Genomic DNA, 111,421 nt, shown 5'->3' with positions numbered 1-111,421 from the left:
ATCGACAGGCGCATGTGGCCGTAGGTCCGGAATGCGTCCGGGTAGGCGCTCGAGCCGCGACGTGCATCCTTTCCGACGTGCACGATCAAGGAAACATCGTGGCCCAGCGACACGGCCGAGGTGATCAGGCGCAGGCTTGCCACGAAGCGGTTCTGCACATCCGGCCCGCCTTCGACGGCAAAGGCCATGACCCCTCCATATCCCGAGCCGCCGAACTGCCGTGACGCCAGGTCATGCTGCGGGTGCGATGCCAGTCCCGGGAACGCCACGTACGCGACGCGCGGGTCCTGATCCAGAAACTCAGCCACGGCCTGCGCCGAGGACAGATGCCTCGACAAGCGCAGCGGCAGCGTGACCGAGCCACGCATGATGAGCCACGCGTTGAAGGGGGAGATGGAGCCGCCGACGTCGACGAGCGCATCGTTCTTCAATTGGCGGATCAACGCCGCGCGAGCGATGACGGCACCACCCATCGCATCGCCATGCCCGTTGATGTACTTGGTCAGCGCATGCACGACGAAGTCCGCGCCATGCGCGAGGCCGCGGAACATCGGAGGTGGCGTGAACGTCGCGTCGATCGACAGCATGGCGCCCCCGGCACGCGCGATGGTGGCGAGCGCTGAAACGTCCGCCACCTTGGTGGTCGGATTGGCGATCGTCTCCGCATGCACGAGCCGGGTGTTCGGCCGCATGGCGGCCTGGACCGCGGTCAGGTCGCTGATGTCCACGAAGGTCGCCTCGATGCCGTACTTCTGCGGAAGCAGCTCGCGAAAGAGCCGGGCAACGGCCTCGTACGTGACATCGCTGACGACCACATGGTCGCCGCTCTTCAGGAAGGTGAAGAAGATCGCATGCAGTGCGGCGACGCCGGTGCTGAAGACGGCCGCTTCGTCGCCACGCTCCAGGGCAGCCAGCTTGCGCTCGAGGCACATCTGGTTGTGCCCGGAGTTGCGCGTGTAGAACAGCGTCTGGGAGTCCGACCAATCGAGCGCGGAGGGATCGTCAGGCAACTGGTAGGCGTTGGACATGACGATCGGGGTCAGGATCGCGCCTGTCGTCGCATCCGGGCTGTTCCCGGCATGCACGGCCTGGCTGTCGAACGAGAGGCTTGCGGGATGCTTCTTGTCGGGGCGTCGCGGGCGATTGCTGCTGTCCATGTGTTTCCTCCTGAATTGTTGGGGCGACGGTACGACCGCCGCATGAGGGGGACGTATGTCGAGAAACGTCCCGCCCCCGACCTATCGCGCCGTGAACGGATGCGTGATCAGGCTGTAGATCGTTCGCGTGCCATCGATGTAGTTGCCCATGCGCATGTTCTCGTTGCTGGCGTGCTGGTTGTTGTCGGCATTGACCAGCGGCACGATCGCGAAGGGCACCTTCAGCGCCTCCACGATCTCGGCCGTCGGCACGGTGCCGCCCATCATGCGGATGCGCACCGGCTCGGGCTTGGCGCCGAAGGCATCGACCATCGCGGTGTAGGCCCATTGGCCCACGGCGGAGTCCATCGGCGTGCCGGCCGCGTCACCGCCTTCGGTCTGCATGTCGAAGCTGGCCAGCTTGTCGTAGCGTGCGCGGTCCTCGTCGGTGGGCTTGCCCTTGACGATGTGGTAGCCCTGCTTCTGGATGTGCGCCTCGACCAGCTTGCCGAGGTAGGCCGCGGTGGAGTCGGGCGTGGTGCGCACGTCGATCTCGGCGACCGCCGTGTCGGGCACGATGTTGGCCGCCTTGTCGCCCACCGCCGCCGACTGCATGCCGCGCACGTTGAGCGAGGGGTACTGCATCGCCTCCTGGTAGTTGGCGCCGACGGCATCGGTCTTGGCGATGCCGAGGCGCTTTTTCAGTGCGCCTTCGTCGTCGGGCACGGCGGCCATGATCTTGCGCTCCGCATCGCCGAGCTTCACGTGGTCGTAGTAGCCCTGCACGGTGACGCGGCCTTGCTCGTCCTTCATCGAGGCCAGCAAGGTGGCCAGGCGCTGCGCCGGGTTGGGCGAGTAGTTGCCGTAGTGGCCACTGTGCAGCGACACCTTTGCGCCGTACACGGTGAGCCGTGCCATGGCGGCACCGCGGTTGCCGAAGATCAGCGTGGGCCGGTTGGTGGCATGCATCGGGCCGTCGTGGATGACGATGGCGTCGTTGCGCAGCAGGTCGCGGTGCGCGAGCATCACCTTGCCGATCGAGGGCGAGCCTTTTTCCTCTTCGCTGTCGAGCACCACCTTGACGTTGACGCCGGGCTTGTCGCCGCTGGCCTTCAGCGCGTCAATGGCGGCCAGGAACATCATGATCGGCGCCTTGTCATCCGCCGACGAGCGGCCGAACACGCGCCATTCCGGGTCCACCGGGCCGCTGAAAAGCGGCGCCGAATCAATCTCTTCCCAATCGCCCTTGGCGTTCTTGCGCTTGAGCACGGGCACCCACGGGCTCTTCTGCTGCCATTGCTCGGCGATCACCGGTTGGCCGTCAAGGTGCATGTAGAAGAGCACGGTCTTGCGGCCCGGGTCGGCGCCGGGCCATTCGGCGAAGAGCATCGGCTTGCCGTCGTTGGGCAACTGTTGCGTCGTGAAGCCGCGCTTGCGGAAGGCGGCTTCGAGCCACTCGACGTTCTTGCGAATGTCGGCCGGCACGATGGCGTCGTTGGGCAGTGCGAGCAACTCGAAATACTCGCGGAAGCTGGCCTGGGCGTACTGCGTCGCCTGTGCGGGCGAGAGTTCGGCGGCCTGCACGTGCGTCGCGCCCAGGGTGGCGACGAGCGTGGCGATGAGGGAGAGGTGGCGCAGGGTGTTGTTCATGCGCTCGAAGATAACGTCCGATGGCTTGCGCGTGAAGGCGTTGCGCGTTTCCGGGGCCTGCGCTTCATCGATGCCTTCCAGGTCCGTGGCGACGACATCGCTCAGGTAGAGCTGTCGCGAGCCTGTGCGGTAACGCCGATGCGGGGCAAGACAGAGCCGTCTTTGGCCCCATCCATTGCCCCGCTATGCAGCGTTCGAGGCGCCGAGTCAGCATCGCGGGATCATGTGCAGCTTCTTCCGTGGGAATGCCTTCCCTTTCGCTGAGGCTGACGCGTCGCCGCGCCTTTTCGAGAAACAAGTCACCCACGCGTTGCGCGTCTGCGGGCAATACCTCACACGGCTGATCCCGGCACCGCGCAAGACGGGCTTACCATCTGACGAGCGCACGGAGGCGCATGCAACGGAGGCAATTTGAGTACGCGTAACGCAATCGGGTCGATCCTGTCCATCGCCGCACTGGGCATGGCAGGCGCATGCCCGTCCATGGCTTTGGCGACGGGATCGTCGGTCAGTGGAGAACAACAGGAAGCGGACTACCGCGTCATCGCCGCGCGCTGCGGCACGCCCGCTTTCGAGCGCCGCTTCTACCACCAGTCCAGGGCCGCGGTGAGCGCAGGCCTGGTTTCCACCAACCGGGACACGGTTGCCGTCGAAAAGACGATCACGTCGCTGCGGCGCAGTCCCTTTGTGCTGGTTGCGGCCTCGTCAGATTGCAAGGCGCAATTGGCGCAGCTCGATGCGCTGCAGAAGCAGCGCAGCAGCTTGGTGCGAATCTCCAAGAGCAAATAAAAACGGGGCGACTGCCCCGTCTTGTACTTCAAGCGCCGTCCTTCAGGCCCGGGGTGCTGGACGCCTGGCGTGTGTGAAGCCGGCTGAAAGCTGCCGCAGCATCTGCAACTGTCGCGCTTCTTCGGCATCCCGCAAACTCTTGGCCGCACGCGCGGCCGCATAAGTCACGAACACCACGTTCACCGCCGCCGCCCAAGCGTCGGCGGCTTGCGCCTTCGCCGGATTTCCACAATCTGGCAGATCCTCGCCGGGCGCAGGCGGAACAGGAATTCCCGCGTTGCGAAGAATGTTGGCTTTCTGGGCGACCGTCAGCATGTCTGTATCTCGATGGCTTTGCGATAGCGTAATCCTCGCCTCCCGCGCAAGCCATTGGCTGTAAGTCCTATGTGCCTGTAGGTCAGTGCCAACTGTTCCCGATTACCTGGAGATTTTTGGTCTGTTGCACTCTTTCGCGCAGGCCGCCGCGGGTTCGCGAGAAGGTGCGAACTGCCCACATCGCCGGACAATCCAGCCAATGAAACATCTGCACACCTTTGCCCTTCCCCTGGTATTCGTTGCGCCCTGGGTGACGCAGGTTCACGCGCAGGAAGCCGCGCCGGCAGCCCTCAAGGAAATCACCGTCACGACCCCCACTGGCCAAGTCAGGCCCTTCGACGCTGCCGGATCGGTCGACCGCGTCGAGGGCGAGGACATGCGCAATGCGCGCCTGCAGGTCAACCTGTCGGAAAGCCTCGGCTCGGTGCCGGGCCTCCAGGTGCAGAACCGCCAGAACTATGCGCAGGACCTGCAGATCTCGATCCGAGGCTTCGGCGCGCGTTCGACCTTCGGCGTGCGCGGCGTTCGCTTGTATGTCGATGGCATTCCGGCCACGCTCCCGGACGGCCAAGGTCAGACGTCGAACATCGACATCGGCTCGGCCGACCGTGTCGAGGTGCTCCGCGGGCCGTTCTCGGCGCTCTACGGCAATTCCTCGGGCGGCGTGCTCCAGGTGTTCACCGAGCGTGGCCAGGGCGCACCCCGGATCGACTACTCGCTCGCTGGCGGCAGCTTCGGCACCTTGCGCCAAAGCGTCAAGGCATCCGGCTCCAGCGGCGCCGTCGACTATTTGCTCAGCGGCAGCTACTTCCACACCGATGGCTACCGCGACCACAGCGAGGCGCGCCGCAGCATCGAGAACGCCAAGCTCGGCATCCAACTCGACAGCGACAGCCGCCTCACCGTGATCCTCAACAGCGTGCAGATGCATGCGCAGGACCCGCTGGGACTCACCGCTGCCCAGGCCGCCGCCAATCCTCGCGGTGCCGCGCTTGCGGACCAGTACGACACGCGCAAGTCCGTGAACCAGACGCAGGGCGGTCTGCTTTACGAACGGCGCGTCAACGCCAACAACGACCTGCGGCTGATGGTCTACGGGGGGCAGCGCGAGACCACGCAGTTCCAGGCCATCCCGCCCAGCGCGCAAGTCAATCCCCAGCAGTCCGGCGGCGTGATCGACTTGTCGCGCAACTACAGCGGCCTCGACGCCCGCTGGACGGCGCGTACACAGCTCGCCGCGATGCCGCTGGAGATCGTGACCGGGCTGGCGTACGACACCCTGCGAGAAAAGCGCCGCGGCTACGAGAACTACCTCGGCAGCGTCACCGCACCGATCCTGGGCGTGCAGGGGCGCTTGAGGCGCAATGAGACCAACGAGGTCTACAACGTCGACCCGTATGTGCAGGGCACCTTGCACCTGTCCGAGCGCTGGACGCTGGAAGCCGGCGTCCGCCACAGCAGCGTGCGTTTCAACTCGTCCGACCACTACATTGCCCGCGGCAATGGCGACGACAGCGGGGCCGCGGACTACAGCAAGACCTTGCCGGTGATGGCGTTGCGCTACGCAGCGACCAAGGACCTGAACCTCTACATCACTGCGGGCCGGGGCTTCGAGACGCCGACGCTGAACGAACTGTCCTATCGTCCGGACGGGCGCGGAGGACTCAACTTCGCGCTGCAGCCGGCGGTCAACAAGAGCGTCGAGATCGGCGCCAAGGCGCGGCTCGGCGGCGGACTCCTGACGGCGGCCCTGTTCGAGACGCGCACCTCCGACGAAATCGTGACGGCCACCAACGTCGGTGGTCGCGCCACCTACCAGAATGCCGGTGACACCAAGCGCGACGGCTTCGAGCTGAGCTGGTTCCACGAGACCCAAAGCCACTGGCGCACGCAGGTCGCCTACACCTGGCTCAACGCGCGGTACAGCGACGGCTTCTGCGCGTCGTCGCCTTGCACTGTGCCGAACATCGTGCGCTCGGGCAATCGCATTCCGGGAATTGCACAGCAGTCACTCTATGCGTCGTTCGGCTATGTGCCGGAACAGGGCTGGCGCGGCGGCATCGAGATGCGCGCATTGGGGGACATCCAGGCCAACGATGCAAACACCGCGAAGGCGCCTGGCTACGCGATCGCTTCGCTGTACGCGGGCTACGTGAAGCGCCTGGCGAACTGGGAACTCAATGCCTTTGCGCGCATCGACAACCTGTTCGACCGTCGCTACATCGGTTCGGTCATCGTCAACGAAGGCAATGCGCGGTACTACGAGCCCGCGCCGGGCCGAACCTGGCTGGTGGGGGCGGGGGCAAGCTACCGCTTCTGACCCAGCGGCGCGACGCTCCCGGCAGTGGAGCGCGCCGCGCCGAAGCTTCGTGGAGCCGAGCTTCAGCGTTGCGTTGCATTTCCCGGCGGGCCTTTCCAGCCCGCGGTACGCCGCAAGGTTCTGCGGCCTTCGTGCCTTGACTACGCCGAAGCGTCGGCAAGTTGCTTCGCAACTGCCGCCGAACCTTTCAGTCCAGCCGCAGCCCGCAGCGTGGCCGCGGCCTTGGTCGACTCCCAGGTGAACTCAGGCTCTTCGCGGCCGAAGTGCCCATAGGCGGCGGTCTTCTGGTAGATCGGGCGCAGCAGGTCGAGCATCTGGATGATGCCCTTCGGGCGCAGGTCGAAATGCTCGCGCACGAGCGCCGCGATCGCATCGTCGGGGATCACGCCGGTGCCTTCGGTGTAGACCGTGATGTTCATCGGCTGGGCCACGCCGATCGCGTAGGCGACCTGGATCTGGCACTGGCGCGCCAGGCCGGCAGCGACGATGTTCTTGGCCACGTAGCGCGCTGCATAGGCGGCCGAGCGGTCCACCTTCGACGGGTCCTTGCCCGAGAACGCTCCGCCGCCGTGCGGGCAGGCGCCGCCGTAGGTGTCGACGATGATCTTGCGACCGGTCAGGCCGCAGTCGCCTTGCGGGCCGCCGATGACGAAGCGGCCGGTCGGGTTGATCAGGTAGCGCGTGTCCTTCAGCCATTCCTTCGGCAGCACGGGCTTGATGATCTCCTCGATGATGGCTTCGTTGAACGAGGCCTTCATCTTCGTCGGCGTTTCGCTCTGGTCGGGGCTGTGCTGCGTGGAGAGCACCACGGTGTCGATGCTGTGCGGCTTGCCGTCGACGTAGCGCATCGTGACCTGGCTCTTGGCGTCCGGGCGCAGGAAGGGCAGTCGGCCGTCCTTGCGCAGTTGCGCCTGGCGCTCCACGAGGCGGTGCGCGTAGTAGATCGGCGCGGGCATCAGCTCGGGCGTCTCGTCGCAGGCATAGCCGAACATCAGGCCCTGGTCGCCAGCGCCGGTGTTGAGGTGGTCGTCCGACGCGTGGTCCACGCCCTGCGCGATGTCGTTGGACTGCTTGTCGTAGCAGACCATCACGGCGCAACCCTTGTAGTCGATGCCGTAGTCGGTGTTGTCGTAGCCGATGCGCTTTATGGTGTCGCGCGCGACCTGGATGTAGTCGACGTGGGCGTTGGTGGTGATCTCGCCGGCGAGTACCACGAGACCGGTATTGGTCAGCGTCTCGGCAGCCACGCGGCTGCGCGGGTCCTGCGCGAAGATCGCGTCGAGGATCGCGTCCGAGATCTGATCTGCGACCTTGTCGGGATGGCCTTCGGAGACGGATTCGGAAGTGAAGAGAAAGTCGTTCGCCATATTTGAGTAACTCCAGTTGGTTCAATTGGCGCGTTGCCAACCCGGGGGAGTTCTGGCGAACGCTTTAGCAGTGGTGTTTAACGTCGCCCTGCAAGTAGTTCTTTAACTCAGCGACAATTTGGATTCTATTCGAGCCGCGTTATGACCTGCGCGCGCGTCAGGTACTACTCCCTTCGTTGTAATGACTTTCCTGTTCCGATTGCTTGCCCGTGTGCCGCTGCCGTTGATGCATGCGCTCGGCATTGCGCTCGGTTGGCTGGTGTGGTGGTGCGCGCCCGCCTATCGGCGCCGCTTCAAGGCCAATGCGCAGAATGCCGGCTTCACGCCCGCGCAGTACCGCCCGGCCATCGGCGCGGCGGGCGCCATGGCGGCCGAACTGCCTTGGCTCTGGTGCCGGCCCCAGGGCGAAAGCGTGCTGCCCAAGGTGGTCCGCTGGGACGGCATCGAGGCCTTCGAAGCCGCGCTCGACGAGCGCAAGGGCGTCATCCTGCTGACGCCGCACATCGGCAGCTGGGAACTCTTCGGCCAGGCCGTCGGCGAGCGCTTCATGGCCTCGCACGGACCGATCACTGCGCTGTACCGGCCGCCGCGCAAGGAAATCATGGCCGGGCTGATGGACGGCTCGCGCGACCGACCCGGACTGCAGACCCTGCCGACCACGGTGGCCGGCGTGCGCGGCCTCATGCGCGCGCTGCGGGCCGGCGGCTACACCGGCATCCTGCCCGACCAGGTGCCGCCGGAAGGCCAGGGCGCTTGGGCGCCATTCTTCGGGAAGCCTGCCTACACGATCACCTTGCCGGGGCGACTGGCCCAGCAGACAGGCGCCCATGTGTTCCTGGGCGTCTGCGAGCGCCTGCCGCGCGGAAGGGGCTATGCGATTCGGTTCGAGGCCTTCGATGGCACGGCGTTCAGCGATCGCAAGGCCAAGCCGGAGGCCGCGGCCGCGGCGCTCAACGTGGGCATCGAGGGGCTGATCCGCAGCCTGCCCGGGCAGTACGTGTGGGACTACGCGCGCTACAAGCAGCCGCGCGCCGAGCCGCATGAGGGGAGCGCATGAGACATTGGACGAAGGGGCCGGGAGCCGCGACGGACGGAGCGCGAGGGCTTTTCCGATGAGTCTTTCCGCGCGCCTGGGCATCGTTTTCATGAAGGGGCTGGCGCATGTCCCGCTGCCGCTCCTGCGCGGTTTCGGCTATGTGCTTGGCCGCATCCTGCACAGCGCCGCGGTACCGCGGCGGCGGGTGGTCGACAAGAATCTCGCGGCGTGCTTCCCGGACAAGTCGGAAGCGATGCGACAACGCATCTCGCGCGAAACCTTCGTCTACGTGGCGCAATCCTGGCTCGATCGCTCCTGGCTCTGGCATGCGCCGCGCGAGGTGGTGGAACGCCGTACCAAGCTGGTCGGCGCGCCGGCCGACATCGATGAAGTGCTGAATGGCACCACCCCGCTGATCCTGTTCGCGCCGCACTTCTATGGCCTGGACGCGGCCGCCACGAGTCTGACGATGCGCACGCCGCGCGAGTCGACCACCATCTACACCACGCAGCGCAATCCGATGATCGACGATTGGGTTCGCATCAGCCGCGCGCGCTTCGGCAACGTGAAGCCGCTGAACCGCGTCGACGGCATCAAGCCGATCGTGGCTGCCTTGCGCAAAGGCGGCATGCTCTATCTGCTGCCGGACATGGACTTCGGGCGCGACCAGTCGGTGTTCGTGCCCTTCTTCGGCGTACCGGCCGCTACGGTGCCCTCGCTCTCCCGTTTTTCGCGGCTGGGTCGCGCCAAGGTCTTACCGGTCCTATCGCGCGTCACCCGGGAGGGCTATGACATCGAAGTGCTGCCCGCATGGAAGGACTTTCCGACCGACGACGCCGTCGCCGACACGGCCCTGATGAACGAGCGGCTGGCCGGCTACATCGAGACGATGCCCTCGCAGTACTACTGGGTGCATCGCCGGTTCAAGACGCGGCCGGAGGGCGCGCCTTCGATCTATTGAATCCCCCGCTTGGGCGGGACTGCGCCGCGCAGTGGATCAGGTCGAGCTGGCCAAGCCACATCGACCTGACATCGCAGGCGCTCAGTGGCGCTGCATGAACGCCTCGATCTCGCGCGCCACGTTCTCCGGCTGCTCATGCACGATCCAGTGCGTCGCATTCGGCACCTTCTTGATCTCGAGCTTCGGCACGTAGTCCTCCAGCCCTTCCAGCAGGCCGGGCAGCAGGGCCGCATCGTCGAGCGCCCAGAACACGAAAGTCGGTACGTTGACGACGAGCCGTTCGCGCGGCAGCGTCGGGATCGGCGCCGCTGGCTGGCCGGGCACGGCGGGCTTCATCGGCGTCACGCGATAGAGGTTGCAGGCGCCGGTCAGGCCGGCGCTCCACACTTCGCGGTACTGGTCCTTCACCGCATCGGTGAGCCAGCCGAAGCCATCGGCACCCGCCTTCATCAGCAGGAAGAAGGGCCACATGCGCTTGAAGTCATCGGCGGCGAGCATTTCCTCGGCCTTGGGGTGCGCCAGGAAGTTCATGTAGGCGCTGGCCTTCTGCTGTTCCGGATTGTTCGTCAGCTCGCGCGCGAAGGTGCCGGGGTGCGGCGAATTGATGATCACCAGCTTGCCGAGTTGCGCCGGCAACGCGTTGGCAAAGCCCCAGGCGAAGGCACCGCCCCAATCGTGCGCGACCAAGGTGTCGATCTGGCCGCCGGCGCTCTCGGTGGCGGCCAGTTGTGCGATGTCCTGGATCATCAGGGGTGCCTTGTAGGCATCCACCTCGGTCGGTGCGCTGGATTTCTCGAAGCCGCGCAGGTTCGGCGCGACGCAGCGATAGCCGCCGTGCTCGGGTTGTGCGAAGTATTCGAGCAGCGGGTCCCAGATGAACGCCGCCTCCGGAAAGCCGTGAAGGAACACCATCAACGGCCGACCGGGCTCGCCGGTGGCGCGGCAGCTGAGGGTGATGCCGCTGGGCAGCGTGCGCTGGAAGGTCTGGACCATGCGTGTAGTTCCTTGTGTTATCGATTGAAAAGTGCGCCCGTACGGGTCGGGCGGATGTGGAGGGAAGTCATTCGGACGCTGGCTGCGTGCTCGGTTCCGGATGCACCCAGTCCCAGAGCAGTTCGGCAGCTTCCTCGACGCCCTGTTTCTTCAGCGCCGAGAACAGCTTCACCTCGCCGCCGCCGGCCTGCAGTTTCGTGATCGACAACACCTTGGCGCCCTCGGAGCGGGTGAGCTTGTCGGCCTTGGTCAGCAGCACCAGGAACTTCAGCCCCTCGGCCACCCGCGGGCGGATGACGTCGAGCAGGATCTCGTCGAGTTCGGTCAAGCCGTGGCGCGGGTCGCACATCAGCACCACGCCGCGCAGCGTCTCGCGCGTCATGAGGTAGTTGCCCATCACGCGTTGCCAGCGCAACTTGGCTTCCTTGGGCACGGCCGCATAGCCATAGCCGGGCAGGTCGGCCAGCACCGCGTCGTCCACCTTCTGCTTGCCGACGCCGAACAGGTTGATGTGCTGCGTGCGGCCGGGCGTCTTGGAGGCGAAGGCCAGGCGCGTCTGCTGCGTGAGCGTGTTGATGGCGGTGGACTTGCCAGCATTGGAACGGCCCACGAAGGCGATCTCGGGCAGGTCGAGCGTGGGCAAATGTTCGAGCTGCGGCGCGCTCGTGAGGAAGTGCGCGGTGTGCAGCCAACCCATGGCGACGCGGCCGCGTTCGGCCTTGGCGGGGTCGACCACGGCAGGCGGACGCGAGGATATGGGGGCCTGCTTGCGCGGCGGGGAGATCATCAACGGGCTTTCGTAGCGGGGGTGCATTGTAGAATTACCGGGTTTTGCGCCCACGAATCGAATCAAACCCTCCGATATGAAGTTGCTCGTCCCCTTCCTGCTCGCTGCCCTGCTGGGCGCCACCGGCACCTCCAGCTTCGCGGCTGACGAGCATGCGGCAGCACCCGCTGCCGCGGCACCGGCCAAACCCGCAAAGCCGGACCTCGCAAAGGGCGACGCGGCCTACAACGCGAAGGCGTGCGCCTCGTGCCACAACGCGGACGGCAACTCGGCGGTTCCGGCGAATCCCAAGCTGGCACAGCAACATCCGGAATACATCCTCAAGCAGCTGGAAGAATTCAAGTCCGGCAAGCGCAAGAGCGCCATCATGTCGCCGATGGCCGCGGCGCTGAGCGATCAGGAAATGCGCGACATCTCCTGGTTTGTCGGCTCGAAGACGGCCAAGCCCGGCTTCGCCAAGGACAAGAACACGGTCGAACTGGGCGAGCGCATCTACCGCGGCGGCATCGCCGATCGCCAGGTTCCGGCCTGCGCCGGCTGCCACAGCCCGAACGGCGCCGGCATCCCCGCCCAGTACCCGCGCCTGGGTGGCCAGCATGCCGACTACCTGGTCACGCAGCTCGTGGCCTTCCGCGACGGCGGCCGCACCAATGCGCCGATGATGACGGGCGTGGCCGCCAAGCTGAACGATCGCGAGATCAAGGCGGTCTCCGATTACATTGCCGGATTGCGCTGAAATCACGCATTCCGGCTGAACCAAACAGCAAGAGAGAACCCCAAGCAAGGCGGGTCCGTCCATCCGGATGGCCCGCCTTAGTCTTTGGCACCAGCGCTTTCCAATCCCCATGTCCGTCTCCGTCTCCACCCACGGCCTTCGCCTGAAACGCGGCTCGCATGCCTTGCGCGCGGCGGTGGAGCTGCTGTCGTCGATGCGCTTTGCCATCGCACTGCTCACGGTGATCTGCATCGCCTCGATCATCGGCACCGTGCTCAAGCAGCACGAACCGGTCGGCAACTACGTCAACCAGTTCGGGCCGTTCTGGGCGCAGGTGTTTCGGGCGGCGCTGCTCGACTCGGTCTACAGCGCCTGGTGGTTCCTGCTGATCCTGCTGTTCCTGGTGATCAGCACCTCGCTGTGCGTGGCGCGCAACACGCCGCGCATCCTGGCGGACTTCAAGGTCTACAAGGAAGACATCCGCGCCCAGAGCCTGAAGGCCTTCGGCCAGCGCGCCGAGACGGTGCTGGGCGAGACGCCCGACATGGCGGCCAACCGGATCGGCCAGCTGCTTTCGGGCGGTGGCTGGAAGGTCAAGCTGCAGCGGCGCGAGCTGCCAGGTAAGGACGGCGGCTGGATGGTGGCGGCGCGCGCCGGCGGCGCGCACAAGCTGGGCTACATCGCCGCGCACAGCGCCATCGTGCTGGTGTGCATCGGCGGCCTGCTCGATGGCGACCTGATCGTCAAGGCGCAGACCTGGTTCGCCGGCAAGAGCGTCTACACCGGCGGCGGGATGATCGCCGACGTGCCGCAGCAGCATCGGCTGTCGCCCGACAACCCGACCTTTCGCGGCAACATCCTGGTGCCCGAGGGCGGGCAAGCCGGCGTGGCCATCCTGAACCAGTCGACCGGCGTGCTGTTGCAGGAGCTGCCGTTCTCGATCGAGCTGAAGAAGTTCATCGTCGACTACTACTCGACCGGCATGCCCAAGCTGTTCGCCAGCGAAGTGGTGCTGCACGATCGCAAGACCGGCGAGACGAAGGATGCGCGTATCGAGGTGAACCATCCGGCGAGCTGGAAGGGCATCGAGATCTACCAGTCCAGCTTCGACGACGGCGGATCCACCGTGACGCTCAAGTCGGTGCCGATGGCCGCGGCGGCCAAGCCCTTCGAGATCGAAGGCACCATCGGCAGCAGCGCGCAACTCACCAACGGCAACGAGAAGCTCACGCTCGAATACACCGCGCTGCGCCTCATCAACGTCGAGAACTTCGCGGATGGAACCAGCGGCAGCGGCGCCGACGTGCGCAAGGTCGACCTCGTGCACGACCTGCAATCGCGGCTCGGCGCGGCCAACAAGACCGACAAGCCGAAAACGCTGCGCAACATCGGCCCGAGCATCAGCTACAAGCTGCGCGACGCTTCGGGCCAGGCGCGCGAGTTCCAGAACTACATGGCGCCGGTCGATGCCGGCGATGGCATGCCGGTGTTCCTGCTGGGTGTGCGCGAAAAGCCCGAGGAGCCCTTCCGCTACCTGCGTGTGCCGGCCGATGACAAGGGCACGATGGACGGTTTCACCCAGATGCGCGCTGCCCTCGCTGATGCCACCCTCCGCGAGAAGGCGATTGACCGCTATATCGCCCGCGTGGGCGATGCGAAGCGCCCCGAGTTGGCGGAGCAACTGCGTGTGTCCGCTGCGCGTGCGCTCGGCCTGTTTGCTGGCGTCGAGCGCGTCAAGCCGGACAGCCCGCGCAGCGGCGGTTGGCAGGCCATCGCGGACTTCATGGAAGTCAACGTGCCGCAGGGCGAGCGCGAGCGCGCCGGCACGGTGCTGGTTCGCATCCTGAATGACGTGCTGTTCGAGGTGCTCAACCTCAGCCGCGAAAAGGCCGGGCTGGCCGACCTGCCGCCGGACCAGAAGTCGCAGGCCTTCCTCACGCAGTCGGTGCTGGCCATCAGCGACGCGGCCTTCTATCCGGCACCGATGGCGCTCATGCTCACCGACTTCAAGCAGGTGCAGGCCAGCGTGTTCCAGGTCGCGCGCGCGCCCGGCAAGAACGTGGTCTACCTGGGGTGTTTGTTGCTCATCATCGGCATTTTTGCCATGCTGTACGTGCGTGAGCGCAGGCTCTGGGTCTGGCTGACGCCTGACGGCGTGCGCGCCGGCGACACGGCGGCCACCATGGCGTTCTCGGTCAATCGCAAGACCATGGACAGCGACCGCGAATTCGAGCACCTCAAAGCAAGGCTGCTCGCCATTGAAGATAAAAAGGAGACGGTGTCATGACGACCACCACCCTCACACTCAACGACAGCTGGCTGTCACGCCGCAACGCGTTCGACTGGGTCTTTGCATTGCTGGTGCTGGCGGGCGGCGCGTTCGTGTTCTCGCGCTATGCGGCCTCGATGGATTCGTACGAGAAGCCGATCCTCGTCGCCGCACTGATCGCCGGCATTTCGCTCGGCTGGTTCTGGCGGCCGCTGCGTGTGCTGGCGCTGGTGGTGGCTGCCGCTTCCTTACTGGCGATCTCGTCGTACCAGGGCGACCTGGCGCGCGCCGACACGGTGTTCCAGCTCAAGTACTTCCTGTCGAGCCAGTCCGCCATCCTCTGGATGAGCGTGTTGTTCTTCATGAGCACGCTGTTCTATTGGCTGGGCCTCTTCGGCGGAAAGCAGGGCGATGCGATGGAACTCATCGGCTCCCGCGTCGCATGGGCGGCGGTGACGATGGCACTGATCGGCACCATGGTCCGCTGGTACGAAAGCCATCAACTCGGTCCGGACATCGGCCACATCCCGGTCAGCAACCTCTACGAAGTGTTCGTGCTGTTCTGCTGGATCACGACCGCGTTCTACCTGTTCTTCGAGTCGCGTTACAAGACGCGCTCGCTCGGCGCCTTTGTCATGTTGGTCGTCAGTGCGGCCGTGGGCTTCCTGCTCTGGTACACGCTGGTGCGGCAGGCGCATGAGATCCAGCCGCTGGTGCCCGCGCTGCAAAGCTGGTGGATGAAGCTGCATGTGCCGGCCAACTTCATCGGCTACGGCACCTTCGCGCTGGCTGCGATGGTCGCCTTCGCCTACCTCATCAAGCAGCAGGCCGATGAAACCCGCTGGTACAAGCTCACGCCGATCTGGCTCTTCGGCATTGCGCTTTGCTTCGTGCCGGTGGCTTTCCGCCAGCGCGTGCAGGAGGCGGGCGGCAGCTACTGGCTGGCCTACGCGGCCATCTCCGCCGTGATCGCGGCCGGCATCCTGATGGGGCGCAGGCGCATCGCGTCGCGGCTTCCGGCGCCGGAAGTGCTGGACGACGTGATGTACAAGTCGATCACCGTCGGCTTCGCGTTCTTCACCATCGCCACCGTGCTGGGTGCGCTTTGGGCAGCGGATGCCTGGGGCGGCTACTGGAGCTGGGACCCGAAGGAAACCTGGGCGCTGATCGTCTGGCTCAACTACGCCGCCTGGCTGCACATGCGGCTGGTCAAGGGGCTGCGTGGCACGGTGGCTGCCTGGTGGGCGCTGGGCGGCTTGGCCGTGACCACGTTTGCGTTCCTGGGCGTGAACATGTTCCTGAGCGGCCTGCACAGTTACGGAACGCTTTGAGGAACCTTCGCACCGGCATGGATCTCCCAGTGCCGTTGGCGGCATTTGTTGACGGTTGAAACCGATCGGGGCGTCGGCGCGTAACCTGTTCGTCGTGTGGTACGAACTACCCGGTGAGTACAACGACACAAGCGAAAGGCACTCATGCTGATCAAGAGCCGTCAAGACGGATTCAACCATCCGGTTCCGAGCGAAATCACCCCGCGCGATGTCTACGAGGGCCGGCGCGACCTGCTCAAGCTGCTGGCCGGCGGCGCGGCAGGCGCGGTGCTCTCGTCCTGGGCCGCACGCGACGCCATGGCGCAAACGAGTGCCCCCGGCAAGCTGGCCGCATTGGTCGGCGCCAAGTCCTCGGTGGCCGGCGCCATGACCACCGAGAAGGTAAGCGACTACAAGGACGCCACCAGCTACAACAACTACTACGAGTTCGGCACCGACAAGGCCGATCCGGCCAGGAACGCCGGCACGCTCAAGACCAAGCCGTGGACCGTCGAGATCGAAGGCCTGGTCAAGAAGCCGGGCAAGTACGGCATCGAGGACCTGATCAAGCTGAACGCGCAGGAAGAGCGCATCTACCGCCTGCGCTGCGTCGAGGGCTGGTCGATGGTGATCCCGTGGGTCGGCTATTCGTTGGCGGAACTCATCAAGAAGGTCGAGCCGCAAGGCAATGCCAAGTTCGTCGAATTCGTGACGCTGGCCGATCCGAAGACTATGCCCTTCGTCGGCTCTCGCGTGCTCGACTGGCCGTATGTAGAAGGCCTGCGCATGGACGAGGCAATGCATCCGCTCACGCTGTTGACCTTCGGCATGTATGGCGAAGTGCTTCCGAACCAGAACGGCGCGCCGGTGCGCCTCGTGGTGCCATGGAAGTACGGCTTCAAGAGCGCCAAGTCGATCGTCAAGATCCGCTTCGTCGAGAAGGAGCCGAGCACCGCGTGGAACAAGGCCGCTGCGAACGAGTACGGCTTTTACTCGAACGTGAACCCCAATGTCGATCACCCGCGTTGGAGCCAGGCGACCGAGCGCCGCATCGGCGATGGCGGCGGCCTGTTCGCCAAGCGCACCAAGACGCAGATGTTCAATGGCTATGAAGCCCAGGTCGGCCAGCTCTACGCGGGCATGGACTTGAAGAAGAACTACTGAGCGTGCGGCCATGAACAAGCTGCTGCTGCATCCGGCGGCCAAGCCGCTGGTCTTTTTGCTCTGCCTGCTGCCCTTCGCCTGGATGGTCTACGGCGCGTTCACCAACGGCTTGGGCGCCAACCCGGCCGAGTACCTGATCCGATCGAACGGCGACTGGACCTTGCGCTTCATCTGCATCGTGCTGGCGGTGACGCCGCTGCGCGTGATGACCAAGTGGAACGGGCTCGCGCGCTTTCGTCGGATGCTGGGCCTGTTCGCGTACTTCTACGTCGTGCTGCACTTGCTGAGCTACAGCTGGTTCGACATGGGCTTCGAACTGGGCGACATCGCGAAGGACATTGCCAAGCGGCCGTTCATCCTGGTCGGATTCACCGGCTTCCTGCTGCTGACGCCGTTGGCCGCCACGTCCTTCAATCGCGCCATCAAGGCGATGGGTGCGAAGCGCTGGCAACTGTTGCACAAGCTGGTCTATGTGATCTCCGGCCTCGGCCTGCTGCACTTCTTCTGGATGCGCGCGGGCAAGAACAACTTCAACGAAGTGTTCATCTATGCCGCGATCATCGCGGTGCTGCTGGGGTGGCGCGTGTGGAACTACGCGAGCAAGAAGATCAGCGCTACGCCTGCGGGGCAAGGGCGGCCGCAGCTGTCGAAGCGGTAGCGACGACACGCGCCGGTGCAGGTCCCGGTTCGAAGCACCGCGAAATCGGGCTCTGCCGGGCCGATGGTGTTGCGCCCGGCGCCGGGCGAAGCAGACAACCGGACCTGCAACGCGCTAAATGGTCTCGCTCAGCAGTTGGTCCTCGACCGACTCGCGACGGCGGATCAGCTTTGCGCTGTCGCCACTGACCAGCACCTCGGCAGCGCGGCCCCGCGTGTTGTAGTTGCTGGCCATGCTCATGCAATAGGCGCCCGCCGACAGCACGGCCAGCAGGTCACCCGCTTCCACCGCCAGTGCGCGGTCGCGGCCGATCCAGTCGCCGCTCTCGCACACGGGGCCGACCACGTCGTAGATCGTCGCGTCGGTCGAGCGCTCATGCACCGGCACGATCGCGTGGAAGGCCTGGTACATCGCGGGACGGGGCAGATCGTTCATGGCCGCGTCGATGATGCAGAAGTTCTTGTCCTCGCCGGGCTTGGTGTAGATCACCTCGGTCACGCAGACGCCGGCATTGCCAACCAGGGAGCGACCGGGCTCGATGATGAACTTGCGGTCGCCGAAGCCACGCGCATCCACCCGCGCCAGCAACCGTTGCCAGAGGGCATCCGCCGCTGGCGGCGTGTCTCCCTGGTAGTTGATGCCCAGCCCACCGCCGAAGTCGATGTGGCGCAGCCGGATGCCGTCACGTTCCACCGCTTCCACGAGGTCCAGGATACGGTCCATGGCGTCGAGGTACGGCGAGGCCTCGGTGATCTGCGAGCCGATGTGGCAGTCGATGCCCACGACCTCCAGGCCGGGCAGCGAGGCGGCATGCCGGTAGGCCGCGGGCGCGTGGTCGTGCGCGATGCCGAACTTGTTGCCCTTCAATCCGGTGGAGATGTAGGGATGCGTCTTCGGATCGACGTTGGGGTTGATGCGCAGGCTGATCGGCGCGCGCTTGCCCATCGACAGGGCCACCTCGTTCAGCACGTCGAGTTCGGCTTCTGATTCGACATTGAAGCAGCCGATGTTGGCCGCGAGGCCCTGGCGCATCTCCGCGCGCGTCTTGCCGACGCCGGAGAACACGATCTTGGCAGGGTCCGTCCCGACCGCCAGCGCACGCACCAGGTCGCCGCCGGACACGAGGTCGAAGCCGCAGCCCGCCTCGGCAAACACGCGCAGCACGCCCAGCGAGGAATTCGCCTTCATGGCGTAGCAGACGAGGGCGTTGCGACCGGCAAAGCCGCGCTGGTAGGCCGCCAGCGCATCGAGCATCCACTGCTTCGAATAGACGAACAGCGGCGTGCCGTGTTCGCGCGCCAACGCATCGAGCGACACGCCTTCGACGTGCAATTGACCATCGCGTTGAGCGACATGGGGATGGCCGGGCAGGGGGTGGATGTTCACTTGGCGGGTTCCGTGGTCTTTTCGGTGGAGTCGGTTGCGTTGGAGTCGGTTGCGGCGGGGTCGGTGGCTGTGGGCGCGGTACCGGTACGAGCGGGGGCAGGCGCTGGCGCCGCAGTCGGGGGCTTGCGCAAGGCCGGGATCACCACCTCGGGCAGCGTGGCGCGGTTTGCGGCGGCCGGCTCGGTCGGCAGGTAGAGGGCGCCACGTTGGCCGCAGCCGGTGATGCCGACCCCGACCCACGAAAGGCCAAGCGCGATCACTAGAATTTGAGGGACTTTCAACATCGTGAAATTGTAATGACCGACCCTGAGTACCTCGACCGCGCGGAAGCGGCGCTTGCCGCCATCGAACAGGGCTGCGACCGCATCAACGACGCGACCGACGCGGACATCGACAACCAGCGCGTGGGCGGGATGATCACGATCACCTTCCCGAACAAGAGCCAGCTGATCGTGAACCTTCAACCGCCGTTGCAGGAGATCTGGCTGGCGGCGCGGTCGGGCGGCTATCACTATCGGCAAGTCGATGGTGCTTGGCGCGATACCAAGACGGGCGAGGAACTGTTTGCCAACCTCTCTCGTGAAGCGTCCGCTCAATCGGGCCAATCGCTGCAGTTTGATGCAGCGAGTTGAGGAGACTCTGACGTAGTCCGCCGCAGGGCGCGCACGCAGCGAATGCGCGGCCTGCGGACGCCTGTCACAGTCTCACCGCGCCGTCTTCAATTCCGGAACAGATCGAGGATGCGGTTGCGTTCTTCCGGCTGCGCTGGCGGCGAAACAGGTGCGCCTGACAGCGATTCAGCCGCTGGCGCGGACGCCGAGCCACCGTGGTCCACACCGAGGCTGGACACGGCACGGCCGGGCGCGTAGTCGTCGAAGTACCACTCACTGCCAATATTGACCACGCCGGACGGCGCCGGCAACTCGGTCACCGGAACACCCTTGAGCGCGGTTTCCATGAAGGAGATCCAGATCGGCAGGCTCAGGCCGCCGCCGGTTTCCTTGTCGCCCAGCTTGCGCGGCGTGTCGTAGCCCATCCAGGCGATGGCCGTCATGGTGGGTTGGAAGCCGGCGAACCAGGCGTCGAGCGAGTCGTTGGTGGTGCCGGTCTTGCCATAGAGGTCGTTGCGCTTCAGCGTGGCCTGTGCCTTGGCGGCGGTGCCGCCGCTGGCCACCGACTGCAGGAGGCTGTCCATGATCCAGGCGTTGCGCGCCGGAATGGCGCGCATGGAATCGTTCAGCACGGGCGGCTGCCGGTCGACCAGGACCTTGTCCTTGTGGTCGGTCACGCGCGTCACGAGGGCCGGCGCGACGCGGTAGCCGCCGTTGGCAAAGACCGAATAGCCGGTGGCCATCTGCATCGGCGTGACCGAGCCGGCGCCGAGCGCCATCGGCAGGTAGGCTGGGTGCTTGTCGCGGTCGAAGCCGAAATTGGTGATCCAGTCTTGCGCGTAGTGCGTGCCGATCGACTGCAGGATGCGGATCGACACCATGTTTTTCGACTTCATCAGCGCGCGACGCATGGACATGGGGCCCTCGAAGCCGCCGTCGTAGTTCTTGGGCTCCCACGGCTGGCCGCCAGTGGTGCCGGCGTCGAAGAACAGCGGTGCGTCGTTGATGACCGTGGCCGGCGAGAAGCCCTTTTCGAGCGCTGCCGAGTAGATGAAGGGCTTGAAGCTCGAGCCTGGCTGGCGCCAGGCTTGCGTCACATGGTTGAACTTGTTCTTGTCGAAGTCGAATCCGCCGACCAGGGCCTTGATGGCGCCGTCGCGCGGGTCCATCGCGACGAAGGCGCCCTCGACTTCGGGCAATTGGGTGATTTCCCAGGCGTTCTTGGGTGTCTTGGCGATCCGGATCACCGCGCCGCGGCGGATCCGGATGTTGGGCGCTGCCTTGTCGGCCAGGCCGGACTGGGCGGGGCGCAGGCCTTCGCCGCTGATGGTCAGGGTTTCGCCATTGCCACGCACGGCCGTCACTTCCTTGGCGGAGGCCTTGAGGACCACGGCCGACATCACGTCGCCGTTGTCCGGGTGGTCGGAGAGGGCGTCGTCGACCGCGTCGTCCAATTCCTTGGGGTTCTGGGGCAGGTCGACGAACTTCTCGGGGCCGCGGTAGATCTGGCGCCGCTCGTAGTCCATGATGCCCTTGCGCAGCGCCTTGTAGGCGGCGGCCTGGTCGGCTGCCACCAGCGTGGTGTAGACCTTGAGGCCACGCGTGTAGGTCGTGTCGCCGTACTGGGCGTACATGAGCTGCCGCACGGTTTCGGCCACGTACTCCGCGTGAAGGCGGTTCGCGTCCTGTGCCTCGCGCAACTGCGGTTCTTCCTTGCGGGCTTCGTCGGCCTGTTCCGCCGTGATGAAGCCGGCGTCCTCCATGCGATCGATCACGTAGAGCTGGCGGCCGCGGGCGCGCGTGGGGTTGTTGACCGGATTGTTGGCGCCGGGCGCCTTGGGCAGGCCGGCGAGCATCGCGGCCTGGGCGATGGTGATGTCCTTCAGCGGCTTGCCGAAATAGGCCTCCGACGCGGCGGCAAAGCCGTACGCGCGGTTGCCGAGGTAGATCTGGTTCAGGTAGATCTCGAGGATCTGGTCCTTCGTGAGCAAGTGCTCGAGCTTGAATGTCAGGAGGATTTCGTAGACCTTGCGCGTCAGCGTCTTCTCGGAACTCAGGTAGACGTTGCGTGCCACCTGCATCGTGATGGTGGAGGCGCCCTGGCTCTTGACGCGGTTGAGGTTGGCCAAGGCGGCGCGCAGCATGCCCTTGTAGTCGACGCCACCGTGACTGTAGAAACGGGCATCTTCCGCGGCCAGCACCGCATCTTTCATGACCTTTGGAATGGTATCGATCGGCGTCAGATTTCGACGCTCTTCGCCAAACTCGCCAATCTGGATGCCTTCCGAGGAAAATACACGCAGCGGCAGCTTCGGCCGGTAGTCGGCCAGTTCGGAGATGTCAGGCAGATTAGGATATGCAACCGCCAGTGCGACAGCAATCACGAACAGAAGCGACAGAATGCCCGCTATCGCAAAGCCAGTCGTCCAAAGGAAAAATCTCAGCAACCACCTGAGCCAGGCGGGTCGCCCAGGTCGAGGAGAAGCGGTCTTGGCGGGCCCGGAGGCTTTTGTTTTTTCGGGCATGGAGAGTGGCAGAGTCAACCAGACATTATAAAAAGGGCGTCCTCGCTTCGGTCGGTCGAAATACGCGCGACTTACACACGTATTCAACCCGTGATCTAAGTTGCAGAAGAGTCGATTGCCGTCTACTTTTGACAACGAAGTGTTTCTGATTCAAGGTTCAGCTCTTGGTTGGCTGCGCTGCTTACTGCTAGCATGCAACCACTCGCAAATATTTCCAATCGTTACAGGCGGGGATTCAACTTGACTGCACTGCGATCGTTGTTTCGTCGTCAGCCCCCTCCCTTGCTGGGGTTGGATGTCAGTTCGTCCAGCGTCAAGCTGGTTGAGTTGGGTCGCGACGCTGTCGGAAAGCTGGTGCTTGAACGCTGCGCCATCGAGCCGCTTGAACGTGGATGGATCACCGATGGCAACGTCGAGAAGTTCGACGAGGTGGCCGAAGCGGTGCGTCGCGTGGTCCGCAAGAGCGGAACGCGCACCAGGAGCGCGGCCCTGGCGTTGCCGCCTTCGGCCGTGATCACCAAGAAGATCGTCCTGCCGGGTGGCATGAGCGAGCAGGAACTCGAGATCCAGGTCGAGTCCGAAGCCAATCAATACATTCCCTTTTCATTGGACGAAGTCAGCCTCGACTTCTGCGTGATCGGCCAGAACGCGGGGTCGGCGGGTGATGTCGAGGTCCTGATTGCCGCTTCGCGCAAGGAGAAGGTCCAGGACCGGCAAGGGCTGGCGGAGGCGGCCGGGCTCAAGGCCATGATCCTGGACGTGGAGTCCTATGCCTCCCGCCTGGCGACAGCGCGCCTCATCGAGCAATTGCCTACGCACGGGCGCGATGCGGTCGTCGCGCTGTTCGAGGTGGGTGCCTATACCACCAGCATGCAGGTGCTGCGCAACCAGGAAGTGCTGTACGACCGGGATCAGGCTTTCGGCGGCGCGCAACTGACGCAGTTGATCGTGCGCCAGTATGGTTTCTCGGCGGAAGAGGCCGAGACCAAGAAGCGCAGCGGCGAGCTGCCGGACGACTACAGTGCTGGCGTGCTCAAGCCTTTCGTGGCGAGCATCGCGCAGGAAATCGCGCGGGCCTTGCAATTCTTCTTCACCAGCACGCCGCACAACCGTGTCGACTACGTGCTGCTCGCTGGTGGCTCGGCCGCCTTGCCGGGCCTGACCAGTGCGGTCACCCGACAGACCTCGTTTGCCTGTTCGCTCCTGAATCCGTTCGACGGCATGGAGATGGGCCCGGGCATCCGCGAACAGAAGGTTCGACGAGAAGCGCCGTCCTACCTGACGTCCTGTGGCCTGGCCATGCGGAGGTTCGTGCAGTGATCCTCATCAATCTGCTCCCTCACCGGGAGGCGGCGCGAAAGCGGCGTCGCGAGACCTTCTATGCTTCGCTGGGCGCTGCCGCACTGGCGGGCGGCTTGATCGCCGGCGGGGCCTACGTCTGGCTCGAGGCGCAGATCTCCGCGCAACAGGACAAGAACGCCTACCTGCAATCCGAGATCACCAAGCTCGAGGCCGAGATCAAGGAGATCTCCACGCTGCAAGCCGAAATCGCCGCATTGCGCGCCCGGCAGCAGGCTGTGGAAGACCTGCAGGGCGACCGCAACCTGCCGGTGCACCTGATGAATGAACTGGTGCGGCAACTGCCCGACGGCGTGTATCTCGTCAACATGAAGCAGGACAACCAGGCCGTGACCTTGCAGGGCGTGGCGCAGTCCAACGAGCGCGTCTCGGAACTGCTGCGCAACCTGGGCAACAGCCCGTGGCTGGTCAAGCCGGAACTGGTTGAAATCACCGCCGGCACCGTCGCGTTGAACCCGCGTGATACACGTCGCGTCTCCAACTTCACGATGAAGATCGGCCTCAAGCGGCCGACCGATGCGCAAAAGCCGGCGAGTGGTGAAATACCCGCCGCGGCCCCCGCGACAGCGGTGAAAGGATAGGCGCCATGGCGACACGACGCTCCGCTCCGAATATCGACGTCTCCACATCGCTGCGGCGGTTCGGCGACCAGTTCCGCGGCCTGAACCCCAACGATCCATCCGTCTGGCCCGCGCTGCCGCGTTACGCGCTGTTGGTGGTGATAGCGTTGTTGGTGCTGGTGGCGCTGTGGTTCGTCTGGCTCACCAATTCGAACGACATGCTGGAGGCAGAGCGTGCCAAGGAAGCGACGCTGCGCGCCGACTACGAAAAGAAGGTGGTGCTGGCCGCCAACCTCGACATGCTGAAAAAGCAGCGCGAGCAGGTCCAACAATACGTGACGTTGCTCGAAAAGCAGTTGCCGAGCAAGGCTGAAATGGACGCTTTGCTGTCGGACATCAACCAGGCCGGCCTGGGACGGAGCCTGCAGTTTGAACTGTTCCGGCCCGGGGCGGTGCTGGTCAAGGATTACTACGCCGAATTGCCTATCGCCGTCCGCGTCACCGGCCGCTATCACGACATGGGCGCGTTTGCGGCGGACATCGCCAACCTCTCGCGCATCGTGACCCTGAACAATATCGCGCTGGCGCCGGCGAAAGACGGCGCACTGACCATGGACGCCACTGCGCGCACTTTCCGCTACCTGGATGCAGAAGAGCAGAATTTGCAGAAGAAGGCAGCCGCGGCAGCGGGGGCGAAGAAATGAGGTGGCTGCACGTACTGCTGATGGCAACAGCCGTGGGGCTGGTCGGGTGCGGCAACTCCGACCGAGAGGCACTCCAGCGTTGGATGGCCGAGCAGCGGGCGCAGGTGAAACCCACCGTGACCCCCATTTCCGAGCCGAAGAAGTTCACGCCGCAAGCCTACACGGAGGTCGGCGCGACGGAACCCTTCGACATCCAGAAGCTGACCCAGGCGCTGCGGCGCGATTCGGCCCAGCCCAGCACTTCGGGGCTGATCGGCCCTGAACTGGCGCGGCGCAAGGAGGCGCTGGAAGCCTTCCCGCTGGACTCGATGACGATGGTCGGCAGCCTCAACCGCAACGGCAAGCCCGTGGCGCTGGTCAATGTCGACAAGTTGCTCTACCAGGTGCGCGTCGGCGAGCACCTGGGACTCAACTACGGGCTCGTCACCCGTATTACAGAAACCGAACTCGGCTTGCGTGAAATCGTGCAGGACGCCGCCGGTGAGTGGATTGAACGCGTGGCGACGCTGCAACTGCAAGAGAGGCCGACCAAATGAAGCAAGTACAAGATATCGCCGCCAAGTGGCTCCGAGCCGCCAGCATGACGCTGGTGGCGCTGGGCGCCGCCGCGGTCGTTCATGCGCAGAACGCCATCGAGGCCGTGACCAGTTCGACGCAATCCGGCACCGAAGTCATCCGCATCGACCTGACGCAGCCACTCGCGGCGCCACCGACCGGTTTCGCGACCCAGACGCCCGCGCGCATCGCGCTCGACTTTCCGGGTGTGACGAACGGGATCGGCCGCTCGGCCATCGAAGTCAACCAGGGCAATCTCCGCTCGGTCAATGTCGTGCAGGCCGGTGAACGTACGCGCTTGGTGCTGAACCTCAAGCAAGCCACGGCCTACAAGACCGAGATCCAGGGCAAGGCGCTGCTGGTGTCGCTGGAGCCGGTGGTCGGCCCCGCCCTTGCCATCTCCCAGCAAGGCGCGTTCGCGGAGAACCGCAACCGCGACATGCTGCCGATCAAGGATGTGGATTTCCGCATGGGCCCTGACCGCACGGGGCGCGTGATCGTCGACCTGCCGAACAACCAGGTCGGTGTCGACATCCGCCAGCAAGGCAAGAACCTGGTGGTGGAGTTCACCAAGTCGACGCTGCCCGAGGGCCTGCGCCGCCGCCTCGATGTGGCCGACTTCGGCACGCCGGTCCAGTTGATCACCACGCAGCAGTCGGGCGACCGCGTGCGGATGGTCATCGAGCCCACCGGTGAATGGGAACACAGCGCCTACCAGAGCGAGAACCAGTTCGTGGTCGAAGTGCGCGCCCGCAAGATCGACCCGACCAAGCTGACGAAGGGTCCCGGCTACTCGGGCGAGAAGCTGTCGCTGAACTTCCAGAACATCGAGATCCGCTCGCTGCTGCAAGTCATTGCCGACTTCACGAACTTCAACATCGTGACCTCCGACTCGGTCACGGGTTCGCTGACGCTGCGTTTGAAGGACGTGCCCTGGGACCAGGCGCTCGACATCATCATGCAGGCCAAGAATCTCGGCATGCGCAAGAACGGCAGCGTGCTGTGGATCGCGCCGAAGGATGAGATCAACGCCAAGGAAAAGGTCGAGTTCGAGGCCGCTGCTGCGATCGAGACGCTGGAGCCGCTGCGCACCCAGTCGTACCAGCTCAACTACACCAAGGCTGCGATCGTCCAGCAGCAACTGGGTGGCAGCGGCGTGGCCGGGGGTGCAACGGCGACCCGCCTGTTGAGCGCACGGGGCTCCGTCATCGCGGAAACGCGTACCAACCAGCTCTTCGTGTCCGACATTCCCTCGCGGCTGGCGCAAGTCTCGGAGATGATCCTCAAGCTCGACGTGCCGGTTCGCCAGGTGCTGATCGAGGCGCGCATCGTCGAAGCGTCGGACACATTCGGCAAGTCGCTGGGTGTGAAGCTGGGCGGTGGCGTGCTGAATTCCACCAGCAGCTTCGGCACGCAACCGGTGATCACGAATGGCGTGCGCACCGCGGGCATCAACACCTACGGTCCGGGTACGTTCGTCGGCGCCAACCCGCTGGTCAGTGGCATCATCAACAACGCATTGGTGGGTGCCACGAGCACGACGTACACCAACGCGACGGCCAACTCGTCGACGGCCAGCTTCGCGAACAGCAACTTCATCAACCTGCCGGCCGCCCTGGCCAGCGGTGTACAGCCCGGCGCATTCGCACTGTCGCTGTTCAGCTCCAACCTGTCGCGGATCCTGAACCTCGAGATCTCGGCGCTGGAAGAAGACGGCAAGGGCAAGGTGGTGTCCAGCCCGCGCGTCGTCACGGCTGACCAGACCAAGGCGCTGATCGAGCAAGGTACCGAACTGCCGTACCAGGTGGCGACCTCCAGCGGTGCGACCTCCATCGCCTTCCGCAAGGCCAACCTGAAGCTGGAAGTGACGCCGCAGATCACGCCGGAAGGCAACATCATCCTGACGCTGGACGTCAACAAGGACACGGTCGGCCAGGCGACGACGGCTGGCTTCGCGATCAACACCAAGCACGTGCAGACCGAAGTGCTGGTGGAGAACGGCGGCACGGTGGTCATCGGTGGTATCTTCGAGCTCACCGAATCCAACGACGAGTCGCGCGTCCCGGTGCTGGGCGAGGTGCCTTACCTCGGCGGCCTGTTCCGCACGCGCACTCGCACTGCCAACAAGACCGAGATGCTGATTTTCATTACCCCCAAGATGATCACTGACCGCAACGCCGCGCGCTGATGCGCGGCCGTTGCTGAACCGCATGGCGGTCGCACTCGTCGGCTTGCCCGGCGCCGGGAAATCCGCAGTGGGCAGGCGCTTGGGTCAGCGCCTGCAACTTCCCTTCATCGACACTGACAACGTGGTCGAGCAGCGCATCGGCTGCTCGATTCGCGATTACTTCGAGCGAGAAGGCGAGGCGAGTTTCCGAGACATCGAGCAGCAGGTCATCGCCGACCTGGCCCAGGGCGCCGACGGCGTGGTGGCCACCGGCGGTGGCTCGGTTCTGCGCGAGGCCAATCGGGCCATGCTGCGCGGCAGCTTCCACGTGATCTACCTGCGGTCTTCCCCGGAAGACCTGTTCCGCCGGCTCCGGCACGACGTCAAGCGCCCGTTGCTCCAGGTGGCCGATCCGCTGGGGCGTCTGCGCGAACTGCAAGGCGCGCGGGATCCGCTGTACCGGGAGATTGCGCACGACATCGTCGAGACCGGGCGGCCCTCTGTCGCCATGCTGGTCAACATCATCGTGATGCAACTGGAGTTGGCAGGCATCGTGGTGCCGGCGGCGCCACCTGAAATCCCGCCGGTTGACCCTCAGCACTGAGCGCCGGGGCTGCTGCGCCTAAACTCGCGGGATGCCTCTGACCGCGACCCTGGAACGCGTCGAGATTGATCTCGGCGACCGCAGCTACCCCATCCTGATCGGCGACGATCTGCTCGACGATGCTTCGCACTACGCCGGCCTGCCCTCGTCGGCCAGCGCGCTGATCGTCAGCAACACGACGGTGGCGCCCCTGTACGCGCAGCGCCTGCGTGCCGTGCTCGCCCCGCGATTCCGCTCGGTGCACTTGCTGGAACTGCCCGACGGAGAGGTCTACAAGGACTGGCCCACGCTCAACCTGATCTTCGACGCGCTGCTCGGGCATGGTTGCGACCGCAAGACCGTGCTGTTCGCGCTGGGCGGCGGGGTGGTGGGCGACATGACCGGGTTTGCCGCGGCCAGCTACATGCGTGGCGTGCCCTTTGTCCAGGTGCCGACGACGCTGCTGGCGCAGGTCGATTCCTCGGTCGGCGGCAAGACGGCCATCAACCATCCGCTCGGCAAGAACATGATCGGCGCGTTCTACCAGCCGCAACTGGTGCTGTGCGACCTGGGCACGCTGAAGACCCTGCCGCCACGCGAACTCAGCGCGGGCCTGGCCGAGGTGATCAAGTACGGGCCGATCTACGACCTGGAATTCTTCGACTGGATCGAGGCCCACATGGATGCGCTGGTGGCCCGCGACGGCGCCGCGCTGGCCCATGCGGTGAAGCGCAGTTGCGAGATCAAGGCCGAGGTGGTGGGCCAGGACGAGCGCGAATCGGGGCTGCGGGCCATCCTCAACTTCGGTCATACCTTTGGCCATGCCATCGAGTCGGGCCTGGGCTACGGCGAGTGGCTGCATGGCGAGGCCGTCGGTTGCGGCATGGTGATGGCGGCGCACCTGTCGCAGCGCCTGGGCGGCGTGGATGCGGCTTTCGTGGCGCGGCTGACGCGGCTCATCGAACGCGCCGGCCTGCCCTTCGTCGGACCGGCCCTGGGGGCGGAGCGCTACCTCGAACTGATGCGCGTGGACAAGAAGTCCGAGGGCGGCGAGATCCGCTTCGTGCTGTTGGACCGGCCTGGGTCTGCCGTCACGCGTGCCGCGCCCGAGGCGTTGGTGCGGGAAGTGCTGGCGCAGTGCTGCCAAGGCTGAAGCCCGTACCTCCCACTGGTTCCTGTCCCGGCCCTGAAACGGAATGACGCCGTCGCTTGCCCGCTACGCCTGCGACCCCGCGCATTCACGCGGTAGACGCCATCCGGAGCCACCTGCGCCCACGCGCAACGCCTTCCAGCGCGACCGCGACCGCATCGTCCATTCCACGGCGTTCCGACGATTGGTCTACAAGACGCAGGTCTTTCTGAACCATGAAGGCGATCTGTTTCGAACGCGCCTGACACATTCGCTGGAGGTCGCGCAGCTCGGGCGCTCGATCGCACGCGCGCTGGGGCTCAACGAAGACCTGGTCGAAGCCATCGCGCTGGCGCACGATCTTGGCCACACGCCTTTCGGCCACGCGGGGCAGGACGCACTCGATGCGTGCATGGCGGAGCACGGCGGTTTCGAGCACAACCTGCAGAGCCTGCGCGTCGTCGATGAACTCGAGCACCGCTATCCGCAGTACGACGGCATCAACCTGAGCTTCGAGACGCGGGAGGGCATCCTCAAGCACTGCTCGCGCGTGAATGCAGAGCGGCTTGAAAGGCTGGAGCCCGATGGCGTTGCCCGTCGATTCCTGGACCGCATCCAACCGTCGCTGGAGGCCCAACTTTGCAACCTGGCCGACGAGATCGCCTACAACGCGCACGACATCGACGATGGCGTGCGCTCGGGGCTGATCCGCATCGAGGACTTGGCGGGGGTGGAACTATTCGAGCGTTACCGCTCGCAGGCGATGGCCGAGCATCCGCAGCTACAGGGCCGCCGCGTGCTCTACGAGGCGATCCGGCGGATGCTGAGCGCGCAGGTCTACGACGTGATCGACACCACTCGCGCGGCCCTGGAGGCCGCCGCCCCGTCCGATGCCCAGGCGGCGAGGCGCGGCGGGCCTCTTGTGCTATTCGGCGATGCGATGCGCGCCGAGTCGGCCGCGCTCAAGCGTTTTCTCCTGCGCAACCTGTACCGCCATCCGCAGGTCATGCAGACCACTGAGCAGGCCAAGGGCGCCGTGGCCGGGCTGTTCGCGGCCTACCTCGACAAGCCGGCGGAGATGCCTGACTCCTTCGCCGAACGCGCCGACAAGGAGCGTGCCGTGGCCGACTACATCGCCGGCATGACCGACCGGTTCGCGATGCGCGAGCATGAGCGTCTGACTGGAAAGCGGTGGGTGGCATGAGCGCAGCGCCGGGCCGCCCCAAGCAAGCTCGCGCCCCCTCGGGGGGCAGCGAGGACACGAAGTGCCGAGCGTGGGGGCACGGGGACGCAGCGCCGGGCCGCCCCAAGCAAGCTCGCGCCCCCTCGGGGGGCAGCGAGGACACGAAGTGCCGAGCGTGGGGGCACGAGGACGCAGCGCCGGGCCGCCCCAAGCAGGCTCGCGCCCCCTCGGGGGGCAGCGAGGACACGAAGTGCCGAGCGTGGGGGTCGAAACCATGACCGCGCGAGTACCCGTTGCCGCACTGGCTGTGGTCGCGGCCGGGGTGAGCGTCGCCTTGCATCTGGGCAAGCTCTCGCCGGCCATCCCGGCATTGCAATCCACGCTCGGGCTTTCACTGGTCGAGGCCGGCTTCATGCTGTCGCTGGTCCAACTGGCGGGCATGACGCTGGGCTTGGCGGTGGGATTGGCAGCCGACGCCATCGGTTTGCGGCGCAGCATGTTGATCGGCCTGCTGATTGCGACGTTTGCGAGCCTGCTTGGCGGTCTGGCCGGGCAGTTTGCGTCGCCGGGTGTCGTGGCCTGGCTGTTGTTGCTGCGTGCGTTCGAGGGTGTGGGATTCCTGCTGGCGGTGATGCCCGCGCCGGGGCTCATCCGTGCCATGACCCCGCCCGGCACCGAGAAGGCGGCCCTGGGCCTGTGGGGCGCCTACATGCCGCTCGGCGTGGCCTTGGCACTGCTGTGCGGCCCCGGCCTGATCGCGTGGGCGGGTTGGCCTGCGTGGTGGTGGGTGCTGTCAGTGCTGTCCGCCGGCGCTGCCCTGTGGGTGGTGAAGGTGGTCCCCGCGGATGCCCGCCGCGGCACCGGGACGATCGCGGCGAACTGGCGCGGCCGCCTGAAGAGCACGCTCACTGCGCCGGGGCCGTGGTTCGTTGCGCTGGCCTTCGCCATGTATTCGTCGCAGTGGATGGCGGTTATCGGGTTCCTGCCATCGATCTATGCGGACGCCGGCGTGCCGGCCGGATGGAGCGCCGTCCTCACCGCGACAGCGGCGGCCATGAACATCGTCGGCAATATCGTCGGGGGACGCTGGTCGCAGCGGGGCATTGCGCCCGGGCAGCTGTTGCGCATCGGCTTCGGCGTCATGGCGCTCGGCAGCATCATGGCCTTTGCACAGTGGGGGCAGGGCGCCGACGCCATGGGCTTGCCGCCGGCCTTGCGCTATCTTGCCGTGTGTGTCTTTTCGCTGTTCGGTGGTGCCGTGCCGGCGACGCTGTTCATGCTTGCGGTGCGCCTGGCGCCGGGGCCGTCCACCGTGTCGACGACCGTGGGCATGATGCAGCAGGCGTCGGCCCTCGGCCAGTTCATCGCGCCGCCGCTGGTCGCCTGGATCGCGCATCGCGTGGGTGGCTGGCAGTGGACCTGGGTGGTGACCGCGGCGTGTTCGATGGCGGGTATCGTCCTGGCCTCGCGCCTGCCTGCCGTGGCCCGGCGCGCGACCGCATGACGTCGATGGAGGGATCGCGATGATCGATGAAGCACAAGCTGTCGCCGACACCCGTCGCTGGCTGGAGCGCGCCGTGATCGGGCTCAACCTCTGCCCATTCGCCAAGGCGGTGCACGTCAAGGAGCAGATCCATTGGGCCGTCTACCTGCCTGAGAGCGAGGGCGGCCTCCTCGACGCGCTCTTGGCCGAGGCGGCAGCGCTGGTCGCACATGTGCCGGCGGTGCGCGACACTGCGCTTTTGATCGCGCCCAACACCTTGCCTGATTTCCTCGACTTCAACGACTTCACCGCGCGTGCAGAGCGCCGGCTTGCGCGCGCCGGCTACGAGGGCGTGCTGCAACTCGCGACCTTCCATCCGCGTTTCCAGTTCGGCGGCACGGAGCCTGGCGACATCGGCAACGCGACCAACCGCGCGCCGTATGCCACCCTGCACCTGCTGCGTGAAGACAGCGTGACCCGTGCAGTCGATGCCTTCCCTGAAGCGGAAGACATCTTCGAGCGCAACATCGAGACCCTGGAAAAGCTGGGGGCCAATGGATGGGCTGCGCTCGATGTCGGCCCCCGGGCCGCCAAGCCATGAAGGCCACCGCGAAAGCCCTCAAGGCCGAGGCCGAACTGGCCGATGCAGTGCGCCCGGGCCAGTCGATCGAGTTGCTCAAGGAACTGCACATCCTCACCCGCGAAGGCCGGCTGAACCAGGACTCGCGCCGAAAGTTGAAGCAGGTCTACCACCTGTTCCAGTTCATCGAGAAGCTGCTGCGCGAACTGCCGGGCGAAGGCGCCGGCGCGACGCTGGCCGACCACGGCGCTGGCAAGTCCTACCTCGGCTTCATCATCTACGACCTGTTCTTCAAGGCGCTGGGCGGCGGGCATGTCTACGGGATCGAGACGCGCGCCGAACTGGTCGCGAAATCGAAGGCGCTCGCCAAGCAACTCGCCTTCGACCGCATGTCCTTCCTGAACCTCAGCGTGGCCGAGTCGGCGCATTCGAAGGAACTGCCCGCGCAGATCGACGTGGTCACCGCGCTGCATGCCTGCGATACCGCCACCGACGACGCGATCGCTTTCGGGCTGGCGAAGAACGCGCGCTACATGGTGCTGGTGCCGTGCTGCCAGGCCGAATTGGCGGCGAGCCTGCGCGAGAGCAAGGCCTTGGCCCTGTCGCGCACGCCGCTGGCCGAGCTGTGGCGGCACCCGCTGCACACGCGCGAGATCGGTAGCCAACTCACCAACGTGCTGCGTTGCCTGCTGCTGGAGGCGCATGGCTACCAGGTCACGGTGACCGAGTTGGTCGGCTGGGAGCACAGCATGAAGAACGAACTCATCATCGCGCGGCGCACCGGGCATCGGAAGGCCAGCGCGGCGCAGCGCTTGCGCGAACTGCTGGCGCAATTCGGCCTCGACGCGTTGCAGCCCACGCGTTTTCCGCTGCCCGAGGCCCCGCAATCGCCGGAGCCGATCGCCACGCCAGCCTGAGCGTCTTGCCATGGCCCGCCTGCCCCGCCTGACGCTCGCGGACCAGCCGCACCACGTGATCCAGCGCGGCAACAACCGGCAGTCGATCTTTCTCGACACCGAGGATCACGAGCGCATGCTGGCGCTGTTTGCCGAGAACGCGCCCCGCTACGGCGTCGCGCTGCATGCCTACGTGCTCATGGACAACCACTTCCACTTGCTGGCCACGCCCTCAACCGTGGAGGGTCTGCCGAAGTTCATGCAGGCGGTCGGCCGCAGCTATGTGCGCTGGTTCAACGACCGGCATGGCCGCAGCGGCACGCTGTGGGAAGGGCGTTACCGCTCCACGCTGATCCAGGCCGAGCGGTATTTGCTGCCCTGCATGGCCTACATCGACCTCAATCCGGTGCGCGATGGTGTCGTCCATGAGGCGCGCGAGTATCCGTGGTCGAGCCACAACCACTACGCCGGGCTGCGCGCCGATCGCCTGCTGACGCCCCATCCGCTCTATTGGACCTTGGGCAACACACCCTTCGCGCGCGAAGCGGCCTATGCTGATTTGGTGCACGCGGGCGTGGCGTCCCGGGATCTGACGCTTCTCACCGATTCGACCTTGCAAGGCTGGGCGGCGGGCGACGCCGCCTTCGTCGAGAAACTGCAGGCTGCGACCCCGCGCCGCGTGACAAAGGCGCGGGCAGGACGGCGTCCGCAAGCGCTCAAGTTGCCTGGATAAAAACGCCCGGCGAAGCGCGTGGATCCTGAGGAGGTTGCTATCGAATTTGATATGTCCCTATTTAATAGTTGACTATCTGATTCAGAAATTAATCAGACTCTGACCCCTATTAAAGTTCTTGGCACTGTTTGTGCAATGCAATATTCTCCGTTTCCCCGCGAAAAATTGAAGAAGGAGTGCGCCCATGACCACGGATGCAGAAATCCAGCACCTGGAACAACACGGACTGTATTCGTCCGCCAACGAACATGACGCATGCGGCCTCGGCTTCGTCGCCCACATCAAGGGTGAGAAGCGCCATGACATCGTCACGCAAGCACTCAAGATCCTCGAGAACATCGATCATCGCGGCGCCGTGGGTGCCGACAAGCTGATGGGCGACGGCGCCGGCATCCTGATCCAGATCCCTGACGCGCTCTACCGCGAAGAGATGGGCAAGCAGGGCGTGAATTTGCCGCCCTACGGCGAATACGGCGTCGGCATGATCTTCCTGCCCAAGGAACATGCCTCGCGCATGGCCTGCGAGCAGGAAATGGAGCGCGCCATCAAGGCCGAAGGCCAGGTGCTGCTCGGCTGGCGCGATGTGCCGGTCGACAGCGACATGCCGATGTCGCCCGTCGTCAAGAAGATGGAGCCGATCCTGCGCCAGGTCTTCATCGGCCGCGGCAACGACGTGATCGTGCAGGACGCGCTGGAGCGCAAGCTGTACGTCATCCGCAAGACCGCCAGCGCCAACATCCAGAACCTCGCGCTCAAGCACAGCAAGGAATACTATGTTCCGAGCATGTCCAGCCGCACGGTGGTCTACAAGGGCCTGCTGCTGGCCGACCAGGTCGGCGTGTACTACAAGGACCTGTCGGACGAGCGCTGCGTCTCCGCGCTGGGCCTGGTGCACCAGCGCTTCTCGACCAACACCTTCCCCAAGTGGCCGCTGGCCCACCCGTACCGCTACGTCGCCCACAACGGCGAAATCAACACGGTGCGCGGCAACTACAACTGGATGCTGGCCCGCGAAGGCGTGATGTCCTCGCCCGTGCTCGCGGCCGACCTGAAGAAGCTCTATCCGATCAGCTTCGCCGGCCAGTCCGACACCGCCACCTTCGACAACTGCCTCGAACTCATGACCATGGCCGGCTACCCGATCAGCCAGGCCGTGATGATGATGATCCCCGAGCCGTGGGAACAGCACGGCAACATGGACGAGCGCCGTCGCGCCTTCTACGAATACCACGCCGCGATGATGGAACCGTGGGACGGCCCGGCCTCGATCGTCTTCACAGACGGCCGCCAGATCGGCGCCACGCTGGACCGCAACGGCCTGCGCCCCTCGCGCTACTGCGTGACCGATGACGACCTGGTCATCATGGCGTCCGAGTCCGGCGTGCTGCCGGTGCCCGAACACAAGATCGTGCGCAAGTGGCGCCTGCAACCCGGCAAGATGTTCCTCATCGACCTGGAACAAGGCCGCATGATCGACGACGAGGAGCTCAAGGCCAACGTCGTCAACACCAAGCCCTACAAGCAGTGGATCGAGAACCTGCGCATCAAGCTCGACAACGTGCAGGCGCCGGCCGCCGAAGTGCCGGCCAGCGAAGTCTCGTTGCTGGACCGCCAGCAAGCCTTCGGCTACACGCAGGAAGACATCAAGTTCCTCATGAGCCCGATGGCGCAGGCCGGCGAAGAGGGCATCGGCTCGATGGGCAACGACAGCCCGCTGGCCGTTTTGTCGAGCAAGAACAAGACGCTCTACAACTACTTCCGCCAGATGTTCGCGCAGGTGACGAACCCGCCGATCGACCCGATCCGCGAGGCGATCGTGATGTCGCTCAACAGCTTCATCGGTCCCAAGCCGAACCTGTTGGACATCAACCAGGTCAACCCGCCGATGCGGCTGGAAGTCACGCAGCCGATCCTCGACTTCACCGACATGGCGAAGCTGCGCGACATCGAGAAGCACACGCAGGGCAAGTTTAAGAGCAGCACGCTCGACATCTGCTACCCCGCCGACTGGGGCCGCGAAGGCATCGAAGCCAAGCTGGCCTCGCTGTGCGCAGAAGCGGTGGACGCGATCAAGGGCGGCAGCAACATCCTGATCGTCAGCGACCGCGGCATGAGCGCGACGCGCGTGGCGATCCCGGCGTTGCTCGCTTCCAGCGCGATCCACCAGCACCTGGTGCGTGAAGGCCTGCGCACGACGGCCGGCCTGGTCGTCGAGACCGGCAGCGCCCGCGAAGTGCATCACTTCGGCGTGCTGGCGGGCTACGGCGCGGAAGCCGTCCACCCGTACCTGGCGATGGAAACGCTGGCCTCGATGCATGCCGACCTGCCGGGCGACCTGTCGGCCGAGAAGGCGATCTACAACTACGTGAAGGCGATCGGCAAGGGCCTGTCGAAGATCATGTCCAAGATGGGCGTGAGCACCTACATGAGCTACTGCGGCGCGCAGCTGTTCGAGGCCATCGGCCTGAACAGCGACACCGTCGGCAAGTACTTCACGGGCACGGCCAGCCGCGTCGAAGGCATCGGCGTGTTCGAGATCGCCGAGGAAACGCTGCGTACCCACGCCGCCGCCTTCAGCGACGACCCGGTGCTGGCCAACATGCTCGACGCTGGCGGCGAATACGCTTGGCGCACGCGCGGTGAAGACCACATGTGGACGCCCGACGCGATCGCCAAGCTGCAACACAGCACGCGCGCCAACAACTGGAGCACCTACAAGGAATACGCGCAGATCATCAACGACCAAAGCCGTCGCCACATGACCCTGCGTGGCCTGTTCGAGTTCAAGCTCGACCCGGCCAAGGCGATTCCCGTCGAGGAAGTCGAAGCGGCGGCCGAGATCGTCAAGCGCTTCGCCACCGGTGCGATGTCGCTGGGCTCGATCTCGACCGAAGCGCATGCGACGCTGGCCGTAGCGATGAACCGCATCGGCGGCAAGAGCAACACGGGCGAGGGTGGTGAAGATCCTTCGCGCTATCGCAACGAACTCAAGGGCATCCCGGTCAAGGTCGGCGACACGCTCAAGAGCGTCGTCGGTGAAGCCAACGTCGAAGTCGACCTGCCTTTGAAGGCCGGCGATTCGCTGCGCTCGAAGATCAAGCAGGTCGCCTCAGGCCGCTTCGGCGTCACGGCCGAGTACCTGACCTCGGCCGACCAGATCCAGATCAAGATGGCGCAGGGCGCGAAGCCCGGCGAGGGCGGCCAGTTGCCGGGCGGCAAGGTGTCGAACTACATCGGCGCACTGCGTTACTCGGTCCCGGGCGTGGGCCTCATCAGCCCGCCGCCGCACCACGACATCTACTCGATCGAAGACCTCGCGCAACTGATCCACGACCTGAAGAACGTCGCACCGCATGCCAGCATCAGCACCAAGCTGGTCAGCGAAGTGGGCGTGGGCACGGTGGCCGCGGGCGTGACCAAGTGCAAGAGCGACCACATCGTGATCGCGGGCCATGACGGCGGCACCGGCGCATCGCCGTGGTCGTCGATCAAGCACGCGGGCGGTCCGTGGGAAATCGGCCTGGCGGAGACCCAGCAGACGCTGGTGCTGAACCGCCTGCGCGGCCGTGTGCGCGTGCAGGCCGACGGCCAGATGAAGACCGGCCGCGACGTCGCCATCGGCGCGTTGCTCGGTGCTGACGAGTTCGGCTTCGCCACGGCGCCGCTGATCGTCGAAGGCTGCATCATGATGCGCAAGTGCCACCTGAACACCTGCCCGGTGGGCGTGGCCACGCAGGACCCGATCCTGCGCAAGAAGTTCTCCGGCAAGCCCGAGCACGTCGTCAACTACTTCTTCTTCATCGCCGAGGAAGTGCGCCAGATCATGGCGCAGCTGGGCATCCGCAAGTTCGACGACATGATCGGCCGCGCCGACCTGCTCGACATGAAGAAGGGCATCCAGCACTGGAAGGCCAGCGGCCTGGACTTCAGCCGCCTCTTCGCGCTGCCGGAAGTGCCGGCCGACGTGCCGCGCTTCCATGTCGAGAACCAGGACCACGGCCTCGAACACAACCTCGACACCAAGCTCATCGAGAAGTCGCGCGCGGCCATCGACAAGGGCGAGAAGGTGCAGTTCATCGAGGTGGCGCGCAACGTCAACCGCACCGTCGGCGCCAAGCTGTCGGGGGCGCTGACCCGCGTGCATCCCGAAGGCCTGCCGGACGATTCGATCCGCATCCAGCTCGAAGGCACGGGCGGCCAGTCCTTCGGCGCCTTCCTGGCGCGCGGCATCACGCTCTACCTGATCGGCGATGCCAACGACTACACCGGCAAGGGCCTGTCGGGCGGCCGCATCGTCGTGCGTCCGAGCCTGGACTTCCGCGGCGAGGCGGTACGCAACACCATCGTGGGCAACACCGTCATGTACGGCGCGACCACCGGTGAAGCGTACTTCTGCGGCGTAGCGGGCGAGCGCTTCGCGGTGCGCCTGTCGGGCGCCACGGCGGTGGTCGAAGGCACGGGCGACCACGGTTGCGAATACATGACCGGCGGCACGGTCGCGGTGCTCGGCAAGACCGGCCGCAACTTCGCGGCCGGCATGAGCGGCGGCGTGGCCTTCGTCTACGACGAGGACGGCCAGTTTGCTTCGCGCTGCAACCTGTCGATGGTCTCGCTCGACAAGGTGCTGACCAGCGCCGAGCAGACCGCGAGCATGCACAAGAAGATCTGGCACACCGGCCAGACCGACGAGGCGCAACTCAAGAAGCTGCTGGAAGACCACCACCGCTGGACCGGCAGCAAGCGCGCCCGCGAACTGCTGGACGACTGGCCGACCGCGCGCACCAGGTTCGTGAAGGTGTTCCCGAACGAATACAAGCGCGCCCTCGCCGAGATCCACGACCGCCAGGTCGAACTCGCGAGCAGCGGCAACGATGCGCATGCCGGCCTGGAGCCGCATGCCACGCGCAAGCCGGCCAAGGTCTGAGCGTTCCAGCTTTCGTTTTGAAGATCAACTAAACAAGACAACCCCGCGGCCCACATCCGATGCAACTGCCTCGACCCCTTCGGGAAACACCATGGAACCGGCTTTGCCGGGCCGTTGGTGTTGCCCCCTTGAGGGGGAGGCGGCTACACGAAGTGAGCAAGCAACGGGGGTGTAAAAGGATTCACGATGGGAAAAATCACCGGCTTCATGGAGCATGAGCGCATCGAGGAGGGCTACAAGCCTGTCGACGAGCGTGTCAAGCACTACAAGGAATTCGTCGTCGGCCTGACGCCGGCGCAAGCGAAGGTGCAGGGTGCGCGCTGCATGGACTGCGGCACGCCCTTCTGCAACAGCGGCTGCCCGGTCAACAACATCATTCCGGACTTCAACGACCTGGTCTACCGCGACGACTGGCAAAGCGCCTTCGCGGTGCTGGACTCGACCAACAACTTCCCCGAGTTCACCGGCCGCATCTGCCCCGCCCCGTGCGAAGCGGCCTGTGTGCTGAACGTGAACGACGACGCCATCGGCATCAAGTCGATCGAGCACGCGATCATCGACCGCGCCTGGGACGAAGGCTGGGTCGAGGCGCGTCCGGCCCGCATCAAGACCGGCAAGAAGGTTGCCGTGGTCGGCTCCGGCCCGGCCGGCATGGCGGCGGCGCAGCAACTCGCGCGTGTCGGCCATGACGTGACGCTGTTCGAGAAGAACGACCGCGTCGGCGGCCTGCTGCGCTACGGCATCCCGGACTTCAAGATGGAGAAGTCGCACATCGATCGCCGCGTCGAGCAGATGAAAGCCGAGGGCGTGACCTTCCGCCTCGGCGTGATGGTCGGTGCCGCGAAGGATCCGCTCGGCAAGGGCTCCAAGGTCATCAACTGGGCCAAGGAAACCATCACGCCCGAGCAACTCGACAAGGAATTCGACGCCGTGCTGCTGACCGGCGGCGCCGAGCAGTCGCGCGACCTGCCTGTGCCCGGTCGCGACCTCGACGGCATCCATTTCGCGATGGAATTCCTGCCGGTGCAGAACAAGGTCAACGCGGGCGACAAGGTCAAGGGCCAGATCCGCGCCGACGGCAAGCATGTCATCGTGATCGGCGGCGGCGACACCGGCTCCGACTGCGTCGGCACCAGCAACCGCCACGGCGCCGTCAGCGTCACGCAGTTCGAGGTGATGCCGCAGCCGCCCGAGGAAGAAAACCGCCCGATGACCTGGCCCTACTGGCCGATCAAGCTGCGCACCAGCTCCAGCCATGAAGAAGGCTGCGAGCGTGAGTTCGCCATCTCGACCAAGGAATTCATCGGCGACAAGGGCAAGGTCACCGGCCTGAAGACCGTTCGCGTCGAATGGAAGGACGGCAAGATGGTCGAGGTCGCCGGCAGCGAGAAGATCCTCAAGGCCGACCTGGTGCTGCTGGCCATGGGCTTCGTGAGCCCGGTCGCGAGCGTGCTGGATGCCTTCGGTGTCGAGAAGGATGCGCGCGGCAATGCCAAGGCGACGGTGGAGTTCACCGGCGGCTACGCGACCAACGTGCCGAAGGTGTTTGCTGCGGGTGACATCCGTCGCGGCCAGTCGTTGGTGGTCTGGGCCATCCGCGAAGGCCGGCAGGGCGCGCGGGCCGTGGACGAGTTCCTCATGGGGTACAGCGACCTGCCGCGTTGACCGCTACCAAGCCCCCAGGGCCGGGCTGCACCCGGCCCGCTCCCCAGGGGGGAGTCCAGTCGAGAGGGCAGCGCCAAATCGACTTGGGAAGCTCCGCCCCATGGTTCATTTATCATAGGGGGCCGCTGAGCCGGGATGCCTGAGAGGGTTCCCGGCTTTTCTGTTTCATGAGCACTACACCCCCACCACTGATCGAATTCAAGGACGTCACGTTCGGCTATGGCGCGCGCGTCATCCTGAGCGGGGTGTCCTTCAGCGTGCCACGGGGCAAGGTGACCGCGCTCATGGGTGCGTCCGGCGGCGGCAAGACAACCGTGTTGCGTCTTGTCGGTGGCCAGCAGCGTGCACAGGGCGGGCAGGTGCTTTTCGACGGCCAGGACGTCGGCAAGATGGCGCCGACCGCACTCTATGCGGCGCGGCGCCGCATGGGCATGCTGTTCCAGTTCGGTGCGCTGTTCACGGACATGAGCGTGTTGGACAACGTCGCCTTTCCATTGCGTGAGCACACCCGGTTGCCCGAGGCCCTTGTGCGCGACATCGTGCTCATGAAGCTCGACGCGGTCGGCCTGCGCGGCGCGCGCGACCTGATGCCCAGCGAGGTGTCGGGCGGCATGGCGCGGCGCGTGGCGCTGGCCCGCGCGATCGCACTCGACCCCGATCTGGTCATGTACGACGAGCCTTTCGCCGGCCTCGACCCGATCTCCCTCGGCACCGCGGCGCGCCTGATCCGCCAACTCAACGACACGCTCGGCCTGACCAGCATCATCGTGTCGCACGACCTCGAGGAAACCTTCCGCATCGCCGATCACGTGATCGTGCTGGCCAACGGTGGCATCGCCGCGCAGGGCCGACCGGACGAGGTGCGCAAGAGCGAAGACCCCTTGGTGCACCAGTTCGTGAACGCATTGCCGGACGGCCCGGTTCGTTTTCACTACCCTGGAGTCAGCGTGGCCGACGACTTTGGCGACTCGCAAGGAGGTCGTGCATGAGCGACAGGACCTGCCAGTCGCGGGGGCATCGATGAGTTGGTGGCGACCTTCCGACATCGGCTTCGCCGTGCGGAGCAAGCTCGCGAACATCGGCCATGCGGCCGGGTTGTTCGTGCGGCTGCTCGGGCCCGGCGCCAAGGCATTCCGGCGCTTCGGCCTGGTGCGGGACCAGATCCATTTCCTCGGCAACTATTCGCTCGCGATCATTGCGGTGTCGGGGCTTTTCGTCGGTTTCGTACTGGGGCTGCAGGGCTACTACACCTTGCAGCGCTACGGATCGGCCGAAGCGCTTGGTCTGCTGGTGGCGCTGGGCCTGGTGCGAGAGCTCGGCCCGGTGGTGGCTGCGCTGCTGTTCGCGGGTCGCGCAGGCACATCGCTCACGGCGGAGATCGGCCTCATGAAGGCCGGCGAGCAACTCAGCGCCATGGAGATGATGGCCGTCGATCCAGTGGTGCGCATCCTCGCGCCGCGGTTCTGGGCGGGCGTCATCACCATGCCGCTGCTGGCGGCGGTGTTCAGCGCGGTTGGTGTGATCGGCGGCTACATCGTCGGCGTGGTCATGCTGGGCGTCGATGCAGGCTCGTTCTGGGGCCAGATGCAAGGCGGCGTGGACGTGTGGCGCGATGTCGGCAATGGCGTGATCAAGAGCATCGTGTTCGGATTCACTGTCACTTTCATCGCGTTGCTGCAAGGTTATGAGGCGCAACCGACACCCGAGGGCGTTTCGCGCGCTACCACACGAACGGTGGTGATGGCATCCCTCACCGTGCTGGGGCTGGATTTCCTGCTGACCGCGATGATGTTCAACATTTAGGAGGGAGGAAGTAAATGCAACGCTCCAACAAAGACATCTGGGTCGGCCTGTTCGTGCTGATCGGCGCGGCGGCATTGCTGTTCCTCGCCTTGCAATCGGCCAACCTGCTGAGCGTCAATTTCCAGAAGACCTACTCGGTCAAGGCGCGCTTCGACAACATTGGCGGCCTCAAGCCCCAGACCGCGGTCAAGAGCGCGGGCGTCGTGGTGGGCCGGGTCGACGCCATCGCCTTCGATGACAAGAATTACCAGGCCACCGTCACGCTGGCCCTGCAAACTCGTTACAGTTTCCCGAAGGACAGCTCGCTCAAGATCCTGACCAGCGGCCTGCTGGGCGAGCAATATATCGGGATCGAGGCGGGTGCCGAGGAAAAGACGTTGCAGCCTGGTGACACGATCACGGCCACACAGTCGGCGGTCGTGCTGGAGAACCTGATCAGCCAGTTCCTCTACAGCAAGGCGGCCGAAGGCTCGCAGCAGAACAACAGCAAGAAATGAAACGCAGTCCCGTCCCATGCAGCGCCGTCCGAAAGATGGCCGGTCGCATTCGCCTTGCCGGCGCAGCGGTCGGCTTCGCGTTGATGGCGGGCTATGCCAGCGGCCAGACCACCAGCCCCGTCGATCCGTTCGAGCCATTCAATCGCGCTGTGTTCCGCTTCAACGACGCCCTCGATGAGGCCGTGCTAATACCCGCGGCCAGGGCCTACCGAGCAGCGCTGCCGCAGCCTGTCCGCACCGGCGTGGGTAACTTCTTCAACAACATCGGAGACGTCTGGAACTTTGCCAACAGCGTGATGCAATTGCGGGCGGAGCACAGTGCCCAGACCTTCATGCGTCTGAACGTGAACACTGTGTTCGGGCTTGGCGGCATTCTCGACGTCGCCACCGAGCTCGGCATCGAGCGGCACCGGGAAGACTTCGGCCAGACCCTGGGCCGCTGGGGCGTGCCGCCCGGCCCCTACATCATGTTGCCGGTGCTCGGTCCGTCGACGGTGCGCGATACCGCGGCGTTGCTGGTGGACCTCAACGGCGACGGCGTGGCGGCGATTCGGCCGGTGGCGGCGCGCGATATCAGCTACATCATCCGCGTGGTGGATGCGCGTGCACAATTCCTGCGCGCCAGCCAGTTCCTGGGCGATGCCGCGCTCGACAAATATTCGTTCACGCGCGACATCTGGCTGCAGCGCCGCCAAGCCGACGTGGACGACGGCAAGCCAAGCAACGACGACGAAGATGACGGCCGCGGTCGTTGATCCCATGTCGCTGGCGTTTGGTTGCGGGCGAGCCTTTGCGTTTTGCGGGAACTGTGTCTGCCGGGCGTCGCTCTGATGCGTTAGGGCCCCTTGTGGCCCGCTTTGAGAAGAAGGAATTACCAGATGAACCAGATTCTGAAACGCCGCGCATTCGGTCGTTTTGCCTTGACCAGTGCGGTGTTGTTCAGTGGGGCGGCCGTTTACATGCGCCCCGCCCGCGCCGCCGATGAGGCGCCCGACGCGCTGGTCAAGCGCCTCACGACCGAGGTGCTCGACATGATCCGCAACGACAAGTCGATCAAGGCCGGCGACATCAACAAGATCATGGCGCTGGTCGATGCCAAGGTCATGCCGAACCTGAACTTCCAGCGCATGACGGCCTCGGCCGTCGGCCAGGCCTGGCGCACGGCCACGCCCGAGCAGCAGAAGCGCCTGCAGGAAGAGTTCAAGCTGCTGCTGGTGCGCACCTACGCTGGCGCGCTCGATCAGGTGACCGACCAGAACGTGACCGTGAAGCCGTTCCGCGGTTCGGCAGACGAGAAGGAAGTGCTGGTGCGCACCGAGGTCCGCGGCGCTGGCGGCGGCGAGCCGATCCAGCTCGACTACCGGCTCGAAAAGACTCCCGGCGAGGGCAGTGGCTGGAAGATCTACAACCTCAACGTGATGGGCATCTGGCTCGTCGACACCTACCGCACCCAGTTTGCCCAGGAGATCAACAGCAAGGGCATCGACGGCCTGATCGCTGCACTGGCCGCGCGCAACAAGGGCAACAGCGCCAAGAGCTGACGACCATGCTGGTGCTGCCGACCCGCCTCCTGCACGACGACGCCCCGGCCTGCCTGCGCATGCTGCAGCAGGGGCAGGCGGCCACCCATGACTCGGTGACGGTGGTGGACGCCAGCGCGCTGAAGCAGTTCGATTCTTCGGCCATCGCAGTGCTTCTCGAATGCCGCCGCGAGGCCAGCGCGGCAGGGCGCGGCTTTGCGGTGAAGGGCTTGCCGTCCAGGCTGCGCGAGTTGGCCGCGCTGTACGGCGTTGCAGGCCTTTTGCCGGCTGCACCCTGAGAAAACCGGGCGCAGCATAAAATCGTGGGCTCCCATGCCCGCGATCTCGTTCCAATCGGTCTCCAAGACCTATCCCCCCTCACGTCAGCAACGGGCCCAAGGCAAATCGGGCCTGCGCGCGGTCGATGAGGTTTCCTTCCAGATCGAAGAGGGCGAATTCTTCGGCTTGCTCGGTCCCAATGGCGCCGGCAAGACTTCCCTCATCAGCATGCTTGCCGGGCTGTCGCGGCCCACGGCGGGCAGCATCAGCGTGCACGGTTTCGACGTGCAGCGCGACTATGCGCAGGCGCGACGCCAGCTTGGCATCGTGCCGCAGGAGCTGGTGTTCGACCCTTTCTTCAACGTGCGCGAGTCGCTGCGCATCCAGTCGGGCTATTTCGGCATCCGCAACAACGAGGCCTGGATCGACGAGTTGCTGCAAAGCCTCGGGCTGACCAACAAGGCCTCGGCCAACATGCGACAGCTTTCTGGCGGCATGAAGCGGCGTGTGCTGGTGGCGCAGGCCCTGGTGCACAAGCCGCCGGTGATCGTGCTGGACGAGCCTACTGCCGGTGTCGACGTCGAGTTGCGGCAGACGCTGTGGCAGTTCGTCGCCAAGCTCAACAAGCAGGGCAGCACGGTGCTGCTGACCACGCACTACCTGGAAGAAGCCGAGGCGCTGTGCAATCGCATCGCGATGCTGAAGCTGGGCCGCGTGATCGCGCTCGACAGCACCAGTGCCTTGCTGAGCGGCGCGCACAGCAATGTGCTGCGCTTCAAGACCGATGGCGATCTGCCTTGGGCCATCGCGCAACACGCCCGCATCACCGGGCGCATCGTGCAACTGCCGGCGCGCAACGCGCTCGAGGTGGAGCAATTGCTGGCCTCGATCCGCGAAGCCGGCGTGGCGGTGGAAGACGTCGAGATGCGCAAGGCGGATCTGGAAGACGTGTTCATCGACCTGATGGCGGGCGAGCAGACGCCGCTGGAGGTGGCGCGATGAATAACTTCGTGCAGATCTCGCGCCCCGTGAAAGCGCAATTGGCCAGTCTGGAGGCCCTCTGATGATGGCCGTCACGGGTTGGCGCGCGCTGCTCTACAAGGAAACGCTGCGATTCTGGAAGGTCGGCTTCCAGACCGTCGGCGCGCCGGTGCTGACGGCGCTGCTGTACCTCATGGTGTTCGGCCATGTGCTCGAAGGCCGCGTGACGGTGTACGGCACCGTGGGTTACACGGCGTTCCTGGTGCCCGGCCTGGTGATGATGAGCGTGCTGCAGAACGCCTTCGCCAACAGTTCGTCCTCGATCATCCAGAGCAAGATCATGGGCAACCTCGTGTTCGTGCTGCTCACGCCGCTGTCGCATTGGGGCTGGTTCCTGGCCTATGTCGGGTCGTCGATCATCCGGGGGCTGGCGGTGGGCATCGGCGTGTTTGCCGTGACCATGTTCTTCGCGATGCCGGATTTCGTCGCGCCGCTGTGGATCGTCGTCTTCGCCTTCCTGGGCGCCGCGATGCTCGGCACACTGGGCCTCATCGCCGGTCTCTGGGCCGAAAAGTTCGACCAGATGGCGGTGTTCCAGAACTTCCTGATCATGCCGATGACCTTCCTGTCCGGCGTGTTCTATTCGATCGGCTCGCTGCCGCCGTTCTGGCAGAAGGTCAGCCACCTGAATCCGTTCTTCTACATGATCGACGGGTTCCGCTACGGCTTCTTCGGTGTGAGCGATGCGTCGCCGTGGCTGAGCTTCGGGATCGTGGGCACGGCCTGGCTGTTCGTGAGCGCGGTGGCGGTTCACCTGCTGCGCATCGGCTACAAGATTCGTGGCTGAACATGGCGCGCCCCTCGTCGCTGCGCTTTCTGTGCGCAACTCCCATCCTCTCGCTGGGGGCGTACCCGCGCCTCGGATCGGCCGGTAAAGGGGCGCTTTCCATTGAACTCGTATCACCATGACTGCTGAAGAACTCAAAGCCATCATCGCCGCCGGCCTGCCGTGCGAACACCTTTCGCTCGAAGGCGACGGCCGGCATTGGTTCGCGACCATCGTGTCGGCCGAGTTCGAGGGCCAGCGCGCGATCAAGCGACACCAGAAGGTCTACGCCACCCTCGGTGCGAAAATGCACACCGACGAAGTGCATGCGCTCTCGATGAAGACCTACACGCCGGCCGAATGGGCGGCGCAGAAATAGTACCGGGCCCTTTCGGCCACTCCCTGGATTCCTGATGGACAAATTGTTGATTCGCGGCGGGCGCAAGCTCAGCGGCGAGGTGCTGATTTCAGGCGCCAAGAACGCCGCGCTGCCCGAGTTGTGCGCCGCGCTGCTGACCGACGAGCCGGTCACGCTGCACAACGTGCCGCGCCTGCAAGACGTGTCGACCATGCTGAAGTTGCTGCGCAACATGGGCGTGACGGCCGAGCGCGATGACAACGGCACGGTCCGCATCGACGCCGGCCCACTGCACAACCCCGAGGCGCCCTACGAACTGGTCAAGACCATGCGCGCCTCCGTGCTCGCGCTGGGCCCGCTGCTGGCGCGCTTCGGCAGGGCCCGCGTGTCGTTGCCCGGCGGCTGCGCAATCGGCTCGCGTCCGGTGGACCAGCACATCAAGGGCCTGCAGGCCATGGGTGCGGACATCTCGGTCGAACACGGCTACATGGTGGCTGGCGTGCGCGGGGGCGGAAAGCGCCTGCATGGCGCCCGCATCACGACCGACATGGTCACTGTCACCGGCACCGAGAACTTCCTCATGGCCGCCGCGCTGGCCGAAGGCGAGACAGTCCTCGAGAACGCCGCTCAGGAGCCGGAGATCCCCGACCTGGCCGAGATGCTGATCTCGATGGGCGCGAAAATCGAAGGCCATGGCAGCAGCCGAATCCACGTCCAGGGTGTGGAGCGCCTGCACGGCTGCACGCACCGCGTCGTGGCCGACCGCATCGAGGCCGGAACCTTCCTCTGCGCAGTGGCGGCGGCCGGCGGCGACGTGCTGCTGCGCCATGCGCGCGCCGAGCACATGGAAGCCGTGATCGAGAAACTCATCGAAGCCGGTGCGACTGTGACGGCAGTGGAGGGCGGCGTGCGCGTGAAAGCCTCCGGCCGCCTCAAGGCGCAAAGCTTCCGCACCACCGAATACCCGGGCTTCCCGACCGATATGCAGGCGCAGTTCATGGCGCTCAACGCAATCTCGACCGGCACCTCGACGGTGACCGAGACCATCTTCGAGAACCGCTTCATGCACGTCGACGAAATGCTGCGCCTCGGCGCCCGCATCCAGCACGACGGCAAGGTGGCCGTGGTCGAGGGCGTGCAACAGTTGTCGGGCGCAACCGTGATGGCGACCGACCTACGCGCCTCGGCCAGCCTGGTCATCGCCGGCCTGGTGGCCGACGGCGAGACGCTGGTCGACCGCATCTACCACCTCGACCGTGGCTACGACCGCATGGAAGCCAAGCTGCGCGGCATCGGCGCGGAGATCGAGCGCATCAGCGAAAGAGTCACCGCATGACCATCACGATCGCCCTGTCCAAGGGCCGCATCTTCGACGAGACGCTGCCGCTGCTGGCGGCCGCCGGCATCGAGGTCACCGAGGACCCGGAGAAGTCGCGCAAGCTGATCCTGCCGACCTCGCAGCCCGACGTGCGCGTGCTGCTGGTGCGCGCCTCCGACGTGCCGACCTATGTGCAGTGGGGCGGCGCCGACCTGGGCGTGACCGGCCTCGACACCATGATCGAGCACGGCACGGCCGGCCTCTACCTGCCGCTGGACCTCAAGATCGCCGCCTGCCGCATGAGTGTGGCCGCGCGAGAGGATTTCGACTATGCCCACGCGGTGCGCCAGGGCGCGCGCCTGAAGATTGCGACCAAGTTCGTCGCCATCGCGCGCGACCACTTCGCCACCAAGGGCGTGCACGTCGACCTGATCAAGCTCTACGGCAGCATGGAACTCGCGCCGCTCACCGGGCTGGCCGACGCCATCGTCGACATCGTCTCGACCGGCAACACGCTGCGGGCCAATCACCTGGTCGAGGTCGAGCGCATCATGGACATCAGCGCCCGCCTGGTCGTCAACCAGGCCGCGCTCAAGCTCAAGCGCGAGCCGATCCGCCGCATCATCGACGCCTTCGCGTCTGCCATCCAGCCCTCCTGACGCCATGACCCTGACAGCCGCTCCTCTCCGTCTTTCCACGACTTCGGCCAGCTTCGAGGCCGAGTTCAAGGCGCGGCTGCATTGGTCCGCAGATGACGATGCGGCCATCGAGAAGGTGGTCGCCGACGTGCTGGCCGATGTGCAGAAGCGCGGCGACGCAGCGGTGCTCGAGTACACGCGCCGCTTTGACGGCCTCGAGGCAGCGACGGTGGGCGACCTGGAACTCACGCAGGCCGATTTCAAGGAAGCCTTCGACTCCCTGCCGCAGGCGCAGCGCGATGCCTTGCAGGCGGCGGCGGCACGCGTGCGCAGCTACCACGAGGCCCAGAAGAAGGCGAGCGGCGAAAGCTGGACCTACCGCGATGCCGACGGCACGCTGCTGGGCCAGAAGGTGACGCCGCTGGACCGCGTCGGCATCTACGTGCCGGGCGGCAAGGCCGCCTATCCGTCGAGCCTGCTGATGAACGCGATCCCGGCCCACGTGGCCGGCGTCGGCGAGATCATCATGGTCGTGCCGACCCCGGCCAAGGGCAGCGTGGCGACCGGTGGCTCCGGTGCCGCCGCCTCGGCCAAGGGCGAGCGCAACGTGCTGGTGCTGGCCGCCGCCTTCGTGGCCGGCGTGTCGCGCGCCTTCACCATCGGCGGCGCGCAGGCCGTCGCGGCCCTGGCCTACGGCACCGAAACCATTCCCGCCGTCGACAAGATCACCGGCCCTGGAAACGCCTACGTGGCTGCCGCCAAGCGCCGCGTCTTCGGCACCGTGGGCATCGACATGATCGCCGGCCCGAGCGAGATCCTGGTGCTGGCCGACGGCAGCACCCCGCCCGACTGGGTGGCCATGGACCTGTTCAGCCAGGCCGAGCACGACGAGCTGGCGCAGAGCATCCTGCTGTGCCCTGACGCGGCCTACATCGACGCGGTGCAGGCCTCCATCGACAAGCTGCTGCCGCAGATGCCGCGCGCCGACATCATCACTGCCTCGCTCAACGGCCGCGGCGCGCTGATCCAGACGCGCGACATGGAAGAGGCCTGCGCCATCAGCAACCGCATCGCGCCAGAGCATCTGGAAGTCAGCAGCCAGGAGCCGTACCGCTGGGAGCCGTTGCTGAAGCACGCCGGCGCGATCTTCCTCGGCGCCTTCACGAGCGAGAGCCTGGGCGACTACTGCGCGGGCCCGAACCACGTGCTGCCGACCTCGGGTACGGCGCGCTTCTCGTCGCCGCTGGGCGTCTACGACTTCCAGAAGCGTTCCAGCCTGATCGAGGTCAGCGCGCAGGGTGCCAAGGTGCTGGGCCCGATCGCGGCGGAACTGGCCTACGGCGAGGGGCTTCAGGCCCACGCACGCGCGGCCGAAATGCGGCTCGAACTGATTCCACCATCCGCAAGGGAATAGGCGCTACGCATCGTCGCCTTGCCAGCGAAACTGATCCGGCCATCGAGAATCCGATCGAACATTCATGAGCATCTTTGCCCGCGCTTCGCTCGCACGCTGCCGTCCCGCATTTCGCGCGGCCGTCCTGTGGACGCTGCTGGCGGGCGGCGCCGTGACGCATGCCATGTCGATCCGCGAAATGCGCACGCTCGAAGCCACGGAAAAGGACGGCAAGGCCTACGCGGGCTACTACCTCGTCGGCGTGCTCGAAGGGCTGCGCGAGGCGAGTGATGCCGAGCGGCGCAGCGGCCAGAAACCCCTGTTCTGCGTCGAAGGCCGCCGCCTGGAACCGGCCATGGCCCGCTCCCTCTACCAGGGCGAACTCGCCCGCAACGCCGACAGCTACGAGGCGGACATGCCGGTGCAACTGGTCATGTCGAATGCACTGCAAAACAGCTACCGCTGCACCCATTGAACACTGACATGAACGCTCCCCAGACCCACGCCGGCGCGCTCGGCCGCATCCGCGCCGACGTCCAATCCATGCACGCCTATGCCGTGCAGGACGCACGCGGATTGCTCAAGCTCGACGCGATGGAAAACCCCTTCAGCCTGCCGCCCGCGCTGCAGGCCGAGTTGGGCCAGCGTCTCGGCGCGCTCGCACTCAACCGCTACCCCGGGGATCGTGGCAACGACCTCAAGCGCGGACTCGCCGCCCATGCCGGGATGCCCGAAGGTTTCGACCTGATGCTGGGCAATGGCTCCGACGAATTGATCTCCCTGCTGGCCATCGCCTGCGACCTGCCGGGCGCCACCGTCATGGCGCCGGTGCCGGGCTTCGTGATGTACGCGATGAGCGCGCAACTGCAGGGCTTGAAGTTCGTCGGCGTGCCGCTCACGGCCGATTTCGAACTCGACGAAGCTGCCATGCTCGCCGACATCGCGCAGGAAAAGCCGGCCATCGTCTACCTCGCGTACCCCAACAACCCGACCGCCAACCTGTGGGACGAAGCCGTCATCGACCGCATCATCGCGGCGCAAGGCGAGCAGGGCGGCTTGGTCGTCATCGACGAGGCCTACCAGCCATTCGCCGGCAAGAGCTACGTCGGCAAGGCCGCGCAGCACAGCCATGTGCTGCTGATGCGCACGCTGAGCAAATTCGGCCTGGCGGGCGTGCGGCTCGGCTACCTCATGGGGCCGTCGGCGCTCATCGCCGAAATCGACAAGGTGCGCCCGCCCTACAACATCAGCGTGCTCAATTGCGAGTGCGCGCTGTTCGCGCTCGAGCATGCGGATGTGTTCGACTCGCAGGCCGCGCAGATCCGCGAGGAGCGTGCGCGCATCCTGCAGGCGCTCGGCCGCATGGAGGCCGTCAAGCACTGGCCGAGCGACGCCAACATGGTGCTGATCCGCGTGCCCGATGCAGCAAAGACCTTTGACGGAATGAAGGCGCACGGCGTGCTCATCAAGAACGTTTCTAGAATGCACCCCTTGCTGGCCAACTGCCTGCGCTTGACGGTCGGGACATCCGACGAAAATGCGCGGATGATGACAGCGCTCGAAGCATCCTTATGAATACCCCCACGGCACCCGAGGCAGTCGTTGCGGCCGGCGCGCGCACCGCGACCGTCGCCCGCAACACCGCCGAAACAAAAATCACCGTCAGCGTCAATCTGGACGGCAGCGGCAAGGCCAAGCTGTCCACCGGCATCGGCTTCTTCGACCACATGCTCGACCAGATCGCCCGCCACGGCCTGATCGACCTCGACATCGACTGCGAGGGCGACCTGCACATCGACGGCCACCACACGGTCGAGGACGTCGGCATCACGCTGGGCCAGGCGGTCTTCAAGGCGGTTGGCGACAAGAAGGGGATCCGCCGCTACGGCCACGCCTACGTGCCGCTCGACGAGGCGCTGAGCCGAGTGGTGATCGATTTTTCCGGCCGCCCGGGCCTGGAAATGCACGTGCCCTTCACCAGCGGCATGATCGGCACCTTCGACAGCCAGCTCACCTACGAGTTCTTCCAGGGTTTTGCCAACCATGCCCTGGTCACGCTGCACATCGACAACCTCAAGGGTGTGAACGCGCACCACCAGTGCGAAACCGTGTTCAAGGCCTTTGCACGCGCCTTGCGCGGCGCGCTCGAACTCGATCCGCGTTCCGCCGGCGTCATTCCCTCGACCAAGGGCTCCCTCTGAAAGTTTCCAGCTTGTCCGGTTTGCAGCGATCGTCCCGCCTGCGCTTCACGCCATGAATTCAGTCGCAAACACCGTCGCGGTCGTGGACTACGGCATGGGCAACCTGCGCTCCGTTTCGCAGGCCGTGCAGCATGCGGCCGACCAGGTCGGCGTGCAGGTCTTCGTCACGTCGGACCCCGAAGTGGTGCGCAAGGCCACCCGCGTGGTGCTGCCGGGGCAGGGCGCGATGCCGGACTGCATGCGCGAGTTGCGCGATTCGGGCCTGCAGGAGTCGGTGCTCGAAGCGGCTGCCAGCAAGCCGCTGTTCGGCGTCTGCGTCGGCATGCAGATGCTGCTGTCGTCCAGCGACGAAGGCCCGACCGATGGCCTCGGGCTGATCCCGGGCCGCGTCGTCAAGTTCGATCTCGCCGGCCGCACCCAGCCCGACGGCAGCCGCTTCAAGGTGCCCCAGATGGGCTGGAACCAGGTCGTGCAGGCGCAACCGCACCCCGTGTGGGCCGGCGTGCCCGACAACAGCTACTTCTATTTCGTGCACAGTTTCTACGCGCGCCCTGCTGATGCGAAGCACAGCGTCGGCGAAGCCGACTATGGTTCGCGCTTTACGGCGGCCATCGCGCGCGATAATATTTTTGCGACCCAGTTCCACCCTGAAAAGAGTGCCGACCACGGGTTGCAGCTCTACCGCAACTTCCTCCACTGGAACCCCTAAAGCCTCCCTCCGGGTTGCCTTGCCATGCTGCTGATTCCCGCCATCGATCTCAAGGACGGTCACTGTGTTCGCCTCAAGCAGGGCGACATGGACCAGTCCACCATCTTCAGTGAAGACCCGGCCGCGATGGCGCGCAAGTGGCTCGAAGCCGGCGCGCGCCGCTTGCACCTGGTCGACCTGAACGGCGCCTTTGCCGGCAAGCCGCAGAACCACGCCGCCATCCGTTCGATCCTGCGCGCCGTGGGCGACGAAATCCCGGTGCAACTCGGCGGCGGCATCCGCGACCTCGACACCATCGAGCGCTACATCGACGACGGCCTGCGCTACGTGATCATCGGCACCGCCGCGGTCAAGAACCCGGGGTTCCTCAAGGACGCCTGCAGCGCCTTCGGCGGCCACATCATCGTCGGCCTCGATGCCAAGGACGGCAAGGTCGCCACCGATGGCTGGAGCAAGCTCACCGGCCATGAAGTCTCCGACCTCGGCAAGAAGTTCGAAGACTACGGCGTCGAATCGATCATCTACACCGACATCGGTCGCGACGGCATGCTCTCGGGCATCAACATCGAGGCGACGGTGCGCCTGGCGCAAGCGCTGACGATCCCGGTGATCGCGTCGGGCGGCCTGTCGAACATGGCCGACATCGAGATGCTCTGCGCGGTCGAGCCGGACGGCGTCGAAGGCGTGATCTGCGGTCGCGCGATCTATTCGGGCGATCTGGATTTCTCTGCGGCACAGGCGCGCGCCGACGAACTGGCCGACGCGGCCTGAGCGCAGTCCCGTCCCAAGCGCCCAAAAAAAAGGCCCGCAACCGTTGCCGGTGCGGGCCGCGTGTGACAGCGTTCAGGTAGCTTCTTCTTTTATTCCGACTTGACCGCCATGGTCTGCAGGATGGTCTCGAGCTGCGGGCTCATGGCGAGGTCCAGGCTGATGCCCGATGGCAGCTTGCGGAGGAACCAGCGCTTGTACTGGCGCTGGATTTCGCCATCTTGAGCCAACGTCTCGAAAGCCTCGTTGACCACCCGCGCCATCTGCTGGTCGTTCTTGCGATACATCACGCCGTACGGGTCGTACGAGAGAAAGTCGCCCACCACCTGGTAGTCGCTCGGGCCCTTGGTGGCCGCCTTGTCCTCCGCGATCAGGCCGTACAGCAGCACGTCATCGGTCGCGAACGCATCGGCCTTGCCGGCCTTCACCAGTCCGAAGGATTCGGCATGGTCTGCCGACACCACGATGTTGAGGTTGAGCTTGAAGCGTTCCGACAAGTCACGCATGGTCTTCTCGTTGGTGGTGCCCGCGGTCACCGCCACCGCCTTGCCGGCGAGGTCGCGGTAATCTCTCACCGGGGAGCCCTTCTTGACCAGCAGCTTGGTACCGGAGACGAACATCGTGGGCGAGAAGGCCACCCGCTTCTGGCGTTCCAGGTTGCTGGTGGTCGAGCCGCATTCGATGTCGACCTGGCCATTGGCCACTGCATCGATGCGCGATGCCGCCGTCACCGGCGCCCACTTGGTCGCGAGCGTCTTGTGCACCGCTTCGCTCATCGCATCGACCAGCTGCTTGCACAGCTCGATCGAATAGCCGATGGGCTCCTTGCGGTCGTTGAGGTAGGAGAACGGAATCGACGACTCGCGGTAGCCGATGGTCACGGCGCCCGCGTTGCGCACCTTGGCCAGCGTGCCAGCGAGCGGCGCGTCCGACTGCGCCTGGGCGCTGGACATGCCGGCGCCGAGGGCAGCAGCCGCAAACAGCCCCGCGGCCATCGACCCCTTCGCCAGCCTCCATGCCGAGCATGCGAAGTTCATGGTCATGCTCAGGCGTGGGCCGGCTTGGCCGCGGTGGCGGCGGCCTCGGCGTCGAGCAGTTTGGCGTTCGCTGCGGCTTCCGCTTCCGGCAGCAGCTCACCTTCCCACTTGGCGACCACGGCCGTGGCGAGCGAGTTGCCCACCGCATTGGTGGCCGAGCGACCCATGTCGAGGAAGGTGTCCACGCCCAGGATCAGCAACAAGCCGGCCTCGGGAATGTTGAACTGGTTCAGCGTGGCCGCGATCACCACCAGCGAGGCACGCGGCACACCCGCCATGCCCTTCGACGTCAGCATCAGGATCAGCAGCATCGTGATCTGCGTGCCCAGCGACAACTCGATGTTGTAGGCCTGCGCGATGAACAGCACGGCGAAGGTGCAATACATCATCGAGCCATCGAGGTTGAACGAGTAGCCCATCGGCATCACGAAGCTGGAGATCTTGCGCTTGACGCCGAAACGGTCCAGCGCGTCCAGGATCTTTGGATAGGCCGCTTCGGAGCTCGCGGTGGCAAAGGACAGCAGGAAGGCCTCCTTGATCAGCACCAGCAGCTTGAACACGCGTGGGCCGAGGAACAACACACCGGCGCCGATCAGCACTGCCCACAGCACGAACAGGCCGAGGTAGAAGTCACCCATGAACACGGCGAACTTCAACAGGATTTCCAGGCCGTTGACGGACACGGTGGCAGCCATCGCGGCCATCACGGCCAGCGGGGCCAGCTTCATCACGTAGCCGGTGATCTTGAGCATGGCGTGCGCGAGCTCGTCGATGGCATTGATGAGTGTCTTGGCCTTTTCGCCCAGCGAAGCGAGTGCCACGCCGAAGAACATCGAGAAGACGACGATCTGCAGGATCTCGTTGTGGGCCATGGCTTCCGCGAAGGACTTCGGCACCAGGTGGCTGACGAAATCCTTCAGCGTGAACTTGGAGGTTGCCAGGTTGGCCGAGGCGCCGATGTCCGGCAGCGGCAGCCCGAGGTTGACGCCTGGTTTCAGCAGGTTGGCCATGATGAGGCCCAGCACCAGCGAGATCAGCGAGGCGGTCACGAACCAGCCCAGCGCCTTGCCGAACACCCGTCCGACGGAGGATGCGTCGCCCATGTGCGCGATGCCCACCACCAGCGTCGAGAACACCAGGGGCCCGATCAGCATCTTGATCAGCCGCAGGAACACATCCGACATGATCGAGATGTAGCCCGCGATTTCACCGGCAGCCTTCTTGTCCGGAAAGCTCTTGAAAACCATGTAGCCCAGCAATATCCCGACCACCATGGCGATCAGGATCCATATGGCCGCAGGTATCTTTTTCTTCATTCGTCCCCCCTCTATTTGCTTGTAGTAAACCTTGGACGTGACAGTCCGGCAGCGATTTCATGTCAAAACCGTGCCCTCGCCAACAGCGAGCCATGCAAATCATGCCTGCGGTTATGCAGGCCGCAACGAAATGGGGCCCTTGGTGCTACAGCATTCGGGTAAACGACGACGAGCGTTCGTGCCGGAACGCAACGCGGACACGTTCTGGCAAGAGTGCAAACTCGCCGCGCGGAGAGCGCGGCGCTTATTCGGACTTCACCGCCATGGTCTGCAGGATCGTCTCGAGTTGCGGGCTCATCGCCAGGTCCAGGCTGATGCCCGACGGCAGCTTGCGCAGGAACCAGCGCTTGTACTGCCGCTCGATCTCGCCATCCTGCGCCAGCACCTGGAAGGACTCGTTGACCACCTTCGCCATCTGCGGATCGTCCTTGCGGTACATCACGCCATAAGGGTCGTACGAGAGGAAGTCGCCTACCACCTGGTAGTCGCTCGGGCCCTTGGTGGCGGCCTTGTCTTCCGCAATGAAGCCGAAGAGCAGCACATCATCGGTGGCGAACGCATCGGCCTTGCCGGCCTTTACCAGCCCGAAAGACTCGGCATGGTCGCTCGACACGACGATGTTCATGTTGAGCTTGAAACGTGCCGACAGGTCCTTCATCGTCTTCTCATTGGTGGTACCTGCGGTCACCGCCACCGTCTTGCCGGCGAGGTCGCGGTACTCCTTCACCGGCGAGCCCTTCTTCACCAGCAGCTTGGTGCCTGAGACGAAGATCGTCGGCGAGAAAGCCACGCGCTTCTGGCGCTCGAGGTTGCTGGTGGTCGAGCCGCATTCGATATCGACCTGCCCATTGGCCACCGCATCGATGCGCGAGGCAGCGGTCACCGGCACCCACTTGATCTCGAGCGTCTTGTGAACGGCTTCGCCGACCATGTCGACCAGCTGCTTGCACAGCTCGACCGAATAGCCGATGGGTTCCTTGCGGGCGTTGAGATAGGAGAAGGGGATCGACGATTCGCGGTAGCCGATGGTCACGGTGCCCGCGTTGCGCACCTTGGCCAGCGTGCCGGTCAGCTCCGCGTCGCTCTGCGCCTGCGCGTTCGCGAGGCCCAGTCCCCATGCCATCAAGGTCGCGGCGAGCAGCCGCATGCATGCGGTGTTCATGGCTTGTCTCACATGCATCAGGCGTGCACCGGATGCGCCAGCGTCGCGGCGCTTTCGACGTCGAGCTTGCGCGCATTGGCCTCGGCCTCGGCTTCAGGCAGCAACTCACCTTCCCACTTGGCCACCACGGCGGTGGCGATCGAATTGCCGACCGCGTTGGTGGCCGAGCGACCCATGTCGAGGAAGGTGTCCACGCCCAGGATCAGCAAGAGCCCCGCCTCCGGGATGTTGAACTGGTTCAGCGTCGCGGCAATCACCACCAGCGAGGCACGCGGCACACCCGCCATGCCCTTCGACGTCAGCATCAGGATCAGCAGCATCGTGAACTGCGTGCCGAGCGACAGATGGATGTTGTAGGCCTGCGCGATGAACAGCACGGCGAAGGTGCAATACATCATCGAACCGTCGAGGTTGAACGAGTAGCCCATCGGCATCACGAAGCTGGAAATCTTGCGCTTGACGCCGAAGCGGTCGAGCGCATCGAGGATCTTGGGATAGGCCGCTTCAGAACTCGCGGTGGCGAAAGACAGCAGGAAAGCTTCCTTGATCAGCACCAGCAGCTTGAACAAGCGCGGCCCAAGGAACAGGACACCGGCACCGATCAGCACGCCCCACAACACGAACAGGCCGAGGTAGAAATCCATCATGAACACGGCGAACTTCAGGAGGATCTCCAGCCCGTTCACCGCCACCGTCGCCGCCATGGCCGCAAACACCGCCACCGGGGCCAGCTTCATCACGTAGCCCGTGATCTTGAGCATGGCGTGCGACAGTTCGTCGATGGCATTCACCAGCGTCTTCGCCTTGTCCCCCAGCGAAGCCAGCGCCACGCCGAAGAACATCGAGAACACCACGATCTGCAGGATCTCGTTGTTGGCCATCGCCTCGGCGAAGGATTTGGGAACCAGGTGGCTGACGAAATCTTTCAGCGTGAACTTGGAAGTCGCCAGGTTGGCCGACGCGCCGATGTCCGGCAGCGGCAGCCCGAGGTTGACGCCCGGCTGCAGCAGGTTGGCCATGACCAGCCCGATCACCAGGGAGATCAGCGAGGCGGTGATGAACCACCCCAGTGCCTTGCCGAATACCCGGCCGACCGAGGCCGCATCCCCCATGTGCGCGATGCCCACGACGAGCGTGGAAAACACCAGCGGGCCGATCAGCATCTTGATCAGCCGCAGGAACACATCCGACATGATCGAAATGTAGCCTGCGATCTCCGTGGCCGTCTTCTTGTCCGGGAAGCTCTTGAAGATCATGTAGCCGACCAGGATGCCGACCACCATCGCGATCAGGATCGTAATGGCCGGAGGGAACTTCTTTTTCATGCTGCGAACCCCTTCATGGAGATGGAAATTCGGGATGGGTCGCCGGCCGCGATTTCAGGGCGAACCGTACCGGCGGCGACTGCTCGGTATTCAATTCCGCCCTGAAGCATGAAGTCTGCACCGAACGGCCGGGGAGTGCCACCTTTGTCGAGACGTGCGTCCTCGCGGGACTTGCCCGAGGCCTCCATAGAATCGGAAGCATGCCGATCCAATCCCTCCAGTTCCGTGGCCAGCCCGCGTTGGCGCTCGACCTGCCCGCCGGCGACCGCGTCGTCGTTGCGGTGCACGGCGCACACCTGCTTTCGTGGACCACCGCCGATGGCGTGGAGCGCATCTACCTGAGCTCGGAGGCGCTGTTCGACGGCAAGGCAGCCATCCGCGGCGGCATCCCGGTCTGCTGGCCCCAGTTCAACGTGCGCGGGACGCTGCCCAAGCATGGCTTCGCCCGCAACCTGCCCTGGCAGGCGATGCCGTCCAGCGACGGGCAACTGGTGATGTCGCTGCGCGACGACGACGCCACCCGCGCCCTCTGGCCACACGCTTTCAGCCTCCAGCTCACGGTGGCGCTCGCGCCGCGGCAACTGCGCGTCACGCTCGATGTGGCCAACACCGATGCGGCGCCTATCAGCTTCGCGCTGGCGCTGCACAGCTACCTGCAGGTCGACGACATCGCGCATGCCCGTCTCGAGGGGCTTCAGGGCGCTCCATGCTGGGATTCCTTGCGCGACGAGCGCTACGCCGAGCCGGCGCAAGCCCTGCACTTCACCGCCGAATTCGACAACGTCTACGGCGCCCCGTCCGCACCGCTGAAACTCGTCCAGCCCTCGGGCACGCTGCAGATCGCCCAGAGCGCCACCTGCACTGAAACCGTGGTCTGGAACCCCGGCCCCGTCCTCAGCGCCAAGCTGGCCGACATGCCCGACGACGGCTACCGCCACATGCTGTGCGTGGAAGCGGCCCGTATCGACGACAACATCACCCTCCCGCCCGGCGCCCAATGGCAGGCGTGGCAGGAACTCACCGTCCTCTGAAACCCCGATCCATGCTTGCCAAACGCATCATTCCCTGCCTCGACGTGACCGGCGGCCGCGTCGTGAAGGGCGTCAACTTCCTCGAACTGCGCGACGCCGGTGACCCGGTCGAGATCGCGGCGCGCTACAACGCGCAGGGCGCCGACGAGCTGACCTTCCTCGATATCACCGCCACCAGCGACGGCCGCGACCTGATCCTGCCAATCATCGAGGCCGTGGCCTCGCAAGTCTTCATTCCGCTGACGGTGGGCGGCGGCGTGCGCACCGTGGCCGATGTGCGCCGCCTGCTCAACGCGGGCGCCGACAAGACCAGTTTCAACTCGGCCGCCATCGCCGATCCGAGCGTCATCGATGCCGCCTCGCACAAATACGGCGCCCAATGCATCGTGGTCGCGATCGACGCCAAGCGCCGCACCGCCGAGGATGAAGTCCGCATCGGTACTGACGGCAAGGCGGCCGGCCCGGGCTGGGATGTCTACAGCCACGGCGGCCGCAAGAACACCGGCCTGGACGCCGTTCGATGGGCCGCCGAGATGGCGCGCCGCGGTGCCGGCGAGATCCTGCTGACCAGCATGGACCGCGACGGCACCAAGAGCGGCTTCGACCTCGCCCTGACCCGCGCCGTCAGCGACGCGGTCGGCGTGCCGGTGATCGCGTCCGGCGGGGTCGGCAACCTCGACCACCTGGCCGACGGCGTGCAGCAGGGCGGTGCCGATGCCGTGCTGGCGGCCAGCATCTTCCACTATGGCGAGCACACCGTCGGCGAGGCCAAGCAGCGCATGGCGGCGCGCGGCATTCCCGTCCGGATTTGACTCGGCCCTGGCTCGTTTGCCTCATGTGCCACACCCACCGTCCCTGCGGGCCAGCGCCCATGGCCTGCGCGCGGGATGCACGGCATCCCGCCAAAAATTCAGCCTTTTCCAATCACCGACAATCCGCTGATGAATTGGCTTGATCAAGTGAAATGGGACGCGAACGGCCTGGTGCCGGTGATCGCACAGGAGCAGGGCAGCAACGACGTGCTGATGTTCGCCTGGATGAATCGCGAGGCGCTCGGCAAGACGGCGGAACTGGGCCGCGCCGTGTACTTCAGCCGCTCCCGCAACAAGCTCTGGTTCAAGGGCGAGGAGTCCGGCCATGTGCAGGCCGTGCACGAGATCCGGGTCGACTGCGACAACGACGTGGTGCTGCTGAAGGTCACCCAACTCGGCCACGAGCCCGGCATTGCCTGCCACACCGGCCGCCACAGCTGCTTCTTCAGCAAGCTCCAGGACGGCCAGTGGTCAGCCGTGGAGCCGGTCTTGAAGGACCCGGAATCGATCTACAAGTGATGGACAGCATGAACACCGACGCACTGGACCGCCTCGCCGCCGTCATCGAAAGCCGCCTTCCCGCGCGCGGCGGTGACCCGGACAAGAGCTATGTGGCCCGTCTCTTGCACCGGGGGCCGGACTCTTTCCTTAAAAAGATCGGCGAGGAAGCCACAGAGGTTGTCATGGCGGCCAAAGATGCCGACCATGGCGGCGATCGCGCAAAAATAGTGAACGAAGTGGCTGACTTGTGGTTCCACAGCATGGTGGCGCTGGCGCACTATGGCCTGTCGCCACGTGAGGTCGTTGCTGAGCTGATGCGCCGCGAAGGCACCAGCGGCATCGAGGAAAAGGCCCTGCGCAAGGCGCAGGATCGGGAAGCGTCCAACGATTGAACAAAGGACACGCCATGACGAACGACATCGTGCCAGTCCCCGCCAACGATTCGCTCAAGACGATCGGCTGGATCAGCTATTTCATGCATTTGATCGTCGCCGTCGGCGCGGTGCTGCCGGGGGCGCAGGCATCGATCGCGCTGCTGCTGATCGCCTTGATCATCGACTTGGTCAAGCGCGACGAAGCAGTCGGTAGCTGGCAGGAATCGCACTTTGCCTGGCGGATTCGCTCGGTGCTGTGGGCCGGACTCGCCTACCTGCTGACAGCGCCGCTCTGGCTGTTGCTGCTGGTGCCCGGCTGGATCGCCTGGGCACTGATTTCGCTTTGGTTCCTGTACCGCATCATCAAGGGCATGGTGCGCATGAACGCCGGCCAACCCATGGAGACAACGAGTGTCGTCTGATCCCAATTGCATCTTCTGCAAAATCATCGAAGGCAAGATCCCGTCGCGCAAGATGTACGAAGACGACGACCTGTTCGGCTTCCATGACATCGCGCCGTGGGCGCCCGTCCATTTCATGCTGGTGCCCAAGCGCCACATCCCTTCGATGGCGCAACTGACGCCGGAAGATTCCGCTCTGATGGGCAAGATCATGACCCTCGCTCCCAAGCTCGCGGTCGAGGCGGGGTGCAATCCGTATCCAAAGGGCGGTTTCCGCGTGGTGGTGAACACCGGTGCGGAGGGCGGGCAGGAGGTGCATCATCTCCATGTTCACGTCATGGGCGGCCCCCGCCCCTGGCTCAGAGGCTGATGAAATGGGCTACCCCCGATGCGCCTTCGGCGCTCCGGGCGGCCACCAGAGGTGGCTGCTCTTGCGGGCCGTCCAAGCCTGCGCAGGCAGGCTTGGAGCCGCGGCCCTCAGCCCCTCAAGGGGGCGCACCCCGCGGCCCGGCACAGCCGGTTGCGCGGGTGCCCGCGAAGGGGCATCGCCTTGGTCGCTTTGGTGTCATGCGTTGCAGAGGGCCGGCGTCATGAGGAACCTGAGATCATGTCCCTCGATCCGTCCAGGCGGTGCGGCGGCCACGGTGGCGCAAGCCGCTTAAAATTTGAAACAATTTTCAGGAGTCATCCATGGGTTCTTTTTCTATCTGGCACTGGCTGATCGTGCTATTGATCGTCGTGATGGTGTTCGGCACCAAGAAGCTGCGCAACATGGGCAGCGACCTCGGGGGCGCCGTCAAGGGTTTCAAGGACGGCATGAAGGACGGTTCCGCCACTGACGCGGCCGGCGCAACGCCCCCCGCGCAAGTGACGGCCAACGCCGCCGCTGCAGACAAGCCGACGATCGACGTCGAAGCCCGTCAAAAGTCCTGACACCGCGTGCTCGACCTCGGCATCGAAAAGATGGCGCTGATCGGCGTGGTGGCGCTGATCGTCATCGGACCTGAAAAGCTGCCGCGCGTGGCACGCACTGTCGGCACCTTGCTCGGCAAGGCGCAGCGCTATGTCAATGACGTCAAGCAGGAGGTCAACCGCTCGATGGAGCTGGATGAACTCCGCAAGATGAAGAGCACCGTCGAGGACGCCGCGCGCGAGGTGGAGCACAGCATCCACAGCGAGGCGAACGCGATCGAGAAGAGTTTCAAGGACATCGAGAGCGAATCGGCGTCGTCCGAAGTCACGCCGGTCTTCCCCGAATACAAGCATCCACGCAAGAACTGGCGCCTGAAGCAGGGCGCCACGCCGCAGTGGTACAAGTCGCGCAACGGCGTGCGCACCAAGGCGCTCTCCGGCGCGGCGCGCGTGGCGCGTTTCCGCCCGCACAAGATCAACTGAGTCCCTCCCGCGCCCGCGCGCGCCGGACTCCGCACCGGTCAATGCACCTTTCCCAATGGCCGAACCCACGAACAACAAAGAAGACGAACTCGCAGGCACCGAACAGCCGTTCGTGCAGCACCTGGTCGAGCTTCGCGACCGCCTCCTCTATTGCTGCTATGGCCTGGCCGTCGCGGCGGGATTGCTGGCCATCTGGCCTGGCCCGAGCGGGCTGATCGACTTCATCGCGGTCCCGATCCGCGCCCACATGCCCGAGGGGGCGAAGCTCATCGCCATCGGTGTGTTCTCGCCCTTCTTCGTGCCGCTCAAGGTGCTGGGCATGACGGCGGTGCTGCTGGCGCTGCCCTGGCTCATGTACCAGATCTGGATGTTCGTGGCGCCGGGACTCTACAGCCATGAAAAGCGCTTTGCCTTGCCCCTGATCTGCTTCGGCAGCCTGCTGGCCTATATAGGCATTGCGTTCGTGCAGTTCTTCGTGCTGGACAAGATGTTCACCTTCATCCAGCGCTTTGCCCCACCGTCGGTGCAGGCCACGCCGGACATCGCGTCGTACGTGGAGGCCATCCTGTCGCTCTACATCGCCTTCGGCGTGGCGTTCCAGGTGCCGATCGTGGTCATGCTGCTGGTGCGCTTCGAGATGGTCACGGTCGAGAAGCTGCGCTCGTTTCGCGGCTACTTCATCGTCATCGCCTTCGTCGTGGCGGCCGTGCTGACACCGCCCGACGTGGTGTCGCAACTGGCGCTGGCCATCCCGATGTGCCTGCTCTACGAAGTCGGCATCGTCGGCGCCAAGTACTTCGTGCGGCATTCCAAGGCGCCCGACGAGAGCGCCGACACGCCGACGCCCTGATTCGCTTCCTGGCTATTCCTGTTCCCGCTGCTGCGGAACGCGGCGCGGCGAGGTTTTGGGCCGTTGGCCAGATGTCACGTCGAGTTCCAGCTTGTCGCTGCCGCGCTGCAGCGCAAATCGCGCCGCGGTGCCGGGCTTGAGTCCGGCCACGGCGGTCAGCAGTTCCTGCACGTTGTCGACCTTCTTCTCGCCCACGCCGGTGATCACGTCGCCGGGCCGGATGCCGGCCCTGGCCGCCGGGCCGGCCTGCAGCACGCCGGTGATGATCACGCCCTTGGAGGCCTTCACACCAAAAGTTTCCGCCAGTTCCGGGGAGAGTTCGTTCGGCTCCACGCCGATCCAGCCGCGCGTGACTTTGCCGTCGCGCACGATGTCTTCCAGCACCAGCTTGGCGGTGGAGACCGGAATCGCGAATCCGATCCCCATGCTGCCGCCGGAGCGCGAATAGATCGCCGTGTTGATGCCTTCCAGGTTGCCGGCAACGTCCACCAACGCGCCGCCCGAATTGCCGGGGTTGATGGCTGCATCGGTCTGGATGAAGTTCTCGAAGGTGTTGATGCCGAGTTGATTGCGCCCGAGCGCGGAGACGATGCCGCTCGTCACCGTCTGCCCGACGCCGAAGGGGTTGCCGATCGCCAGCACCTGGTCGCCGACCTGGAGCGCGTCGGAATTGCCGAGGACGATGACGGGGAGTTTGTCCAGGTCGACCTTCAGCACCGCGAGGTCGGTGTCCGGATCGGTGCCGACCACCTTGGCGGGAACGTGCCGGCTGTCGTTGAGCGTGACCTCGATTTCGTCGGCCCCCTCCACGACATGGTTATTGGTGAGGATGTAGCCATCGCCGCTGACGATCACGCCGCTGCCGAGCCCCACTTGCGGCTGTTCCTCGCCCTGGTCGCCGAAGAAAAATCGGAACCACGGATCGTTGCTGCGCGGGTTGCGCTGGGCCGCCTTGCTGGTGTTGATGCTCACCACGGCCGGGGACGCCTTCTTCGCGGCGGCGCTGAGGCTGCCGGGCGAAACGGCCTGGGCCAGCCCCGCGGGCGCCTCGATCACGGAAACCTGCCCGCCCAGCGAGGCGCGTCGGTTCAGCCACTCGGGCTTGAGCGTGGCGACAACGAAATAGGCCGCCAGCAGGACGGTCACGGTTTGGGCAAAGAGCAGCCAGGTGCGTTTCATTGAAAAGCAGGGACGGTGAGGTTGTGCAAGGGTGGCCGGCATCGCCGGCACACGTATCCGGCATTGTCCCCCAACAGCCTTCGTGCGATGACCTGCCGGGCGGCTGCACCTCGGGCCAAGACGGGGCCACAATCGCGGCATGAGCACCACTCGCCACGAACTGTTGCACGCGCTGGACATCTTGCTGGCGCCGAGTCGTTTCAAGGACTACGCGCCGAACGGCCTGCAAGTGGAAGGACGCACCACCGTGCGCAAGATCGTCTCCGGCGTCACCGCGAGCCGCGCGCTGATCGAGGCGGCGATCCATGCGGACGCCGACGCGATCTTCGTGCACCACGGCTTGTTCTGGCGCGGCCAGGACGGCCGCGTGACCGGCTGGATGCGGCAGCGGCTCGGCCTGCTGCTGGGGGACGACGTCAACCTGTTCGCCTACCACCTGCCGCTCGACGCGCATCCGGAACTGGGCAACAACGCGCAACTCGGGCTGCAACTCGGATTGATCGCGCACGCCGGGTCGGCGGGTCGCTTTGGCGAGCAGGATCTCGGGTTCCTCGGCGGACGCATCGATGGCGAAGGATTCTCGAGCGCCACGGCCTTGTCGCTGCACATCGAGAAAGTGCTCAAGCGGCCGGTGGCGCTGGTCGATCCGACGCACCGCCCTATCAAGAACATCGCCTGGTGCACCGGGGGCGCCCAGAGCTACTTCGAAGCTGCCATCGCCGCCGGCGCCGACGCCTTCATCACCGGCGAGATCTCGGAACCGCAGGCGCACTACGCGCGCGAGATGGGCGTCGCGTACCTGGCCTGCGGACACCACGCGACCGAACGCTTCGGCGCGCCGGCAGTCGCCGCGCACGTGGCCGCCACGCTCGGCCTGAAGCACGAGTTCATCGACATCGACAACCCCGCGTGAAGCCCATCGCCATCACCCAGGGCGACCCGGCCGGCATCGGGCCGGAGATCATTGCGAAGGCATTTCGCGACGAGCCCGAACTCACGCGCGCCTGTTTTGTGGTGGGCGACCTGGCCACGATACGGCAGGCGAGCCAGTCGCTCGAGGCATTGGGTCGTCCCCCCATGCCGGTGGCGCTCATCCAATCCATCGAAGAAGCCGACAACACGCCGCCGCGCTGCATCCCGGTGCTGCAGGCCATCGCGCCGCTGCCGGGCGTCGTGCCGGGCCAGATCAGTGCTGAAGCGGGCCGTGCGGCCGGCGATGCGGTCGTGTGGGCCGCGCGCGCTGCGTTGCGTCGCGATGTTGCCGCGATTGTCACGGCGCCGCTTCACAAGGAATCACTGCACGCAGCCGGTTTCGCGTTCCCCGGCCATACCGAGTTGCTGCAGGCCGAAGCGGCCGCGCACCTGGGTCGCCCGGTGGCGGACGTCCCCGTGCGCATGATGCTGGCCAACGACGAATTGCGCACCGTGCTGGTCAGCATCCACATGTCATTGCGCGAGGCGATCAATGCCGTGGACTTCGATGCTGTGCTCCAGACCTTGCGCATCACGCACGCAGCCCTCAGCGCCGCGCTGGGAAAGGGTCCCCGGATCGCAGTGGCCGGTCTCAACCCCCATGCAGGGGAGGGCGGCCTCTTCGGATCGGAAGAAAGAGAGATCATCGGACCCGCCATCGCGGCGGCCTGTGCCGAGGGCATCGATGCCCATGGCCCCTACGCTCCCGACACCGTCTTCATGCGCGCGCGCACCGGTGAGTTCGATGTCGTGATCGCGATGTACCACGACCAGGGCCTGATCCCGGTGAAGTACCTCGGTGTGGAGCAGGGCGTGAACGTGACGCTGGGGTTGCCGCTGGTGCGCACCAGCCCCGATCACGGTACCGCCTTCGATATTGCCGGCAAGGGCATCGCAGATCCTGCCAGTCTGCTCGCGGCCATTCGCATGGCGCGAGTGCTGGCTTCCGCCCCGATCACCGACGGTTGAGGCTGTCGCGGATTTCGCGCAGCAGCACGATGTCCTCGGCCGGTGCTGCGGGTGCTTCGGGCGCGGCCTCTTCGGTGTTCCGCAAGCGATTGATCTGCTTGACCATCATGAAGATGATGAAGGCCAGGATGACGAAGTTCACCGCGATGGTGATGAAGTTGCCGTATGCCAGCACCGGCACGCCAGCCTTCTTCAGGTCGGCCAGCGTATTGGCCACGCCTGCCGGCGGCGTGCCGAGCACGACATAGAGATTGGAGAAATCCAGCTTGCCGAACACCATGCCCACCAACGGCATGATGATGTCCGCGACGAGCGAGTCGACAATCTTTCCGAAGGCACCGCCAATGATCACGCCAACGGCCAGATCAATGACATTTCCCTTCACCGCGAACTCGCGGAATTCCTTCAAAACGCTCATGTGGACTGTCCTCTCTACTGGTTGTTGAAACTGGCCGAATACTAGGCGCAATGCGGCGCGCGCACCACCCACTCAACGCTTTTGCATCGTTGAATCGGCCTCTAACGCTCCGCTACAATCCCGGGTTGACCGAAGCATCCCGCGAAGATTTGAGGACCCCCATGAGTGACATCCCCGTCGGCAGCCCCAGGGTCGACACCAGCAAGCGGACATGGTTGATCGCATCCGGCTGCGCAGGCGCCGTGGGCGGCGTGGCCACTGCAATTCCGTTCGTCAGCACCTTCGAACCCTCGGAAAAGGCCAAGGCCGCCGGTGCTCCGGTCGAAGTCGACATCGGTGCCCTGAAGGTCGGCGAGAAGATGACCGTCGAATGGCGTGGCAAGCCGGTCTGGATCCTCAAGCGCACCCCCGCCCAGGTCGCCGAGTTGCCGAAGCTCGATGGCCAATTGGCTGACCCTCAATCCAAGCGTCATCCCGACGAGTTCACGCCCAAGTACGCGCAGAACGAGCACCGTTCGATCAAGCCTGAAGTGCTGGTCGTGGTCGGTATCTGCACCCACCTCGGTTGCTCCCCGGTCGACCGCCTGCAGGCCGGCCCGCAACCTTCGCTACCCAATGACTGGGAAGGCGGTTTCCTGTGCCCCTGCCATGGCTCGACCTTCGACCTGGCCGGCCGTGTGTTCAAGAACAAGCCTGCGCCCGACAACCTGCCGGTGCCGCCGCACATGTATCTCTCGGACACGCGCCTGCTGATCGGCGAAGACAAGAAAGCCTGAGGCACAAGAAGAACATGGCTGAATTCAAGGAAATCTCCCCCAACGCCCCGGGCAGCGCCAAGCTCCTCAACTGGGTCGACAATCGCTTTCCCCTGACCAAGCTCTGGAACGACCAGTGGGGCCAGTACTACGCGCCGAAGAACTTCAACTTCTGGTACATCTTCGGCTCGCTCGCGATGCTGGTCCTCGTGATCCAGATCGTGACCGGCATCTTCCTGGTGATGCACTACAAGCCCGATGCGGCGCAGGCGTTCGCCTCGGTCGAGTACATCATGCGCGACGTGCCCTGGGGCTGGCTGATCCGCTACATCCACTCGACGGGTGCATCGGCCTTCTTCATCGTCGTGTACCTTCACATGTTCCGCGGGCTCATGTACGGCAGCTATCGCAAGCCGCGCGAACTGATCTGGGTGTTCGGCTGCGCGATCTTCCTGTGCCTGATGGCCGAGGCCTTCATGGGCTACCTGTTGCCCTGGGGTCAGATGAGCTACTGGGGCGCGCAGGTGATCGTGAACCTGTTCGCCGCCGTGCCTTTCGTGGGTCCTGACCTGGCCCTGCTGATCCGTGGCGACTACGTCGTGAGCGACGCCACGCTGAACCGCTTCTTCAGCTTCCACGTCATCGCCGTGCCGTTGGTGCTGCTGGGCCTGGTCGTGGCGCACTTGATCGCCCTGCATGAAGTCGGCTCCAACAACCCCGACGGCATCGAGATCAAGGCCAAGCGTGGTGCCGATGGTCATCCGCTCGACGGCATCCCCTCGCATCCGTACTACACGGTGCACGACATCTTCGGCGTGGTGGTGTTCCTGACCGTGTTCTCGGCAGTGATCTTCTTCGCGCCAGAGGCTGGCGGCTACTTCCTGGAGTACAACAACTTCATCCCGGCCGACTCGCTGAAGACGCCGAATCACATTGCGCCAGTCTGGTACTTCACACCCTTCTATTCGATGCTGCGTGCGACCACCGATGACATGATCAAGGTGTTCTCGCTGATCGTGGCGCTTGCAGCGGTCTATGCGTTCGTCAAGGGCAAGATGGGCATGGGCCTGAAGATCGCGACCGCCGTGGTCGCGGTGGTTGCCATCTACCTGCTCAACGTCTTCGATGCCAAGTTCTGGGGCGTCGTTGTGATGGGCGGCTCGGTCATCATCCTGTTCTTCCTGCCCTGGCTGGACAAGAGCGCGGTCAAGTCGATCCGCTACCGCCCAAGCTGGCACAAGTATGTGTATGGCGCCTTCGTGTTCTTCTTCCTGATCCTGGGCTACCTGGGGATCAAGGCGCCGGGTGTCTGGGGAACCTTGCCGCCGTGGCTGTTCTCGCTCGACATCGCGCAGACCATCTCGCAGATCGGCACGCTCCTGTACTTCGGCTTCTTCCTGTTGATGCCGGTGTGGAGTCGCCTGGGTGAATTCAAGCCTGTACCCGACCGCGTGGTCTTTCACGCGCACTGAGGCAGGAGCAGAAGACAATGAAGAAACTGATCCTCACGCTAGTGGCTGCGTTTGCCCTGATCGGCGGCGCACATGCCAATGAAGAAGGCATTGCCTGGGACAAGGCGCCCAACAAGACCAACGACGTCGCCTCGCTGCAAAACGGCGCGAAGTTGTTCGTCAACTATTGCCTCAACTGCCACTCGGCGGCGTTCATGCGCTTCAACCGGCTGCAGGACATCGGCATCACCGAGCAACAGATCAAGGACAACCTGCTGTTCACGACCGAGAAGGTCGGCGAGACGATGAAGGCGAACATCGATCCGCGCCAGGCCAAGGAATGGTTCGGTGCCAATCCGCCCGACCTGACGCTGGTGGCCCGCTCGCGCGCCGGCCACGGTGGTACGGGCGCCGACTACCTCTACACCTACCTGCGCACCTTCTATCGCGACGACACCAAGGCCACCGGCTGGAACAACCTCGCATTCCCGAGCGTCGCGATGCCGCACGTGATGTGGGAGCTGCAAGGCGACCGCCGCCCCGTCTACGAGAAGATGAGCGCGCACGGCCACGAGACGGAAGTGTTCAAGGGCTGGGAGCAAGTGACGCCCGGCAAGATGACGCCGCTGCAATTTGACCAGGCCATCGGCGACCTGGTGAACTACCTGCAATGGATGGCCGAACCCGCCCAGGACACGCGCGTGCGCGTTGGCGTCTGGGTGCTGTTGTTCCTGCTGATGGCCGTGCTCTTTACCTGGCGCCTCAATGCGTCGTACTGGAAAGACGTCAAGTAGTCCAACGCCGATCGGGCGCGTTGCGCCCGGTCCCGCAGAGTGGGTTGCCAACGCGACCCACTCTTTTTGATTTTTAGGAGGCCTTTCGCCATGATGGTTTTGTATTCAGGTACGACCTGCCCTTTTTCCCATCGTTGCCGCTTCGTGTTGTTCGAAAAAGGCATGGACTTCGAAATCCGTGACGTCGATCTCTACAACAAGCCCGAAGACATCAGCGTGATGAACCCGTATGGCCAGGTGCCGATCCTGGTCGAGCGCGACCTGATCCTTTACGAGTCGAACATCATCAATGAGTACATCGATGAGCGTTTCCCGCATCCGCAACTGATGCCCGGCGACCCGGTCGACCGCGCCCGTGTGCGCCTGTTCCTGCTCAACTTCGAGAAGGAACTGTTCGTGCACGTCTCGACGCTCGAGAACCGCACGGCCAAGGGCAACGAGAAGGCGCTGGAAAAGGCCCGTTCGCACATCCGCGACCGCCTGACCCAACTGGCACCGGTGTTCTTGAAGAACAAGTACATGCTGGGCGACAACTTCTCGATGCTCGACGTCGCGATCGCACCCTTGCTGTGGCGCCTGGACTACTACGGCATCGACCTCAGCAAGAACGCCGCGCCGCTGCTCAAGTACGCCGAGCGAATTTTTTCGCGTCCGGCCTATATTGAAGCGTTGACGCCGTCCGAAAAGGTCATGCGCAAGTAGAGTTTGCAAATTTAGGCAAACTACGCTTTAAATGATCAACGCCCTCGAATCGACTTCCACCCGACCCTATCTGATCCGGGCCCTCTATGAGTGGTGCACCGACAATGGGTACACGCCCTATGTCGCGGTGCAGGTCGACGATTCGGTGCAGGTGCCGCGCGAGTACGTGAAGAACGGTGAGATCGTCCTGAACATCAGCTTCGACGCAACCAGTTCGCTCAAGCTCGGGAACGATTTCATCGAGTTCAAGGCGCGCTTTGCCGGCACGGCACGTGAAATCAGCGTGCCGGTGGGCCGGGTGATCGCGATCTACGCACGCGAGAACGGGCAGGGCATGGCGTTTCCGGCGCCGGCGCCGGCCGAACCGGCCCCCGCAATGCCTGGCATGCCAGCGTTGCCCGTCCCGAGTCCTGCGTCGCGCACGCCGTTGCGCGACACCGCGCGCGGCGGCGAGGGCGATGCGAGCAAGGTGGTGCACCTCGTGCCCGATGATGGTGTCGGCACGGTGACCGGGCCCGTGGACCTGGACGAACCACCTCGTCCTCCTGCAGGCGGCGGCGCACGCCCGTCCCTCAAGCGCATCAAGTAAGACAACCCGGCCGTGCGCCAGCGCACGGACCGTTAAAATTCGCAGTCATGCCGCTTTAGCTCAGTTGGTAGAGCACCCGCCTTGTAAGCGGAAGGTCGTCAGTTCGATTCCGACAAGCGGCACCAGATCCAGGCCCGGTACGTCAAAAGCGTCCGGGCCTTTTCGTTGGCCACCTTCACCGCTTCGTCCGCACCTTGATGCGTATCGTGGCGTCATCCCATCCCCTGCTTCTCAGCCGACTCTGCAGCATCGGCACCAGTTGTCGCAGCTTGGCGGCTGCAGCGCTGCCTTGCACCAGCACGCACCACACCCCGTCCTCCACCGGCCCGGCCTGGATGGCCGAGCGCATCTCGAGCGGGATCAGGTCGAGCACCGCGCGCAGGCGCTCGTTCGTGTCGCGCACACGGGCGGCCAGGCTCGCGAGGGTCGGCGAGGCTTCGGTGGCTTGCTGCAGGGTGACGGCGTTGAATCGGGTGCTCATGGCGTGTGGCGATGGGGATGCGGCAAGCGGGCTAAAATCCGCGGTTGGCCGGCGTTCGCGCTGGCCGGGCGAGCTTGAATTCTTGCAATTGCGCAAAGCGCGCCCACTTGCATCCACCATATCTTAGGGATTTCGGCCGCAGTGCCCGGCACTGTCGGGCACCCGTCCATCCTCCACTCATGGCCACCAACTTCCTGACCCAACTTTTCGGCAGTCGCAACGACCGTCTACTCAAGCAGTATCGCAAGACGGTCGACCGCATCAACGCCCTGGAGCCTGCATTCGAAAAGCTCAGCGAAGACGCGCTGAAGGCCAAGACGCAAGAATTCAAGGATCGAGTCGCCAAGGGCGAAACGCTCGACAATTTGCTGCCCGAGGCCTTTGCCACGGTGCGCGAAGCCTCCAAGCGCATCATGAAGATGCGCCATTTCGATGTGCAGTTGCTGGGCGGCATGGCCCTGCACAACGGCAAGATCTCCGAGATGCGCACGGGCGAGGGCAAGACGCTGACCGCCACGCTGCCGGTGTACCTGAATGCGTTGTCCGGCAAGGGCGTGCACGTCGTCACGGTGAACGACTACCTCGCCAGCCGCGATGCGCAATGGATGGGCCGGCTCTACGGCTACCTGGGCCTGACCACCGGCATCAACCTGCCGAACATGCCGCGCGAAGCCAAGCAGGAGGCCTACCGCTGCGACATCACCTACGGCACCAACAACGAATACGGCTTCGACTACCTGCGCGACAACATGGTCTACGAGGTGTCGGACCGCGTCGCACGCGGCCTGAACTACGCCATCGTGGACGAGGTCGATTCGATCCTGATCGACGAGGCCCGCACGCCGCTGATCATCAGCGGCCAGGCCGAGGACCACACCGACCTGTACCTCGCCATCAACAAGGTCGTGCCGCTCTTGAAGAAGCAGGAAGGCGAGGCCGATCCGCGTACCGGCGAGGGCATCATCACGCCGGGGGACTTCACCGTCGACGAGAAGACGCACCAGGTGTTCCTGACCGAGGATGGCCATGAGAAGGCCGAGCAGATCCTGTCGGAGTTCAAGCTGCTGCCAGAAGGCGCGTCGCTGTACGACCCGGCCAACATCACGCTGATGCATCACCTGAATGCGGCGCTGCGTGCGCGGCATCTCTACCACCGCGACCAGCACTATGTGGTGCAGGCAGGCGAGGTGATCATCGTCGACGAGTTCACCGGCCGCTTGATGACAGGGCGCCGCTGGAGCGATGGCCTGCACCAGGCTGTCGAGGCCAAGGAAGGCGTCGAGATCCAGGCGGAGAACCAGACGCTCGCCTCGATCACCTTCCAGAACTACTTCCGCCTCTACACCAAGCTGGCCGGCATGACCGGCACGGCCGACACCGAGGCCTACGAGTTCCAGGAGATCTACGGCCTGGAGACCGTGCTCATCCCGCCGAACCGCGTCAGCAAGCGCGACGACCAGCTCGACCGCGTCTACAAGACCACGCGCGAGAAGTACCAGGCCGCCATCGAGGACATCCGCGAGTGCTACGAGCGCGGCCAGCCGGTGCTGGTGGGCACCTCGTCGATCGAGAACTCGGAAATCATCGACGGGCTGCTGGAAAAGGAGGGGCTGCCGCACCAGGTGCTCAATGCCAAGCAGCATGCCCGAGAGGCCGACATCATTGCGCAGGCCGGTCGTCCTAAGATGATCACCATCGCGACCAACATGGCGGGTCGCGGCACCGACATCGTGCTCGGTGGCAACGTCGACAAGATGATCGAGTCGCTCGAAGCCAATCCCGATATCGACGAGGCCACGCGCGAAGCCGAAGCTGAGAAGCTGCGCAGCGAATGGAGCAAGGAACACGAGTTCGTGACCTCGCAAGGCGGCTTGCGCATCATCGCGACCGAGCGCCACGAATCGCGCCGCATCGACAACCAGTTGCGCGGCCGTGCCGGCCGGCAGGGCGACAACGGCTCCTCGCGCTTCTACCTGAGCCTGGACGATCCGCTGATGCGCATCTTCGCGGGCGATCGCGTCAAGGCCATCATGGACCGGCTCAAGATGCCGGACGGCGAGGCGATCGAGGCCGGAATCGTCACCCGCAGCATCGAGAGCGCGCAGCGCAAGGTCGAAGCGCGCAACTTCGACGTGCGCAAGCAGTTGCTCGAATACGACGACGTGAGCAACGACCAGCGCAAGGTGATCTACCAGCAGCGCAACGACATCCTGGATGCCAGCGACCTCACGGCGCAGATCGCTGCCTTGCGCGAAGGCTGCTTCACCGACCTCGCGCGCCAGTTCGTGCCGGTGGAGTCCGTTGAAGAGCAATGGGACCTGCGCGGGCTCGAAAAGGTACTGTCCACCGAGTGGGGCCTGGATCTGCCGCTGGTGAAGGATGTCGAGGCCGCTTCCGCCATCTCGGATGAGGAAGTCGTCGAGAAGGTGGTGGCCGCCGCCAACGCCGCGTTCGCCGCCAAGGTCGAACTGATCGGCGCGCACAACTTCACCCAGTTCGAGCGCATGGTGCTGCTGCAGAGCATCGACACGCATTGGCGCGAACACCTGGCGGCGCTCGACTACCTGCGCCAAGGCATCCACCTGCGCGGCTATGCGCAGAAGCAGCCCAAGCAGGAGTACAAGCGCGAGGCCTTTGAGCTGTTCGGCCAGTTGCTCGATTCGGTCAAGAACGAGGTCACGCGCCAGTTGATGACGGTGCGCGTGCAGTCGAGCGAGCAACTCGACGAGGCCGCCGAGGCCATGGAAAGCCGCGCCGAGGCGATCTCGAACATCACCTACACGGCGCCCACCGAAACCGGCGAGGCCGAGGTGCGTGTCGATGAGGAAAGCATTCGCCGTGCGGCGGTGGGCGGCGGGCTCAGCGCGGGTGCCGCGGCCTTTGCACGCGTCGGTCGCAATGACCCGTGCCCTTGCGGCAGCGGCAAGAAGTACAAGCAGTGCCACGGCAAGCTCACCTGAGAAGGTGTGAATATTCCTGCTGCGAACGCCGATCTCGGGCCTGTGGTGCTCACCGTACTGGAGTACGGCTCCGCTCCGCGAATCGGCCTCCCGGCTGGCGCGCTCGCTACGGAATTTTCACGCCTTCTTGTCCCGGCACCGGGCTGAGTAAGGCTTTCGTAGGCTCGGCCGACCCCATTCAAGGGGCAACACCAGCGGTTTGGCGGAGCCCGTACCGCGGTGTTGCTGGAACTTAACAAGCGCGTTTCTGGAGAATCCTTTCATGCCCGTGAACCTGACCGCCCCTGATCCTGCCGCCTTGTTCGCGGTGCCCGGCATCCGCATCGGCGTTGCCGAAGCGGGCGTGCGCAAAGCCAATCGCAAGGACCTGACCGTCGTGCTGATCGACGAGGGCGCGGCTGTCAGCGGCGTCTTTACGCAGAACCGCTTCTGCGCGGCGCCTGTGCAGGTGTGCCGCGAGCATCTGGCACAGAACTTCGGCATTCGCGCGATGCTGATCAACACTGGCAATGCCAATGCCGGGACGGGAGAGGACGGACTGGCCCGCACGCGCGCGACCTGCATTGCGCTCGCGCGCCACCTGGACATCGCCCCCGAGGAGATCCTGCCGTTCTCGACCGGCGTGATCATGGAGCCGCTGCCCATCGATCGCATCGAGGCAGGCCTGCCGGCCGCACTCGACGATGCATCGCCCGACCATTGGGCACGCGCCGCCGAGGGCATCATGACCACCGACACGGTGCCCAAGGCCTTCAGCCAGCGCGTGCAGATCGGCGGCGCGACGGTCACGATCACCGGCATCAGCAAGGGCGCCGGCATGATCCGGCCGAACATGGCGACCATGCTGGGCTTCATGGCGACGGACGCGAAGATCGATCCCGCCCTGATCCAGCCTCTGGCGAAGTTGCTGGCCGATTCGTCCTTCAACCGCGTCACCATCGATGGCGACACGTCGACCAACGATTCGTTCGTGGTCATCGCGACGCAGAAGGCTGCGCATGCCACCATCACCTCGCTGGAGTCGGCGGAGGGCCGCGCACTGGTCGAGGCCATGCGCAACGTCGCGCGCCTGCTGGCACAGGCCATCGTGCGCGATGGCGAGGGCGCGACCAAGTTCATCACGATTCGCGTCGAAGGCGGGCGCGACTCGGCGGAGTGCCGGCAAGTGGCCTACGCGGTCGCGCATTCGCCATTGGTCAAGACCGCCTTCTTCGCCAGCGACCCGAACCTCGGCCGCATTCTGGCAGCGGTCGGCTACGCGGGCATCAATGACCTCGACCAGACTGGCATTGACCTGCACCTCGACGACATACACGTCGCCGTCAAGGGCGGCCGCAATCCGTCGTACCGCGAGGAAGACGGCCAGCGCGTGATGAAGCAAAGCGAGATCACCGTGCGCATCGGCCTCGGCCGCGGCGACGCCACCGACACGGTCTGGACCTGCGACCTGAGCCACGACTACGTTTCCATCAACGCCGACTACCGCTCCTGAGGGCGCGACCTCGACATGAATGAAGCCTTCCAGCGCCTGATCGAGCGCGCCGAACAGCTGATCACCCGCATCGAATCAGTGCTGCCGCAGCCTTTGTCGGCGCCCACGGACTGGGACGCCTCCATCGCCTGGCGCTACCGCCGTCGCAGCACCGGTCATGGCGTGCTGGAACCGGTGCACCACGTCGCCGCGATGGCGCTCGACAACCTCAAGGAAATTGACATCCAGAAGGAAAAGATCGAGCGCAACACCCGCCAGTTTGTCGAGGGCAAGCCGGCCAACAACGTGCTGCTGACCGGCGCGCGGGGCACCGGCAAGTCCTCGCTGATCCGCGCCTGCCTGCAGGCCTATGCGCCGCAGGGCCTGCGGCTGATCGAGGTCGACAAGGCCGAGCTCACCGACCTGCCCGACATCGTCGAAGTCGTCGCGAACCGGCCAGAGAAATTCATCGTCTTCAGCGATGACCTGAGCTTCGACGAAGGCGAGCCTGGCTACAAGGCGCTTAAGTCGATCCTTGATGGCTCGATTGCCGCGTCGACGGCCAACGTGCTGATCTACGCGACCAGCAACCGGCGCCACCTGCTGCCGGAGTACATGAAGGACAACCTCAGCTATACCCACACCGAGGATGGCGAGGTGCACCCGGGCGAGGTGATCGAGGAGAAGATTTCCTTGTCCGAGCGCTTCGGCCTGTGGGTCAGCTTCTATCCATTCAGCCAGAACGAGTACCTGGCGATCGTTGCGCAGTGGCTGTCGTCCTTCGGCGTGGCGCCGGCGGCCATCGAGGCGGCGCGGGCCGATGCGCTGGTCTGGGCGCTGGAGCGCGGCTCGCGCAGCGGGCGCGTGGCGTACCAGTTCGCGCGCGACTACGCCGGGCGCGCCGCGTCATGACGGAGGCGCGCAAGCACACCGAGGTCGCCGTCGGCGTCCTGATCCGCGGCGATGGCGCATTGCTCCTGTCCACGCGCCCCGAAGGAAAGGCCTATGCCGGCTACTGGGAGTTCCCGGGCGGCAAGATCGAGGCCGGCGAGACGGTGGAGCAGGCTTTGCGACGCGAGCTGCACGAGGAACTGGGTATCACGATTGCGGAAGCCCATGCTTGGAAGGTCACCGAACACGACTATCCCCATGCCTTGGTGCGCCTGCACTGGTGCAAGGTACACGCCTGGAGCGGCGAATTCGAGATGCGCGAAGGCCAGCGCATGTGCTGGCAGCAGTTGCCGCTCGAGGTGACGCCGGTCCTGCCGGGCGCCATGCCAGTGTTGGCCTGGCTCGCGGAAGAGCGCGGGCTGCCGACGCCGTCGATCTGAGCGCCTACTGGAGCTTGGGGTCGCCGAACGGCTCGTCGTCCGGTGGCGCATCCGCCGCCACGCGGAAGGATTCGCTCGCCCAGGCACCCAGGTCCAGCCCCTTGCAGCGCGCGCTGCAGAACGGGCGATAAGGGTTGCGCGGCGAGTAGTAGGTGTCCTCGCCACAGCCAGGGCAGCGAACGATGCGTTCGCTGAAATTCGCCGGGTCCGTCATCCTGAAAAAAGCAGTTGGAAGGATCAAGCGCAGAGTGTCAACTCAAAGGGCGCGTTCTCGCTGCTCTGGTGCAGCCGGTCGTCCTCGCCGAGTTTCATGAGGCGCACAGACACCATCAGGCGATTGCCGCTGATCTCGGGCACGAGGCCGAGGGTCCGGTCGATGCGCATGCGCAGCAACTGGAAGGTCCGGCCTTGCGGCAAGGTCTGCTGGAACTGCCCGTTGGCCGCAATCACCTTGTAGGGCACGTCGGCATCGCGCAGCAGCTTCAGCAGCAGATAGATCGATTCGGCCAGCGGCGACAGCGTGGAGGACCAGCGTTCCAGGTCGGTGCGTCGCGCCGAGGCCTTGTGATGCTGCCAGGCGTAGTAGGCCGGCAGGTCGAACTCGCAGGTGCCGCCCGGAATGCCGGCGCGGCTGCGAATGCTCATCAACCATTCGTTTTCGGTCAGTGACTGGCCGGCCTTGCCGGGCACCGTGTTGAGCGTGTTGAAGTGGCGCTCGAGCTGGGCGATGACCTGGTCGAGCACGGTCTCGGAAATCGCCGGATTGCCGCGATAGCTGTTGAAGACGTGCTTGTGCTTCTCGAGGTCGCGCATCACGTCGGCCTTGAGGTCGGCGCGCGCCGCCACGTCCATGATCTCGAAGATCGTGACGAGCGCGTAGTGGTGCATCAGCGCCGAATCGGCCGGTACCAGTTCGCCGAGCCGGCGAAAAAGGTGTTCGAGGCGCAGGTAGGTCCGAATGCGCTCGTTGAAGGGGTACTCGTAGAGGATCACGCGTGTCGGGTGGCGGCTAGTGCGGGGATCATAGCTTCAACAGCCCGTCAGGGTGGCGTACCCGGTGGCGCGGGCAGAATCTTGCGCACTTCCTGCAGCATCACCTGGCCCAGCAAGACCTGGCCGTGCGGCGAAATATGCGTGTCGTTCGGAAAGTAGAGGTCGCGCATCGTGAGGCGACGCTCGCGCAGCAGGCTGAACAGGTCCGGCCCCACGCCGAGCTTGTTGAAGCCTTCGACGAATTCCCTGGAGTAGTCGGGCTTCAGGTAGGTCGTTGTCTTGTTGGGAATCACCATCCACAGCAGGGGCGTCTTCCGCAAGGACGAGAAGGCCTTGAGCCGCTCCAGCGTCGTCGTTGTCAACGGGCCGTTGTCGACATCGTCGGCGTAGAAGAGGGCGCGGTCGCACAGGCGGTGGCTGAAGCGTTCGCAGCCATCGGGCACGAGGCGGACCATGGTTTGCCGGGTGATGAGCACGTCGGACGTGGCCTCCTTGGCCCGCCGGGTGTTTCGATAGCTGATCAGGCCGCTGGTTAGCTTGGCTGACCAGTTGAGCTCGAAGCCGGGCACCTTTCTGAACGGCTGGACGAATGGTTCCGGCTTGGAGGTGAACTCCTTTGTCATCTGGCCATTTGCGCAATCCTGCGCCTTCTGCATGCGCTCGTCCAGCAGGCGCTCGACGCTCTGGAAGATGATGAGCTTGCCGTGAAAGCCGGACTTGGCGATCCATTGGTCGACGTCGCCACAGAGCGCCTCGCCGTAGGTGGCCCAGAACGTGCTCGTGACGCGGTAGCCGGCGTGCACCAGTGCGGCTTGCCATTGCTGGGTCATCGAGAAACTGTCGCCCACGACCAGGATGTCGGCCTCGTTCGGGGGCGATTCGATCAGGTCCTTCTCGATAAGGGGTGGAGGCTCGAGCCTCCATCCGAATTCATGATCGGACAAGCGGCCGATGCGCGACAGGTCGCCGTAGGGGACGGGCGTCAGCAGCGTGAGGGCCACCAGCGCCGTGATGAGGGCGAAGCCTGCGAGGAATACGCGCAGCCAGAGCTTGGCGGGGCTCATGTTGGAAGAGAGGGTTGTCACGTTATTGCGGCGTGGCAGCAGGAGCGCCAAGCGCCTCGCGCACGGCTTGCAGCATCATCTTTCCGAGAATGTCTTGCCCGTAGGTCGACATGTGCGTGTCGTTCGGAAAATAGAGATCCTTGACCTTGTAGCGATTCTCGAAAGCCATCGTGAAGAAATCCGGCCCGAGTTTCGCTGGCAGGAAGACATCGCGGAATGCCTTGCCATGGTTGGGGTCCAGGTAGGTGGTGGTCTTGTCGGGAATCACCATCCAGACATAGGGGATCAGCGTGTTTCTCGCATTGAACGCCTTCATGCGCTCGAAGTCGTTCGCGTCGAGTTCACCGACCTTGAAGTCATGCGAGAAGAAGAGCACCTTCGGGCACAGCGGGTTGCTGAACAGCGCGCAGCCGTCCGGGACCACGCGGACCTGCGTTTCGTCGAAGTCGATGTCGCCGGGGGATGCCCGCGCACGTCGCGTGCGGTCCCAGGTGATGAGTCCAGTCGCCAGCGTGGCGCCCGAGTTGAGTGCGAAGCCCGGTTTTTGTGCCAGCGCCACCACGGGCGGGTCGAGCCGCGGCACGAACGGCGCGGTCATGTGCGCGCACTGGGTGCTGAGTCTCATCCGTTCCTTCAGCAGGCGTTCCACGGATTCGAATATCACCAGCTTGCCGCGGAAACCGGCGTCGATCAGCCACTGCTGCACGTCGGCGCACATCGTTTCGCGGTATGAGCCCCAATAGATCGTCGTCATCTTGTAGCCGGCGCGAATGAGTTCGGCCTGCCAGACATAAGTCATCGAAAAACTGTCGCCGATCACCACGATGTCTGCCTCGGCGAGCGGCACTGCCGCCATGAACTGCTTCTCTGGCAGCTTGGGCGGCGGCTTCGTCCAGCCGAACTCGTCGTCGGACACCCGCGCGAGGCGCGACAGGTCGCCGTAGGGCACCGTGGTGAAGAGCGTGAGGATGAGCATCGCCACGATCACGGAGAAGCCGGCGAAGAACACGCGCAGCCAGAGCTTTGCCGGACTCATTTCCGTGGCCCGAATGCAGTACGCGCCGTCGGCGCGATCCAGGTGGCGGTCATCTTCCTAGAACTGGAAATAGAGGAACGGGCTGTACGAGCCGAGTTGCGATACGCAGAAGCCCAGCACCGTCACGGTCAGCAGCGCTATCGTGAAGGTTGCGATCAAGCCTGCCCGCGGACGCGTCGCCAGGAAGATCGGCTGCGGCACCCAGCGCTCCAGCGTGATGGTCGGGGGTAGCGCAAGGCAGATCACCAGCGCCACCAGCAGCGTCTGGAAGAATTCCGGCTTGCGGTAGGGAATGGCGAATTCGTTGAAGGCACCGTGCGGCGCGCCATGCATGCCGAGCATGCCCTTGTAGATCTCGATGGCCGCCGTCATGCTTTCCGCGCGGAACACCACCCAGGCGACCATCACGCAGATGAAGGTGAGCAGCCAGCCCAGCACCTTGGCAATGCGGCCCGGCGGGGCATTGCGTCGTACCTTGGCATTCCACAGGTGGTTGACCATCAGGAAGGCGCCGTGCAGGGCGCCCCAGATCACGAAGGTCCAGGCCGCCCCGTGCCACAAGCCGCCCAGCAGCATCGTCAGGAACAGGTTGATGTAGCGTCGTGCCGGTCCCTTGCGGTTGCCGCCCAGCGGCACATAGAGGTAGTCGCGCAGGAAGGTCGACAAGGAGATGTGCCAGCGCCGCCAGAATTCGATGATGTTGGTCGACTTGTAGGGCGAGTTGAAATTGAGCGGGAGCCGCACGCCGAGGCACAGCGACAGGCCCACCGCCATGTCGGAGTAGCCCGAGAAGTCGAAGTAGATCTGCATCGTGTATGCGAGCACGCCGAACCACGCCGTGTAGAGCGTGGGCATGACGCCGCCGTGCACCCCGTTGAACACCATGTCCGCGTACTGGCCCATCTTGTCGCCGATGAGCAGTTTCTTGGCCAGGCCGAAGGTGAAGATCGCCAGGCCCAGCGCTACCTTGTCCAGGTCGACGCGGTAGGTCGAGCGATTGGCAAACTGCGGCATCATCTGCGCGTGATGCAGCACCGGCCCTGCGATCAGGTGCGGAAAGTAGGTCACGAACAGCGCGTAGTGCACGAAGCTTCGCTCCTGCACCTTGCCCTGCCAGCAGTCGACCAGGAAGGCGATCTGCGTGAACGTGTAGAACGAAATGCCGATCGGCAATGCGATGTGCAGCATCTCGATTGGCGTGAAGCCGCCCGCGACCAATGCGCTGTCGACGTTCGCAATGAAGAAGTTCGCGTACTTGAAGATGGCCAGGACCACCAGGTTGATCGTCAGCGCCAGCACCAGCATGCGCTTGCGCTGCTTGTCGGATCTGCCCGGCTGGGGCGTGAGCCGCAGGCCCGCCCAGTAGTTGAAGCAGATCGACAGCAGCAGCAGGGGCATCGCCTTCACGCTCCACCAGCCGTAGAAGAACAACGACGCCAGGGCCAGAAAGCCGGCAGCGGCCCGGATGTTGTATTTGCCGATCAGGAAGAACCCGATCAGCACGATCGGGAAATAGGCAAAGATGAACGCGTAGGAGTTGAAAAGCATCGATCGTGTGGCGTTGCCCGGTGAGCCCGGAGGCACATCGCGTTGTTGCAGCAGCTGACCGGAGCGACGCCGGCGAGAGCGCAATTATGGCGCGTAGGCGCCCACCCACTGCTGCCAAAGCGCGTCAACTTCAGCGTCGAGTTGCGCGAGGCTCAGGCCTTCGTTGAAGATCACTGCATCGGCCGCAGCGCGCCGGGCTTCGCGGCTGGCCTGCTGCACGATCACCGCTTGCACCGCTTCGGCCGACCATCCGGAACGCACCATCACCCGACCTGATTGCGTGGCTTCGGTGGCATCGACCACCAGCACGCGGTCCACACGCGCCCGCCAGCGGCCCGATTCCACCAGCAGCGGCACATCGAACACGACGACATCGTGTCCTTCCGCCTGCGCAGCCTGATGGTCGCAGGCCAAGCCGATCAGCGGGTGCAGGATGCCCTCCAGCCGGCGCTTGGCCGACGCATCCTGGAACACGATCTGGCGCATTCGATCCCGGTTCAGTGCGCCATCGGCTTGGACCACATCCGGGCCGAACTGCGCCGCGATGGGTGCCATCGCACGGCCGCCCGGCAAGGTGAGCGAACGGGCGATCGCATCCGTGTCGATGAGCGCGGCGCCGCGCTGCACCAGCATGCCGGCGACGGTACTCTTGCCGCTACCGATTCCGCCCGTCAGGCCGATGCGTCGCATGTCGCCGTCCCTCAGAGTGGAGGAATGGGAAACGCGAACGGCGCCAGCATGCGCACCGCGTGCGGCCCGAGGACGAAGCACACGATGCCCGTGCCGGCCAGGCAGGGCCCGAAGGAAATGGGAATATCCCTGTGCGCCACCTTGCCAGCGAGCCGGAGCACGACCCAGAGGACGATGCCCACCATCGAGGACACGAGCACGATCGCCAGCAGGTAGTCGGCGCCGAGCCACGCACCGAGCGCCGCCAGCAACTTGAAGTCGCCGTGCCCCATGCCATCCTTGCCGCGCAACCAGTGGAAAAGGCAGGCAATGGACCAAAAGAACAGGTAGCCCGCAAAGGCGGCCCAGACGGCCGAGTGGAGCGTGACCCCGGTCCAGCCCAGTGCCGCACCGATCAGCCCGAGCCACAGCAAGGCGTAGGTGGGTTCGTCAGGCAGATATTGCGTGTCGAGGTCGATCAGGAACTGGCAGACCAGCAGCGCGATGAACGCGGCCCACAGGCCGCCCACGAGGCTGATGCCGAAGCGCCACCCCACCAGCGCGAACAGGGCTGCGACGGCCAATTCGACCAGTGGATAGCGCAAGCCGATGCCTGCGTTGCAGGCCGAGCACTTGCCGCGCAATGCGAGGTAGCTGAACACCGGAATGTTCTCGTACCAGCGGATCGCGTGGCCGCATGCGCGGCAACTGGAGCGCGGCTTCAAGAGGTTCAGCGGCGCCAGGGCCTCGACCTGTGCCAGCGCCGGCGTGGCAGCGGCTTCCAGCGCAGGCGGCGTGGTCGACTTGGCGCCGAACACCAGCGTCCACAAGCTCGGCTGGCCGGTCGATGGCGTGAGGGCGGCCAGCGAATCCGTCAGCCAGTCGCGATACATCATCGCCGGCTTGCGGTAGACCACCACGTTGAGAAAGCTGCCGATCAACAGCCCGAGCAGGCCGGCCGCCACCGCGGCCTCCGCCCCCGCTGACATCCACATCAGACGACCTGGCCGAGCTTGAAGATGGGCAGGTACATCGACACCACGATGCCGCCGATGATGACGCCGAGGATCACGATGATGATCGGCTCCATCAGGCTCGAAAGCCCGGCCACCATGTCGTCCACTTCCGATTCATAGAAGTCCGCGGCCTTGCCGAGCATGTGGTCGATCGAGCCCGACTCCTCGCCGATGGCGGTCATCTGCAGCACCATCGACGGGAAGATGTTGGCATTGGTCATCGCCGCGGTCAGGCTGGTGCCTGTCGACACTTCCTGCTGGATCTTGACCGTGGCATCGGCATACACCGAGTTGCCCGACGCCCCGCCCACCGAGTCGAGCGCCTCGACCAGCGGTACGCCGGCCGCGAACATGGTCGCCAGCGTACGCGTCCAGCGCGCGATGCACGACTTGTCGATCAGCGTGCCGAAGATCGGCATCTTCAACAACAGGCGGTCCATGAACTTCTGCACCCGCTCATTGCGCTTCCAGGCCTGCATGAAGAAGTAGAGGCCGCCACCGATCACGCCGAGCATCAGCCACCAGTAGCTCACGAAGAATTCGCTGATCGCCATCACGATCAGGGTCGGCGCGGGCAGGTCGGCGCCGAAGGAACTGAACACCTGCTTGAAGGCCGGGATCACGAAGATCATGATGACCGCGACCACCACGAAGGCCACCACGATCACCGAGGTCGGGTACATCAGCGCCGACTTGATCTTGGACTTGATCGCCTCGGTCTTTTCCATGTAGGTGGCCAGGCGGTCCAGCAGTTCTTCCAGGATACCGGCCGTCTCACCCGCTTCGACGAGGTTGCAGTACAGGTTGTCGAAGTACTTCGGAAACTTGCGGAAGGCCGCGGACAGGGAGGTGCCCGTCTCGACATCGCCGCGGACGTCGTTGAGCAGCTTGCCCACGCTCGGATTCGCATTGCCCCGGCCGACGATGTCAAAGGCCTGCAGCAGTGGCACGCCGGCCTTCATCATGGTCGCGAGCTGGCGCGTGAAGATCGCGATGTCCTTCGGCTTGATGCTCTTGCCGGCGCGCAACTTGCGCCTCTTGATCTTGGTGGCCAGCACGCCCTGGCGCCGCAGCGAGGCCTGCACCTGGTTCTCGCCCGATGCGCGCATCTCCCCGCGCACCTGCTTGCCATTGCGGTCCCGGCCCTCCCATTCGAAGATCGTTTCCTTGATGTTCCTGACGGATGTTGCAGTTGCCATTCGATCCTCGTGCGCCGCGTTACTCGTTGGTGACCGCCACCACTTCTTCAAGCGATGTCAGCCCCTGGATCACCTTCTTGAGCCCCGACTGGCGCAATGAGCGCACACCCTCGGATTCGGCCTGCCTGGCAATGTCCAGGGCACTGCCGTCGCGCAGGATGATTTCCTGGATCGGTTCGCTGATCGGCATCACCTGATAGATGCCGACGCGGCCCTTGTAGCCGCCGTTGCAGGCGGAACAGCCGACGGGTCGGTACGGCTTCCAGGTGCCGTCGATCTCCCGATCCTTGAAGCCGGCATCGATCAGCGCCTTGCGTGGCACGTCATGCGGCTCACGGCACACCGTGCACAGGCGGCGGGCCAGACGTTGCGCGGTGATCAGGATCACGCTGGACGCGATGTTGAAGGGCGCGATGCCCATGTTGCGCATCCGCGTCAAGGTGGTCGGCGCGTCGTTGGTGTGGAGCGTGGACAGCACCAGATGGCCCGTTTGCGCAGCCTTGATCGAGATATCGGCTGTTTCCAGGTCGCGGATTTCGCCAACCATGATGATGTCCGGATCCTGACGCAGGAACGCGCGCAGTGCCGTGGCGAAGGTCAGCCCGGCCTTCTCGTTCACATTGACCTGGTTGACGCCCTGCAGGTGAATTTCCGACGGGTCTTCCGCGGTCGCGATGTTCACGCCCGGCTTGTTCAGCAGGTTCAGGCAGGTGTAGAGCGAAACCGTCTTGCCGGAGCCGGTCGGGCCGGTCACCAGCACCATGCCATACGGTCGGGCGATCGCCGCCAGCAGGCGTTCCTTTTCGTCGGCGTCGTAACCCAGCGCATCGACGCCGAGGCGGGCGCTGCTCGGGTCAAGGATACGGATCACGATCTTCTCGCCGAACAGCGTGGGCAAGGTGCTCACCCGGAAGTCGATCACGCGGTCGGGGCCGATCTTCAGCTTCATCCGGCCATCTTGCGGAACGCGTTTCTCGGAGATGTCCAATCGAGAAATCACCTTGATGCGCGAGGCCAGCTTGTCCTTGATGACGATGGGCGGGGTTGCGATCTCGCGCAGTTCGCCATCGATCCGGAAGCGCACGCGGTACTGGGTCTCGTAGGGCTCGAAGTGGATGTCCGAGGCCCGCATGCTGAAGGCGTCGAGCAGCATCTTGTGCAGGAAGCGCACGACAGGCGCGTCTTCGACTTCGGCGACGGCTTGCTCGGTGTCGGCGGCCTCGGTGGCCGCATCGTCGAACTCGAATTCGGCGCCGACGATGTTGTCGATGGTCTCCGCGGCGCTGACCGCGGCGGCCTCGACCATGCGCGAGAGCTTGTCGTACTCGGCGATGACCCAGTCGACGCCCATCTGCGAGGCGAACTTGATCTTTTCCGCCGCCTGCTGGTCCGACGGGTCGGCCGTGGCGACGATGAGACGATTGCTCCGCTTGCTCAGAACCACGATGCGGTAGGCCTGGCAGAGCTTGGGGTCGAGAAGATCCTTCGGGAGTCGTTGCTGGTCGATCGCGTCGAGGTCCAGCAGAGGTGCGCCGAATGCGTTGGAGAGCGTGTGGGCCAAGTCCGCCGCCGAAACCGCGCCGGTACCCGTCAGTTCGGCGATGAAGCTCGTCCGGCTCGATTGCGACTTCTGATAGATCTCTTCAGCCGTCCGCGCCGCCAGCTTGCCAGCCGAAATCAACGCACGCGCGAGTCCTGGCAGCGCGATGGGCGAGTGTTCTTTGGCAAGGGGATCGGCTGCGGCCATTCAACGGATGTAAAAAACGTGAAAAATTGATTCACGATCATCGCTGATCGACCCTATGCTGTAAATCGCAGCCGTGCAACAGTGGCAACAGTCCGAGAAGCATTTGGCAATTCACAGCCACATGTGGCTGGTCGGGGTGAGAGGATTCGAACCTCCGGCCTCTACGTCCCGAACGTAGCGCTCTACCAGGCTAAGCTACACCCCGATTGTTGCGAAAAACAGAGAAACGACCCGCGTAAGACTTTTTTGGTAACTTAGGTGCGACGCTCAAGCAACTGAGCCGCCAATTGTAGCAAACCTTGCGAGTACGGATTCGAAGGCAGGTCGCGCAAGGCGTCGATCGCCCGTTGCGCCTCGGCCGCCGCCGCGGCGCGAGTGGCGTCCAGGGCGCCAGTGGCGCGCACGATCGCCACGATGGCGGGCAGCTTTTCCGTGTCGCCAGCCTCGATCGCATTCCGGATGAGGGTGCTGCCTTCCGGTGTCGCGCGCTGCATGGCCAGGATGAGCGGCAGCGTGGCCTTGCCTTCGCGCAAGTCATCGCCCAGGTTCTTGCCGGTTTCGCTGGCGTCACCGGCATAGTCGAGCACATCGTCGATCACCTGGAATGCGGTGCCCAACGCCTGCCCGAAGGTGGAGCATGCCTCCTCGACAGCAGGCGTGCTGCCGGCGAGAACTGCGGCCAGGCGGGTGCTGGCTTCGAACAGCTTGGCTGTCTTCGAGCGGATCACGCGCAGGTAAGCTGCCTCGTCGAGCGTGGCGTCGTGCATGTTCATCAATTGCAGCACTTCGCCTTCGGCGATCACGTTGGTCGCTTCGGCCAGGATCTGCATCACCCGCATGTTGTCGGCGTCCAGCATCATCTGGAACGCACGCGAATAGAGGAAGTCGCCAACCAGCACGCTCGCTGGATTGCCGAACGATTCGTTGGCCGTGGCGCGGCCGCGGCGCAGCGTCGACTCGTCCACCACGTCGTCATGCAATAGCGTCGCGGTATGGATGAACTCGACCACGGCGGCGAGGTTGAAACGCTGCGACCCACGGTAGCCGAGTGCGCCGCTCATCAATAAAAGCAGCGCTGGGCGCAGCCGCTTGCCGCCCGCCGAGATGATGTAGCGCGAAACCTCGCTGACCAGCGGCACGCCGGTGTCGAGTCGCGTGGCAATCACACGGTCGACCTCGGCCATGTCTTCGGCGATCAGGGCAAGTACGGCGTTGGTGGAAGAAGCAGCAGAGGTGACTGACAAAGCGAGAGCGCCAGGCGCCGGGAGGAGGGTGATTTCTGAGGGCGGCCTGTGCGGCCGGGTTGGCCGGGATTATAGGGAGCGCCTCACCCGTCTCCGCTGCCTCGCAAAAGCTGGTTAGCGTTGGCTGACAATTCCGGGCTATAATCTTGGGCTCTGCGGAAATTCGTCCGCGGAGCCATCCACCCTTCACGGGGTTAAAAAGGTCATTACATGTACGCGGTCATAAAAACCGGTGGCAAGCAGTATCGCGTTGCTTCCGGCGAAAAAATTAAAGTAGAACAGATTGCTGCGGACGTAGGCCAGGAAATCGTGATCGATCAGGTTCTCGCAGTCGGCAACGGCTCGGACATCAAGATCGGCGCGCCCCTGGTGTCCGGCGCAACGGTGACAGCCACGGTGCTGTCGCACGGCAAGCACGACAAGGTGCACATCTTCAAGATGCGCCGTCGCAAGCACTATCAGAAACGTCAAGGCCATCGCCAGCAGTTCACCGAGCTGCAAATCGGCGCGATCGCCGGTTAAGGAGCTGAAATGGCACAGAAAAAAGGCGGCGGCTCAACGCGAAACGGGCGCGACTCCAAGCCCAAGATGCTCGGCGTGAAGACGTTCGGCGGCGAACTGATCAGCGCAGGCTCGATCATCGTTCGCCAACGTGGCACGCAGTTCCACCCCGGCGTCAACGTCGGCGTGGGCAAGGACCACACCTTGTTCGCCCTGGTCGACGGCCACGTGTCGTTCGGTCACAAGGGTGCCCTGAACAAGCACACGGTCAACGTGACCCCTGCGGCTTAAGCCCAGGTCACTTCGACCCGCTTCGAAGCCCCGCTCGTCGGGGCTTTTTCGTTTTCCGCCCGGACCGGGCGCCTCTCTATAGACTGCACATCCCATGAAGTTCGTTGACGAAGCCTTCATCGACATCGCCGCCGGCGATGGCGGCAACGGCTGCGTGTCGTTCCGCCATGAGAAGTACAAGGAGTTCGGCGGCCCGAACGGCGGCGACGGCGGTCGTGGCGGCCACGTCTTCGCGGTGGCCGATCCCAATCTCAACACGCTGGTCGACTTCCGCTATTCGCGCCGGCACGATGCCAAGCGCGGCCAGCACGGCATGGGCTCCGACATGTTCGGCGCGGCGGGCGACGACATCACGCTGAAGATGCCGGTTGGCACGATCATCACCGACGCGGAGACCGGCGAGGTGCTTTACGAACTGCTGGTGCCGGGTGAACCCATTACCATCGCCAAGGGCGGCGACGGCGGCTTCGGCAACATGCGCTTCAAGAGTGCGATCAACCGCGCGCCACGGCAAAAGACACCCGGCTGGCCTGGCGAGAAGAAGAGCCTGAAGCTCGAGCTCAAGGTGCTGGCGGATGTCGGTTTGCTCGGCATGCCGAATGCTGGGAAGTCGACACTGATCAGCGCCATCTCGAATGCGCGGCCGCGTATCGCCGACTACCCTTTCACGACGTTGCACCCCAACTTGGGCGTGGTCCGCGTCGGCCCGGAGCAAAGCTTCGTGGTCGCGGACTTGCCCGGCCTGATCGAAGGCGCCTCCGAAGGCGCGGGTCTCGGCCACTTGTTCCTTCGGCACCTGCAGCGCACCCGGCTGCTGCTGCACGTGATCGACATGGCGCCGTTCGACGACAGCATCGACCCCGTGGCCCAGGCCAAGGCGATCGTCGGCGAGCTGAAGAAATATGATGCGGCGTTGCATCAGAAGCCGCGCTGGCTCGTGCTCAACAAGCTCGACATGGTTCCGTTGGATGAGCGTGCCGCGCTCGTGAAGGACTTCGTCAAGCGGCTGCGTTTCAAGGGGCCGGTATTCGAGATTTCGGCGCTGACGCGTGAGGGTTGCGAGCCTCTGATCAAGGCGATCTACAAGCATGTGAAAGCTGAGCAGGTGGCCGAACAGGCGCCGGTGGAAGTCGATCCGCGCTTTGCATCCGAGCCCTCGGGGCCGGGCCCCGATCGGCCCGCCCCCTGAGGGAATGAAGTCGAGATGGCGAGCCCACATCGAGTCAAAAACCGCTGCCAAACCGCGTCCGCCCGAGCCTTCCTTGCTATCGAACGATAGCGTTTTTCACCCGATTCACGCTCGCTCCCGACTGACATGACCCAACGCCCCCGTTCCACCGCCCTCCATGATGCGCGCCGCATCGTGGTCAAGGTCGGCTCCAGCCTGGTCACCAACGAAGGCCGTGGCCTCGACGAAGCAGCGATCGGCGAGTGGTGTCGCCAACTCGCGGCGCTGGTGCGCGATGGGCGCGAAGTCGTCATGGTGTCCAGCGGTGCGATCGCGGAGGGTATGAAGCGCCTCGGCTGGCGCACACGGCCGCATGAGGTGCATGAACTGCAGGCGGCAGCCGCCGTCGGTCAGATGGGCCTTGCCCAGATGTACGAGACCAAGCTGCGCGAAAACAACCTGGGCAGCGCGCAGGTCTTGTTGACCCACGCCGACCTGGCGGACCGCGAGCGCTACCTCAATGCGCGCTCGACCCTGGTGACGCTGCTCGCGCACGGCGTGGTACCCGTCATCAACGAGAACGACACGGTGGTCAACGACGAGATCAAGTTCGGCGACAACGACACGCTGGGCGCGCTGGTTGCCAACCTGGTCGAGGCGGATGCGCTTGTCATCCTGACCGACCAGAAGGGGCTGTACACGGCGGACCCTCGCAAGGATCCCTCGGCCACCTTCGTGCACGAGGCCGTGGCCGGGGATCCGGCGCTGGAGGCAATGGCGGGCGGTGCAGGTTCCAGCCTGGGGCGCGGCGGCATGATCACGAAGATCCTGGCGGCCAAGCGCGCTGCGGGTTCTGGCGCCTCGACAGTGATCGCCTGGGGCCGCGAGCAAGACGCCTTGCTGCGTCTGGCGGCTGGCGAAGCCATCGGCACGCTGCTGGTGGCGCAGACGGCCAAGCACCAGGCGCGCAAGCGCTGGATGGCCGATCACCTGCAGATGCGCGGGGCCGTGACGGTGGACAACGGTGCGGCGGCCAAGGTCCGGGCCGAGGGCAAGAGCCTGTTGCCGATCGGCATGACGGCGGTCGAGGGTGATTTCTCGCGCGGGGACGTGATCGCGGTGCGCGACCCGGCGGGCGCGGAACTGGCGCGTGGGCTGGCCAACTATTCAAGTGCCGAGGCGCGGCTGCTGTGTCGCAAGCCGTCCGGCCAGATCGAGCAAATGCTCGGTTACGTGGCCGAGCCGGAGATGGTGCACCGGGACAACATGGTGCTGATGCCGGCGCCGGCGTCGAACTGAGCCCCTGGGGCTGGGCCCGGTCCGGCCCCGCGCGGGGCATCAAATCGAGATGTCAAAGCTCCATCGAAGCTCCATCGACTTCGAGGGCAGGCAGCGTCTTCTACTGGACCTCGCGCACGGGCCTGCGAAGAAGCTCCACGGTCTCTCTCACCGACACCTGTGGCGCGTGGCCGCGGCACAGGCCCTGGTAGGTCAGCCGCGCCACATAGCCGGACCTGATGTGCCGATAGGGTTTCCACTCGGGGTTCTTGGCGCCATCCCACTTGCCGTCATTGAAGCGCGCGTAGGTCTTGACCTCGTCGGTGGAACAGCGAACACCCTCGTAATACGCACTGGATGCGCCGCCTTCGCGGCTGGCGAGCACCACGTACCGGACCACGCCATCGCTGGTGATCGCGATGGTCGCCGGATCGATGCTGAACTTGAGGAGCGTGCGGTCGGGCATCTCGATGGGGATCGCTCGGCTCTCGGCGAACGCGGGGGGCGGCGGCGCGTCGGTTTCCTTCCATTCGCCGTCGCTGGCCGTCACCGTCGGTGGCGGGGGCGATCCGGCCTGGGCCCAGTCCGGGTTGTCCCGGCTGCGTCCGCTGGAAGACGCGCATGCGGCAAGGAAACAGCAGGCCGCGAGGGCTAGCGCAAGCTCAGCGCTGCGTCGGCACGAAAGGCGCGTTGTGGGGAGAGGAAGACTCATCGCTCGCGGAAGATAGATTGGGGTTCGGATCGAATGTGCCGCCCGGCGGCAGATCCATGCCGACGGGTGCGCCGGCATCGAACGGATGTCGATCGAATTCCCGCCCTCGCACGTTGCTGCGCAAGAAGCGGTTGCGGAAATCCTGGCGCGGCAGGTAGCGCGCCAGCTCTGTCAGGGCCATTTCATACACGCCGCGCTTGAACTCGACAACGACATCGAGCGGCACCCAGTAGTCGTGCCAGCGCCAGGCATCGAACTCCGGATGATCCGTCGCCCGAAGGTTGAGATCCCAGTCGTGCCCTGTCAATTGCAGCAAGTACCAGATCTGTTTCTGGCCTTTGTAGTGACCGCGTGCGTCACGGCGGATGAACCGATCCGGCACCTCGTAGCGCAACCAGTCGCGGGTACGGGCCACGATGCGCACATGCTCCGGATGAAGGCCCACTTCCTCATGCAGCTCGCGGAACATGGCTTGCTCGGGGCTTTCGCCCCGATCAATGCCGCCTTGCGGGAACTGCCAGGAGTGGGTGCGTATGCGCTTGCCCCAAAAAACCTGGTTTCTCTGGTTGAGCAGGATGATGCCGACGTTGGGCCTGAAGCCGTCCCGGTCGAGCATAATCAAACCCCAAATTTCTATGAACTGAGTCGATTATGCACGCCGTGTTACGCACGGCAAGCGGACCGGTTCGAAGGCCCCGGGGCCTGCACACCTCCTCACTGACCCAGCCGCGCAAGATGAAAGCATCCCGTTTTTTTGTCTCCACCCTCAAGGAAGCACCGACCGACGCCGAGGTGGCGAGCCATCGCCTCATGATGCGCGCCGGCATGATCAAGAAGCTCGGCGCGGGGATCTACACCTACATGCCGATGGGCTTGCGCGTGATCCGCAAGGTCGAGGCGATCGTGCGCGAGGAGATGGACCGTGCAGGGGCCGTCGAGCTGACCATGCCGGTGGTGCAACCGGCCGAGCTCTGGCAGGAGAGCGGCCGCTTCGACAAGATGGGCCCCGAACTCCTGCGCATCAAGGACCGCCATGAGCGCGACTATGTGGTGCAGCCGACCAGCGAAGAGGTCGTGACCGACATCGCGCGCCAGGAGATCCGCAGCTACAAGCAGTTGCCGCGCAACTTCTACCAGATCCAGACCAAGTTCCGTGACGAGCGCCGTCCTCGCTTCGGGCTGATGCGCGGCCGCGAGTTCACGATGAAGGACGCCTACAGCTTCGACCGTGACCTGACGGCCGCCAAGGCGAGCTACCAGAACATGGCGCAAGCCTATCGCCGGATCTTCGATCGCTTCGGGCTGACCTACCGTGCGGTCGCGGCTGACAGCGGCGCCATCGGCGGGGACATGAGCGAAGAGTTCCAGGTGATCGCTGCCACCGGCGAGGACGCGATCGTCTACTGTCCGGACAGCGACTACGCGGCCAACATGGAGAAGGCCGAGGCGATGGCGCCGGCCGGACCGCGCCCTGCGGCTTCCAACGCATTGGCGAAAACGCCGACACCGGGCAAGGCTACGTGTGAGGACGTGGCAGTGCTGCTCGGCGTGCCCCTGGCCACGACCGTCAAGTCGCTGGTGCTTGCGACCGACAAGCTCGATGCCAAGGGCAATATCGTGGGTGCGCAGGTCTGGCTGCTGTTGCTGCGCGGCGACCACGACATGAACGAGATCAAGGTCAGCAAGGTCCCTGGCCTGGACGCGGGCTTCCGCTTTGCGTCCATCGGCGAAATCGAGGAGCATTTCGGCTGCAAGCCCGGCTACCTCGGACCGCTGAACATGAAGAAGCCCGTCAGGCTGATCGCAGACCGTGAAGTGGCCGTGATGGCCGACTGGATCACGGGTGCCAATGAGGTTGACTTCCACATGACCGGCGTGAACTGGGGCCGCGACCTGCCCGAGCCGGACGTGATCGCTGATCTGCGCAACGTGGTCGCTGGTGACCCGTCGCCGGACGGCAAGGGCCAACTGGCCATTGAGCGCGGCATCGAGGTGGGCCATGTATTCGTGCTGGGCACCAAGTACAGCCGGGACATGAACGCGACCTTCCTCGACGAAGGCGGCAAGCCGCAGTTCCTGGAGATGGGCTGCTACGGGATCGGCATCACACGGCTGCCAGCAGCGGCGATCGAACAGAACCATGACGAGCGCGGGATCATCTGGCCCGATGCGATCGCGCCTTTCACCGTGGTTGTCTGCCCGATCGGCATGGACCGCAGCGCAGACGTCAAGGTCGCCGCGGAAGCGCTCTACGAAGACCTTCGCGGGGCTGGCGTGGACGTGCTGCTGGACGACCGCGGCGAGCGGCCGGGTGCGATGTTCGCCGACTGGGAACTGATTGGCGTGCCGCATCGGATCGTGGTGTCCGACCGCGGGATCAAGGAAGGCCAGTACGAGTACCAGCATCGCCGCGACACGGCGGCGACCAAGGTGCCGGCGGCGGAGGCCGCGGCCCATATCCGGGCCCGACTCGCGGCATGAGTGCAGCGCCGGGCCGCCCCAAGCAAGCTCGTTCCCCCTTGGGGGGCAGCGAGGACACGAAGTGCCGAGCGTGGGCGTGCAAGGATGTCGCCCGGCCGCTCGGAAGGGGCTCGCATCGCAGCGCGCAGCGCGTAGGTGATCTAGTGCACTTGTCGCCGGAGGTCCATCGGTGATGGTTTCGCGGCGTTCATGTCTGGGCGCCGCGGCAGCCGGTGCGCTGTCGATGACGCTGCCCCGTGCGGCGCTGGCCGGGGCGCAGCTCGAGGAGCCGATGATCGACGCGGTGCGCAATGCCTTGTCGGCGTCCATACACAGCGCCGCGCCGCCGATTCCGGAATTCAACGACACCGCATCGCGGCTGGCTTATCTGCGATGGCTGGGCGAGATGAGCGAGCGGCTGAAGAAGAAAGTGCCGGAGCCGCAGCCGCGCATCGAATTCCTGCAAACGGTCTGGTACGAAACCCGCCGTTCGGCATTGGACGTGAGCCTGGTGCTGGGGCTGATCCAGGTGGAAAGCAACTTCCGCAAGTTCGCCGTGTCCAGTGCGGGCGCGCGCGGGCTGATGCAGGTGATGCCGTTCTGGACCCGCGTGATCGGCGACGGCGACGCGGGACAGTTGTTTCGCATGCAGACCAACCTGCGCTTCGGCTGCGTCATCCTGCGCCATTACCTGGGCCTGGAGAACGGCGACCTATTCCTGGCGCTGGGCCGCTACAACGGCAGCCGGGGCAAGGCGCCGTATCCGAACGCCGTGTTTGCCAACCAGCGGAACTGGAAGTTTGTCGATCGCCCGTCAGTTGATTGAGGCGGTGCCGCGCGTCACCATCACCTGGTCGATGCGGTAGCTGTCCACGTCCATCACTTCGAAGGTGTAGCCGCCCGCCACGACGCGGTCGGTGCGGCGTGGAACGCGGCGCAGCATCACCATCAGGAAGCCGGCCATCGTCTCGTATTCATCGGGATGGGGGAGTGCCTCGATGTCGAGTGCGCGCAGCACGTCCTGGATCGGCGTGACGCCATCGATGAGCCAGGAGTTGTCGTCGCGGCGGATGATCTGTGGCTCTTCGTCCAGTCCGCTGACCAGGTCGCCCATCACGGTGCTCATCACGTCGTTGAGGGTGATGACGCCGACCACCAGGCTGTATTCGTTGACGATGACCGCGAAGTCCTCGTGCGCCTGCTGGAACTGCTCCAGCACCTCGGTGAGCGAGAGGCGGTCGGGCACCACCAGCGCCTTGTGCAGCGGCACGCCCTGGTCGAGCGCGAGAGGCTGGCCGCTCAGCACGCGCTGGAACATGTCCTTGGCATCGACGTAGCCGAGCACATGGTCGATGTCGCCATCGCAGACCGGGTAGGCCGAGAAGGGCTCGGCCACGATGCGAGCGCGCAGCACGGACTCCGGGTCGTCCTTCTGGAACCAGGCGATGCGGTCGCGCGAGGTCATGACGCTGCTGACGAGGCGCGTGTCGAGTTCGAACACGTTGGCGATCACCTGCTGCTCGCGCACGGCCAGCACGCCGGCGCGGGCGCCGGCCTCGGTCATGGCGAGGATGTCGGCGGAAGTGATCTTCTCGTCGCGCTGCAGCGGCATACCGAGAAGCTTGAACAGGCCGTCGGTGCTGCGCGTGAAGAGCCACACCAGCGGCTTGAAGGTGGTGATGAGCACGTTCATCGGTCCCACCATGCGCACGGCCAGGCGCTCGGGGTCGGCCATTCCCAGGCGCTTGGGGAACAGGTCGGCGAACACCAGGAACAGCGAGATCACCACGACGAAGGAACATGCGAAGGCCCAGCGCGCAGCCGCTTCGGGGCTGGTCCATTGCTCGAAGAATTGCACGAACGTGGGAGAGAAGGCACCTTCGCCCACGACGCCGCCGAGGATCGCGACGGCGTTGAGGCCGATCTGCACGACGGTGAAGTAATGGCCGGGCTGTTCCTGCACGCGCAGCACGCGGTCGGCGCGCGCATCGCCTTCGTCGGCCATCTGGCGCAGGCGCAATCGGCGTGACGCGGCGAGGGAAATCTCGGCGAGTGAGAAGAAAGCACTCGCCGCGATGAGGAGGGCGATGAGGATGAGGCTTTGGGTCAGGGACATGGCACGATCTCGGCAGACCGTCGATGGTGCCATGACCTGGGGGGCGCTCTGAACAAGTCCTCCTCCGAGCGTGCATCCCCGGTTCGGGGGGATCTGCGGCGTCGCAACGCCTCGCCATGGCTTCGGCCAAGGCGGGCCAGGGCTGCGGGTGGGACTGTGCGTCCTATACCGAGCCGAGGCGTGGGCGCCCGCGGGACTTGCCCATAACCTCCCCGGCTATTGGACGAATCCCATGCGGCTCTTGTTCGCGGATGCGCGCGGCAGGTCGTCGACCCGCACTTCATCGCGGTGCGCCAGACGTGCGTTGCCGAAGCCGGTCATCAGCGCTCGGCGCATTTCGCGGGGCGCCAGGGTGGCGAGGTGGTCGATGACGTCGTCGGCGGGCTCGGGGTTGAGCAGTCGGCCCCAATCGTGTTCGCCACGGATCGATGCGTAGAGGCTGCGCGCGATCTGGCGGGAGGCCTCGGGCGTGGGGACATCGATCTCGAACACGTTCATGCGGTTGAGGATCGGCTCGGGGATGTTGCGCTCGTCGTTGGCGGTGGTGATCCAGATGACCTGGCTGGCGTCGATGGGGATCTCGGCGAACTCGTCGATGAAGCTGTGGGCGGTGTCGTGCTCGAGCAGGTTGTAGAGGGCGCCGAGCGGGTCGTATTGCGCGTCGGCACCGGCCTTGTCGATCTCGTCGACGACCATGACCGGGTTGGCATATTGACCGTCAACCAGCGTCTCGAACACCTTGCCGGGCTTGGCGCCCTTCCATTGCGAGGACGAGCCCGACAGCAGCCAGCCCGCGGTCATCGAATTCATCGGCACCAGGGACATGCCGGTGCCGAGCAATTCGGCCAGCTTCTTCGCGAAGTGGGTCTTGCCGATGCCCGGCGGGCCGAGCAGGAGCATGGGGGTGACTTCGAGCCCGTCACGGCTGTCCTGCGCGAGGGCCACATGTCGGCGTACGTCGTCGAGGACTTCGGTGAAGTTGGGCAATTGCGCGTAAAGGGCTGCCATCTCGGGCACGCCGCTGGGCTTGACCTGGAAGCGCTCCGGCCCGCGTTCGAGCATGCGCTCGTAGGTGGTGCGGAGGTTTTCGTGGTCCCGATCGGGCAGCTTGGCGAGCTTGCGCTCGACGTCGTGCGTCTGGAACACGCTGCGCAGGTTGGCCACCGGCAGCTGGAATGCGGGGGAAGCGGGGACGAGACTGCGGGAATCCATGAGACACCTCCGGTTTCGAACACTTCGATACAGCAGCATAAGCCGTGCCTGAAGTCGGTGTCTGTCTAAAGTTTCTCGTTTTTGGTTATTTGCGACAGACCCTCCACAGTCGGATGGAGGCCGCGCGTTTCTCCTACACGCCGCCGTGCGGGTGCGTGGGGTCGACCCAGAGCACGGTGTCGGGTTTCTCGACGGGCTCGATGTCGAGGTTGATGGCCACGGCCTGGCCGTCGCTGCGGCACAGCACGCAGTGCAGGGCCTCGGTTTCGCTGGCGTTGATTTCCTGGTGCGGCACGTAAGGCGGTACGTAGATGAAATCGCCAGGGCCGGCTTCGGCGGTGAATTCGAGGCGCTCGCCCCATCGCATGCGGGCCTTGCCGCTCACCACGTAGATCACCGATTCGAGGTGGCCGTGGTGATGGGCGCCGGTCTTGGCGTTCGCATGGATTGTGACGGTGCCGGCCCAGAGCTTCTGCGCGCCGACGCGGGCGAAGTTGATGGCGGCCTTGCGGTCCATGCCCGGCGTCTGGGCGGTGTTGCCGTCGAGCTGGTTGCTAGGGATGACGCGAACGCCGTCGTGCTTCCAGGCGGGTTCCACGCTGTTGTCGTGCGAATGATCGGCGTGGTCGTGGCTCATGCCCGGCCGCCTTGATCAAGCCGTGGCGTTGATGACCTGCTGCAGTTCGCCCGATTCGTACATTTCCATCATGATGTCCGAGCCGCCGATGAACTCGCCCTTGACGTAGAGCTGCGGAATGGTCGGCCATTGGCTGTATTCCTTGATGCCCTGGCGGATGCCGTCGTCTTCCAGCACGTTGACGGTCTTGAGCGACTTGGTGTCGACGCCGACGGCCTTGAGGATCTGGATGGCGCGGCCGGAGAAGCCGCACATGGGGAAGCTGGCATTGCCCTTCATGAAGAGCAGGATGTCGTTGGTCTTGACGAGGTCGTCGATGCGTTGCTGGGCGTCGCTCATGGGCAGGCTCCTTGGATAGGTGGGTTGGGGCGGATTATTTCACCGTGCGCCAGATCGCGCCGGAGCAGCGTGCGATGCCGGCAAGGTCGTCGCGGCTTTGTGCGTTGGCGAAGCCGCGTTCGGTGAGCAGGGCGCGGACGGCGGGGGCCTGGTCGAAGCCGTGTTCGAGCAGGAGCCAGCCGCCGTCGGCGAGGTGGGCGGGGGCCTGCCGGACGATCTGGCGGATGTCGTCGAGGCCGTCGGGGCCGGAGGCGAGTGCGCTCAGGGGTTCGTGCTTCAGGGCGGCGAGGTGGGCGTCGTCGGCGGCGATGTAGGGCGGGTTGGAGACGATGAGGTCGTAGTTCGTGTCCGCGCCGGCCAGCCAGTCGGCTTGGGTGAATCGTACCGGCAGGCCGAGGCGCGTGGCGTTGGCGCGTGCAACTTCCAATGCGTCGGCGCTGGCATCGACCGCATCGACCTTCGCATCGGGGCACGCGTGCTGCAGCGCCAGGGCGATGGCGCCGCTGCCGGTGCCGAGATCGAGCACGCGTGGTGCGGTCGCGGCCGGCATCAGCGACAAGGCCCAATCGACCAGGGTCTCCGTGTCCGGTCGGGGGACCAGCACACGCGCATCGACCTGCAGCGCGAGGCCGTGGAACTCCTTCGCGCCGAGCAGGTATGCGGCTGGCTCGCCGGCGGCGCGACGGGCGCAGAGGGCCTCGAACGATGGCCATGCAGCGGGCGGCAGCGGGTCGGTGTCATGCGAGAGCAGCCATGCGCGCTCATGCACCGGGCGGCCCAGGGCATGCAGCAGCAGCAACTGCGCGTCCAGCCGGTCGACGCCGAGCGTTGCCGCGGCACGCAGCGCGTTGAGGATCGTCATCGGCATCAGGCCGGCAGGGCGGAGGATTCCAGCTCCGCCAGTTGCTCGGCTTCGCGCGCGGCTTGCAAGGCGGCGAGCACTTCGCCAAGGTCGCCTTCCATGATCATCAGCAGCTTGTAGAGCGTGAGGTTGATGCGATGGTCGGTGAGCCGGCCTTGCGGGAAGTTGTAGGTGCGGATGCGGTCGGAGCGGTCGCCGGTGCCGATCAGGCCCTTGCGCTCGGCGGCATCCTTGGCGGCGCGTTCGCTGCGGTCCTTTTCCTGGATGCGGGCGGACAGCACCTGCAGCGCCTTGGCCTTGTTGCGGTGCTGCGAGCGGTCGTCCTGGCACTCGGCCACGATGCCCGTCGGGATGTGCGTGATGCGCACGGCCGAGTCGGTCTTGTTGATGTGCTGGCCGCCGGCGCCGCTGGCGCGGTAGGTGTCGATGCGCAGGTCGGCGGGATTGATCTGTACCGCCACGGCTTCGTCGGGCTCGGCCAGCACGGCGACGGTGCAGGCGCTCGTGTGGATGCGCCCTTGCGTCTCGGTGGCCGGCACGCGCTGCACGCGGTGGCCGCCCGATTCGAAACGCAGCTTGCCGAACACGTCGTCGCCGATCACGCGGATCACGACTTCCTTGAAGCCGCCGAGTTCGCTGGGCGAGTCGCTGACGATCTCGCATCGCCAGCCGGCGCGCTCGCAGTAGCGCGTGTACATGCGCAGCAGGTCGCCGGCGAACAGGGCCGATTCGTCGCCGCCGGTGCCGGCGCGGATTTCGACGAAGGCATTGCGGGAGTCGTCCGGGTCCTTGGGCAGCAGCAGGCGTTGCAACTCGTCTTCGAGCTTCTGCAATTCATCCTCGGCGGAGGTGATTTCTTCCTGCGCCATCTCGGCCATGTCGGGGTCGTCCAGCATCTCGCGCGCGCCGGCCAGTTCGGCCTCGCGCTGCTTGAAGCGCAGGTAGCGCCCGGCGATCTGCGTGACCTGGGCATGCTCCTTCGACAGCACGCGGTACTGGGCCATGTCGGCCATGATGTCTTCGCGCGAGAGCAGGAAGTCGAGTTCTTCGAGGCGCTGGGCGTAGCGGTCGAGTTGCTGGCGGAGGAAGGTTTTCATCGGGTCGGAGAATTCGGTAGCGGGAGCGGGAACGGGAACCGAACGCAGAGGGGGAAGGGTTTCGCAGAAGTCGCAAAAGGATGCAGAGAAATATCTTGGGGGTCCATTTGCGGACTTCTGCGTTCGGCTGTCCGCAATCAGGACGGCGGACGCGTGCGAGCGAAGCGTCGCTAACGCTCTTTGCGCAGGAACAGGCGCGACAGGGTTTGCGCCGTCTGATCGCGTGCGGCGTTGTCGCCTGCGTGCAGTTCGGCCATAGCGCCATGCAGCATCTTTTGCGTCAGCCCGCGCGACAAGGCCTCCAGCACCGTATCGATGTCCTCGCCCTTGGCCAGCAACTTGCGGGCGCGCGCAAGTTCGAGCGTGCGCCATTCGTCGGCCTGGGCATTGAGTTGCTGGATCAGCGGCACCGTGCCGCGCTGGGCCAGCCAGTGCATGAAGCTCTGCACGCCCGCGTCGATGATGACTTCGGCCTGGGCCACGGCCGCCTGCCGGCTGGCCTGGCCTTGTTGAACGACCTGCGCGAGGTCGTCCACGGTGTAGAGATAGATGTCCTCGAGCTTCTGGACTTCAGGCTCGATGTCGCGCGGAACCGCCAGGTCGACCATGAACATCGGGCGGTGCTTGCGCTGCTTGAGCGCGCGCTCCACGGCACCGAGGCCGATCAAGGGCAGCGTGCTCGACGTGCAACTGACGACGATGTCGAACTCGGCCAGGCGGCTCGGCAGTTCGGCCAGGCGCATCGCTTCGCCGCCGAAGCGGGTCGCCAGCTTCTCGCCGCGCTCCAGCGTGCGGTTGGCAACGACGATGGATTTGGGGCGGCGCGCGGCGAAGTGCGTCGCGGCCAAGTCGATCATCTCGCCAGCGCCGACGAACAGCACGCGGGTCTTGGCCAGGTCTTCGAACAACTGGGAGGCAAGCCGCACCGACGCGGCTGCCATGCTGATGGAATGCGCGCCGATCTCGGTTGCCGTACGGACTTCCTTGGCGACGGCGAAGGAACGCTGGAACAACTGGTTGAGCGTGGTGCCGAGGGCGCCGGCGGTTTCGGCGGCGCGCACGGCGTCCTTCATCTGCCCGAGGATCTGAGCCTCGCCGATGACCATCGAATCGAGGCCGCTGGCCACGCGGAACGCGTGGCGCGCGGCTGCGTCGTCATGCAGCGTGTAGGCATGCGAGCGCAGCAGGGCGGGCGCCACGCCGCCGCTTTCGGCCAGCCAGCCGACGGTGTGATCCAGCGCCATGTGCTCGGACGCGCAATAGATCTCGGTGCGGTTGCAGGTGGAGATGATGGCCGCTTCGACCTGCGGGTGCCGGTGGCTGCCGAAGGAGCTGCGCAGGCTGTGCAAGGTGGGGGCGATCTGGTCGAGCGCGAACGCAAAACGACCGCGCAGGTCGAGTGGCGCGGTCGTGTGGTTCAACCCAAGGGCCCAGACAGACATCCGCCGATTATAAAATTTACGGCGACCGCTTGGGCGGCGCCGTCGCCAATTCCTTCATCCACAGCCCGAATGTCCGCGCTCGACCTGCTGAATCATCTGCTGAACTTTGTCGCGCCGGCCTTGTTCGTGGCAGGCGTGCTGGCGCTGCTGTCGCGTTTCCTGGTGCCGAAATCAGCCGAGGCGCCCGCGCTCTGGATGCAGTTCTTGCTCAATCTGCTCGCCGGGATCGGCGTGCTCGGCGGCGGACTCGCGTACTTCGGGCGCGACGGGATGATGGTGACCTATGCGGCGCTGGTGGTCGTTTGCGGCACCGGCCAATGGCTCCTGGCGCAGGGCTGGCGGCGCTGAGAAGTTTCTGCCACGGTCGCCGGTCGCCGGCCTGCGGTGTTGGCTCCGGCATGACAAGCGCTCCGCGCAATTGTCAGCCTCTGCATTTACTTCCTGTGACCCTGCCGGAGTACGGTTCCGCTCTGCGAACCGCACTCCTGGATGGCGCCCTCGCGACGAAATCTTCCCGCCTTCTGGAGCTTCATGACGGCAAGGGCGCCAGCGGGTTCTCCGAAGGCGTGGCCACCGATGGCCGGGCTTCGGTGGCGACCACCATCGTCGGCACCGAAAGCGGCAGGTTCTCCTCGCGCAAGGCATCCAGGATCTCGAAGAGCAGGTCGCTGCGCACGCCGCCCGCGACCCGGGGGCTCGAGACGAATGCAATCGCCTGGAAGATCAGCGCGCCGCCTTCCACGCCTTCCAGCGTGAGCGATGGCGCGGGCGTCGGCAACACCTCCGTGTGCTTGTTGCAGGCGGCCAGCATCAGGGCGCGCACTTTCTTGGCGTCGGTCGACAGCGGCATCGGCAAGCGGATCAGCACGCGGCCCTCGGCATTGGAGAGGGTCATGTTGCGCACGGACTTGGTGATGAATTCCGAGTTGGGGACGATCAGTGTCGATCGGTCCCCCAGCTGGATCTCCGTGGCGCGCACGTTGATGCGCCGCACGTCGCCTTCGGTCGTGCCCAGCACGACCCAGTCTCCCACCTTCACCGGCCGCTCGGCCAGCAGGATCAGTCCCGAGATGAAGTTCTGAACGATCGCCTGCAGGCCGAAACCGATGCCCACCGACAACGCACTGGCGACCCAGGCGATCTTGTTGACGCCGATGCCCAGCGCCGACAGCGAAATCGCCACCACCAGGATGCCACCCACGTAGCCCAGCAAGCGGGTGATCGAGCTCTGCATGCCGGGCGCGAGCGCGGTGCTTGGCAGGTAGCGCAGCGCCAGCCATTGCTTCAGCACCCGCAGCGCGACGAAGCCGGCGAACGCGACGCCGAGCGCGCTGAAGATGGCGCCGGGCTCCAGAACGAATTCGCCGATCTTGAAGCCCGTGCCGAACTGCCCGCCGCGCCGGAACACCTCGTCCGGGCCGCTGCCCAGGGGCGCCGCCAGCGCGACGATCATGTAGAAGAACAGGATGATGCGACTGAGGCCTGAGAGCACCACCGCCGCCTGGTCCAGCGTCTGGGGCTGCAAGCCCAGCGTCCGCTGCAAACGTTGGCCAAAGTTGCTGGTGGAGGAGACGACCGCCGAGAACAGGTCGTCCGCAAACTTGAACAGCACGTAGAACGCCGCGGCGACGATGCCACCCCAGGCCAGTTGCATCGCCAGGAAGCTCGCCATCGCGACATAGCCAACGGCAACGAGCACCCAGATCGCGACCACGACGACCATCACCACGCCCAGCAGCAGCCCGACCCAGATCGGGCGGCTCGCGGAGGCCTCCGCGGCTTCGGGGGGGGCGCCGTCCGGTCCCTGTGCCACGGGCGTTGGCGCAGGCGCTGGCGAAGGCGAAGGCGCGGGCGCCTGGGCATGCGCATGGCCGGGAGCGAGCCGGAACACGATGATCGTGACCAGCGCCGTGAGCACGAGCGCCGTCACGACGTGGGTCGCCAGCACGGCGGCAAAGCTTGCGTCGACGACCGCATTGACCTGGGAGGGCGTCCAGACCACCACGCCGACCAGCGCGATCAGCCAGGGGTAGGAGGCGAGACTCCGGGCCACTGCGTTGCTCATGGGCGGCAGCCGCCAGGACGGCCGCCGGATCGACAGCAGGGCGCGGCCCAGCCCGATCACGAACGCGACGAAGATCGCCGCGGCGACAATGGACTGCGCGACCTTGCGCACCTGGGGCCCGAGGGCGCCGCGCGAATCGAGCACCGAGTGCAGCCACTGCGCCGCAAGCCCCACCAGCAACACGTTGGTGCCGACGATCGCGATCACGAGCAATGAGCGGCGCAGGCGGCCCGCCGGCAGGAACCGGGCGGCCATGCGTACCAGTCCCCATTCCGCAAGCCAGTTGCAGAGCAGGGCCATCAGCACCGCGGCGAGGCAACTCAGCAGGACGGCGGGGCGGTTGTCGGCCCGCATCGCGACCGACGCGCCTTCGCCCCATTCCTGGGCCAACTCGCGCAGGCGCCAGATGTCGTCGGGCCATGCATCGCCGAGGTTCAACCAGAACTGGCCTCCGAAGGGCGAGGGGGCGCGTGCCGTGAGTTGCGCTTGGAACAATTTGCGCCGCTGGGCGACGAGGTCGTTGCCGCGCTGTTCCGCGTCGATGGCCAGCAACCGCGCCAGGCGCACATCGGCGTCGAGGGCGTTGCGCTCCTTGGTCAGCGACGCGCGCTGGCGCGTGATGTCCGGGTCTTCGGTGGTGCCGGGCGCAGTCGGCGCCGCGCCGAGTTCGCCGAGCCGGGCGTTCATGTCGGCCAGCGGTGCCGTGTGGAGCTTGAGGTATTCGTCGACCTGTGCGGCGATCACGTTCGTCTGCGACAGCAGCTGGCGAAGGTCGTCGTTGTTGTCGGCGGTGACCGGGATCTTCGAGAAGTTGGCGCGCAGCTCGGCGATGGTGACTTCCGGTGCCTTGGCGTCGGCAGCGCTGCTTGCCGAGGCTGGCGCGTCGGCGTTGGCACCCTGCGCCAGGGTCGGCAGCAGGATGAATATCGCCAGAAGCGCGGCGCAGCAGCGTGAAAACAACAGGCTCATGGTTCCATCATAGGAGCCCGATGCACGCGTCCTCCCGTGGGACTACCCGATCGGGCTGAAGAGGTCGACCCGGTCGGTGATGATGCCGTTGGTGCCGAGTGCGAGCAGTCGCTCGGCCGCCCACTCGTCGTTCACGGTGTAGCTCAGGGTGCGCATGCCGGCGGCGTGCACGCGCGCCACGGTGTCGGCGTCCCACAGCGCGTGGTTGCAGACGATGGCCACGCAGCCGAGTTGCCGTGCCGCTTCGAACCAGCCGGAGGGCAGCGTGTCGAGCAGCAAGCCGCGTGGCAGGTCCGGCGCGGCGTCGCGGGCCGCGGCCAGTGCGTCGGGCTCGAAGGACGTCAGCAGCGGCGGCGTGTCTGCCTGGGCCCAGAGTTCCGTCGCGCGCTGTGCCACCACTCGGCCGGTGTGCGCGGCAGTGCCGGGCGTGGGCTTGATCTCGATGTTGAGCAGGTGGCCGTTGTGCAGGCAGTAGCGCGCGATGTTGTCGAAGGTCGGGAGCGGCTCGCCGGCGAAAGTGCGCGAATGCCAGCTACCCGCGTCCAGCATCGACAGCTCGGACCACGACCTGTCGCCGCCGGTGCCGTGGCCGCTGGTGGTGCGCTGCAAGGTCGCGTCGTGCATGAGGAAGGGCACGCCGTCGGCGCTGAGCTTCACGTCGCATTCGAACATGCGATAGCCGTGGGCGGCGCCGACGCGGAACGCGGCCAGCGTGTTCTCGGGCGCCAGCTTGCCGGCGCCGCGGTGGGCGATCCAGCGGGGGTAGGGCCACGGATTCATGGGGTCAGGACGCACGCTTGCCCGACCCGGCGTCGAACCAATGCAGCTTGTCCTTGCGCGCCGCGATCTTCACGGTGTCGCCGGCGACGGGCGGATGGTCGGCCTCGTCGGTGCGCATGATGATCTGCTCCTCGCCGATGCGGCCGTAGACCAGGCGCTCGGCGCCGAGCAATTCCACCGATTCCACCTGCACCGTCCAGCCGCTTTCGTCGAGCGACAGGTGCTCCGGGCGGATGCCCAGGATCTGGCCCGGCCGCACGCCGGGCGCGTGTTGCAGCAGGTTCATCGGCGGCGAGCCGATGAAGCTCGCGACGAAGGTGGTGGCCGGGCGGTTGTAGACCTCCTCGGGCGTCGCGAACTGGTCCATCACGCCGCCGTTCATCACGATGATGCGCTGCGCCAGCGTCATTGCCTCGACCTGGTCGTGCGTGACGAACAGCGAGGTGATGCCCAGGTCATGATGCAGCTTCTGGATCTCGATGCGGGTCTGCGCGCGCAGCTTGGCATCCAGGTTGGACAGCGGCTCGTCGAAGAGGAAGACCTGCGGCTGCCGCACGATGGCGCGGCCCATGGCCACGCGCTGGCGCTGGCCGCCCGACAGCTCGCGCGGCTTGCGCTTGAGCAGGTGGCCGAGTTCGAGGATCTTCGCGGCCTTGTCGACGCGCGTCTTGATCTCCGACACCGGCACCTTGGCGATCTTCAAGCCGTAGGCCATGTTGTCGAACACGCTCATGTGCGGATAGAGCGCGTAGTTCTGGAACACCATCGCGATGTCGCGTTCCGAGGGTTCGAGGTCGTTCACCACGCGGTCGCCGATGCGGATCTCGCCGCTGGAGATGTCCTCCAGCCCCGCCACCATGCGCAGCAGCGTGGACTTGCCGCAGCCCGAGGGCCCGACGATGACGATGAACTCGTGGTCGGCGATCTCGGCGCTGACGCCGTGGATGACCTGGTTGGCTTTCGGCCCGTGGCCGTAGCGCTTGATGACGTTGCGAAGGGAGAGGGCTGCCATTGATATCTCTTATTTCTCGGTGTCCACGAGGCCCTTGACGAACCACTTTTGCATCAGCACGACGACCAGCGCCGGCGGGAGCATCGCGAGGATGGCGGTGGCCATGACCACGTTCCATTCGTTCTGCGAATCGCCACCCGCGATGAGACGCTTGATGCCGACCACGATCGGGTACATGTCCTCGCCGGTGGTCGCGAGCAGCGGCCAGAGGTACTGGTTCCAGCCGTAGATGAACTGGATCACGAACAGCGCCGCGATCGAGGTCTTCGACAGCGGCAGCAGCACGTCGAAGAAGAAGCGCATCGGGCTCGCGCCGTCCATGCGCGAGGCTTCGGTCAACTCGTCCGGCACGGTCATGAAGAACTGGCGGAACAGGAAGGTGGCCGTGGCCGAGGCGATCAGCGGGATCGTGAGACCCGCGTAGGTGTTGAGCATGTGCAGGTCCGACAGCACCTTGTACGTCGGCAGGATGCGCACCTCCACCGGCAGCATCAGCGTCACGAAGATCATCCAGAAGCAGGTCTTGCGAAACGGGAACTTGAAGTACACGATGGCAAAAGCCGACAGCAGCGAGATCGAGATCTTGCCGATCGAGATGACCAGCGCCGTCACCAGGCTCACCCACAGCATGTGGGCCACCGGCGCATTGGAGCCAGCGCTCGTCGCACGCCCGAACAGCGCCGACTTGTAGCTGTCCAGCATGTTGCTGCCGGGCAGCAGCGGCATCGGCGCCTGCACGATGTCCTGCGCCGTGTGCGTCGAGGCCACGAAGGCCAGGTAGATCGGGAAGGCGACGATGAAGACGCCGAGCACCATCACGACGTGGGCCAGGATGCCCTTGGAGCCGCGTTTTTCAACCATGAAGGGTCTCCGGTCGATGCTTCATTTCAGTACTGCACTTTCTTTTCGACGTAACGGAACTGGACGATCGTGAGCACGATGACGATCACCATCAGCACCACCGACTGCGCCGCCGAGCCGCCCAGGTCCATCGCCTGGAAGCCGTCGTGGTAGACCTTGTAGACAAGGATGGAGGTGTCCTGCCCGGGCCCGCCGTTGGTCGCCGCGTGCACGATGGCGAAGGTATCGAAGAAGGCATACACCACGTTCATCACCAGCAGAAAGAAGGTGGTGGGCGAAAGCAGCGGGAACTGCACCGTCCAGAAGCGGCGCCACGGGCGCGCGCCGTCGATGGCAGCAGCCTCGATCAGCGACTTGGGGATCGACTGCAGGCCGGCCAGGAAGAACAGGAAGTTGTAGGAGATCTGTTTCCAGATGGCCGCCATGACGATCAGCGTCATCGCGTGGTTCGAGTTCAGCAGGTGGTTCCATTCGAAGCCGAGCTTGCCGAGCGCATAGGCCACCACGCCCAGCGACGGCGAGAACATGAACACCCACAACACGGCCGCCACGGCGGGCGCCACCGCGTAAGGAAGGATCAGCATGGTCTTGTAGAACATGCTGCCGTGCAGGATGCGGTCGGCGAACACCGCGAGAAACAGCGAAAAGCTGATTCCGATGCCGGCCACCAACGCGGAGAAGATCGCCGTGGTCTTGAACGATGCAATGTAGGCCGGGTCCTCGAACAACTGCTTGAAGTTGTCCAGGCCGACGAAGTCGACCGACGTGCCGAACGCGTCCTGTTGCTGCAGCGACTGCAGGATCGCCTGCCCGGCGGGCCAGAAGAAGAACACCACGATGACCGCCATCTGCGGCACGAGCAATGCCCAGGGCAGCCAGCTGGAAGGGAATGTGACGCGTTTTTCCATGGGGCCTCGGAAGAAAAAAAGCCCGCCGGCTGTTGTCGGCGGGCGGGGCGAGTCTACCGGCGTGTCGGAAGGCTCAACCCTTGTTGGCTTTCTGGAATCGTTCCAGCTGTTCGTTGCCGCGCTTCACGATTTCATCCAGCGCTTCCTTGGGTGACTTCTTGCCGTTCCAGACCTGTTCCAGTTCCTCGTCCTCGATCGCGCGGATCTGCACGTAGTTGCCCAGGCGGATGCCCCGGCTCTTGTCGGTGACCTTGCGGATCATCTGCGTCACGGCAACGTCGGTGCCCGGGTTCTCCTTGTAGAAGCCGGACTTCTCGGTGAGTTGGTAGGCGGCCGTGGTGACCGGCAGGTAGCCGGTGCGCTTGTGGCTGGCGGACTGCACTTCAGGCGTCGAGATGAAGCTGAAGAACTTGGCCACGCCCTTGTACTCGGCCGGCTTCTTGCCCGACATCACCCAGAGGCTGGCGCCGCCGATCACGGTGTTCTGCGGTGCGCCGGGCACGTCCTGGTAGTAGGGCAGGGGCGCGAGGCCGTAGGCGAACTTCGCGTTCTTGGCGACGTTGCCGTAGAAGCCGGAGGACGTGTTGATCATGGCGCACTCGCCCGACACGAAGGACGCTTCAGGCACGTTGCCGCGGCCCTTGTAGACGAACAGGCCCTGCTTGGCCATGTTGGCCAGGTTCTCGATGTGGCGAAGATGCAGCGGCGAGTTGACCTTCAGCCGGGCGTCGAGGCCTGCCAAACCGTTGCTCTTGGTGGCGTACTCCACGTTGTGCCAGGCCGAGAAGCTCTCCAGCTGCGTCCAGCCCTGCCAGGCGGTCGTGAACGGGCACTTGTGGCCGGCAGCCTTGAGCTTGGCGGCGGCGTTGACCACCTCGGGCCAGGTCGTCGGCGCCTTGTCGGTCGGCAGGCCGGCGGCCTTGAAGGCGTCCTTGTTGAAATAGAAGATGGTGGTCGAGCTGTTGAACGGGAAGCTCAGCATCTGCCCATTGGGCGCGGTGTAGTACCCGGCCACGGCGGAGATATAGGCGTTGGGGTCGAACTTCTCGCCCGCGTCCTTCATGACCTGGCCGACCGGCACGATCGCGCCCTTGCTGGCCATCATCGTCGCGGTGCCCACTTCGAACACCTGCAGGATGTGTGGTGCACTGCCGGCGCGGAAGGCGGCGATGGACGCGGTCATGGACTCGTCGTAGGTGCCCTTGAAGGTCGGGATGATCTTGTATTCCTTCTGGCTCTCGTTGAACTGCTTGGCCAGGTCGTTCACCCACTCGTTGTTGACGGCGGTCATCGAGTGCCACCACTGGATCTCGGTCTGGGCCTGGGCCGTGCCGGCCACGGTGGCGGCCAGCAACGAGGCGACGGCGAGCGTCTTGAATCGCATGAAAAACTCCTGAGCGGGATGGGGAAAGGCGCGGATGTTAGGGCAACTGCATGACAGTGCCGAGGCGCGTTTGTCGCATGGGCAACGCGGCCGTTCCAAGCGGGGAAACCCTTCGGGACAGTCTTGCGCATGGCCGCACAAGGTGAATGTTGCAGCGCACCATGCTAGCCTTTGGTGCATGAACAAGACCTCCCTGGACAAAAGCAAGATCAAGTTCCTGTTGCTCGAAGGCGTGCATCCGTCGGCGCTCGATGTGATTCGCGGCGCGGGGTATTCGCAGATCGAGACGCTGCCCAAGGCATTGCAGGGCGAGGAGCTCAAGGCCAAGCTCGCAGACGTGCATTTCCTGGGCATCCGCTCGCAGAGCCAACTGACGGCCGACGTGCTGGCGAGTGCGTCGAAGCTGGTGGCGGTCGGGTGCTTCTGCATCGGCACCAATCAGGTGGATCTGAACGCGGCGCGGGAACGGGGTGTGGCGGTGTTCAACGCGCCGTATTCGAATACTCGCTCGGTGGCCGAACTGGTGCTGGCCGAGGCGATCCTGCTGATGCGCGGCATCCCCGAGAAGAACGCGATCTCGCATCGCGGCGGCTGGCTCAAGTCGGCTGCCAATTCGAACGAGATTCGCGGCAAGACGCTGGGCATCGTGGGCTATGGCTCGATCGGCACGCAGTTGTCGGTGCTGGCCGAGGCGCTGGGCATGCAGGTGGCGTTCTACGACGTGGTGAGCA

Annotated in this window: 110 protein-coding genes and 2 tRNA genes (2 of these 112 running past the window's edge); 70 read left to right on the top strand and 42 right to left on the bottom strand. The window is 65.0% G+C overall.

Features of this window, described 5'->3' with window-relative positions; translation table 11 throughout:
• Nucleotides 1–1,157 carry the 5' portion of a trans-sulfuration enzyme family protein gene (locus WKW82_RS07930; RefSeq protein WP_340341721.1) on the bottom strand. It extends 79 nt beyond the left edge of the window, so 1,157 of the gene's 1,236 nt are visible here — the first part of the coding sequence; it begins with the start codon at nt 1,155–1,157; the stop codon falls past the left edge of the window.
• Between the two features lie 81 nt (nt 1,158–1,238).
• The gene (locus tag WKW82_RS07925) at nt 1,239–2,786 is read right to left on the bottom strand and encodes a M20/M25/M40 family metallo-hydrolase (RefSeq protein WP_340341720.1); all 1,548 of its coding nucleotides are present in this window, start codon (nt 2,784–2,786) and stop codon (nt 1,239–1,241) included.
• 411 nt (nt 2,787–3,197) lie between these two features.
• Between WKW82_RS07925 and WKW82_RS07920 the strand changes: the two genes are divergently transcribed.
• Nucleotides 3,198–3,575 carry a hypothetical protein gene (locus WKW82_RS07920; RefSeq protein WP_340341719.1) on the top strand — a complete coding sequence of 126 codons (378 nt, stop codon included), beginning with the start codon at nt 3,198–3,200 and terminating at the stop codon, nt 3,573–3,575.
• Between the two features lie 42 nt (nt 3,576–3,617).
• Here the strand turns inward: WKW82_RS07920 and WKW82_RS07915 are convergent, their stop codons facing one another.
• Nucleotides 3,618–3,890 (bottom strand): hypothetical protein, encoded by a 273-nt coding sequence (locus WKW82_RS07915; RefSeq protein ID WP_340341718.1) that lies wholly within the window; start codon nt 3,888–3,890, stop codon nt 3,618–3,620.
• 199 nt (nt 3,891–4,089) lie between these two features.
• Here WKW82_RS07915 and WKW82_RS07910 point away from each other — a divergent pair, with 199 nt between their 5' ends.
• Nucleotides 4,090–6,210, top strand: coding sequence for a TonB-dependent receptor domain-containing protein (locus WKW82_RS07910; protein WP_340341717.1), 2,121 nt, complete (start codon nt 4,090–4,092; stop codon nt 6,208–6,210).
• A 140-nt stretch (nt 6,211–6,350) separates the two neighbouring features.
• On the opposite strand, the gene metK is transcribed toward WKW82_RS07910, so the two are convergent.
• Complete coding sequence (metK, locus tag WKW82_RS07905; RefSeq protein WP_340341716.1) at nt 6,351–7,577, bottom strand: methionine adenosyltransferase; 1,227 nt, start codon at nt 7,575–7,577, stop codon at nt 6,351–6,353.
• Nucleotides 7,578–7,758: 181 nt separating this feature from the next.
• Between metK and WKW82_RS07900 the strand changes: the two genes are divergently transcribed.
• Complete coding sequence (locus WKW82_RS07900; RefSeq protein WP_340341715.1) at nt 7,759–8,634, top strand: lysophospholipid acyltransferase family protein; 876 nt, start codon at nt 7,759–7,761, stop codon at nt 8,632–8,634.
• 55 nt (nt 8,635–8,689) lie between these two features.
• A complete protein-coding gene (locus tag WKW82_RS07895; RefSeq protein WP_340341714.1) occupies nt 8,690–9,574 on the top strand; it encodes a lysophospholipid acyltransferase family protein in 885 nt (294 codons plus the stop codon).
• A gap of 81 nt (nt 9,575–9,655) precedes the next feature.
• Here the strand turns inward: WKW82_RS07895 and WKW82_RS07890 are convergent, their stop codons facing one another.
• Together WKW82_RS07890 and yihA are read right to left on the bottom strand one after the other, a co-directional pair.
• Nucleotides 9,656–10,567 carry an alpha/beta fold hydrolase gene (locus WKW82_RS07890; RefSeq protein WP_340341713.1) on the bottom strand — a complete coding sequence of 304 codons (912 nt, stop codon included), beginning with the start codon at nt 10,565–10,567 and terminating at the stop codon, nt 9,656–9,658.
• 67 nt (nt 10,568–10,634) lie between these two features.
• The gene (yihA, locus tag WKW82_RS07885) at nt 10,635–11,354 is read right to left on the bottom strand and encodes a ribosome biogenesis GTP-binding protein YihA/YsxC (RefSeq protein ID WP_422823445.1); all 720 of its coding nucleotides are present in this window, start codon (nt 11,352–11,354) and stop codon (nt 10,635–10,637) included.
• 76 nt (nt 11,355–11,430) lie between these two features.
• Here yihA and WKW82_RS07880 point away from each other — a divergent pair, with 76 nt between their 5' ends.
• The 5 genes from WKW82_RS07880 (at nt 11,431) to WKW82_RS07860 (ending at nt 17,470) form a co-directional block, all read left to right on the top strand.
• Complete coding sequence (locus WKW82_RS07880) at nt 11,431–12,090, top strand: c-type cytochrome (RefSeq protein ID WP_340341711.1); 660 nt, start codon at nt 11,431–11,433, stop codon at nt 12,088–12,090.
• A gap of 109 nt (nt 12,091–12,199) precedes the next feature.
• Nucleotides 12,200–14,356, top strand: coding sequence for a cytochrome c biogenesis protein ResB (locus WKW82_RS07875; protein WP_340341710.1), 2,157 nt, complete (start codon nt 12,200–12,202; stop codon nt 14,354–14,356).
• Entirely contained in the window at nt 14,353–15,669 is a 1,317-nt protein-coding gene (gene ccsB, locus WKW82_RS07870; protein WP_340341709.1) for a c-type cytochrome biogenesis protein CcsB, read from the top strand. Before WKW82_RS07875 ends, ccsB begins: the two co-directional genes overlap by 4 nt.
• Before the next feature lie 144 nt (nt 15,670–15,813).
• A complete protein-coding gene (gene msrP, locus WKW82_RS07865) occupies nt 15,814–16,812 on the top strand; it encodes a protein-methionine-sulfoxide reductase catalytic subunit MsrP (RefSeq protein ID WP_340341708.1) in 999 nt (332 codons plus the stop codon).
• A gap of 10 nt (nt 16,813–16,822) precedes the next feature.
• Nucleotides 16,823–17,470 (top strand): protein-methionine-sulfoxide reductase heme-binding subunit MsrQ, encoded by a 648-nt coding sequence (locus WKW82_RS07860; RefSeq protein ID WP_340341707.1) that lies wholly within the window; start codon nt 16,823–16,825, stop codon nt 17,468–17,470.
• Nucleotides 17,471–17,584: 114 nt separating this feature from the next.
• Here the strand turns inward: WKW82_RS07860 and lysA are convergent, their stop codons facing one another.
• Both lysA and lptM read right to left on the bottom strand, forming a co-directional pair.
• Nucleotides 17,585–18,856 (bottom strand): diaminopimelate decarboxylase, encoded by a 1,272-nt coding sequence (gene lysA / locus WKW82_RS07855; RefSeq protein ID WP_340341706.1) that lies wholly within the window; start codon nt 18,854–18,856, stop codon nt 17,585–17,587.
• Nucleotides 18,853–19,140, bottom strand: coding sequence for an LPS translocon maturation chaperone LptM (gene lptM, locus WKW82_RS07850; RefSeq protein WP_340341705.1), 288 nt, complete (start codon nt 19,138–19,140; stop codon nt 18,853–18,855). Before lptM ends, lysA begins: the two co-directional genes overlap by 4 nt.
• A gap of 12 nt (nt 19,141–19,152) precedes the next feature.
• Here lptM and cyaY point away from each other — a divergent pair, with 12 nt between their 5' ends.
• Complete coding sequence (gene cyaY, locus WKW82_RS07845; protein ID WP_340341704.1) at nt 19,153–19,488, top strand: iron donor protein CyaY; 336 nt, start codon at nt 19,153–19,155, stop codon at nt 19,486–19,488.
• Nucleotides 19,489–19,574: 86 nt separating this feature from the next.
• Here the strand turns inward: cyaY and WKW82_RS07840 are convergent, their stop codons facing one another.
• The gene (locus tag WKW82_RS07840; protein WP_340341981.1) at nt 19,575–21,992 is read right to left on the bottom strand and encodes a penicillin-binding protein 1A; all 2,418 of its coding nucleotides are present in this window, start codon (nt 21,990–21,992) and stop codon (nt 19,575–19,577) included.
• A gap of 240 nt (nt 21,993–22,232) precedes the next feature.
• Between WKW82_RS07840 and WKW82_RS07835 the strand changes: the two genes are divergently transcribed.
• The 31 genes from WKW82_RS07835 to hisA all read left to right on the top strand — a co-directional run bounded on the left by WKW82_RS07835 (nt 22,233) and on the right by hisA (nt 53,807).
• Nucleotides 22,233–23,312, top strand: coding sequence for a pilus assembly protein PilM (locus WKW82_RS07835; protein WP_340341703.1), 1,080 nt, complete (start codon nt 22,233–22,235; stop codon nt 23,310–23,312).
• Nucleotides 23,309–23,932, top strand: a complete 624-nt coding sequence (locus tag WKW82_RS07830; protein ID WP_340341702.1) for a PilN domain-containing protein — start codon at nt 23,309–23,311, stop codon at nt 23,930–23,932. Before WKW82_RS07835 ends, WKW82_RS07830 begins: the two co-directional genes overlap by 4 nt.
• A 5-nt stretch (nt 23,933–23,937) precedes the next feature.
• A complete protein-coding gene (locus WKW82_RS07825) occupies nt 23,938–24,615 on the top strand; it encodes a type IV pilus inner membrane component PilO (RefSeq protein WP_340341701.1) in 678 nt (225 codons plus the stop codon).
• A 20-nt stretch (nt 24,616–24,635) separates the two neighbouring features.
• Nucleotides 24,636–25,151, top strand: coding sequence for a pilus assembly protein PilP (locus WKW82_RS07820; RefSeq protein ID WP_422823440.1), 516 nt, complete (start codon nt 24,636–24,638; stop codon nt 25,149–25,151).
• Nucleotides 25,148–27,358, top strand: coding sequence for a type IV pilus secretin PilQ (locus tag WKW82_RS07815; protein ID WP_422823439.1), 2,211 nt, complete (start codon nt 25,148–25,150; stop codon nt 27,356–27,358). Before WKW82_RS07820 ends, WKW82_RS07815 begins: the two co-directional genes overlap by 4 nt.
• 22 nt (nt 27,359–27,380) lie before the next feature.
• Nucleotides 27,381–27,941 (top strand): shikimate kinase, encoded by a 561-nt coding sequence (locus WKW82_RS07810; protein ID WP_340341699.1) that lies wholly within the window; start codon nt 27,381–27,383, stop codon nt 27,939–27,941.
• Between the two features lie 31 nt (nt 27,942–27,972).
• The gene (gene aroB, locus WKW82_RS07805; RefSeq protein ID WP_340341698.1) at nt 27,973–29,073 is read left to right on the top strand and encodes a 3-dehydroquinate synthase; all 1,101 of its coding nucleotides are present in this window, start codon (nt 27,973–27,975) and stop codon (nt 29,071–29,073) included.
• 43 nt (nt 29,074–29,116) lie between these two features.
• Nucleotides 29,117–30,253, top strand: a complete 1,137-nt coding sequence (locus WKW82_RS07800) for a deoxyguanosinetriphosphate triphosphohydrolase (RefSeq protein ID WP_340341697.1) — start codon at nt 29,117–29,119, stop codon at nt 30,251–30,253.
• A 253-nt stretch (nt 30,254–30,506) separates the two neighbouring features.
• Nucleotides 30,507–31,736, top strand: a complete 1,230-nt coding sequence (locus WKW82_RS07795; protein ID WP_340341696.1) for an MFS transporter — start codon at nt 30,507–30,509, stop codon at nt 31,734–31,736.
• Between the two features lie 19 nt (nt 31,737–31,755).
• Nucleotides 31,756–32,316, top strand: a complete 561-nt coding sequence (locus WKW82_RS07790; protein WP_340341695.1) for a DUF1415 domain-containing protein — start codon at nt 31,756–31,758, stop codon at nt 32,314–32,316.
• Nucleotides 32,313–33,212 (top strand): class I SAM-dependent methyltransferase, encoded by a 900-nt coding sequence (locus WKW82_RS07785; RefSeq protein WP_340341694.1) that lies wholly within the window; start codon nt 32,313–32,315, stop codon nt 33,210–33,212. The genes WKW82_RS07790 and WKW82_RS07785 overlap by 4 nt, the downstream gene beginning before the upstream one ends.
• Before the next feature lie 10 nt (nt 33,213–33,222).
• Nucleotides 33,223–33,924, top strand: a complete 702-nt coding sequence (locus tag WKW82_RS07780; RefSeq protein ID WP_340341693.1) for a transposase — start codon at nt 33,223–33,225, stop codon at nt 33,922–33,924.
• A 184-nt stretch (nt 33,925–34,108) separates the two neighbouring features.
• On the top strand, nt 34,109–38,848 hold the full coding sequence (locus WKW82_RS07775; protein WP_340341692.1) for a glutamate synthase-related protein: 4,740 nt from the start codon (nt 34,109–34,111) through the stop codon (nt 38,846–38,848).
• Nucleotides 38,849–39,034: 186 nt separating this feature from the next.
• The gene (locus tag WKW82_RS07770; RefSeq protein WP_340341691.1) at nt 39,035–40,513 is read left to right on the top strand and encodes a glutamate synthase subunit beta; all 1,479 of its coding nucleotides are present in this window, start codon (nt 39,035–39,037) and stop codon (nt 40,511–40,513) included.
• Nucleotides 40,514–40,680: 167 nt separating this feature from the next.
• Nucleotides 40,681–41,502 (top strand): ABC transporter ATP-binding protein, encoded by an 822-nt coding sequence (locus WKW82_RS07765; RefSeq protein WP_340341690.1) that lies wholly within the window; start codon nt 40,681–40,683, stop codon nt 41,500–41,502.
• Between the two features lie 31 nt (nt 41,503–41,533).
• The gene (mlaE, locus tag WKW82_RS07760) at nt 41,534–42,316 is read left to right on the top strand and encodes a lipid asymmetry maintenance ABC transporter permease subunit MlaE (RefSeq protein WP_340341979.1); all 783 of its coding nucleotides are present in this window, start codon (nt 41,534–41,536) and stop codon (nt 42,314–42,316) included.
• Between the two features lie 14 nt (nt 42,317–42,330).
• Nucleotides 42,331–42,813: an outer membrane lipid asymmetry maintenance protein MlaD gene (mlaD, locus tag WKW82_RS07755; RefSeq protein ID WP_340341689.1), complete on the top strand. Its 483-nt coding sequence runs from the start codon at nt 42,331–42,333 to the stop codon at nt 42,811–42,813.
• A gap of 83 nt (nt 42,814–42,896) precedes the next feature.
• Nucleotides 42,897–43,568, top strand: a complete 672-nt coding sequence (locus WKW82_RS07750; protein WP_340341688.1) for an MlaA family lipoprotein — start codon at nt 42,897–42,899, stop codon at nt 43,566–43,568.
• A 123-nt stretch (nt 43,569–43,691) separates the two neighbouring features.
• Nucleotides 43,692–44,354 carry an MlaC/ttg2D family ABC transporter substrate-binding protein gene (locus tag WKW82_RS07745; RefSeq protein ID WP_340341687.1) on the top strand — a complete coding sequence of 221 codons (663 nt, stop codon included), beginning with the start codon at nt 43,692–43,694 and terminating at the stop codon, nt 44,352–44,354.
• A gap of 5 nt (nt 44,355–44,359) precedes the next feature.
• A complete protein-coding gene (locus WKW82_RS07740) occupies nt 44,360–44,632 on the top strand; it encodes an STAS domain-containing protein (protein WP_340341686.1) in 273 nt (90 codons plus the stop codon).
• A 34-nt stretch (nt 44,633–44,666) separates the two neighbouring features.
• Nucleotides 44,667–45,614, top strand: coding sequence for an ABC transporter ATP-binding protein (locus WKW82_RS07735; protein WP_340341685.1), 948 nt, complete (start codon nt 44,667–44,669; stop codon nt 45,612–45,614).
• Nucleotides 45,615–45,675: 61 nt separating this feature from the next.
• A complete protein-coding gene (locus WKW82_RS07730) occupies nt 45,676–46,440 on the top strand; it encodes an ABC transporter permease (protein WP_340341684.1) in 765 nt (254 codons plus the stop codon).
• A 118-nt stretch (nt 46,441–46,558) separates the two neighbouring features.
• Nucleotides 46,559–46,798 (top strand): BolA family protein, encoded by a 240-nt coding sequence (locus tag WKW82_RS07725; RefSeq protein ID WP_340341683.1) that lies wholly within the window; start codon nt 46,559–46,561, stop codon nt 46,796–46,798.
• Nucleotides 46,799–46,832: 34 nt separating this feature from the next.
• Complete coding sequence (murA, locus tag WKW82_RS07720; RefSeq protein WP_340341682.1) at nt 46,833–48,113, top strand: UDP-N-acetylglucosamine 1-carboxyvinyltransferase; 1,281 nt, start codon at nt 46,833–46,835, stop codon at nt 48,111–48,113.
• Entirely contained in the window at nt 48,110–48,754 is a 645-nt protein-coding gene (hisG, locus tag WKW82_RS07715; RefSeq protein ID WP_213953147.1) for an ATP phosphoribosyltransferase, read from the top strand. Before murA ends, hisG begins: the two co-directional genes overlap by 4 nt.
• Nucleotides 48,755–48,758: 4 nt before the next feature.
• The gene (hisD, locus tag WKW82_RS07710) at nt 48,759–50,147 is read left to right on the top strand and encodes a histidinol dehydrogenase (RefSeq protein WP_340341681.1); all 1,389 of its coding nucleotides are present in this window, start codon (nt 48,759–48,761) and stop codon (nt 50,145–50,147) included.
• Nucleotides 50,148–50,211: 64 nt separating this feature from the next.
• The gene (locus WKW82_RS07705) at nt 50,212–50,601 is read left to right on the top strand and encodes a hypothetical protein (RefSeq protein ID WP_340341680.1); all 390 of its coding nucleotides are present in this window, start codon (nt 50,212–50,214) and stop codon (nt 50,599–50,601) included.
• An 8-nt stretch (nt 50,602–50,609) separates the two neighbouring features.
• Nucleotides 50,610–51,701 (top strand): histidinol-phosphate transaminase, encoded by a 1,092-nt coding sequence (gene hisC / locus WKW82_RS07700; RefSeq protein WP_340341679.1) that lies wholly within the window; start codon nt 50,610–50,612, stop codon nt 51,699–51,701.
• On the top strand, nt 51,698–52,327 hold the full coding sequence (gene hisB / locus WKW82_RS07695) for an imidazoleglycerol-phosphate dehydratase HisB (protein ID WP_340341678.1): 630 nt from the start codon (nt 51,698–51,700) through the stop codon (nt 52,325–52,327). The genes hisC and hisB overlap by 4 nt, the downstream gene beginning before the upstream one ends.
• Before the next feature lie 52 nt (nt 52,328–52,379).
• Nucleotides 52,380–53,036, top strand: coding sequence for an imidazole glycerol phosphate synthase subunit HisH (gene hisH / locus WKW82_RS07690; protein ID WP_340341677.1), 657 nt, complete (start codon nt 52,380–52,382; stop codon nt 53,034–53,036).
• A 24-nt stretch (nt 53,037–53,060) separates the two neighbouring features.
• Complete coding sequence (gene hisA, locus WKW82_RS07685; RefSeq protein ID WP_340341676.1) at nt 53,061–53,807, top strand: 1-(5-phosphoribosyl)-5-[(5-phosphoribosylamino)methylideneamino]imidazole-4-carboxamide isomerase; 747 nt, start codon at nt 53,061–53,063, stop codon at nt 53,805–53,807.
• 89 nt (nt 53,808–53,896) lie between these two features.
• Here the strand turns inward: hisA and WKW82_RS07680 are convergent, their stop codons facing one another.
• The 4 genes from WKW82_RS07680 to WKW82_RS07665 form a co-directional block, all read right to left on the bottom strand.
• Nucleotides 53,897–54,847 (bottom strand): amino acid ABC transporter substrate-binding protein, encoded by a 951-nt coding sequence (locus WKW82_RS07680; RefSeq protein WP_422823438.1) that lies wholly within the window; start codon nt 54,845–54,847, stop codon nt 53,897–53,899.
• A gap of 2 nt (nt 54,848–54,849) precedes the next feature.
• Complete coding sequence (locus WKW82_RS07675) at nt 54,850–56,157, bottom strand: dicarboxylate/amino acid:cation symporter (RefSeq protein WP_340341674.1); 1,308 nt, start codon at nt 56,155–56,157, stop codon at nt 54,850–54,852.
• A 244-nt stretch (nt 56,158–56,401) separates the two neighbouring features.
• Nucleotides 56,402–57,319 (bottom strand): amino acid ABC transporter substrate-binding protein, encoded by a 918-nt coding sequence (locus tag WKW82_RS07670; RefSeq protein WP_422823437.1) that lies wholly within the window; start codon nt 57,317–57,319, stop codon nt 56,402–56,404.
• A 17-nt stretch (nt 57,320–57,336) separates the two neighbouring features.
• Nucleotides 57,337–58,644: a dicarboxylate/amino acid:cation symporter gene (locus WKW82_RS07665; RefSeq protein WP_340341673.1), complete on the bottom strand. Its 1,308-nt coding sequence runs from the start codon at nt 58,642–58,644 to the stop codon at nt 57,337–57,339.
• Between the two features lie 200 nt (nt 58,645–58,844).
• On the opposite strand from WKW82_RS07665, the gene WKW82_RS07660 reads away from it, so the two are divergent.
• The 9 genes from WKW82_RS07660 to tatC all read left to right on the top strand — a co-directional run bounded on the left by WKW82_RS07660 (nt 58,845) and on the right by tatC (nt 64,008).
• A complete protein-coding gene (locus tag WKW82_RS07660) occupies nt 58,845–59,675 on the top strand; it encodes a D-hexose-6-phosphate mutarotase (RefSeq protein WP_340341672.1) in 831 nt (276 codons plus the stop codon).
• Between the two features lie 11 nt (nt 59,676–59,686).
• Complete coding sequence (gene hisF / locus WKW82_RS07655; protein WP_340341671.1) at nt 59,687–60,487, top strand: imidazole glycerol phosphate synthase subunit HisF; 801 nt, start codon at nt 59,687–59,689, stop codon at nt 60,485–60,487.
• A 129-nt stretch (nt 60,488–60,616) separates the two neighbouring features.
• Nucleotides 60,617–61,006: a phosphoribosyl-AMP cyclohydrolase gene (gene hisI / locus WKW82_RS07650; protein WP_340341670.1), complete on the top strand. Its 390-nt coding sequence runs from the start codon at nt 60,617–60,619 to the stop codon at nt 61,004–61,006.
• Between the two features lie 8 nt (nt 61,007–61,014).
• Complete coding sequence (locus WKW82_RS07645) at nt 61,015–61,380, top strand: phosphoribosyl-ATP diphosphatase (protein WP_422823436.1); 366 nt, start codon at nt 61,015–61,017, stop codon at nt 61,378–61,380.
• Nucleotides 61,381–61,394: 14 nt separating this feature from the next.
• The gene (locus WKW82_RS07640; RefSeq protein WP_340341668.1) at nt 61,395–61,784 is read left to right on the top strand and encodes a DUF4870 family protein; all 390 of its coding nucleotides are present in this window, start codon (nt 61,395–61,397) and stop codon (nt 61,782–61,784) included.
• A complete protein-coding gene (locus WKW82_RS07635) occupies nt 61,774–62,133 on the top strand; it encodes a histidine triad nucleotide-binding protein (RefSeq protein ID WP_213953164.1) in 360 nt (119 codons plus the stop codon). Before WKW82_RS07640 ends, WKW82_RS07635 begins: the two co-directional genes overlap by 11 nt.
• Before the next feature lie 320 nt (nt 62,134–62,453).
• A complete protein-coding gene (tatA, locus tag WKW82_RS07630) occupies nt 62,454–62,696 on the top strand; it encodes a Sec-independent protein translocase subunit TatA (RefSeq protein WP_340341667.1) in 243 nt (80 codons plus the stop codon).
• 6 nt (nt 62,697–62,702) lie between these two features.
• Nucleotides 62,703–63,158 (top strand): Sec-independent protein translocase protein TatB, encoded by a 456-nt coding sequence (gene tatB / locus WKW82_RS07625; protein WP_340341666.1) that lies wholly within the window; start codon nt 62,703–62,705, stop codon nt 63,156–63,158.
• 55 nt (nt 63,159–63,213) lie between these two features.
• Nucleotides 63,214–64,008 (top strand): twin-arginine translocase subunit TatC, encoded by a 795-nt coding sequence (tatC, locus tag WKW82_RS07620; RefSeq protein WP_340341665.1) that lies wholly within the window; start codon nt 63,214–63,216, stop codon nt 64,006–64,008.
• Nucleotides 64,009–64,020: 12 nt separating this feature from the next.
• Here tatC and WKW82_RS07615 read toward each other — a convergent pair whose 3' ends face one another.
• The gene (locus WKW82_RS07615) at nt 64,021–65,187 is read right to left on the bottom strand and encodes a Do family serine endopeptidase (RefSeq protein WP_340341664.1); all 1,167 of its coding nucleotides are present in this window, start codon (nt 65,185–65,187) and stop codon (nt 64,021–64,023) included.
• 139 nt (nt 65,188–65,326) lie between these two features.
• Here WKW82_RS07615 and WKW82_RS07610 point away from each other — a divergent pair, with 139 nt between their 5' ends.
• Together WKW82_RS07610 and pdxA are read left to right on the top strand one after the other, a co-directional pair.
• Nucleotides 65,327–66,100, top strand: coding sequence for a Nif3-like dinuclear metal center hexameric protein (locus WKW82_RS07610; protein WP_340341663.1), 774 nt, complete (start codon nt 65,327–65,329; stop codon nt 66,098–66,100).
• Nucleotides 66,097–67,128 (top strand): 4-hydroxythreonine-4-phosphate dehydrogenase PdxA, encoded by a 1,032-nt coding sequence (gene pdxA / locus WKW82_RS07605; protein WP_340341662.1) that lies wholly within the window; start codon nt 66,097–66,099, stop codon nt 67,126–67,128. Before WKW82_RS07610 ends, pdxA begins: the two co-directional genes overlap by 4 nt.
• Here the strand turns inward: pdxA and mscL are convergent.
• Nucleotides 67,115–67,546 carry a large conductance mechanosensitive channel protein MscL gene (gene mscL / locus WKW82_RS07600; RefSeq protein WP_340341661.1) on the bottom strand — a complete coding sequence of 144 codons (432 nt, stop codon included), beginning with the start codon at nt 67,544–67,546 and terminating at the stop codon, nt 67,115–67,117. The two genes, pdxA and mscL, sit on opposite strands and share 14 nt — an antisense overlap.
• A 161-nt stretch (nt 67,547–67,707) precedes the next feature.
• On the opposite strand from mscL, the gene petA reads away from it, so the two are divergent.
• The 6 genes from petA to WKW82_RS07570 all read left to right on the top strand — a co-directional run bounded on the left by petA (nt 67,708) and on the right by WKW82_RS07570 (nt 71,962).
• Complete coding sequence (petA, locus tag WKW82_RS07595) at nt 67,708–68,322, top strand: ubiquinol-cytochrome c reductase iron-sulfur subunit (protein ID WP_340341660.1); 615 nt, start codon at nt 67,708–67,710, stop codon at nt 68,320–68,322.
• A gap of 14 nt (nt 68,323–68,336) precedes the next feature.
• Complete coding sequence (locus WKW82_RS07590) at nt 68,337–69,773, top strand: cytochrome b (protein ID WP_340341659.1); 1,437 nt, start codon at nt 68,337–68,339, stop codon at nt 69,771–69,773.
• Nucleotides 69,774–69,790: 17 nt separating this feature from the next.
• Nucleotides 69,791–70,546 carry a cytochrome c1 gene (locus tag WKW82_RS07585; protein ID WP_340341658.1) on the top strand — a complete coding sequence of 252 codons (756 nt, stop codon included), beginning with the start codon at nt 69,791–69,793 and terminating at the stop codon, nt 70,544–70,546.
• Nucleotides 70,547–70,636: 90 nt separating this feature from the next.
• The gene (locus WKW82_RS07580) at nt 70,637–71,248 is read left to right on the top strand and encodes a glutathione S-transferase N-terminal domain-containing protein (protein ID WP_057596959.1); all 612 of its coding nucleotides are present in this window, start codon (nt 70,637–70,639) and stop codon (nt 71,246–71,248) included.
• 31 nt (nt 71,249–71,279) lie between these two features.
• On the top strand, nt 71,280–71,837 hold the full coding sequence (locus WKW82_RS07575) for a ClpXP protease specificity-enhancing factor (protein ID WP_340341657.1): 558 nt from the start codon (nt 71,280–71,282) through the stop codon (nt 71,835–71,837).
• 49 nt (nt 71,838–71,886) lie between these two features.
• A tRNA-Thr gene (locus tag WKW82_RS07570) sits at nt 71,887–71,962 on the top strand.
• Between the two features lie 50 nt (nt 71,963–72,012).
• Here WKW82_RS07570 and WKW82_RS07565 read toward each other — a convergent pair.
• Nucleotides 72,013–72,318: a hypothetical protein gene (locus WKW82_RS07565; RefSeq protein ID WP_340341656.1), complete on the bottom strand. Its 306-nt coding sequence runs from the start codon at nt 72,316–72,318 to the stop codon at nt 72,013–72,015.
• A 179-nt stretch (nt 72,319–72,497) separates the two neighbouring features.
• Between WKW82_RS07565 and secA the strand changes: the two genes are divergently transcribed.
• The 4 genes from secA (at nt 72,498) to WKW82_RS07545 (ending at nt 78,080) form a co-directional block, all read left to right on the top strand.
• Nucleotides 72,498–75,278 carry a preprotein translocase subunit SecA gene (gene secA, locus WKW82_RS07560; RefSeq protein WP_340341655.1) on the top strand — a complete coding sequence of 927 codons (2,781 nt, stop codon included), beginning with the start codon at nt 72,498–72,500 and terminating at the stop codon, nt 75,276–75,278.
• A 262-nt stretch (nt 75,279–75,540) separates the two neighbouring features.
• A complete protein-coding gene (gene argJ, locus WKW82_RS07555) occupies nt 75,541–76,770 on the top strand; it encodes a bifunctional glutamate N-acetyltransferase/amino-acid acetyltransferase ArgJ (protein WP_340341654.1) in 1,230 nt (409 codons plus the stop codon).
• Between the two features lie 15 nt (nt 76,771–76,785).
• Complete coding sequence (locus WKW82_RS07550) at nt 76,786–77,661, top strand: ATP-binding protein (protein ID WP_340341653.1); 876 nt, start codon at nt 76,786–76,788, stop codon at nt 77,659–77,661.
• Complete coding sequence (locus WKW82_RS07545; protein ID WP_340341652.1) at nt 77,658–78,080, top strand: NUDIX domain-containing protein; 423 nt, start codon at nt 77,658–77,660, stop codon at nt 78,078–78,080. Before WKW82_RS07550 ends, WKW82_RS07545 begins: the two co-directional genes overlap by 4 nt.
• Nucleotides 78,081–78,084: 4 nt before the next feature.
• Here the strand turns inward: WKW82_RS07545 and WKW82_RS07540 are convergent, their stop codons facing one another.
• The 11 genes from WKW82_RS07540 to WKW82_RS07490 form a co-directional block, all read right to left on the bottom strand.
• Entirely contained in the window at nt 78,085–78,294 is a 210-nt protein-coding gene (locus tag WKW82_RS07540; protein WP_340341651.1) for a DNA gyrase inhibitor YacG, read from the bottom strand.
• Nucleotides 78,295–78,317: 23 nt separating this feature from the next.
• On the bottom strand, nt 78,318–79,073 hold the full coding sequence (gene zapD, locus WKW82_RS07535; RefSeq protein WP_340341650.1) for a cell division protein ZapD: 756 nt from the start codon (nt 79,071–79,073) through the stop codon (nt 78,318–78,320).
• Nucleotides 79,074–79,120: 47 nt separating this feature from the next.
• Entirely contained in the window at nt 79,121–80,137 is a 1,017-nt protein-coding gene (locus WKW82_RS07530; protein ID WP_340341649.1) for an alginate O-acetyltransferase AlgX-related protein, read from the bottom strand.
• Between the two features lie 22 nt (nt 80,138–80,159).
• Entirely contained in the window at nt 80,160–81,173 is a 1,014-nt protein-coding gene (locus tag WKW82_RS07525; RefSeq protein WP_340341648.1) for an alginate O-acetyltransferase AlgX-related protein, read from the bottom strand.
• A 57-nt stretch (nt 81,174–81,230) separates the two neighbouring features.
• Nucleotides 81,231–82,721, bottom strand: a complete 1,491-nt coding sequence (locus WKW82_RS07520) for an MBOAT family O-acyltransferase (RefSeq protein ID WP_340341647.1) — start codon at nt 82,719–82,721, stop codon at nt 81,231–81,233.
• Between the two features lie 84 nt (nt 82,722–82,805).
• Nucleotides 82,806–83,411: a dephospho-CoA kinase gene (gene coaE, locus WKW82_RS07515; protein ID WP_340341646.1), complete on the bottom strand. Its 606-nt coding sequence runs from the start codon at nt 83,409–83,411 to the stop codon at nt 82,806–82,808.
• Between the two features lie 11 nt (nt 83,412–83,422).
• Entirely contained in the window at nt 83,423–84,385 is a 963-nt protein-coding gene (locus tag WKW82_RS07510) for a prepilin peptidase (RefSeq protein ID WP_340341645.1), read from the bottom strand.
• Nucleotides 84,385–85,605 (bottom strand): type II secretion system F family protein, encoded by a 1,221-nt coding sequence (locus WKW82_RS07505; RefSeq protein ID WP_340341644.1) that lies wholly within the window; start codon nt 85,603–85,605, stop codon nt 84,385–84,387. Before WKW82_RS07505 ends, WKW82_RS07510 begins: the two co-directional genes overlap by 1 nt.
• Before the next feature lie 19 nt (nt 85,606–85,624).
• A complete protein-coding gene (gene pilB, locus WKW82_RS07500; RefSeq protein WP_340341643.1) occupies nt 85,625–87,352 on the bottom strand; it encodes a type IV-A pilus assembly ATPase PilB in 1,728 nt (575 codons plus the stop codon).
• A gap of 128 nt (nt 87,353–87,480) precedes the next feature.
• Nucleotides 87,481–87,557 (bottom strand) — tRNA-Pro (locus WKW82_RS07495).
• A 49-nt stretch (nt 87,558–87,606) separates the two neighbouring features.
• Entirely contained in the window at nt 87,607–88,536 is a 930-nt protein-coding gene (locus WKW82_RS07490; protein ID WP_340341977.1) for a polyprenyl synthetase family protein, read from the bottom strand.
• Nucleotides 88,537–88,806: 270 nt separating this feature from the next.
• On the opposite strand from WKW82_RS07490, the gene rplU reads away from it, so the two are divergent.
• From rplU to proB, 4 genes are all read left to right on the top strand, one after another.
• Nucleotides 88,807–89,118: a 50S ribosomal protein L21 gene (rplU, locus tag WKW82_RS07485; RefSeq protein ID WP_213953195.1), complete on the top strand. Its 312-nt coding sequence runs from the start codon at nt 88,807–88,809 to the stop codon at nt 89,116–89,118.
• Between the two features lie 9 nt (nt 89,119–89,127).
• Nucleotides 89,128–89,388: a 50S ribosomal protein L27 gene (gene rpmA / locus WKW82_RS07480; protein WP_340341642.1), complete on the top strand. Its 261-nt coding sequence runs from the start codon at nt 89,128–89,130 to the stop codon at nt 89,386–89,388.
• 94 nt (nt 89,389–89,482) lie between these two features.
• Complete coding sequence (cgtA, locus tag WKW82_RS07475; RefSeq protein ID WP_340341641.1) at nt 89,483–90,577, top strand: Obg family GTPase CgtA; 1,095 nt, start codon at nt 89,483–89,485, stop codon at nt 90,575–90,577.
• 126 nt (nt 90,578–90,703) lie between these two features.
• Nucleotides 90,704–91,855, top strand: coding sequence for a glutamate 5-kinase (gene proB / locus WKW82_RS07470; protein WP_340341640.1), 1,152 nt, complete (start codon nt 90,704–90,706; stop codon nt 91,853–91,855).
• Nucleotides 91,856–91,955: 100 nt separating this feature from the next.
• On the opposite strand, the gene WKW82_RS07465 is transcribed toward proB, so the two are convergent.
• The gene (locus tag WKW82_RS07465) at nt 91,956–92,384 is read right to left on the bottom strand and encodes a CNP1-like family protein (protein WP_340341639.1); all 429 of its coding nucleotides are present in this window, start codon (nt 92,382–92,384) and stop codon (nt 91,956–91,958) included.
• Nucleotides 92,385–92,496: 112 nt separating this feature from the next.
• The gene (locus WKW82_RS07460) at nt 92,497–93,162 is read right to left on the bottom strand and encodes an RNA pyrophosphohydrolase (RefSeq protein WP_340341976.1); all 666 of its coding nucleotides are present in this window, start codon (nt 93,160–93,162) and stop codon (nt 92,497–92,499) included.
• 119 nt (nt 93,163–93,281) lie between these two features.
• Between WKW82_RS07460 and WKW82_RS07455 the strand changes: the two genes are divergently transcribed.
• Both WKW82_RS07455 and WKW82_RS07450 read left to right on the top strand, forming a co-directional pair.
• Nucleotides 93,282–95,027, top strand: a complete 1,746-nt coding sequence (locus WKW82_RS07455; RefSeq protein WP_340341638.1) for a proline--tRNA ligase — start codon at nt 93,282–93,284, stop codon at nt 95,025–95,027.
• Between the two features lie 172 nt (nt 95,028–95,199).
• Nucleotides 95,200–95,832: a lytic transglycosylase domain-containing protein gene (locus WKW82_RS07450; RefSeq protein ID WP_422823444.1), complete on the top strand. Its 633-nt coding sequence runs from the start codon at nt 95,200–95,202 to the stop codon at nt 95,830–95,832.
• Here the strand turns inward: WKW82_RS07450 and paeA are convergent.
• The 7 genes from paeA to hemA all read right to left on the bottom strand — a co-directional run bounded on the left by paeA (nt 95,821) and on the right by hemA (nt 102,711).
• Entirely contained in the window at nt 95,821–97,122 is a 1,302-nt protein-coding gene (paeA, locus tag WKW82_RS07445; protein WP_340341636.1) for a polyamine export protein PaeA, read from the bottom strand. The genes WKW82_RS07450 and paeA overlap by 12 nt on opposite strands.
• A 216-nt stretch (nt 97,123–97,338) precedes the next feature.
• On the bottom strand, nt 97,339–98,334 hold the full coding sequence (locus WKW82_RS07440; protein ID WP_340341635.1) for an AAA family ATPase: 996 nt from the start codon (nt 98,332–98,334) through the stop codon (nt 97,339–97,341).
• A 133-nt stretch (nt 98,335–98,467) separates the two neighbouring features.
• Entirely contained in the window at nt 98,468–98,971 is a 504-nt protein-coding gene (locus WKW82_RS07435) for a cupin domain-containing protein (RefSeq protein ID WP_340341634.1), read from the bottom strand.
• A 15-nt stretch (nt 98,972–98,986) separates the two neighbouring features.
• Complete coding sequence (gene grxD / locus WKW82_RS07430) at nt 98,987–99,310, bottom strand: Grx4 family monothiol glutaredoxin (protein WP_340341633.1); 324 nt, start codon at nt 99,308–99,310, stop codon at nt 98,987–98,989.
• Between the two features lie 34 nt (nt 99,311–99,344).
• Nucleotides 99,345–100,178, bottom strand: a complete 834-nt coding sequence (gene prmC, locus WKW82_RS07425; RefSeq protein ID WP_340341632.1) for a peptide chain release factor N(5)-glutamine methyltransferase — start codon at nt 100,176–100,178, stop codon at nt 99,345–99,347.
• Nucleotides 100,178–101,269: a peptide chain release factor 1 gene (prfA, locus tag WKW82_RS07420; RefSeq protein WP_340341631.1), complete on the bottom strand. Its 1,092-nt coding sequence runs from the start codon at nt 101,267–101,269 to the stop codon at nt 100,178–100,180. The genes prmC and prfA overlap by 1 nt, the downstream gene beginning before the upstream one ends.
• A 170-nt stretch (nt 101,270–101,439) precedes the next feature.
• Entirely contained in the window at nt 101,440–102,711 is a 1,272-nt protein-coding gene (gene hemA, locus WKW82_RS07415; protein ID WP_340341630.1) for a glutamyl-tRNA reductase, read from the bottom strand.
• 69 nt (nt 102,712–102,780) lie between these two features.
• Here hemA and WKW82_RS07410 point away from each other — a divergent pair, with 69 nt between their 5' ends.
• Nucleotides 102,781–103,059, top strand: a complete 279-nt coding sequence (locus WKW82_RS07410) for a hypothetical protein (RefSeq protein WP_340341629.1) — start codon at nt 102,781–102,783, stop codon at nt 103,057–103,059.
• A 181-nt stretch (nt 103,060–103,240) separates the two neighbouring features.
• Here the strand turns inward: WKW82_RS07410 and WKW82_RS07405 are convergent, their stop codons facing one another.
• From WKW82_RS07405 to ugpB, 6 genes are all read right to left on the bottom strand, one after another.
• Nucleotides 103,241–105,745, bottom strand: a complete 2,505-nt coding sequence (locus WKW82_RS07405; RefSeq protein WP_340341628.1) for a DUF3772 domain-containing protein — start codon at nt 105,743–105,745, stop codon at nt 103,241–103,243.
• A 42-nt stretch (nt 105,746–105,787) separates the two neighbouring features.
• The gene (gene ugpQ, locus WKW82_RS07400; RefSeq protein ID WP_340341627.1) at nt 105,788–106,525 is read right to left on the bottom strand and encodes a glycerophosphodiester phosphodiesterase; all 738 of its coding nucleotides are present in this window, start codon (nt 106,523–106,525) and stop codon (nt 105,788–105,790) included.
• Nucleotides 106,526–106,529: 4 nt separating this feature from the next.
• Nucleotides 106,530–107,537 carry a sn-glycerol-3-phosphate ABC transporter ATP-binding protein UgpC gene (gene ugpC / locus WKW82_RS07395; protein ID WP_340341626.1) on the bottom strand — a complete coding sequence of 336 codons (1,008 nt, stop codon included), beginning with the start codon at nt 107,535–107,537 and terminating at the stop codon, nt 106,530–106,532.
• Nucleotides 107,538–107,546: 9 nt separating this feature from the next.
• Nucleotides 107,547–108,398 (bottom strand): sn-glycerol-3-phosphate ABC transporter permease UgpE, encoded by an 852-nt coding sequence (gene ugpE, locus WKW82_RS07390; RefSeq protein ID WP_340341625.1) that lies wholly within the window; start codon nt 108,396–108,398, stop codon nt 107,547–107,549.
• A gap of 26 nt (nt 108,399–108,424) precedes the next feature.
• Nucleotides 108,425–109,306: a sn-glycerol-3-phosphate ABC transporter permease UgpA gene (ugpA, locus tag WKW82_RS07385; protein WP_340341624.1), complete on the bottom strand. Its 882-nt coding sequence runs from the start codon at nt 109,304–109,306 to the stop codon at nt 108,425–108,427.
• A gap of 73 nt (nt 109,307–109,379) precedes the next feature.
• On the bottom strand, nt 109,380–110,690 hold the full coding sequence (gene ugpB / locus WKW82_RS07380; protein WP_340341623.1) for a sn-glycerol-3-phosphate ABC transporter substrate-binding protein UgpB: 1,311 nt from the start codon (nt 110,688–110,690) through the stop codon (nt 109,380–109,382).
• Between the two features lie 178 nt (nt 110,691–110,868).
• On the opposite strand from ugpB, the gene serA reads away from it, so the two are divergent.
• Nucleotides 110,869–111,421: the 5' end (the start) of a phosphoglycerate dehydrogenase gene (serA, locus tag WKW82_RS07375; RefSeq protein WP_340341622.1), read on the top strand. The gene runs 677 nt beyond the window's last position; 553 of the gene's 1,230 nt are visible here — the first part of the coding sequence; its start codon is at nt 110,869–110,871; its stop codon lies beyond the right edge, outside the window.

Origin of the sequence: Variovorax rhizosphaerae (genome assembly GCF_037889975.1) — a bacterium.
In the GTDB taxonomy this organism is placed as follows: Bacteria; Pseudomonadota; Gammaproteobacteria; order Burkholderiales; family Burkholderiaceae_C; genus Variovorax; species Variovorax rhizosphaerae.
Note: the sequence above shows the minus strand (reverse complement) of the source record. Positions and strands in the feature narration are given on the sequence as shown.

Excerpts from the sequence above, each read along its gene's own strand:
- yihA (WP_422823445.1), bottom strand. The coding sequence starts at position 11,354 with ATGATCTCCCCGCCGCGCAAGCAGGCCCCCATATCCTCGCGTCCGCCT.
- hisF (WP_340341671.1), top strand. The coding sequence starts at position 59,687 with ATGCTTGCCAAACGCATCATTCCCTGCCTCGACGTGACCGGCGGCCGC.
- WKW82_RS07815 (WP_422823439.1), top strand. The coding sequence starts at position 25,148 with ATGAAGCAAGTACAAGATATCGCCGCCAAGTGGCTCCGAGCCGCCAGC.
- WKW82_RS07725 (WP_340341683.1), top strand. The coding sequence starts at position 46,559 with ATGACTGCTGAAGAACTCAAAGCCATCATCGCCGCCGGCCTGCCGTGC.
- WKW82_RS07875 (WP_340341710.1), top strand. The coding sequence starts at position 12,200 with ATGTCCGTCTCCGTCTCCACCCACGGCCTTCGCCTGAAACGCGGCTCG.
- WKW82_RS07825 (WP_340341701.1), top strand. The coding sequence starts at position 23,938 with ATGGCGACACGACGCTCCGCTCCGAATATCGACGTCTCCACATCGCTG.
- aroB (WP_340341698.1), top strand. The coding sequence starts at position 27,973 with ATGCCTCTGACCGCGACCCTGGAACGCGTCGAGATTGATCTCGGCGAC.
- WKW82_RS07640 (WP_340341668.1), top strand. The coding sequence starts at position 61,395 with ATGACGAACGACATCGTGCCAGTCCCCGCCAACGATTCGCTCAAGACG.
- WKW82_RS07765 (WP_340341690.1), top strand. The coding sequence starts at position 40,681 with ATGAGCACTACACCCCCACCACTGATCGAATTCAAGGACGTCACGTTC.
- WKW82_RS07440 (WP_340341635.1), bottom strand. The coding sequence starts at position 98,334 with ATGGATTCCCGCAGTCTCGTCCCCGCTTCCCCCGCATTCCAGCTGCCG.
- ugpC (WP_340341626.1), bottom strand. The coding sequence starts at position 107,537 with ATGGCAGCCCTCTCCCTTCGCAACGTCATCAAGCGCTACGGCCACGGG.
- tatA (WP_340341667.1), top strand. The coding sequence starts at position 62,454 with ATGGGTTCTTTTTCTATCTGGCACTGGCTGATCGTGCTATTGATCGTC.
- msrP (WP_340341708.1), top strand. The coding sequence starts at position 15,814 with ATGCTGATCAAGAGCCGTCAAGACGGATTCAACCATCCGGTTCCGAGC.
- WKW82_RS07525 (WP_340341648.1), bottom strand. The coding sequence starts at position 81,173 with ATGAGTCCGGCAAAGCTCTGGCTGCGCGTGTTCTTCGCCGGCTTCTCC.
- hisG (WP_213953147.1), top strand. The coding sequence starts at position 48,110 with ATGACCATCACGATCGCCCTGTCCAAGGGCCGCATCTTCGACGAGACG.
- paeA (WP_340341636.1), bottom strand. The coding sequence starts at position 97,122 with ATGTCCCTGACCCAAAGCCTCATCCTCATCGCCCTCCTCATCGCGGCG.
- WKW82_RS07410 (WP_340341629.1), top strand. The coding sequence starts at position 102,781 with ATGTCCGCGCTCGACCTGCTGAATCATCTGCTGAACTTTGTCGCGCCG.
- WKW82_RS07645 (WP_422823436.1), top strand. The coding sequence starts at position 61,015 with ATGAACACCGACGCACTGGACCGCCTCGCCGCCGTCATCGAAAGCCGC.
- WKW82_RS07680 (WP_422823438.1), bottom strand. The coding sequence starts at position 54,847 with ATGACCATGAACTTCGCATGCTCGGCATGGAGGCTGGCGAAGGGGTCG.
- secA (WP_340341655.1), top strand. The coding sequence starts at position 72,498 with ATGGCCACCAACTTCCTGACCCAACTTTTCGGCAGTCGCAACGACCGT.
- hemA (WP_340341630.1), bottom strand. The coding sequence starts at position 102,711 with ATGTCTGTCTGGGCCCTTGGGTTGAACCACACGACCGCGCCACTCGAC.
- WKW82_RS07530 (WP_340341649.1), bottom strand. The coding sequence starts at position 80,137 with ATGAGCCCCGCCAAGCTCTGGCTGCGCGTATTCCTCGCAGGCTTCGCC.
- hisC (WP_340341679.1), top strand. The coding sequence starts at position 50,610 with ATGAACGCTCCCCAGACCCACGCCGGCGCGCTCGGCCGCATCCGCGCC.
- WKW82_RS07455 (WP_340341638.1), top strand. The coding sequence starts at position 93,282 with ATGAAAGCATCCCGTTTTTTTGTCTCCACCCTCAAGGAAGCACCGACC.
- WKW82_RS07925 (WP_340341720.1), bottom strand. The coding sequence starts at position 2,786 with ATGAACAACACCCTGCGCCACCTCTCCCTCATCGCCACGCTCGTCGCC.
- tatC (WP_340341665.1), top strand. The coding sequence starts at position 63,214 with ATGGCCGAACCCACGAACAACAAAGAAGACGAACTCGCAGGCACCGAA.
- WKW82_RS07505 (WP_340341644.1), bottom strand. The coding sequence starts at position 85,605 with ATGGCAACTGCAACATCCGTCAGGAACATCAAGGAAACGATCTTCGAA.
- WKW82_RS07450 (WP_422823444.1), top strand. The coding sequence starts at position 95,200 with ATGGTTTCGCGGCGTTCATGTCTGGGCGCCGCGGCAGCCGGTGCGCTG.
- prfA (WP_340341631.1), bottom strand. The coding sequence starts at position 101,269 with ATGAAAACCTTCCTCCGCCAGCAACTCGACCGCTACGCCCAGCGCCTC.
- WKW82_RS07785 (WP_340341694.1), top strand. The coding sequence starts at position 32,313 with ATGAAGGCCACCGCGAAAGCCCTCAAGGCCGAGGCCGAACTGGCCGAT.
- mlaE (WP_340341979.1), top strand. The coding sequence starts at position 41,534 with ATGAGTTGGTGGCGACCTTCCGACATCGGCTTCGCCGTGCGGAGCAAG.
- WKW82_RS07860 (WP_340341707.1), top strand. The coding sequence starts at position 16,823 with ATGAACAAGCTGCTGCTGCATCCGGCGGCCAAGCCGCTGGTCTTTTTG.
- ugpA (WP_340341624.1), bottom strand. The coding sequence starts at position 109,306 with ATGGAAAAACGCGTCACATTCCCTTCCAGCTGGCTGCCCTGGGCATTG.
- WKW82_RS07800 (WP_340341697.1), top strand. The coding sequence starts at position 29,117 with ATGACGCCGTCGCTTGCCCGCTACGCCTGCGACCCCGCGCATTCACGC.
- argJ (WP_340341654.1), top strand. The coding sequence starts at position 75,541 with ATGCCCGTGAACCTGACCGCCCCTGATCCTGCCGCCTTGTTCGCGGTG.
- WKW82_RS07590 (WP_340341659.1), top strand. The coding sequence starts at position 68,337 with ATGGCTGAATTCAAGGAAATCTCCCCCAACGCCCCGGGCAGCGCCAAG.
- WKW82_RS07900 (WP_340341715.1), top strand. The coding sequence starts at position 7,759 with ATGACTTTCCTGTTCCGATTGCTTGCCCGTGTGCCGCTGCCGTTGATG.
- WKW82_RS07910 (WP_340341717.1), top strand. The coding sequence starts at position 4,090 with ATGAAACATCTGCACACCTTTGCCCTTCCCCTGGTATTCGTTGCGCCC.
- hisH (WP_340341677.1), top strand. The coding sequence starts at position 52,380 with ATGAATTCAGTCGCAAACACCGTCGCGGTCGTGGACTACGGCATGGGC.
- hisB (WP_340341678.1), top strand. The coding sequence starts at position 51,698 with ATGAATACCCCCACGGCACCCGAGGCAGTCGTTGCGGCCGGCGCGCGC.
- lptM (WP_340341705.1), bottom strand. The coding sequence starts at position 19,140 with ATGTTGAAAGTCCCTCAAATTCTAGTGATCGCGCTTGGCCTTTCGTGG.
- WKW82_RS07660 (WP_340341672.1), top strand. The coding sequence starts at position 58,845 with ATGCCGATCCAATCCCTCCAGTTCCGTGGCCAGCCCGCGTTGGCGCTC.
- WKW82_RS07880 (WP_340341711.1), top strand. The coding sequence starts at position 11,431 with ATGAAGTTGCTCGTCCCCTTCCTGCTCGCTGCCCTGCTGGGCGCCACC.
- WKW82_RS07795 (WP_340341696.1), top strand. The coding sequence starts at position 30,507 with ATGACCGCGCGAGTACCCGTTGCCGCACTGGCTGTGGTCGCGGCCGGG.
- murA (WP_340341682.1), top strand. The coding sequence starts at position 46,833 with ATGGACAAATTGTTGATTCGCGGCGGGCGCAAGCTCAGCGGCGAGGTG.
- WKW82_RS07610 (WP_340341663.1), top strand. The coding sequence starts at position 65,327 with ATGAGCACCACTCGCCACGAACTGTTGCACGCGCTGGACATCTTGCTG.
- WKW82_RS07735 (WP_340341685.1), top strand. The coding sequence starts at position 44,667 with ATGCCCGCGATCTCGTTCCAATCGGTCTCCAAGACCTATCCCCCCTCA.
- WKW82_RS07770 (WP_340341691.1), top strand. The coding sequence starts at position 39,035 with ATGGGAAAAATCACCGGCTTCATGGAGCATGAGCGCATCGAGGAGGGC.
- mscL (WP_340341661.1), bottom strand. The coding sequence starts at position 67,546 with ATGAGCGTTTTGAAGGAATTCCGCGAGTTCGCGGTGAAGGGAAATGTC.
- WKW82_RS07435 (WP_340341634.1), bottom strand. The coding sequence starts at position 98,971 with ATGAGCCACGACCACGCCGATCATTCGCACGACAACAGCGTGGAACCC.
- WKW82_RS07705 (WP_340341680.1), top strand. The coding sequence starts at position 50,212 with ATGAGCATCTTTGCCCGCGCTTCGCTCGCACGCTGCCGTCCCGCATTT.
- WKW82_RS07575 (WP_340341657.1), top strand. The coding sequence starts at position 71,280 with ATGATCAACGCCCTCGAATCGACTTCCACCCGACCCTATCTGATCCGG.
- hisA (WP_340341676.1), top strand. The coding sequence starts at position 53,061 with ATGCTGCTGATTCCCGCCATCGATCTCAAGGACGGTCACTGTGTTCGC.
- hisD (WP_340341681.1), top strand. The coding sequence starts at position 48,759 with ATGACCCTGACAGCCGCTCCTCTCCGTCTTTCCACGACTTCGGCCAGC.
- WKW82_RS07915 (WP_340341718.1), bottom strand. The coding sequence starts at position 3,890 with ATGCTGACGGTCGCCCAGAAAGCCAACATTCTTCGCAACGCGGGAATT.
- WKW82_RS07675 (WP_340341674.1), bottom strand. The coding sequence starts at position 56,157 with ATGAAGAAAAAGATACCTGCGGCCATATGGATCCTGATCGCCATGGTG.
- WKW82_RS07405 (WP_340341628.1), bottom strand. The coding sequence starts at position 105,745 with ATGAGCCTGTTGTTTTCACGCTGCTGCGCCGCGCTTCTGGCGATATTC.
- ugpE (WP_340341625.1), bottom strand. The coding sequence starts at position 108,398 with ATGGTTGAAAAACGCGGCTCCAAGGGCATCCTGGCCCACGTCGTGATG.
- WKW82_RS07840 (WP_340341981.1), bottom strand. The coding sequence starts at position 21,992 with ATGCCCGAAAAAACAAAAGCCTCCGGGCCCGCCAAGACCGCTTCTCCT.
- WKW82_RS07490 (WP_340341977.1), bottom strand. The coding sequence starts at position 88,536 with ATGGCCGAGGTCGACCGTGTGATTGCCACGCGACTCGACACCGGCGTG.
- mlaD (WP_340341689.1), top strand. The coding sequence starts at position 42,331 with ATGCAACGCTCCAACAAAGACATCTGGGTCGGCCTGTTCGTGCTGATC.
- WKW82_RS07790 (WP_340341695.1), top strand. The coding sequence starts at position 31,756 with ATGATCGATGAAGCACAAGCTGTCGCCGACACCCGTCGCTGGCTGGAG.
- WKW82_RS07520 (WP_340341647.1), bottom strand. The coding sequence starts at position 82,721 with ATGCTTTTCAACTCCTACGCGTTCATCTTTGCCTATTTCCCGATCGTG.
- cgtA (WP_340341641.1), top strand. The coding sequence starts at position 89,483 with ATGAAGTTCGTTGACGAAGCCTTCATCGACATCGCCGCCGGCGATGGC.
- WKW82_RS07895 (WP_340341714.1), top strand. The coding sequence starts at position 8,690 with ATGAGTCTTTCCGCGCGCCTGGGCATCGTTTTCATGAAGGGGCTGGCG.
- coaE (WP_340341646.1), bottom strand. The coding sequence starts at position 83,411 with ATGCGACGCATCGGCCTGACGGGCGGAATCGGTAGCGGCAAGAGTACC.
- WKW82_RS07810 (WP_340341699.1), top strand. The coding sequence starts at position 27,381 with ATGGCGGTCGCACTCGTCGGCTTGCCCGGCGCCGGGAAATCCGCAGTG.
- WKW82_RS07780 (WP_340341693.1), top strand. The coding sequence starts at position 33,223 with ATGGCCCGCCTGCCCCGCCTGACGCTCGCGGACCAGCCGCACCACGTG.
- pilB (WP_340341643.1), bottom strand. The coding sequence starts at position 87,352 with ATGGCCGCAGCCGATCCCCTTGCCAAAGAACACTCGCCCATCGCGCTG.
- hisI (WP_340341670.1), top strand. The coding sequence starts at position 60,617 with ATGAATTGGCTTGATCAAGTGAAATGGGACGCGAACGGCCTGGTGCCG.
- WKW82_RS07615 (WP_340341664.1), bottom strand. The coding sequence starts at position 65,187 with ATGAAACGCACCTGGCTGCTCTTTGCCCAAACCGTGACCGTCCTGCTG.
- ugpQ (WP_340341627.1), bottom strand. The coding sequence starts at position 106,525 with ATGAATCCGTGGCCCTACCCCCGCTGGATCGCCCACCGCGGCGCCGGC.
- WKW82_RS07580 (WP_057596959.1), top strand. The coding sequence starts at position 70,637 with ATGATGGTTTTGTATTCAGGTACGACCTGCCCTTTTTCCCATCGTTGC.
- WKW82_RS07745 (WP_340341687.1), top strand. The coding sequence starts at position 43,692 with ATGAACCAGATTCTGAAACGCCGCGCATTCGGTCGTTTTGCCTTGACC.
- ugpB (WP_340341623.1), bottom strand. The coding sequence starts at position 110,690 with ATGCGATTCAAGACGCTCGCCGTCGCCTCGTTGCTGGCCGCCACCGTG.
- WKW82_RS07565 (WP_340341656.1), bottom strand. The coding sequence starts at position 72,318 with ATGAGCACCCGATTCAACGCCGTCACCCTGCAGCAAGCCACCGAAGCC.
- WKW82_RS07550 (WP_340341653.1), top strand. The coding sequence starts at position 76,786 with ATGAATGAAGCCTTCCAGCGCCTGATCGAGCGCGCCGAACAGCTGATC.
- grxD (WP_340341633.1), bottom strand. The coding sequence starts at position 99,310 with ATGAGCGACGCCCAGCAACGCATCGACGACCTCGTCAAGACCAACGAC.
- WKW82_RS07665 (WP_340341673.1), bottom strand. The coding sequence starts at position 58,644 with ATGAAAAAGAAGTTCCCTCCGGCCATTACGATCCTGATCGCGATGGTG.
- WKW82_RS07510 (WP_340341645.1), bottom strand. The coding sequence starts at position 84,385 with ATGTGGATGTCAGCGGGGGCGGAGGCCGCGGTGGCGGCCGGCCTGCTC.
- rplU (WP_213953195.1), top strand. The coding sequence starts at position 88,807 with ATGTACGCGGTCATAAAAACCGGTGGCAAGCAGTATCGCGTTGCTTCC.
- proB (WP_340341640.1), top strand. The coding sequence starts at position 90,704 with ATGACCCAACGCCCCCGTTCCACCGCCCTCCATGATGCGCGCCGCATC.
- cyaY (WP_340341704.1), top strand. The coding sequence starts at position 19,153 with ATGACCGACCCTGAGTACCTCGACCGCGCGGAAGCGGCGCTTGCCGCC.
- petA (WP_340341660.1), top strand. The coding sequence starts at position 67,708 with ATGAGTGACATCCCCGTCGGCAGCCCCAGGGTCGACACCAGCAAGCGG.
- WKW82_RS07730 (WP_340341684.1), top strand. The coding sequence starts at position 45,676 with ATGATGGCCGTCACGGGTTGGCGCGCGCTGCTCTACAAGGAAACGCTG.
- WKW82_RS07460 (WP_340341976.1), bottom strand. The coding sequence starts at position 93,162 with ATGCTCGACCGGGACGGCTTCAGGCCCAACGTCGGCATCATCCTGCTC.
- WKW82_RS07775 (WP_340341692.1), top strand. The coding sequence starts at position 34,109 with ATGACCACGGATGCAGAAATCCAGCACCTGGAACAACACGGACTGTAT.
- WKW82_RS07670 (WP_422823437.1), bottom strand. The coding sequence starts at position 57,319 with ATGAACACCGCATGCATGCGGCTGCTCGCCGCGACCTTGATGGCATGG.
- rpmA (WP_340341642.1), top strand. The coding sequence starts at position 89,128 with ATGGCACAGAAAAAAGGCGGCGGCTCAACGCGAAACGGGCGCGACTCC.
- ccsB (WP_340341709.1), top strand. The coding sequence starts at position 14,353 with ATGACGACCACCACCCTCACACTCAACGACAGCTGGCTGTCACGCCGC.
- metK (WP_340341716.1), bottom strand. The coding sequence starts at position 7,577 with ATGGCGAACGACTTTCTCTTCACTTCCGAATCCGTCTCCGAAGGCCAT.
- WKW82_RS07890 (WP_340341713.1), bottom strand. The coding sequence starts at position 10,567 with ATGGTCCAGACCTTCCAGCGCACGCTGCCCAGCGGCATCACCCTCAGC.
- WKW82_RS07740 (WP_340341686.1), top strand. The coding sequence starts at position 44,360 with ATGCTGGTGCTGCCGACCCGCCTCCTGCACGACGACGCCCCGGCCTGC.
- WKW82_RS07750 (WP_340341688.1), top strand. The coding sequence starts at position 42,897 with ATGGCGGGCTATGCCAGCGGCCAGACCACCAGCCCCGTCGATCCGTTC.
- WKW82_RS07545 (WP_340341652.1), top strand. The coding sequence starts at position 77,658 with ATGACGGAGGCGCGCAAGCACACCGAGGTCGCCGTCGGCGTCCTGATC.
- WKW82_RS07820 (WP_422823440.1), top strand. The coding sequence starts at position 24,636 with ATGGCAACAGCCGTGGGGCTGGTCGGGTGCGGCAACTCCGACCGAGAG.
- prmC (WP_340341632.1), bottom strand. The coding sequence starts at position 100,178 with ATGCCGATGACGATCCTCAACGCGCTGCGTGCCGCGGCAACGCTCGGC.
- WKW82_RS07540 (WP_340341651.1), bottom strand. The coding sequence starts at position 78,294 with ATGACGGACCCGGCGAATTTCAGCGAACGCATCGTTCGCTGCCCTGGC.
- WKW82_RS07585 (WP_340341658.1), top strand. The coding sequence starts at position 69,791 with ATGAAGAAACTGATCCTCACGCTAGTGGCTGCGTTTGCCCTGATCGGC.